132 protein-coding genes and 11 pseudogenes (2 of these 143 running past the window's edge) are annotated in these 110,514 nt (G+C 48.8%); 60 read left to right on the forward strand and 83 right to left on the reverse strand.

Features of this window, described 5'->3' with window-relative positions; genetic code table 11:
- On the forward strand, positions 1-159 hold the final stretch of the coding sequence (locus tag MKQ70_RS39870; protein ID WP_282456846.1) for a transglycosylase domain-containing protein. Its footprint begins 162 nt before the window's first position; only the last 159 of its 321 coding nucleotides appear in the window; its start codon lies beyond the left edge, outside the window; its stop codon occupies positions 157-159.
- A gap of 13 nt (positions 160-172) precedes the next feature.
- Here MKQ70_RS39870 and MKQ70_RS28505 read toward each other — a convergent pair whose 3' ends face one another.
- The 6 genes and pseudogenes from MKQ70_RS28505 to MKQ70_RS28535 all read right to left on the reverse strand — a co-directional run bounded on the left by MKQ70_RS28505 (position 173) and on the right by MKQ70_RS28535 (position 3,740).
- Positions 173-718, reverse strand: a complete 546-nt coding sequence (locus tag MKQ70_RS28505; RefSeq protein WP_248077165.1) for an AAA family ATPase — start codon at positions 716-718, stop codon at positions 173-175.
- Positions 693-1,311, reverse strand: a pseudogene (gene pnuC, locus MKQ70_RS42845) (nicotinamide riboside transporter PnuC). Before pnuC ends, MKQ70_RS28505 begins: the two are co-directional and overlap by 26 nt.
- A gap of 2 nt (positions 1,312-1,313) precedes the next feature.
- Positions 1,314-1,766, reverse strand: coding sequence for a peptide-N-glycosidase F-related protein (locus MKQ70_RS28520; RefSeq protein WP_248077172.1), 453 nt, complete (start codon positions 1,764-1,766; stop codon positions 1,314-1,316).
- Positions 1,766-2,646, reverse strand: a pseudogene (locus MKQ70_RS42850) (PNGase F N-terminal domain-containing protein). The gene MKQ70_RS28520 and the pseudogene MKQ70_RS42850 overlap by 1 nt, the downstream one beginning before the upstream one ends.
- A gap of 10 nt (positions 2,647-2,656) precedes the next feature.
- Positions 2,657-3,019, reverse strand: coding sequence for a hypothetical protein (locus tag MKQ70_RS28530; RefSeq protein ID WP_248077174.1), 363 nt, complete (start codon positions 3,017-3,019; stop codon positions 2,657-2,659).
- Positions 3,020-3,161: 142 nt separating this feature from the next.
- A complete protein-coding gene (locus MKQ70_RS28535; RefSeq protein WP_248077177.1) occupies positions 3,162-3,740 on the reverse strand; it encodes a NifU family protein in 579 nt (192 codons plus the stop codon).
- Positions 3,741-3,910: 170 nt separating this feature from the next.
- Here MKQ70_RS28535 and MKQ70_RS28540 point away from each other — a divergent pair, with 170 nt between their 5' ends.
- Positions 3,911-4,366, forward strand: coding sequence for a methylglyoxal synthase (locus tag MKQ70_RS28540; protein ID WP_248077180.1), 456 nt, complete (start codon positions 3,911-3,913; stop codon positions 4,364-4,366).
- Positions 4,367-4,694: 328 nt separating this feature from the next.
- Here the strand turns inward: MKQ70_RS28540 and recA are convergent.
- From recA to MKQ70_RS28575, 5 genes and pseudogenes are all read right to left on the reverse strand, one after another.
- A pseudogene (gene recA, locus MKQ70_RS28545) lies at positions 4,695-5,712 on the reverse strand (recombinase RecA).
- Positions 5,713-5,931: 219 nt separating this feature from the next.
- Positions 5,932-6,609 (reverse strand): hypothetical protein, encoded by a 678-nt coding sequence (locus tag MKQ70_RS28550; protein ID WP_248077183.1) that lies wholly within the window; start codon positions 6,607-6,609, stop codon positions 5,932-5,934.
- A gap of 155 nt (positions 6,610-6,764) precedes the next feature.
- A pseudogene (gene rpoN, locus MKQ70_RS42855) lies at positions 6,765-8,259 on the reverse strand (RNA polymerase factor sigma-54).
- An 81-nt stretch (positions 8,260-8,340) separates the two neighbouring features.
- Complete coding sequence (gene rnhB, locus MKQ70_RS28570) at positions 8,341-8,919, reverse strand: ribonuclease HII (protein ID WP_248081710.1); 579 nt, start codon at positions 8,917-8,919, stop codon at positions 8,341-8,343.
- An 86-nt stretch (positions 8,920-9,005) separates the two neighbouring features.
- Entirely contained in the window at positions 9,006-9,794 is a 789-nt protein-coding gene (locus MKQ70_RS28575; protein WP_248077189.1) for a hypothetical protein, read from the reverse strand.
- A gap of 82 nt (positions 9,795-9,876) precedes the next feature.
- Here MKQ70_RS28575 and MKQ70_RS28580 point away from each other — a divergent pair, with 82 nt between their 5' ends.
- The 6 genes from MKQ70_RS28580 to MKQ70_RS28605 all read left to right on the forward strand — a co-directional run bounded on the left by MKQ70_RS28580 (position 9,877) and on the right by MKQ70_RS28605 (position 13,192).
- Positions 9,877-10,911: a COX15/CtaA family protein gene (locus MKQ70_RS28580; RefSeq protein ID WP_248077192.1), complete on the forward strand. Its 1,035-nt coding sequence runs from the start codon at positions 9,877-9,879 to the stop codon at positions 10,909-10,911.
- Between the two features lie 209 nt (positions 10,912-11,120).
- Positions 11,121-11,855, forward strand: coding sequence for a hypothetical protein (locus MKQ70_RS28585; RefSeq protein WP_248077195.1), 735 nt, complete (start codon positions 11,121-11,123; stop codon positions 11,853-11,855).
- Positions 11,840-12,073: a hypothetical protein gene (locus tag MKQ70_RS28590; RefSeq protein ID WP_248077198.1), complete on the forward strand. Its 234-nt coding sequence runs from the start codon at positions 11,840-11,842 to the stop codon at positions 12,071-12,073. Before MKQ70_RS28585 ends, MKQ70_RS28590 begins: the two co-directional genes overlap by 16 nt.
- A gap of 5 nt (positions 12,074-12,078) precedes the next feature.
- Positions 12,079-12,753: a patatin-like phospholipase family protein gene (locus MKQ70_RS28595; protein WP_248077222.1), complete on the forward strand. Its 675-nt coding sequence runs from the start codon at positions 12,079-12,081 to the stop codon at positions 12,751-12,753.
- Entirely contained in the window at positions 12,726-12,998 is a 273-nt protein-coding gene (locus tag MKQ70_RS28600; protein ID WP_248077225.1) for a hypothetical protein, read from the forward strand. The genes MKQ70_RS28595 and MKQ70_RS28600 overlap by 28 nt, the downstream gene beginning before the upstream one ends.
- On the forward strand, positions 12,995-13,192 hold the full coding sequence (locus MKQ70_RS28605) for a hypothetical protein (protein ID WP_248077228.1): 198 nt from the start codon (positions 12,995-12,997) through the stop codon (positions 13,190-13,192). Before MKQ70_RS28600 ends, MKQ70_RS28605 begins: the two co-directional genes overlap by 4 nt.
- Before the next feature lie 50 nt (positions 13,193-13,242).
- Here the strand turns inward: MKQ70_RS28605 and MKQ70_RS28610 are convergent, their stop codons facing one another.
- Entirely contained in the window at positions 13,243-13,515 is a 273-nt protein-coding gene (locus MKQ70_RS28610; protein WP_248077230.1) for an alpha/beta fold hydrolase, read from the reverse strand.
- A gap of 26 nt (positions 13,516-13,541) precedes the next feature.
- A complete protein-coding gene (locus MKQ70_RS28615; protein WP_248077233.1) occupies positions 13,542-14,237 on the reverse strand; it encodes an alpha/beta fold hydrolase in 696 nt (231 codons plus the stop codon).
- 343 nt (positions 14,238-14,580) lie between these two features.
- On the opposite strand from MKQ70_RS28615, the gene MKQ70_RS43420 reads away from it, so the two are divergent.
- The 4 genes from MKQ70_RS43420 to MKQ70_RS43435 all read left to right on the forward strand — a co-directional run bounded on the left by MKQ70_RS43420 (position 14,581) and on the right by MKQ70_RS43435 (position 16,389).
- Positions 14,581-15,396 carry a GTP-binding protein gene (locus MKQ70_RS43420; RefSeq protein ID WP_248077236.1) on the forward strand — a complete coding sequence of 272 codons (816 nt, stop codon included), beginning with the start codon at positions 14,581-14,583 and terminating at the stop codon, positions 15,394-15,396.
- Between the two features lie 65 nt (positions 15,397-15,461).
- Complete coding sequence (locus MKQ70_RS43425; protein WP_248077239.1) at positions 15,462-15,674, forward strand: hypothetical protein; 213 nt, start codon at positions 15,462-15,464, stop codon at positions 15,672-15,674.
- 8 nt (positions 15,675-15,682) lie between these two features.
- On the forward strand, positions 15,683-15,907 hold the full coding sequence (locus MKQ70_RS43430; RefSeq protein ID WP_282456848.1) for a hypothetical protein: 225 nt from the start codon (positions 15,683-15,685) through the stop codon (positions 15,905-15,907).
- Positions 15,904-16,389 carry a large ribosomal subunit assembly factor BipA gene (locus tag MKQ70_RS43435; RefSeq protein WP_282456849.1) on the forward strand — a complete coding sequence of 162 codons (486 nt, stop codon included), beginning with the start codon at positions 15,904-15,906 and terminating at the stop codon, positions 16,387-16,389. The genes MKQ70_RS43430 and MKQ70_RS43435 overlap by 4 nt, the downstream gene beginning before the upstream one ends.
- Positions 16,390-16,607: 218 nt before the next feature.
- On the opposite strand, the gene MKQ70_RS28635 is transcribed toward MKQ70_RS43435, so the two are convergent.
- Positions 16,608-16,919, reverse strand: coding sequence for a YbaB/EbfC family nucleoid-associated protein (locus MKQ70_RS28635; protein WP_248077242.1), 312 nt, complete (start codon positions 16,917-16,919; stop codon positions 16,608-16,610).
- Between the two features lie 49 nt (positions 16,920-16,968).
- Here MKQ70_RS28635 and MKQ70_RS28640 point away from each other — a divergent pair, with 49 nt between their 5' ends.
- The 7 genes and pseudogenes from MKQ70_RS28640 (at position 16,969) to MKQ70_RS41590 (ending at position 23,568) form a co-directional block, all read left to right on the forward strand.
- Positions 16,969-17,709 (forward strand): NAD(P)/FAD-dependent oxidoreductase, encoded by a 741-nt coding sequence (locus tag MKQ70_RS28640; protein ID WP_248077244.1) that lies wholly within the window; start codon positions 16,969-16,971, stop codon positions 17,707-17,709.
- 65 nt (positions 17,710-17,774) lie between these two features.
- Positions 17,775-18,209 (forward strand): NAD(P)/FAD-dependent oxidoreductase, encoded by a 435-nt coding sequence (locus tag MKQ70_RS28645; protein ID WP_248077246.1) that lies wholly within the window; start codon positions 17,775-17,777, stop codon positions 18,207-18,209.
- A gap of 146 nt (positions 18,210-18,355) precedes the next feature.
- Positions 18,356-19,098, forward strand: a pseudogene (locus tag MKQ70_RS28650) (DUF2891 domain-containing protein).
- Entirely contained in the window at positions 19,076-19,300 is a 225-nt protein-coding gene (locus MKQ70_RS39885) for a DUF2891 family protein (protein ID WP_308199229.1), read from the forward strand. Before MKQ70_RS28650 ends, MKQ70_RS39885 begins: the two are co-directional and overlap by 23 nt.
- 54 nt (positions 19,301-19,354) lie before the next feature.
- The gene (locus MKQ70_RS28655) at positions 19,355-20,140 is read left to right on the forward strand and encodes a PhzF family phenazine biosynthesis protein (RefSeq protein WP_248077249.1); all 786 of its coding nucleotides are present in this window, start codon (positions 19,355-19,357) and stop codon (positions 20,138-20,140) included.
- Between the two features lie 63 nt (positions 20,141-20,203).
- Entirely contained in the window at positions 20,204-20,980 is a 777-nt protein-coding gene (locus MKQ70_RS28660; protein WP_248077251.1) for a DUF3857 domain-containing protein, read from the forward strand.
- A complete protein-coding gene (locus MKQ70_RS41590) occupies positions 20,974-23,568 on the forward strand; it encodes a DUF2569 family protein (RefSeq protein ID WP_248077254.1) in 2,595 nt (864 codons plus the stop codon). Before MKQ70_RS28660 ends, MKQ70_RS41590 begins: the two co-directional genes overlap by 7 nt.
- A 5-nt stretch (positions 23,569-23,573) precedes the next feature.
- Here the strand turns inward: MKQ70_RS41590 and MKQ70_RS28670 are convergent, their stop codons facing one another.
- From MKQ70_RS28670 to MKQ70_RS39895, 6 genes and pseudogenes are all read right to left on the reverse strand, one after another.
- The gene (locus MKQ70_RS28670; protein ID WP_248077256.1) at positions 23,574-23,888 is read right to left on the reverse strand and encodes a Dabb family protein; all 315 of its coding nucleotides are present in this window, start codon (positions 23,886-23,888) and stop codon (positions 23,574-23,576) included.
- 14 nt (positions 23,889-23,902) lie between these two features.
- Entirely contained in the window at positions 23,903-24,283 is a 381-nt protein-coding gene (locus tag MKQ70_RS43890; protein ID WP_504909794.1) for an FtsX-like permease family protein, read from the reverse strand.
- 90 nt (positions 24,284-24,373) lie between these two features.
- Positions 24,374-25,095, reverse strand: a pseudogene (locus tag MKQ70_RS43895) (transporter); the annotation flags it as partial.
- 12 nt (positions 25,096-25,107) lie between these two features.
- Positions 25,108-25,758, reverse strand: coding sequence for an ATP-binding cassette domain-containing protein (locus MKQ70_RS28685; protein ID WP_248077261.1), 651 nt, complete (start codon positions 25,756-25,758; stop codon positions 25,108-25,110).
- A gap of 122 nt (positions 25,759-25,880) precedes the next feature.
- Positions 25,881-27,182, reverse strand: coding sequence for a DUF4836 family protein (locus MKQ70_RS28690; RefSeq protein WP_282456850.1), 1,302 nt, complete (start codon positions 27,180-27,182; stop codon positions 25,881-25,883).
- Entirely contained in the window at positions 27,179-27,559 is a 381-nt protein-coding gene (locus MKQ70_RS39895; protein ID WP_282456851.1) for a DUF4836 family protein, read from the reverse strand. The genes MKQ70_RS28690 and MKQ70_RS39895 overlap by 4 nt, the downstream gene beginning before the upstream one ends.
- A 290-nt stretch (positions 27,560-27,849) precedes the next feature.
- Here MKQ70_RS39895 and MKQ70_RS28695 point away from each other — a divergent pair, with 290 nt between their 5' ends.
- Positions 27,850-28,122 (forward strand): YciI family protein, encoded by a 273-nt coding sequence (locus MKQ70_RS28695; RefSeq protein ID WP_248077264.1) that lies wholly within the window; start codon positions 27,850-27,852, stop codon positions 28,120-28,122.
- Positions 28,123-28,233: 111 nt separating this feature from the next.
- On the opposite strand, the gene MKQ70_RS28700 is transcribed toward MKQ70_RS28695, so the two are convergent.
- Both MKQ70_RS28700 and msrB read right to left on the reverse strand, forming a co-directional pair.
- Complete coding sequence (locus tag MKQ70_RS28700) at positions 28,234-29,241, reverse strand: SRPBCC family protein (protein ID WP_248077266.1); 1,008 nt, start codon at positions 29,239-29,241, stop codon at positions 28,234-28,236.
- 152 nt (positions 29,242-29,393) lie between these two features.
- Complete coding sequence (msrB, locus tag MKQ70_RS28705) at positions 29,394-29,825, reverse strand: peptide-methionine (R)-S-oxide reductase MsrB (RefSeq protein ID WP_308199230.1); 432 nt, start codon at positions 29,823-29,825, stop codon at positions 29,394-29,396.
- 360 nt (positions 29,826-30,185) lie between these two features.
- Between msrB and mutL the strand changes: the two genes are divergently transcribed.
- Positions 30,186-31,829 carry a DNA mismatch repair endonuclease MutL gene (gene mutL / locus MKQ70_RS28710; RefSeq protein ID WP_308199231.1) on the forward strand — a complete coding sequence of 548 codons (1,644 nt, stop codon included), beginning with the start codon at positions 30,186-30,188 and terminating at the stop codon, positions 31,827-31,829.
- Complete coding sequence (locus MKQ70_RS39900; protein WP_308199232.1) at positions 31,769-32,095, forward strand: hypothetical protein; 327 nt, start codon at positions 31,769-31,771, stop codon at positions 32,093-32,095. Before mutL ends, MKQ70_RS39900 begins: the two co-directional genes overlap by 61 nt.
- 306 nt (positions 32,096-32,401) lie before the next feature.
- On the opposite strand, the gene MKQ70_RS28715 is transcribed toward MKQ70_RS39900, so the two are convergent.
- The 3 genes from MKQ70_RS28715 to MKQ70_RS28725 are packed head-to-tail and all read right to left on the reverse strand — an operon-like array spanning position 32,402 to position 33,869.
- Positions 32,402-32,620, reverse strand: coding sequence for a hypothetical protein (locus MKQ70_RS28715; RefSeq protein WP_248077269.1), 219 nt, complete (start codon positions 32,618-32,620; stop codon positions 32,402-32,404).
- Positions 32,554-33,417, reverse strand: a complete 864-nt coding sequence (locus MKQ70_RS28720; protein WP_308199556.1) for an FGGY-family carbohydrate kinase — start codon at positions 33,415-33,417, stop codon at positions 32,554-32,556. Before MKQ70_RS28720 ends, MKQ70_RS28715 begins: the two co-directional genes overlap by 67 nt.
- Entirely contained in the window at positions 33,393-33,869 is a 477-nt protein-coding gene (locus MKQ70_RS28725) for an FGGY family carbohydrate kinase (protein WP_282456852.1), read from the reverse strand. The genes MKQ70_RS28720 and MKQ70_RS28725 overlap by 25 nt, the downstream gene beginning before the upstream one ends.
- A 126-nt stretch (positions 33,870-33,995) precedes the next feature.
- On the opposite strand from MKQ70_RS28725, the gene MKQ70_RS28730 reads away from it, so the two are divergent.
- The 3 genes from MKQ70_RS28730 (at position 33,996) to MKQ70_RS28740 (ending at position 36,367) form a co-directional block, all read left to right on the forward strand.
- Positions 33,996-35,564: a GMC family oxidoreductase N-terminal domain-containing protein gene (locus MKQ70_RS28730; RefSeq protein ID WP_248077284.1), complete on the forward strand. Its 1,569-nt coding sequence runs from the start codon at positions 33,996-33,998 to the stop codon at positions 35,562-35,564.
- 114 nt (positions 35,565-35,678) lie between these two features.
- The gene (locus MKQ70_RS28735) at positions 35,679-36,164 is read left to right on the forward strand and encodes a gluconate 2-dehydrogenase subunit 3 family protein (protein WP_248077297.1); all 486 of its coding nucleotides are present in this window, start codon (positions 35,679-35,681) and stop codon (positions 36,162-36,164) included.
- Positions 36,164-36,367 (forward strand): hypothetical protein, encoded by a 204-nt coding sequence (locus MKQ70_RS28740; RefSeq protein ID WP_248077311.1) that lies wholly within the window; start codon positions 36,164-36,166, stop codon positions 36,365-36,367. Before MKQ70_RS28735 ends, MKQ70_RS28740 begins: the two co-directional genes overlap by 1 nt.
- A gap of 35 nt (positions 36,368-36,402) precedes the next feature.
- On the opposite strand, the gene MKQ70_RS28745 is transcribed toward MKQ70_RS28740, so the two are convergent.
- Complete coding sequence (locus MKQ70_RS28745; protein ID WP_248077314.1) at positions 36,403-38,040, reverse strand: peptide MFS transporter; 1,638 nt, start codon at positions 38,038-38,040, stop codon at positions 36,403-36,405.
- A gap of 111 nt (positions 38,041-38,151) precedes the next feature.
- Between MKQ70_RS28745 and MKQ70_RS28750 the strand changes: the two genes are divergently transcribed.
- Positions 38,152-39,585: a Gfo/Idh/MocA family protein gene (locus MKQ70_RS28750; protein ID WP_248077316.1), complete on the forward strand. Its 1,434-nt coding sequence runs from the start codon at positions 38,152-38,154 to the stop codon at positions 39,583-39,585.
- 282 nt (positions 39,586-39,867) lie between these two features.
- Positions 39,868-40,413, forward strand: a complete 546-nt coding sequence (locus MKQ70_RS28755; protein ID WP_248077319.1) for a hypothetical protein — start codon at positions 39,868-39,870, stop codon at positions 40,411-40,413.
- Between the two features lie 138 nt (positions 40,414-40,551).
- On the opposite strand, the gene MKQ70_RS28760 is transcribed toward MKQ70_RS28755, so the two are convergent.
- A complete protein-coding gene (locus tag MKQ70_RS28760) occupies positions 40,552-40,998 on the reverse strand; it encodes a hypothetical protein (protein WP_248077330.1) in 447 nt (148 codons plus the stop codon).
- A gap of 168 nt (positions 40,999-41,166) precedes the next feature.
- On the opposite strand from MKQ70_RS28760, the gene MKQ70_RS39905 reads away from it, so the two are divergent.
- From MKQ70_RS39905 to MKQ70_RS39910, 3 genes are read left to right on the forward strand one after another with little or no spacing between them, the layout of a single operon-like run.
- A complete protein-coding gene (locus tag MKQ70_RS39905) occupies positions 41,167-41,292 on the forward strand; it encodes a hypothetical protein (protein ID WP_282456853.1) in 126 nt (41 codons plus the stop codon).
- Between the two features lie 41 nt (positions 41,293-41,333).
- Complete coding sequence (locus MKQ70_RS28765) at positions 41,334-42,638, forward strand: S46 family peptidase (protein WP_282456854.1); 1,305 nt, start codon at positions 41,334-41,336, stop codon at positions 42,636-42,638.
- Positions 42,635-43,306, forward strand: a complete 672-nt coding sequence (locus MKQ70_RS39910; RefSeq protein ID WP_282456855.1) for a S46 family peptidase — start codon at positions 42,635-42,637, stop codon at positions 43,304-43,306. Before MKQ70_RS28765 ends, MKQ70_RS39910 begins: the two co-directional genes overlap by 4 nt.
- 87 nt (positions 43,307-43,393) lie before the next feature.
- Here MKQ70_RS39910 and MKQ70_RS28770 read toward each other — a convergent pair whose 3' ends face one another.
- From MKQ70_RS28770 to MKQ70_RS28830, 15 genes are all read right to left on the reverse strand, one after another.
- On the reverse strand, positions 43,394-44,416 hold the full coding sequence (locus tag MKQ70_RS28770; RefSeq protein WP_248077333.1) for an IS110 family RNA-guided transposase: 1,023 nt from the start codon (positions 44,414-44,416) through the stop codon (positions 43,394-43,396).
- Between the two features lie 344 nt (positions 44,417-44,760).
- Positions 44,761-45,393: a DNA-3-methyladenine glycosylase family protein gene (locus MKQ70_RS28775; RefSeq protein WP_248077335.1), complete on the reverse strand. Its 633-nt coding sequence runs from the start codon at positions 45,391-45,393 to the stop codon at positions 44,761-44,763.
- Between the two features lie 28 nt (positions 45,394-45,421).
- Positions 45,422-46,180, reverse strand: coding sequence for a M28 family peptidase (locus MKQ70_RS28780; RefSeq protein ID WP_308199557.1), 759 nt, complete (start codon positions 46,178-46,180; stop codon positions 45,422-45,424).
- Positions 46,129-46,401 carry a hypothetical protein gene (locus MKQ70_RS28785; RefSeq protein ID WP_248077340.1) on the reverse strand — a complete coding sequence of 91 codons (273 nt, stop codon included), beginning with the start codon at positions 46,399-46,401 and terminating at the stop codon, positions 46,129-46,131. Before MKQ70_RS28785 ends, MKQ70_RS28780 begins: the two co-directional genes overlap by 52 nt.
- 12 nt (positions 46,402-46,413) lie before the next feature.
- Entirely contained in the window at positions 46,414-47,910 is a 1,497-nt protein-coding gene (gene cysS / locus MKQ70_RS28790) for a cysteine--tRNA ligase (protein ID WP_248077342.1), read from the reverse strand.
- Entirely contained in the window at positions 47,897-49,120 is a 1,224-nt protein-coding gene (locus MKQ70_RS28795; protein ID WP_504909365.1) for an endonuclease/exonuclease/phosphatase family protein, read from the reverse strand. Before MKQ70_RS28795 ends, cysS begins: the two co-directional genes overlap by 14 nt.
- A gap of 115 nt (positions 49,121-49,235) precedes the next feature.
- Positions 49,236-49,760, reverse strand: coding sequence for an endonuclease/exonuclease/phosphatase family protein (locus MKQ70_RS28800; protein ID WP_248077353.1), 525 nt, complete (start codon positions 49,758-49,760; stop codon positions 49,236-49,238).
- Entirely contained in the window at positions 49,715-50,116 is a 402-nt protein-coding gene (locus tag MKQ70_RS28805) for an exonuclease/endonuclease/phosphatase family protein (RefSeq protein ID WP_248077356.1), read from the reverse strand. Before MKQ70_RS28805 ends, MKQ70_RS28800 begins: the two co-directional genes overlap by 46 nt.
- A gap of 17 nt (positions 50,117-50,133) precedes the next feature.
- Positions 50,134-50,313, reverse strand: coding sequence for a hypothetical protein (locus tag MKQ70_RS43900; RefSeq protein ID WP_504909368.1), 180 nt, complete (start codon positions 50,311-50,313; stop codon positions 50,134-50,136).
- 143 nt (positions 50,314-50,456) lie between these two features.
- The gene (locus MKQ70_RS28810; RefSeq protein ID WP_248077359.1) at positions 50,457-50,648 is read right to left on the reverse strand and encodes a DUF6576 domain-containing protein; all 192 of its coding nucleotides are present in this window, start codon (positions 50,646-50,648) and stop codon (positions 50,457-50,459) included.
- 152 nt (positions 50,649-50,800) lie between these two features.
- Entirely contained in the window at positions 50,801-51,373 is a 573-nt protein-coding gene (locus tag MKQ70_RS28815; protein WP_248077362.1) for a rhomboid family intramembrane serine protease, read from the reverse strand.
- Between the two features lie 116 nt (positions 51,374-51,489).
- Positions 51,490-51,618, reverse strand: a complete 129-nt coding sequence (locus MKQ70_RS39915) for a hypothetical protein (RefSeq protein WP_282456856.1) — start codon at positions 51,616-51,618, stop codon at positions 51,490-51,492.
- A 17-nt stretch (positions 51,619-51,635) separates the two neighbouring features.
- Positions 51,636-52,313 (reverse strand): rhomboid family intramembrane serine protease, encoded by a 678-nt coding sequence (locus MKQ70_RS28820; protein WP_248077365.1) that lies wholly within the window; start codon positions 52,311-52,313, stop codon positions 51,636-51,638.
- A 14-nt stretch (positions 52,314-52,327) separates the two neighbouring features.
- Positions 52,328-52,864, reverse strand: coding sequence for a 23S rRNA (uracil(1939)-C(5))-methyltransferase RlmD (gene rlmD / locus MKQ70_RS28825; protein WP_248081714.1), 537 nt, complete (start codon positions 52,862-52,864; stop codon positions 52,328-52,330).
- A 29-nt stretch (positions 52,865-52,893) separates the two neighbouring features.
- On the reverse strand, positions 52,894-53,565 hold the full coding sequence (locus tag MKQ70_RS28830) for a class I SAM-dependent RNA methyltransferase (protein WP_248077368.1): 672 nt from the start codon (positions 53,563-53,565) through the stop codon (positions 52,894-52,896).
- Positions 53,566-53,797: 232 nt separating this feature from the next.
- Between MKQ70_RS28830 and MKQ70_RS28835 the strand changes: the two genes are divergently transcribed.
- The 5 genes from MKQ70_RS28835 to MKQ70_RS28855 all read left to right on the forward strand — a co-directional run bounded on the left by MKQ70_RS28835 (position 53,798) and on the right by MKQ70_RS28855 (position 57,734).
- Positions 53,798-54,346, forward strand: a complete 549-nt coding sequence (locus MKQ70_RS28835; protein ID WP_248077371.1) for a DUF4369 domain-containing protein — start codon at positions 53,798-53,800, stop codon at positions 54,344-54,346.
- Entirely contained in the window at positions 54,343-55,215 is an 873-nt protein-coding gene (locus MKQ70_RS28840; protein ID WP_248077383.1) for a redoxin domain-containing protein, read from the forward strand. The genes MKQ70_RS28835 and MKQ70_RS28840 overlap by 4 nt, the downstream gene beginning before the upstream one ends.
- A 128-nt stretch (positions 55,216-55,343) precedes the next feature.
- Entirely contained in the window at positions 55,344-56,045 is a 702-nt protein-coding gene (locus MKQ70_RS28845; protein ID WP_248077392.1) for a porin family protein, read from the forward strand.
- 39 nt (positions 56,046-56,084) lie between these two features.
- Positions 56,085-56,528 (forward strand): porin family protein, encoded by a 444-nt coding sequence (locus MKQ70_RS28850; RefSeq protein WP_248077394.1) that lies wholly within the window; start codon positions 56,085-56,087, stop codon positions 56,526-56,528.
- A gap of 510 nt (positions 56,529-57,038) precedes the next feature.
- A complete protein-coding gene (locus MKQ70_RS28855) occupies positions 57,039-57,734 on the forward strand; it encodes a porin family protein (protein WP_248077397.1) in 696 nt (231 codons plus the stop codon).
- A gap of 212 nt (positions 57,735-57,946) precedes the next feature.
- Here MKQ70_RS28855 and MKQ70_RS28860 read toward each other — a convergent pair whose 3' ends face one another.
- Complete coding sequence (locus tag MKQ70_RS28860; RefSeq protein WP_248077399.1) at positions 57,947-58,759, reverse strand: methylenetetrahydrofolate reductase; 813 nt, start codon at positions 58,757-58,759, stop codon at positions 57,947-57,949.
- Positions 58,760-59,009: 250 nt separating this feature from the next.
- On the opposite strand from MKQ70_RS28860, the gene lptB reads away from it, so the two are divergent.
- The 4 genes from lptB to MKQ70_RS28880 all read left to right on the forward strand — a co-directional run bounded on the left by lptB (position 59,010) and on the right by MKQ70_RS28880 (position 63,322).
- A complete protein-coding gene (lptB, locus tag MKQ70_RS28865) occupies positions 59,010-59,771 on the forward strand; it encodes an LPS export ABC transporter ATP-binding protein (protein WP_248077411.1) in 762 nt (253 codons plus the stop codon).
- A 29-nt stretch (positions 59,772-59,800) separates the two neighbouring features.
- Complete coding sequence (locus MKQ70_RS28870; RefSeq protein ID WP_248077414.1) at positions 59,801-61,357, forward strand: GH3 auxin-responsive promoter family protein; 1,557 nt, start codon at positions 59,801-59,803, stop codon at positions 61,355-61,357.
- Positions 61,358-61,371: 14 nt separating this feature from the next.
- On the forward strand, positions 61,372-62,121 hold the full coding sequence (gene fabG, locus MKQ70_RS28875) for a 3-oxoacyl-[acyl-carrier-protein] reductase (protein WP_248077427.1): 750 nt from the start codon (positions 61,372-61,374) through the stop codon (positions 62,119-62,121).
- Positions 62,122-62,269: 148 nt separating this feature from the next.
- Positions 62,270-63,322 carry a nucleoid-associated protein gene (locus tag MKQ70_RS28880; RefSeq protein ID WP_248077430.1) on the forward strand — a complete coding sequence of 351 codons (1,053 nt, stop codon included), beginning with the start codon at positions 62,270-62,272 and terminating at the stop codon, positions 63,320-63,322.
- A 117-nt stretch (positions 63,323-63,439) separates the two neighbouring features.
- Here MKQ70_RS28880 and MKQ70_RS28885 read toward each other — a convergent pair whose 3' ends face one another.
- The 19 genes and pseudogenes from MKQ70_RS28885 to MKQ70_RS28970 form a co-directional block, all read right to left on the reverse strand.
- A complete protein-coding gene (locus MKQ70_RS28885; RefSeq protein ID WP_248077433.1) occupies positions 63,440-63,838 on the reverse strand; it encodes a hypothetical protein in 399 nt (132 codons plus the stop codon).
- A 32-nt stretch (positions 63,839-63,870) separates the two neighbouring features.
- Positions 63,871-64,953 (reverse strand): rhomboid family intramembrane serine protease, encoded by a 1,083-nt coding sequence (locus MKQ70_RS28890; protein ID WP_248077436.1) that lies wholly within the window; start codon positions 64,951-64,953, stop codon positions 63,871-63,873.
- Positions 64,954-65,032: 79 nt separating this feature from the next.
- Positions 65,033-66,598, reverse strand: coding sequence for a regulatory iron-sulfur-containing complex subunit RicT (locus MKQ70_RS28895; protein WP_248077439.1), 1,566 nt, complete (start codon positions 66,596-66,598; stop codon positions 65,033-65,035).
- Positions 66,599-66,842: 244 nt separating this feature from the next.
- The gene (locus tag MKQ70_RS28900) at positions 66,843-67,343 is read right to left on the reverse strand and encodes a hypothetical protein (protein ID WP_248077442.1); all 501 of its coding nucleotides are present in this window, start codon (positions 67,341-67,343) and stop codon (positions 66,843-66,845) included.
- 20 nt (positions 67,344-67,363) lie between these two features.
- Entirely contained in the window at positions 67,364-67,510 is a 147-nt protein-coding gene (locus tag MKQ70_RS42865; protein WP_372490042.1) for a DNA polymerase III delta subunit-related protein, read from the reverse strand.
- Between the two features lie 40 nt (positions 67,511-67,550).
- Positions 67,551-67,976 (reverse strand): DNA polymerase III delta subunit-related protein, encoded by a 426-nt coding sequence (locus MKQ70_RS39920; RefSeq protein ID WP_282456858.1) that lies wholly within the window; start codon positions 67,974-67,976, stop codon positions 67,551-67,553.
- Positions 67,977-68,029: 53 nt separating this feature from the next.
- Complete coding sequence (locus tag MKQ70_RS28910; RefSeq protein WP_248077445.1) at positions 68,030-68,566, reverse strand: hypothetical protein; 537 nt, start codon at positions 68,564-68,566, stop codon at positions 68,030-68,032.
- Between the two features lie 55 nt (positions 68,567-68,621).
- Positions 68,622-68,837 (reverse strand): hypothetical protein, encoded by a 216-nt coding sequence (locus MKQ70_RS28915; protein ID WP_248077448.1) that lies wholly within the window; start codon positions 68,835-68,837, stop codon positions 68,622-68,624.
- Positions 68,838-68,840: 3 nt separating this feature from the next.
- A pseudogene (locus MKQ70_RS42870) lies at positions 68,841-69,058 on the reverse strand (glutathione peroxidase); the annotation flags it as partial.
- A gap of 453 nt (positions 69,059-69,511) precedes the next feature.
- The gene (recR, locus tag MKQ70_RS28930) at positions 69,512-70,135 is read right to left on the reverse strand and encodes a recombination mediator RecR (protein WP_248077461.1); all 624 of its coding nucleotides are present in this window, start codon (positions 70,133-70,135) and stop codon (positions 69,512-69,514) included.
- An 18-nt stretch (positions 70,136-70,153) separates the two neighbouring features.
- Positions 70,154-71,422 (reverse strand): Ig-like domain-containing domain, encoded by a 1,269-nt coding sequence (locus tag MKQ70_RS28935; protein WP_308199558.1) that lies wholly within the window; start codon positions 71,420-71,422, stop codon positions 70,154-70,156.
- Between the two features lie 248 nt (positions 71,423-71,670).
- On the reverse strand, positions 71,671-73,185 hold the full coding sequence (locus MKQ70_RS28940) for a PD-(D/E)XK nuclease family protein (RefSeq protein WP_504909376.1): 1,515 nt from the start codon (positions 73,183-73,185) through the stop codon (positions 71,671-71,673).
- Positions 73,116-73,640, reverse strand: coding sequence for a hypothetical protein (locus MKQ70_RS43905; RefSeq protein ID WP_504909377.1), 525 nt, complete (start codon positions 73,638-73,640; stop codon positions 73,116-73,118). The genes MKQ70_RS28940 and MKQ70_RS43905 overlap by 70 nt, the downstream gene beginning before the upstream one ends.
- On the reverse strand, positions 73,564-73,875 hold the full coding sequence (locus tag MKQ70_RS28950) for a hypothetical protein (RefSeq protein WP_248077465.1): 312 nt from the start codon (positions 73,873-73,875) through the stop codon (positions 73,564-73,566). The genes MKQ70_RS43905 and MKQ70_RS28950 overlap by 77 nt, the downstream gene beginning before the upstream one ends.
- 4 nt (positions 73,876-73,879) lie before the next feature.
- Positions 73,880-74,446, reverse strand: coding sequence for a UvrD-helicase domain-containing protein (locus tag MKQ70_RS28955; protein ID WP_282456859.1), 567 nt, complete (start codon positions 74,444-74,446; stop codon positions 73,880-73,882).
- A pseudogene (locus MKQ70_RS39925) lies at positions 74,431-74,834 on the reverse strand (UvrD-helicase domain-containing protein). The gene MKQ70_RS28955 and the pseudogene MKQ70_RS39925 overlap by 16 nt, the downstream one beginning before the upstream one ends.
- Before the next feature lie 122 nt (positions 74,835-74,956).
- Positions 74,957-75,511, reverse strand: a complete 555-nt coding sequence (locus tag MKQ70_RS28960; RefSeq protein WP_248077467.1) for a hypothetical protein — start codon at positions 75,509-75,511, stop codon at positions 74,957-74,959.
- 286 nt (positions 75,512-75,797) lie between these two features.
- Positions 75,798-75,944 carry a hypothetical protein gene (locus tag MKQ70_RS28965; protein WP_248077478.1) on the reverse strand — a complete coding sequence of 49 codons (147 nt, stop codon included), beginning with the start codon at positions 75,942-75,944 and terminating at the stop codon, positions 75,798-75,800.
- Positions 75,945-76,371: 427 nt separating this feature from the next.
- The gene (locus MKQ70_RS28970) at positions 76,372-76,566 is read right to left on the reverse strand and encodes a hypothetical protein (protein WP_248077480.1); all 195 of its coding nucleotides are present in this window, start codon (positions 76,564-76,566) and stop codon (positions 76,372-76,374) included.
- Between the two features lie 404 nt (positions 76,567-76,970).
- On the opposite strand from MKQ70_RS28970, the gene MKQ70_RS28975 reads away from it, so the two are divergent.
- From MKQ70_RS28975 to MKQ70_RS28995, 5 genes are all read left to right on the forward strand, one after another.
- A complete protein-coding gene (locus MKQ70_RS28975; protein WP_248077482.1) occupies positions 76,971-77,264 on the forward strand; it encodes a hypothetical protein in 294 nt (97 codons plus the stop codon).
- A 250-nt stretch (positions 77,265-77,514) separates the two neighbouring features.
- Positions 77,515-78,174 carry an exodeoxyribonuclease III gene (locus tag MKQ70_RS28980; protein ID WP_248077504.1) on the forward strand — a complete coding sequence of 220 codons (660 nt, stop codon included), beginning with the start codon at positions 77,515-77,517 and terminating at the stop codon, positions 78,172-78,174.
- A 6-nt stretch (positions 78,175-78,180) separates the two neighbouring features.
- Positions 78,181-78,483 carry a DUF4286 family protein gene (locus MKQ70_RS28985; protein WP_248077508.1) on the forward strand — a complete coding sequence of 101 codons (303 nt, stop codon included), beginning with the start codon at positions 78,181-78,183 and terminating at the stop codon, positions 78,481-78,483.
- A gap of 316 nt (positions 78,484-78,799) precedes the next feature.
- Positions 78,800-79,069, forward strand: coding sequence for an HU family DNA-binding protein (locus MKQ70_RS28990; RefSeq protein WP_248077511.1), 270 nt, complete (start codon positions 78,800-78,802; stop codon positions 79,067-79,069).
- A 125-nt stretch (positions 79,070-79,194) separates the two neighbouring features.
- A complete protein-coding gene (locus tag MKQ70_RS28995) occupies positions 79,195-79,314 on the forward strand; it encodes a 30S ribosomal protein THX (protein ID WP_248077514.1) in 120 nt (39 codons plus the stop codon).
- Between the two features lie 59 nt (positions 79,315-79,373).
- On the opposite strand, the gene pdxH is transcribed toward MKQ70_RS28995, so the two are convergent.
- On the reverse strand, positions 79,374-80,018 hold the full coding sequence (gene pdxH, locus MKQ70_RS29000; protein ID WP_248077517.1) for a pyridoxamine 5'-phosphate oxidase: 645 nt from the start codon (positions 80,016-80,018) through the stop codon (positions 79,374-79,376).
- Positions 80,019-80,132: 114 nt separating this feature from the next.
- Between pdxH and MKQ70_RS29005 the strand changes: the two genes are divergently transcribed.
- Together MKQ70_RS29005 and MKQ70_RS42875 are read left to right on the forward strand one after the other, a co-directional pair.
- Positions 80,133-81,140: a polysaccharide deacetylase family protein gene (locus tag MKQ70_RS29005; protein WP_248077520.1), complete on the forward strand. Its 1,008-nt coding sequence runs from the start codon at positions 80,133-80,135 to the stop codon at positions 81,138-81,140.
- Positions 81,095-81,250 carry an RsiV family protein gene (locus tag MKQ70_RS42875; protein ID WP_372490158.1) on the forward strand — a complete coding sequence of 52 codons (156 nt, stop codon included), beginning with the start codon at positions 81,095-81,097 and terminating at the stop codon, positions 81,248-81,250. Before MKQ70_RS29005 ends, MKQ70_RS42875 begins: the two co-directional genes overlap by 46 nt.
- A gap of 131 nt (positions 81,251-81,381) precedes the next feature.
- Here the strand turns inward: MKQ70_RS42875 and pyrH are convergent, their stop codons facing one another.
- From pyrH to MKQ70_RS29040, 7 genes and pseudogenes are all read right to left on the reverse strand, one after another.
- Positions 81,382-82,095, reverse strand: coding sequence for a UMP kinase (gene pyrH / locus MKQ70_RS29010; RefSeq protein ID WP_248077537.1), 714 nt, complete (start codon positions 82,093-82,095; stop codon positions 81,382-81,384).
- Between the two features lie 177 nt (positions 82,096-82,272).
- A complete protein-coding gene (tsf, locus tag MKQ70_RS29015; RefSeq protein ID WP_248081719.1) occupies positions 82,273-82,905 on the reverse strand; it encodes a translation elongation factor Ts in 633 nt (210 codons plus the stop codon).
- 41 nt (positions 82,906-82,946) lie between these two features.
- Positions 82,947-83,090 carry a hypothetical protein gene (locus MKQ70_RS29020; RefSeq protein ID WP_244836630.1) on the reverse strand — a complete coding sequence of 48 codons (144 nt, stop codon included), beginning with the start codon at positions 83,088-83,090 and terminating at the stop codon, positions 82,947-82,949.
- Positions 83,091-83,303: 213 nt separating this feature from the next.
- A complete protein-coding gene (gene rpsB, locus MKQ70_RS29025) occupies positions 83,304-84,284 on the reverse strand; it encodes a 30S ribosomal protein S2 (protein WP_248077539.1) in 981 nt (326 codons plus the stop codon).
- Positions 84,285-84,335: 51 nt separating this feature from the next.
- Positions 84,336-84,725 carry a 30S ribosomal protein S9 gene (gene rpsI, locus MKQ70_RS29030; protein WP_248077542.1) on the reverse strand — a complete coding sequence of 130 codons (390 nt, stop codon included), beginning with the start codon at positions 84,723-84,725 and terminating at the stop codon, positions 84,336-84,338.
- Positions 84,726-84,746: 21 nt separating this feature from the next.
- Positions 84,747-85,180, reverse strand: a pseudogene (gene rplM / locus MKQ70_RS29035) (50S ribosomal protein L13).
- Positions 85,181-85,417: 237 nt separating this feature from the next.
- Positions 85,418-86,113 (reverse strand): zinc metallopeptidase, encoded by a 696-nt coding sequence (locus MKQ70_RS29040; RefSeq protein WP_248077544.1) that lies wholly within the window; start codon positions 86,111-86,113, stop codon positions 85,418-85,420.
- A 614-nt stretch (positions 86,114-86,727) separates the two neighbouring features.
- Here MKQ70_RS29040 and radA point away from each other — a divergent pair.
- On the forward strand, positions 86,728-88,095 hold the full coding sequence (gene radA / locus MKQ70_RS29045) for a DNA repair protein RadA (RefSeq protein WP_248077547.1): 1,368 nt from the start codon (positions 86,728-86,730) through the stop codon (positions 88,093-88,095).
- Positions 88,096-88,378: 283 nt separating this feature from the next.
- Entirely contained in the window at positions 88,379-88,918 is a 540-nt protein-coding gene (locus MKQ70_RS29050) for a ComF family protein (RefSeq protein WP_248077549.1), read from the forward strand.
- Between the two features lie 95 nt (positions 88,919-89,013).
- On the opposite strand, the gene MKQ70_RS29055 is transcribed toward MKQ70_RS29050, so the two are convergent.
- The gene (locus tag MKQ70_RS29055; protein WP_248077551.1) at positions 89,014-89,208 is read right to left on the reverse strand and encodes a hypothetical protein; all 195 of its coding nucleotides are present in this window, start codon (positions 89,206-89,208) and stop codon (positions 89,014-89,016) included.
- Between the two features lie 453 nt (positions 89,209-89,661).
- Here MKQ70_RS29055 and MKQ70_RS29060 point away from each other — a divergent pair, with 453 nt between their 5' ends.
- The 4 genes and pseudogenes from MKQ70_RS29060 to MKQ70_RS29075 all read left to right on the forward strand — a co-directional run bounded on the left by MKQ70_RS29060 (position 89,662) and on the right by MKQ70_RS29075 (position 93,422).
- Positions 89,662-89,886 carry a hypothetical protein gene (locus tag MKQ70_RS29060; RefSeq protein WP_248077554.1) on the forward strand — a complete coding sequence of 75 codons (225 nt, stop codon included), beginning with the start codon at positions 89,662-89,664 and terminating at the stop codon, positions 89,884-89,886.
- Positions 89,887-89,911: 25 nt separating this feature from the next.
- A pseudogene (locus MKQ70_RS29065) lies at positions 89,912-90,674 on the forward strand (homocysteine S-methyltransferase family protein).
- Between the two features lie 70 nt (positions 90,675-90,744).
- Positions 90,745-92,580, forward strand: coding sequence for a dihydropteroate synthase (locus MKQ70_RS29070; RefSeq protein WP_248077556.1), 1,836 nt, complete (start codon positions 90,745-90,747; stop codon positions 92,578-92,580).
- A 29-nt stretch (positions 92,581-92,609) separates the two neighbouring features.
- On the forward strand, positions 92,610-93,422 hold the full coding sequence (locus MKQ70_RS29075) for a vitamin B12 dependent-methionine synthase activation domain-containing protein (protein ID WP_248081721.1): 813 nt from the start codon (positions 92,610-92,612) through the stop codon (positions 93,420-93,422).
- 357 nt (positions 93,423-93,779) lie between these two features.
- Here MKQ70_RS29075 and MKQ70_RS43910 read toward each other — a convergent pair whose 3' ends face one another.
- From MKQ70_RS43910 to MKQ70_RS29090, 3 genes are read right to left on the reverse strand one after another with little or no spacing between them, the layout of a single operon-like run.
- Complete coding sequence (locus tag MKQ70_RS43910) at positions 93,780-93,983, reverse strand: flavodoxin-dependent (E)-4-hydroxy-3-methylbut-2-enyl-diphosphate synthase (protein ID WP_248077559.1); 204 nt, start codon at positions 93,981-93,983, stop codon at positions 93,780-93,782.
- Positions 93,895-95,517 (reverse strand): flavodoxin-dependent (E)-4-hydroxy-3-methylbut-2-enyl-diphosphate synthase, encoded by a 1,623-nt coding sequence (locus MKQ70_RS29085; RefSeq protein WP_308199562.1) that lies wholly within the window; start codon positions 95,515-95,517, stop codon positions 93,895-93,897. Before MKQ70_RS29085 ends, MKQ70_RS43910 begins: the two co-directional genes overlap by 89 nt.
- A gap of 55 nt (positions 95,518-95,572) precedes the next feature.
- Positions 95,573-95,740 (reverse strand): hypothetical protein, encoded by a 168-nt coding sequence (locus tag MKQ70_RS29090; RefSeq protein ID WP_248077562.1) that lies wholly within the window; start codon positions 95,738-95,740, stop codon positions 95,573-95,575.
- Between the two features lie 124 nt (positions 95,741-95,864).
- On the opposite strand from MKQ70_RS29090, the gene MKQ70_RS29095 reads away from it, so the two are divergent.
- Positions 95,865-96,743, forward strand: a complete 879-nt coding sequence (locus MKQ70_RS29095; RefSeq protein WP_248077565.1) for a helix-turn-helix domain-containing protein — start codon at positions 95,865-95,867, stop codon at positions 96,741-96,743.
- Between the two features lie 288 nt (positions 96,744-97,031).
- On the opposite strand, the gene MKQ70_RS29100 is transcribed toward MKQ70_RS29095, so the two are convergent.
- The 6 genes from MKQ70_RS29100 to MKQ70_RS43445 form a co-directional block, all read right to left on the reverse strand.
- A complete protein-coding gene (locus MKQ70_RS29100) occupies positions 97,032-97,619 on the reverse strand; it encodes a tetratricopeptide repeat protein (RefSeq protein ID WP_282457689.1) in 588 nt (195 codons plus the stop codon).
- 14 nt (positions 97,620-97,633) lie between these two features.
- On the reverse strand, positions 97,634-97,810 hold the full coding sequence (locus tag MKQ70_RS29105) for a hypothetical protein (protein WP_248077568.1): 177 nt from the start codon (positions 97,808-97,810) through the stop codon (positions 97,634-97,636).
- 70 nt (positions 97,811-97,880) lie between these two features.
- Positions 97,881-98,774 (reverse strand): VWA domain-containing protein, encoded by an 894-nt coding sequence (locus MKQ70_RS29110; RefSeq protein ID WP_248077571.1) that lies wholly within the window; start codon positions 98,772-98,774, stop codon positions 97,881-97,883.
- A 125-nt stretch (positions 98,775-98,899) separates the two neighbouring features.
- Positions 98,900-99,649, reverse strand: coding sequence for a penicillin-binding transpeptidase domain-containing protein (locus MKQ70_RS29115; protein ID WP_248077574.1), 750 nt, complete (start codon positions 99,647-99,649; stop codon positions 98,900-98,902).
- A 337-nt stretch (positions 99,650-99,986) separates the two neighbouring features.
- Entirely contained in the window at positions 99,987-100,313 is a 327-nt protein-coding gene (locus tag MKQ70_RS43440; RefSeq protein WP_282456860.1) for an aminotransferase class I/II-fold pyridoxal phosphate-dependent enzyme, read from the reverse strand.
- Between the two features lie 5 nt (positions 100,314-100,318).
- Positions 100,319-100,978, reverse strand: coding sequence for an aminotransferase class I/II-fold pyridoxal phosphate-dependent enzyme (locus MKQ70_RS43445; RefSeq protein WP_308199237.1), 660 nt, complete (start codon positions 100,976-100,978; stop codon positions 100,319-100,321).
- 490 nt (positions 100,979-101,468) lie between these two features.
- Between MKQ70_RS43445 and MKQ70_RS29125 the strand changes: the two genes are divergently transcribed.
- The 7 genes from MKQ70_RS29125 (at position 101,469) to MKQ70_RS29155 (ending at position 108,217) form a co-directional block, all read left to right on the forward strand.
- A complete protein-coding gene (locus MKQ70_RS29125) occupies positions 101,469-101,855 on the forward strand; it encodes an RNA polymerase sigma factor (RefSeq protein WP_248077579.1) in 387 nt (128 codons plus the stop codon).
- 16 nt (positions 101,856-101,871) lie between these two features.
- Positions 101,872-102,453, forward strand: coding sequence for an anti-sigma factor (locus tag MKQ70_RS29130; RefSeq protein ID WP_248077582.1), 582 nt, complete (start codon positions 101,872-101,874; stop codon positions 102,451-102,453).
- 157 nt (positions 102,454-102,610) lie between these two features.
- Positions 102,611-102,910 carry a hypothetical protein gene (locus tag MKQ70_RS29135; protein ID WP_248077585.1) on the forward strand — a complete coding sequence of 100 codons (300 nt, stop codon included), beginning with the start codon at positions 102,611-102,613 and terminating at the stop codon, positions 102,908-102,910.
- A gap of 17 nt (positions 102,911-102,927) precedes the next feature.
- Positions 102,928-103,863 carry an outer membrane beta-barrel protein gene (locus MKQ70_RS29140; protein ID WP_248077590.1) on the forward strand — a complete coding sequence of 312 codons (936 nt, stop codon included), beginning with the start codon at positions 102,928-102,930 and terminating at the stop codon, positions 103,861-103,863.
- Positions 103,864-104,014: 151 nt separating this feature from the next.
- On the forward strand, positions 104,015-106,945 hold the full coding sequence (locus MKQ70_RS29145) for a M16 family metallopeptidase (RefSeq protein WP_248077608.1): 2,931 nt from the start codon (positions 104,015-104,017) through the stop codon (positions 106,943-106,945).
- Positions 106,946-107,062: 117 nt separating this feature from the next.
- Positions 107,063-107,611, forward strand: coding sequence for a L,D-transpeptidase family protein (locus tag MKQ70_RS29150; RefSeq protein ID WP_248077613.1), 549 nt, complete (start codon positions 107,063-107,065; stop codon positions 107,609-107,611).
- Positions 107,612-107,710: 99 nt separating this feature from the next.
- Complete coding sequence (locus tag MKQ70_RS29155) at positions 107,711-108,217, forward strand: hypothetical protein (protein WP_248077617.1); 507 nt, start codon at positions 107,711-107,713, stop codon at positions 108,215-108,217.
- 50 nt (positions 108,218-108,267) lie between these two features.
- Here MKQ70_RS29155 and MKQ70_RS39940 read toward each other — a convergent pair whose 3' ends face one another.
- From MKQ70_RS39940 to MKQ70_RS29165, 3 genes and pseudogenes are all read right to left on the reverse strand, one after another.
- Positions 108,268-109,485: an acetate--CoA ligase gene (locus MKQ70_RS39940; protein ID WP_308199238.1), complete on the reverse strand. Its 1,218-nt coding sequence runs from the start codon at positions 109,483-109,485 to the stop codon at positions 108,268-108,270.
- Positions 109,486-109,604: 119 nt separating this feature from the next.
- Positions 109,605-110,180: pseudogene (locus tag MKQ70_RS39945) on the reverse strand (AMP-binding protein); the annotation flags it as partial.
- A 79-nt stretch (positions 110,181-110,259) separates the two neighbouring features.
- A protein-coding gene (locus MKQ70_RS29165; RefSeq protein WP_248077621.1) for a tetratricopeptide repeat protein crosses the window boundary here: on the reverse strand, positions 110,260-110,514 show its 3' portion. Its footprint extends 807 nt past the window's final position; only the last 255 of its 1,062 coding nucleotides appear in the window; the start codon falls outside the window, past its right edge; it ends in the stop codon at positions 110,260-110,262.

Consider the following 110,514-nt stretch of genomic DNA (forward strand, 5'->3'; position numbering starts at 1 on the left):
CTGCCGAACCCGATTACGCATACCGTGGTTCCACCCGCGCGTATTACCGTATGGCGACAGAAGCGCATCCTGCAACAGATGCGGAACCTGGCGCCGGACCCGGATATAAAGGAAATGATCTACAATATACCCAGGAAAAAGGAAAGCCCGGAGAAGTAACTCCGGGCTTTTGCTATTTTAAGAAGATGTGTTTGTCAATTGCATGGATCGCTGTCCGGAGCCGCTCGTCGTATCCACCGCGGATGTCGGCCCAGGGAAGCCTTGATTGAATCACGATATCGCGGTAAATATTGTAAAAATACTGCCGTTCTTCCGGATCCGGATGTTCGCGTTGCGGATCATGCTCCCACTCAATATCAATATAAGTAAGAAGATAAAGGTTATAATCGCGTTCGGCGATCATTTGCAGGATGTGCGGGTCGCAATCGCCGTACTTTGCCTCACTCCATACCTTTACCACGTGCAGATCGGTATCGCAGATGAGCAGCTGGTTCGCACTTGGCTCCAGTGTATCTTCCGCGGCCAGCTGGCCTTTGGCGATTTCAGTAAGGTCAGCTTTTTCGTAGGGCGAATGTAACCGGTCGATATAACCGCGCGCAAACTCCGGCACCCATACCGTTTGGTAATGTTGGGCGAGTTGTTCGCTCAGCGTACTTTTTCCCGTTGACTCCGGACCTATGACAACTACTTTTTCAAGATGCAGTTTTTGATTGCTCACGGTAAATACGCAGCCACTGAAAATAGCCCATTACCGCGATAATGAACAGGAAAACCGTGAGCAGCGCTGTAAGCGCGAGATGTTTATAGAACAGCAAAGGTATCGCTACAAAGTTGGAGATGTTTAGGAAAATCCAATTTTCCAATTTGCGTTTGGCCAGCAGCCACATGCCTGCCCAGGCTGTGGCGGAAACAAATGCATCCAGCATAGGCGTGGTAGAATCAGTATGATGTGACAATACAAACCAGATAAGCGCCCAGCCAATACTCGAAATCGCGACCGCGGTGTACAGCTCTTTCCCATTTATCCGGCTTACGGATGTTTTCGTGCTGTTGCGCATCTTTGCGCGTCCAGATGTACCAGCCGTAAATGCTCATGATGAGATAGTAAGCATTCAGCGAAGCTTCGGCGTACAGGGCGGCCTTTACAAACAGGTAGATGTAAATAGCCGTGCTAACAATGCCTGTAGGGTACACCGCGATGTGGTTTTGTTTGGAAAACAGTACGCTCAGCACGCCGAACAGTACCGCAATTCCCTCCAGCCAGGTCATCGCCTGGAAACCTTTGATCAGTTCTATGTAAATCTGCTCCATGTTTATTTTTTATCGCCGATCAGCGTGCCGGAAACATTCCATGCGCTGAAGCTGCCACCTTCGGGTTTGCCGAGCGGGATCGCAACTTTAAATGTGTGCGTGCCCGGTTTCAGGTGGGGCAGGGGAACATCTACTGGTAAAGTTAATGTTCCGGGGCACCAGTTGGAGCGGCTAAGGTCAGAAGAGCTGAGCCCGGAACCAAAGTTGCCGGATGCAGGGTTACTCAGGCGATAAACCGCGCAGTCCGTGCGCCAGGGAATGAAATGATACACGCGCTGTCCGTCCACGAAGATCTCATTCAGCTTCGGATTAAACTCATCGCCGCCGCCCCAGCCGCCGTGCCCGGTGGTGATGTAGCGCAGTTTCAGGTTGCTCACGCCCTGTGGAATCGTCACCGTAACGGTCAGCGAATCTTTTTCGAACATAGTACCGTATTCCTGTCCGGTCATTTCCATTACGTTCGTGGTGTTAAAGATCGGGCTGATCCGGTAGTGTGTGCCGCCTCCGGACGTTCGCCATCAAACCCGGGGTAATATTTAAAGTCAAGGCTCACTTTGTGGCCGCCTTTGTCGTAGTTGCCGATGAAAACACCTACCCACACTTCGCCTTCCAGCTGGGGGATCAACTCAGTTACATCCTGTTTGTAGATTACTGAGTCTGCCCAGTTATACCCTTTGATCTGCACCTGTTGGTTAAAATGCCTTACCCCAAATGGTGTGAAGAAACGCATGATTTCAAGTAACGGCTCATATTCGCCTGTGGCCACCGTACCCTGGTATGCTTTGCCATTGCGTGCAGTAAAGGACGGAAGCGCTTTTGCGCCATCCTGCAGGCCTTTCAGAAAGGTTTCTTTTTATTAGCAGGGATGGCAAAAACAGACCCGGTGCGATCGTATGCGTCGCCATTGGAATATTGCGTCAGTTCCACGAACAGGTTCTGCCCGCGGCGGGCTTTGGGAAGATTTACCTTTTTCAGGACAATGGTGCCGCCGGAATAGTGGTACGTCTGGTTCAGTTGCTCACCTTGTGGATTCTGGATGGTGTTACCGAAACTAAGCTGTTCCTGGGTGAAGATGTTTACTGTTTTGTAACGGCTGCGGATAATATTCGCCTGGTAAGTAGGTTCGTCTACTTCCTGTGTGTTGCTGGCCGGCCAGTTCAGTTCTTTATCGGTTATCGTACGGTAGCTGATATCTTTCGCAAAAGTTTCAGCATTGCCATTGCGTACCATTTTCAACACCAGTCCCAATTGAGGCGCAATCGAGATACTTGGACTACCCTTCACTGCAAGCGCTGTGGTGTACCATACTTCGATGGCATTGGAGCGAACGGTCAATTTGGCTTTTTTACACGGCAGGCCCAGGATGGTAGCGGTGTCTGGAAGTAGCGTCGCTTCCGCGTAGCTGGAAAATGGTTTTTAAGGAGATAGTTGCCGTCTTCCAAGGAAAGCAACTGCAGGCTTGCCTGCTGGCCGTAGTCCGGTACTGTTGTTCGCGGCCACCATTACCTTGTACGAGGGTTGCTTTTCCATCTTTGATGAATAGTTTCAGGTTTGCACCCGGCATTTCTTTGCCATTGTTACGGATTCCGTAGGTGATTACGGCTTCTTTTGCATTGGCTTGTTGTTTTGTTACACTGTTTTTCTGGGCGTGCAGTGGCTGTTGCGCGAAAGTCAACAGCGCCAATGCCGCCGGCATAAATCCTTTCATAATCAGGTTTTTGGATCACAGGGGCGTAAAGCTATTAAAAGATGTGGGAAAACTGGTCGGAGCTTACATGGCTGGCGGAAAAATAAAAGCACGACCAGATGGCCGTGCTTACTTACTATCATTCACGTAACGAAAGTCTGGATTATTCTGCTTCTGCTACTACCTCTTTTACTTCGGGAATCATGCGTTTCATCATGCCTTCGATGCCTGATTTCAGCGTGATCATGGAAGAAGGGCAGCCAGAGCAGGAGCCCTGGAGCATCAGTGTTACCACGCCGTCGTGGTAGTCTTTGAACTGGATAGCGCCGCCATCCATTTCCACGGCTGGTTTTACGTAGTTTTCGAGCAATTCCTTAATGCGGGTCACGATGTCGTTTTCATCGGTGCTCAGCACAGGCTGTTCTATATCTTCCTCGTTAATAACGCCACGGTTATCTTCCAGGTATTCTTTCAGGAACGCTTTGATGGAAGGAATTACATCGGTCCAATCGGTATCCGGCGTTTTAGCTAACGTCACAAAGTTGCTGCAAATGAATACGCCACGGATAAAGGGGAATGTAAACAATTCAGCCGCAAGCGGAGAAGCCTTTGTGCTGGCCGCATCCGGGAAATCGATGGATTTGTTCGGATATAACAGCTTGTTCACCACGAATTTCATCGTTTCCGGGTTCGGCGTCATCTCCGTATAAATGCTGATGATTGGATTTCCTGTCTTAATCATTTTTATCAATTTAACTTGAGCAAAGTTAGCAACTTTCGGTCATATGGATGGCAAATAAACGCCGTAGGACCATCGAATTTTGTGATCTGGCTATAGGTTTGGCCTATTTTTGTTTTATATATTGATGTTCAGAGCGATAACAAATTAAAATCTATTTCTATTTTTGTGCTATGCAACAGACAAAGACTTTACATCCCCGTAAACGGATCGCGTTGATTGCGCACGACCATAAGAAGGCCGAAATGATCGAGTGGGCGGTGTATAACAAAACCGTACTTTCCCGTCACGAGTTGTATGCTACCGGTACCACCGGCAAGTTAATTGAGGAGGCATTAGACGTCCCGGTGCGGAAGCTCCTCAGCGGTCCACTCGGCGGCGACCAGCAAATCGGCTCTATGGTAGCCGAAGGTAAGATAGACGTTATCATTTTCTTCTGGGATCCTATGGAAGCGTTGCCCCACGACCCGGACATTAAAGCGCTCCTGCGGCTGGGTGTGGTTTGGAATATCCCGATGGCCTCTAACAGGGCCTCCGCTGATTTTCTGATGACCTCGCCACTGATGCACCAGGATTATACCGTGATATTGCCCGACTACTCAGTATACGTAGGTAGAAAGGTGAACTAAGCGGATGAGAGAATTTAAGGGCAACGTTGTGAGATCTTTGTGGTGGCAGCAACGCGCTATCTCACGGGAAGGATTTTTGCCGGAAATATGGGTCCGGAGCCGGTTCGTTTACACATTAAAGATATCCAGTCTGCCTAACGAGGATGCCTAAAAAAAAGAAAAGTCCGCTGGACAGCGGACTCTGTTACTAAACTAACCCAAACAAACGTTTAAATTAAATAGTTTAATGTCAACGTTGTAAATTCTTTATATCGTTTTGGCTAGCCAGCCGGATGCTCCGGCCTCCGCCCCACCAAATTTTTTATTTTTTTGCCTGACCGGCGCTACGTTATGCGTTTGCCGCCGCAGCCCGTTGTTCCAGCAACTTTGCCTTGATCTTATTCTCGATCTCCACAGCCAGTTCAGGGTTATCGGTCAGCAGTTGCTTCACCGCATCACGGCCCTGTCCCAATTTATTGCTGTCGTAGCTGAACCAGCTACCGCTTTTCTGTACGATGCCGAATTCTACCCCCATGTCGATAAGTTCACCCACCTTAGATACGCCCAACCCGTAGATGATATCGAACTCTGCCTGACGGAAAGGTGGAGCTACTTTGTTTTTCACCACTTTCACTTTCACGCGGTTACCTACTGCCTCGTCACCATCTTTAATCTGGCTCATACGACGGATGTCCAGGCGTACGGATGCGTAGAATTTGAGCGCATTACCACCGGTAGTCGTTTCGGGGTTACCGAACATTACGCCGATTTTTTCGCGCAGCTGGTTAATAAAGATGCAGCAGCAATTGGTTTTGGAGATAGTGGCGGTGAGCTTACGCAGTGCCTGAGACATCAAACGTGCCTGCAGGCCCATTTTGCTTTCTCCCATTTCACCCTCCAATTCGCCTTTCGGCACCAGGGCTGCAACGGAGTCAATTACCACCACGTCTACTGCACCGGAAAGAATCAGGCGGTCGGCGATTTCCAGCGCCTGCTCACCGTGGTCCGGCTGAGAGATCAGCAGCGAATCCACATCAACGCCTAAACGTTGTGCATAAGCGCTGTCGAATGCGTGCTCCGCATCGATAATAGCACAAATGCCACCTTTTTCTGTGCTTCCGCGATAGTATGAATAGCTACCGTGGTTTTACCCGAAGATTCCGGGCCATATATTTCAATGATTCTTCCTTTAGGGAACCGCCAATGCCAAGCGCAATATCCAAACCGAGCGATCCCGTAGAGATCACCTCCATTGGTTCGGTACCTTTTTCGCCCATCATCATAACGGAGCCCTTACCGAAATCTTTTTCAATTTTGTCCATTGTAAGGCGAAGCGCCTTCAATTTTTCTGCATTGGCTGTTGACATATTAGTAAGTGTTTTTACAAATTTAATGGTTATGCTAAGGTATAATCTTTATTTCGATTTATCCTAAAAAAATTAGCATTTATTATTGTTTTGCTAATTTCTATAGCATTGTTCGTTTTTATCGGGGTTAACTCGCAAGGACAATACAAAGATCGTCCGTCGCCGCGCAGAGGATATGCGCAGTAAATATTCATCAAAAGAAATGACAAAAAATCTTCGCTAGCGAATTATCCACCAGGCCACCAGCTGTGCAAGGATGCCGGTAAACAGTCCTATATACACCTCCCAGGTAGTGTGGGCGGAGAGTACCAGCCTCGATGTTGCAGCGATGCCTGTAAACACCAAAACAACGCCCAGGGGAATGGCCACATTCAGGCCCATACCCCACATCAGCACAAGGAAAAAGCCGATAACGCCTCCCCAGCCCGTCGTGTGCATACTGATCTTTATAAAGCTGTTCGCCACCAGGCAAACGCTCGCCGTAATAAAGATGCCAAGGAAAAATGCAGTGAAAAATGGAGGGGCCTTGCCCTCTCGCAAGAATGTATAGAAAGTCCAGAAGTAAAAAATGATAGTAGCCACGTATGGGATAATACGGTCCTGCTGTTTTTCCATATGGATGCTGGAAACAAACTTTAGCGCCACGGCCAGTGTAACTACCAGCATCGGAAACAGAAGGGTATTAACACCCACACGGAAGTAGAGTTTGTCGTAAGGCAGGCGGATACTGTCCATCCGGAAAGGAGTGAAATACTCGGGCAGCGCGGTAACGGCCATAAATGTCACCAGCATCGGCAGAAAAAGCGGATGCAACAGGTAAGAGAATAATTTGGCCGCGAAGGTAACGCCGTCCGGAAATTGCGGGGGCGCCGGATGGCGTGCTGTCAAGTTTTCCATTATATATTGTCTAAAAGGTCCTAACGACTTCGCGCGAAATTAGAATTCTTTCGGCATACCGTCCAGTGATATTTGAAGGATACGTAAAATCCGGCGATGGATTGAAAAGAAAGAGCCCGGCTGGAAGGCCGGGCTGCAATATCAACCTGAATAATTTATAACTCTTTGCGGAGGCGCGCTACCGGAATGTTCAGTTGTTCACGATACTTTGCCACCGTACGGCGGGCAATGTTATACCCCTTGTCCTGCAGCATTTTGGTAAGGTTTTCGTCGCTCAGCGGCTTGCGTTTGTTTTCGCCGCCTATGAGGTCCGACAGGATTTTTTCACCTCGCGGGTAGAAACTTCCTCGCCGCTATCGGTGGACAGGGATTCCGAGAAGAAAAACTTCAGTTTGAAGGTGCCGAACTCCGTTTGTACGTACTTGCTGTTGGCTACGCGGCTCACGGTCGAAATGTCCAGCTGGGTGATGTCTGCTATGTCCTTGAGGATCATAGGTTTCATGGTGGTTTCGTCGCCCGTGAGGAAAAAATCGTGCTGGTAGTTCATGATAGCCTCCATAGTAGACAGCAGCGTGTGCTGGCGTTGTTTAATGGCGTCGATGAACCACTTGGCGGCATCTATTTTTTGTTTGATAAAAAGTACGGCCTCTTTCTGGCGCTTGTCCTTTTTGTCGCCGCGGTCGTAATCGCGCAGCATATCGCGGTAGCCTTCAGAGATGCGGAGGTCGGGGGCGTTCTTGGAATTGAGCGATAATTCCAGTTTGCCATTATTATTTAAGATGAAGAAATCCGGGATCACGTAGCTTTCGGCTTTGTTGATAGTGGCATGGTTGCCGCCGGGCTTTGGATTCAGTCGAATAATCTGAGTGATGGCCTCTTTCAGGTCGTCGTCGTTCAGTCCGAGCGATTTCTGGATTTTTTCGTAGTGTTTCTTGGTAAACTCATCGAAATAATAGTCCAGGATCTGGACAGCGGTAATTACTCCCGGATCATCCTGTGGACGGCGGCGAAGCTGTAACAGCAGGCATTCTTTGAGGTCCGCGCAGCAAACGCCGGGCGGGTCAAATTCTGGATCACCTTGATGAGTTCCTTGATTTCCTCTTCATCGGTAGAAATATTCTGGGAGAAAGAAAGGTCATCGACAATCGCACTTACTTCGCGGCGCAGGTAGCCGTCGTCATCAATACTGCCGATAATTTGCTCTGCGATGGCCGATTTCCGCGGATCCAGCTCCAGCATTCCCAACTGATCGAGAAGATAGTCGTGAAAAGAGGTTTCCACCTTAATAGGAATGGTTCTGTTTTCGTCAGGATCCGGGTAATTGTCGTCGCGTAACTTATAGTCGGCAATTTCGTCGTCGCCTTCACTTACATATTCGGAAATATCAATGTTGTCGTATTCGTTTTCGCTGCCATCGGGCTCAAAATCGTCCGTTTCGCCATCACTGCTTTCGTCTGGCGTATCGTTGTTGGAAAAATCATCGGCAGGCTGTTGCTCGTCTTCGCCATACTCTAATGCGGGATTTTCTTCCAGTTCCTCTTTGATTCGTTCTTCAAGAATGGCAGTGGGAACCTGCAGCAGTTTCATTAATTGAATCTGCTGGGGAGAAAGTTTCTGCAGGAGCTTCTGCTGTTGTGTCTGCTTTAACATGACTTATCTATCGGGCTCGAGATTAAAGATATATACAGTTTTTTCATGTGATCGTCCGTTGTTGGCAGCACGTCAAGATGACTAATCCAGGTTTAATTCTAATTCCAGCTGCGATGGTAGCAAGCGGAATGTTTTTCGGTGATAGGGTGTATCGCCATGTACCCGTATAGCCTCGCGGTGTTGTCTAGTTGGATAACCTTTATTTTCGTTCCAACCGTAATTTGGAAACTGATCATGAAGCTGGTGCATGAAGTCATCCCGGTAAGTTTTGGCAAGAATGGAAGCGGCGGCTATAGAAGCATACTTCCCATCGCCCTGGATAATGCATTCATGCGGCGTTTGGCCGTATGGCGTAAAACGATTCCCATCAACAAGGATCAACCCGGGTTGCGTCAATAATTGTGCCAATGCTTTGTGCATGGCCTTGAACGAGGCTTTCAGGATGTTGATCTCGTCTATTTCCACGTTGTCGCAACTGGCCACCGCATAGGCTAAAGCCTTCTCTTCAATAATAAACCGGAGTTCATTGCGATGTGCTTCTTTCATTTGTTTTGAATCGTTGAGCAGCGGATGCCGGAATTTCGGCGGCAGAATAACGGCCGCGGCAAAAACAGGTCCTGCCAGGCAGCCCCGTCCAGCTTCATCACAGCCGGCTTCCATCAATTCTTTCTGAAAAAAGACTTTAACAAAGGGTCAGTTTTAATTGCGGTAAAATTACAAAAATGGGATTGCTAAAAAACAGAAGATTATAAACGGTACATAATGGAAGCGCCGTAGGAGAGGTTGCCCGAAATGTAGGCGGCCAGTCCCGGCTCCTTGATAAATAATATGCCGAACCGCTGCTCCACCCCGAAACTTACTTTGCCCTGCGGGAAAAAACGTACCCCAAATGGGAACATTAGCCCGGTTTCAACACTGTTTTTCATGCGGTGGTACATGGTCACCTGCTGCACCGAGGGCTCGGATCCATCTTCGTATGCTACGGAACGGGTAAGTCTTTCGCGGATTTCGCCTGAGAAACTGTACATCAGCCTTATTCCCGCGCCCCCTAATAGCTGAATCCTGCGCCGGTGCGTGCTTTTGAGCAGGAAGTCGGCGTTAATGCCGATGTACTGCCGCCTGGGCTTGTAAGCAACGCGCGTAATGCGTGTGGCGTCGTTGGTGCGGATGGCCGTATCGAGCGAGATGGTTTTGTAGTTGTGATTAACATATTCTACACCCACACGCAGTTCTTTTCGCAGGTTGTACGCGTCATGACGTTTATTGTAAAACTGCCAGGCGGTGTAGACTGCGATGTGTGCGCCACCGGTATTTATAAATTGATCTTTCTCGCGGTAAAGCGTGTCTGTATTGAAAGCGGGGAACTGATTTGTTTCTTTCACCCTGGATGGCATTTCGGAAAGTTGGCCGGGTCGGGCGCCGGAAAAATATGCGCCGGCATAGCCGTGTATGCTGCTTAACTTCAGCGCCGGTTGCTGTGCGAGGGCTAACTGGCAACAGAGCGAGGATAACAGGAGGCACAATATGGTTCGCATGCAGGGTCGAAATAATTCTATTCTAATATACAGATAAAACACGGTAGTTGTTGACGAATTCTGACGTAATTTTGCCCCGTTTATGGACACAAATATTTATCAGCGGAACCGGGCCATTGTTATCTGGCTTTTTGTAGGCGTAGGCATGATCATCGTGCAGGTATTACTGGGAGGCATAACCCGTTTAACCGGCTCGGGCCTTTCTATTACTGAGTGGAAACCCATATTGGGCGCGTTTCCGCCAATGAATGAGCAGGCCTGGCAGGTGGCTTTTGAAAAGTACCAGCAGATTGCTCAGTATAAATATGTGAACCAGCACTTTACACTGCAGGATTTCAAGCATATTTTTTTCTGGGAGTGGCTTCACCGTGACTGGGGGCGCCTGATCGGCGTTGTGTTCCTGATTCCGTTCGTCATTTTTGTGTGGAAGAGAAAAATCAGCCGGGAAATGATTGCGCCCATGGTGATCCTGTTTTTGCTCGGCGGTTTGCAGGCCGCAATTGGCTGGATCATGGTAAAAAGCGGGATCAACGATACGGATATTACGGTAAGCCACATCCGTTTAGCCATTCACTTTATTGCAGCATTGTTGCTGCTGGTATATGCGCTTTGGTTTACACTGAAACTGAGCGTGCCTGTAAAAGAAATATTGCAGCAGCCAGTGCTGCGCAACCTGAATAACTGGATTTTGGTGTTGCTTACGCTTCAGTTAGTGTATGGCGCCTTTATGGCCGGACTTGATGCTTCGCTCTCCGCTTCCACCTGGCCGGATATTAATGGGATGATGGTACCTAATATGAACAGTGGAGAAGGTTTCGTGCATAGCATTACGCATAACGTGATGGCCATTCATTTTATTCACCGCGGCTTGGCTTATTTGCTCACCATCCTGGTGGCGATCTGGTTCTGGAAAGCAACGGGCACTCCGGGCGATAGCCTGCTGCACCGCATCCGTTTCCTGCCGTTGCTGGTGGTATTGTTGCAGGTGTTCCTGGGTGTTATCACCGTGTTGAACAGCAAATCTGAAATTCCGTTCTACTTCGCACTGCTGCACCAATTTTTTGGTATGTTATTCCTGATGGTAATGGTGTGGACGCGTTTTCTCGTGAGGAAATAATAGACGGGAAGGAAGCCGCTTGGGAATTTTTCCGTAAGTTTATCGAAACGACCGGTCACAAGTGAAATATTTTGTGTTCAAATTTTACTATTCCTTCCCTATTCAGTTGTTGCTGTTGCACTTTCGCAAGTACCGGTATTGTTAATCTTCTGGGCTATCCTCTTTAGTACCATTTTTGGCGGCTTTGCCAAGGTTTTGGAGGAGATGCGTTGTTCCTCGCGCCGGAATACCTGGGAGAAGTCAGCTTTTACAGCACCACCATGCTGGGTATGGCCAGTGCCGCTTTCACGATGAGCTGGCACATCACTACATTTATATTACATACAGGGCGATTTAAGTTTCTGGCCACAACTTCACAACCGTTTTTTAAATATTGCCTGAATAATTCCGTCATTCCATTCGCATTTGTGTTCTGTTTGTTGTTGCGGCTGGCGCAATACCGGGCATTCCAGGAATTGAATTCCGCGCCAGGAGTGTTGTTACTGATGGAAGGCTTTATAAGTGGATATCTGATCATCATCTTTTTCTTCTTCTTTTATTTTTTTAATGCTGATAAGAATATTGGCCGCCGGTTGGAGAAGAAGTTCGGTAATCCCCGGAATTTTTTGCGGTTGGTATTGAAGCCCAGCCAGGAGCCGGATGAAAACGCGTTACCCGTCCATAATTATTTCTCTTCTCCCTGGCGCATACGCCGTGCGCGTAACGTAAATCACTACAACAAGCATTATCTTGATAATATTTTTAAACAACATCACTTCGCAGCCATGATTACGGTGGGCTGCGCATTGGTTTTGCTGGTTATTCTTTCCTATTTGATGGATTATTCCATTTTCAGGTTGCCTGCTGGCGCCAGTGTGATGATTTTTTCGCATTCCTTATTGGCGTCGCGGGCGCTTACGCCTACTTGCTACAAAGCTGGGCTATTCCGGTGGCACTGCTGTTGATAGGTGCGCTCAACTGGATGGTGAAACACGATTGGGTAGACAGTCGCAACAAGGCGTATGGCATGAATTACCGCAACAAAAACGCCCGTCCGGAATACAGCGTGCCCCATCTGCAACGTTTTTTCACGGCAGAGCGGGCTGCGGCCGACAAGGCAGCTACTTTGCAGATATTAAACACTGGCGCGCGAAATTTCCCGCCGACAAAAAACCGAAGCTGATCGTAGTGAACACGAGCGGTGGCGGTTCACGCTCCGCGTTATGGACGCTTTGCGTAATGCAGCGGCTCGACAGCCTGCTGAATTTCGGCTTCAGTGACCGCACAACGATTATCACTGGCGCTTCCGGTGGAATGATGGGCGCCACGTATTACCGAGAGTTGTACCTGCAACGTATGATGGGAGAGCGCGTCAATCCGTGCGACACGATCTGGAAAGACAAAATATCCGGCGATCTGCTGAACGCGGTGTTTGGCTCGCTGGCGGTGAATGACTTTATCACACCGTACCGCACCTTCCGCATCGGTGATAATAAATACGGCCGCGACCGCGGATACGCTTTTGAAACGCAGCTGAATATCAATACCGGCGATGCGCTCGCCAAAAGTATCGGTGATTACCGCGAAGCGGAGCAAAAATCGCTGATCCCGATGCTGATCTGGAATTCGACGATCAACGCCGATGGCCGCAGGTTGCTGATATCGCCGCAACGCGTGAGTTATCTTTGTGCAGCGGACTATCTTTACCCCAACCGAAATGTCCGCGATATCGACGGGGTGGACTTTTCACAATTTTTGCTGCGCAGAATCCCGACCAATTGCGTGTTTCGAGCGCCATTCGCATGTGTGCCACCTTCCCTTATGTGCTGCCGAACGTGTTTTTACCCAGCAAGCCGATTGTAGACGTAATGGATGCCGGTATCCGCGACAACTTTGGCCAGGAAACAACGCTGCGCTACATCTATACCTTCCGGGACTGGATAAACGAAAATACCAGCGGGGTCATTTTTGTTCAGATCCGCGACACACGTAAGAACGACGTGCATCCCGTCAAGGATCACAAAGACCTTAGCGACCTGCTGTTCGAGCCACTGTTTTCCATGCAAACGCACTGGAGCGCGATGCAGGATTTTCACCAGACCACATGATCAATTATGTGGAGGGGTATTTCCCGAAAGATAAATTTCAGCGGATCATTTTCCAGTATGTGCCGCAGCGGGAGGATAAGGCGGCCGCACTTAGTCTGCATCTTACTTCGCGCGAGAAACTGGACATCGGGCGGGCGTTGGATAATCCGGCGAATCAGAGTGCGCTTCAGTTATTATTACAAACGATGCAGTAGTGTCTTAAACGATATAAAGCAAAGGGGATGCGATCTGCATCCCCTTTGCTTTATTTTTCCAGGAAACTGATTAAAGGTTGAATGAATTTTCCGAATGATTCGATGTGCGGAAGGTGGCCTACGCCTTCGATCGGTACCAGTTGTGCGTTCGGAATCCGTTTTGCGGCCAGTTTACCAAGTTCCGGGTAGTTTCCCATCGTTTTCTTCACTTCTTCAGGAACGTTGGCCTTGCCGAGGGCGGTGCGGTCGCGCTGGCCGATAATTAAAAGGGTGGGCACTTTGATGTTCGGAAATTCGTATACCACCGGCTGGGTAAAGATCATATCGTAAGTGAGCGCGGCATTCCAGGCTACACGGGGATAATCTGCATGTTCGGTCCAGGAGGCGAGGAGGGCAGCCCATTTTTCAAAGGCGGGCGACCACTGTCCGGCGTAATAATTGTCGAGTTGGTATTTTTAATTTTTTCATAGTTCTGAGATAGTTCTCCTTTATACCATTGATTTACGTTCTGATAGGGAACTTTCAGTTTCCAATCCTCCAGCCCGATCGGGTTTTCGAGGATCAGCTTTTCTGTTGTTCCGGGATACATGAGCGCAAAACGGGTGGCGAGCATGCCGCCCATAGAATGTCCGAGTACGGCGGTCTTTTTGATACCGAGCGAATCGAGTAGCCCCTTGGTGTTTTGGGCCAGTTGCTGAAAGGTGTATTGTAAGTGTGCTGGTTTGGAAGATTTGCCAAACCCGACCTGGTCGGGCATAATGACGCGGAAGCCCTTGTTGCCAAGCGCCGCGGCGGTACTATCCCAATACGCGGCGGCGAAGTTTTTCCCGTGTAGCAGCAGTACTGTTTTGCCATTGGGCATTTTAGGCTGCAAATCCATGAAAGCCATGCGCAATGTTTGTCCCCGGATGTGCAGGGTATAATAACTTACCGGATACGGATACTGGTAGGTGCTGAGTTCGGCATCCTGCGGGGCGGGCCTTTGGGCGTGCAGCAGGGTGGCAAATAACAGGGCAACGACGGATAGCAGTGGTTTCCGGTACATATTGCTGGCTTTACTGGATTAAAGAGCGAATACATGCAAATAATGCACCGGTTTTCGCCGGGTAGTATCTACAAAGTTGAAGTGTGCAACGCAACGGCGGCACAGGAACGGACTAAAAGCTGACTCCATATTATATATATCAGTCCGGTCCATTTTTAATACAACATACTGACAACCAATGCGAAGAGAGATATGGCACTTTGATTACATTAATTTAAACCGTCTCAGTCCGTGAATCTGAAGGTTTTTCGTACCTTTGCGCCTCCTTTTGGAATCGCTGTCTGTTTTTGGTCTGAAAAGTTGAAATGAACCAGGGTTACGGATAGCTAATAAGTTGAAAATTATGCAAATAAGAAACATCGCTATCATCGCGCACGTAGACCATGGCAAGACTACCCTGGTGGATAAAATCCTTCATCAGACCAACGTATTCCGTGCAAACCAGGAGACTGGTGACCTGATCATGGATAACAACGACCTGGAAAGAGAGCGCGGTATTACCATCCTGGCCAAAAACGTTTCTGTGATGTACAAGGGCGTGAAAATCAACGTTATCGATACTCCAGGCCACGCCGACTTCGGTGGTGAGGTAGAGCGCGTATTGAAAATGGCTGATGGCGTTATCCTGCTCGTGGATGCCTTCGAAGGCCCCATGCCGCAGACCCGCTTCGTACTTCAGAAAGCACTGCAGCTGAACCTGAAGCCGATGGTAGTAATCAACAAGGTAGATAAACCGAACTGCCGTCCCGACGAAGTACACGATGCTGTTTTCGACCTGTTCTTCAGCCTCGACGCAACCGAAGAGCAGCTGGACTTCCCGACCTTCTACGGTTCCGGTAAAAACGGCTGGTTCAACGACAGCAACGTACAATGTGAAGATATCACCCCGCTGATGGATGGTATCCTGAAATATGTTCCCGAGCCAAAGAAACCGGAAGGTAACCTGCAGATGCAGATTACTTCCCTGGATTACTCTACCTTCCTCGGCCGTATTGCCGTAGGTAAAGTAACCCGTGGTATGGTGAAAGAAAACCAGCCGATCTCCCTGATGCAGGTAGACGGTACTGTAAAAAAGCAAGGGTTAAAGAACTTTACATCTTCGAAAGCCTCGGTAAAAAACGTGTTACCGAAGTATTCGCAGGCGATATTTGTGCAGTAGTTGGCCTGGAAGATTTCAACATCGGTGATACCATCGCTGATGCAGAAAATCCGGAAGCACTGCCGGTGATCAGCGTAGACGAACCTACGATGAACATGACCTTCTCCATCAACAACTCACCGTTCTTTGGTAAAGATGGTAAGTTTGTAACGAGCCGCCACCTGCGCGACCGTTTAAATAAGGAGCTGGAAAAGAACCTGGCGCTCCGCGTGCAGGACAGCGAAAACGCCGATAGCTTTGTAGTATATGGCCGCGGTATTCTTCACTGGGCGTACTGATCGAAACGATGCGTCGTGAAGGGTATGAACTGACCGTTGGTCAACCCCAGGTTATCGTGAAAATGATCGATGGCAAACGCAGCGAGCCGTATGAGAACCTGGTTGTAGACGTGCCGCAGGAATTTGCTTCTAAAGTAATTGACCTGGTTACCCGTCGTAAAGGTGAAATGCACATTATGGAAACCAAAGGTGACATGCAACACCGGAGTTCGAAATTCCTTCCCGTGGTTTGATCGGTCTGCGTACACAAATGCTGACGGCTACTGCTGGCGAGGCTGTAATGGCTCACCGTTTTAACGAATATAAACCCTGGAAAGGCCCGATCCCCGGCCGTAACAACGGTGTACTGATCGCTAAAGAAGCAGGTACCACTACCGGTTACTCCCTGGATAAACTGCAGGACCGTGGTTTCTTCTTCGTAGACCCGGGAGAAGAAGTATACAAAGGCATGATCATCGGTGAAAACAGCAAACCCGGTGACCTGGTTGTAAACGCGAATGAAGGTAAGAAACTGACCAACATGCGTGCTTCCGGTTCCGATGCTGCAACCAACATTGCGCCTAAAACGCTGATGACGCTTGAAGAATGTATGGAGTACATCCAGCATGACGAGTGCATCGAGGTTACGCCTAACTTCATCCGTATGCGTAAAGTATACCTGGACGAAGAAGATCGTAAGAAATTCTCTAAAATGATGAAAATTGAAGAGGCATAATTGTCGCTTCCATGATATAGAAAAGGCGTTCCGTGAGGAGCGCCTTTTTTCTTTTCCGGCAGATCCTATATGGATCCTATATGCATCCTATATGCTATTCCGCTGAAACCCTTGCTGGTGCTGATGGGGCATAAAGGATGCATATAGGATCCATATACATCCTGCAACCAACAAAAAAGGCATCCCCGAAGGAATGCCTTTTTTCTTTTATGTTGATATCAGAGTAATCCGCCCAAAGGTCCCAGCATGCCGCCGGCAACGTCTTTCATTTCGGCTTCCCACGCACTTTCGGCGTTTTTCAACGCGCGGTTAAGCGCCGTGAGCAGCAGGTCTTCAAGTTCTTCTTTTCTTTCCGGAACACAAAGAGCATCTTCAATGACGATGCTTTTTACCTCGCGGTTGCCTGTAACGGTCACCTTCACCGCACCTTCTCCCGCTTCGCCGTCCATCGTTACGCCAGCCAGGCGGTCTTTACTTTCTTTCATTTTCTGCTGCGCTTCCTGCAGCTTTCCAAAAATATTACCGAACATGTTTAGTCTTTTGCCGCAAAGATAACAAATGCTTATCTTACCGCCTGTTATGATAGAAACAGAGGTTTGTATTATAGGCGCCGGCCCCGGCGGCGCCACTGCGGCACTGCAGCTCAATAAGCTCGGCATCCCCTGCGTGGTGGTGGATAAAGCTGTATTTCCCCGCGATAAGGTTTGCGGCGACGGGCTGAGTGGCAAGGTGATCATGCACCTGCAACGCATCGACCCGGAAATGGCGCAACGTTTCCGCGATACCGTGGAAAAGGAAGACAGCTGGGGCGTGCGTTTTGTGTCGCCCGGCAGGCTGCACATCGATGTGCCCTATAAACCCAATTACAGTAAGGAGTCCGATAAGCCCGCAGGCTTCGTTTGCAAGCGCATCGTTTTCGATAATTTCCTGGTGCAGGAACTGAAGCGTGCCGACAACAATGTGCGTTTATTCGAAGGCGTTAGCATTGATAAATACGAGCTCACCGATGAAGGCTACATTGTAAGCGATAGTAAAGGCGACTTTAAAGTGAAGTCGAAATTGTTGCTCGTGGCCAATGGCGCTCATTCCTCCTTTACCAAAGAGGTGGCGGGCATCAGGATGGAGCCTAAATACTACGCCGCTGGCATCCGCGCTTATTACAAGGGTGTTACCGGCACGCAGCAGGACAGCTTCATTGAACTGCACTTCCTGAAATCGTTGCTGCCCGGTTACCTGTGGATTTTCCCGCTGCCTAACGGTGAAGCCAATGTGGGCATGGATATGCTGTCAGACGACGTGCGCACGAAAAAATCAACCTAAAAAAGTTACTTACAGATACGATTGCCAACGATCCCATTTTCCGCGAACGCTTTAAGAACGCAGAGATGATTACGCCACTCGAGGGTTACGGCCTGCCGCTGGGCAGCAAAAAGCGTCCTATTTCGGGTGAACGTTTTATGTTACTGGGCGATGCTGCGTACCTCATCGATCCGTTTACGGGCGAGGGTATTGGCAATGCTATTTATTGTGGTGTATATGCGGCAGATCAGGCAGCGGCCGCACTGCAGTCCGCCGATTTTTCTGCGGCTAACCTCGCTGCATACGACGAGCGTGTGTACCGCGCGCTGTGGCCGGAGTTGCAGCTTAGTCACCGTTTGCAGAAGCTCGTGAAATATCCGCGCCTCTTTAATATGCTGATGAAGGCGGCTACGCGCAACAAGCAATTGCAGGAGCTAGTGTCCTGCATGTTCTACGAAATGGACATCCGTAAAAAACTCGCCCAACCGTCGTTTTATTTTAAACTATTACTGAACCGATGAAGATATTTTCGCTATCCCTTGCCGCCATATGCCTCGGCGCCTCGCTGCAATTGAAAGCGCAATCCGCGCTGTACACGGAAAAAGCCGGTGTGTTATCGCTCACCGAACAGGGCGCGTCGCATTTTGCAAAGTTGCCGCTGAAGTGTATGCAACAACCGTTTCCTTACAAAACAGGTATCGTGTTTAGCGACAGTTCGCTCATTACGGCGCCGAAGGATTATCATCCCGCGTTTTACGGGTGTTTCGACTGGCATAGCAGCGTACACGGACACTGGATGCTGGTGCGCTTGTTAAAAATGTTCCCGAACATGCCGGAAGCCGCTACCATACGGGAAAAGCTGGCGCAAAATCTTTCTGCCGATAACATTAATACGGAACTGAAATTGTTCCGCAACCGCGATAATAAAGGTTTTGAGCGCATCTACGGCTGGAGCTGGCTGCTGCAACTGCAACGCGAACTGATGACTGGAACGATCCGCTGGGACGGGAGTTATCTAAAAACGTGGCGCCGCTAGCACAGTTTTTTGCCAAGTCTTATGTTGAATTTTTAATAAAACTGGCTTACCCGATCCGTGTGGGCGAACATACCAACCTGGCTTTCGGTTTGACAATGGCCTGGGATTATGCGGAAACTACGAAGCATACTACGCTGCAGTCGGCGATCCGCCAGGCTGCCAACCGATTTTATGTGAACGATAAAGCGTGTCCTGTGGCTTACGAGCCTGGAGGATACGATTTTCTTTCGCCCTGCCTGGAAGAGGCTGACCTAATGTGGCGCGTATTGCCGGAAGCCGAATACCAGAAATGGCTGAGAGCATTTCTACCGCCGATTTACGCCGGGCAAAACTTTCCTGTCGATCGGGCAGGTGAAAGACCGCACCGATGGTAAGTTGGTGCATCTCGATGGCCTGAATCTCAGCAGGGCCTGGTGCTTATACAATATTGCCCGCCACGCCGGTTCTAATGAAGCGGCGATCCGCGGATTGGCTAAACGTCACCTTGAAGCGTCGCTGCCGAATGTGGCCAGCGGTGATTATGCCGGGGAACACTGGCTCGCTTCGTTTGCGGTGTACGCATTAACAGCCGAATAAACTAACTAAGGAGGACACCAGTCCTCCTTTATTTTTGGTGCAAGTTTTAGTAATATGAAATTGAAAATTTACCAGGTAGATGCTTTTGCAGATGCGGTTTTTAAAGGTAATCCGGCAGCCATTTGTCCGCTGGAAACGTGGCTGGATGATCGTACGCTGCAGCAGATCGCGATGGAAAACAATCTTCCTGAAACTGCTTTCTACCTGAAAAAGGGAGATGGATATGAGATCCGTTGGTTTACGCCCACCGTGGAAGTGGATCTTTGCGGTCACGCAACGTTGGCGAGTGCTTACATCTTGTTTAATAAGGGTGGACACGCTGGCGCGCAGATTGATTTTCATTCGCCGCGCAGTGGTTTGTTATCGGTAACACGGCAGGATGACCTTATCACCCTTAATTTTCCTGCGGATGATTTACGTCCGGTGGAGCTGACCGAAGCAATGTGTGCGCCGTTCGAAGTGCGGCCTTTGGAGGCGTATCGTGGTAAAACGGATATTATGCTGGTATTTGATTCCGAAGATGCAATCCGCGACATGCAGCCCCGCCTGAATGATATCGCCGAATTGGCTGCCCGCGGCCTTATTGCAACGGCGAAAGGGGAGAAGGTAGATTTTGTATCCCGGTTTTTCGCACCACAATCGGGCATCCCGGAAGATCCGGTAACAGGTTCGGCTCATACTACCCTCATACCTTATTGGGCCGGCAAACTGGGTAAGGCGGAGCTGACTGCTGTGCAATTATCTGCCCGCACAGGTTTCCTGCAATGCCGCCATCTTGGCGCCCGCGTGGAAATTGGCGGTTACGCGAAACTTTATCTCGAAGGAGAAATTTTCCTGTAGCAACGCCCTTTGTTTTGTATTTTTGAATGAACTGTCCCTTTAATACCGGATAATCTTCAGCTCATGAGCCGCGTAGCCCGTATATTATTGCTTTGGACTGGCAGCTTGTTACTACTGTTGCCGGTAATGCTGCGCGGGCAAAACATGAGCGTATCTGTTACTCCCGAGCCGGGCTGGCTCGCACCTTATCATCCCGATCTTACCAGGCAGCCGAATGCGCGAGATGTGTACAACGGTTACTATGAGTTGTTGTTCGAGGAACAGCATCACGTAGAAAACAAAGCGGTGTACCGTCACGTAATTCGCCGCATCGTTTCCGAAGCGGGGGTGCAGAACGGGGCAGAGATATCGGTGGAGTTCAGGCCGGCATATGAGAAATTATACTTTCACAAAGTGCAGCTCCGTCGTAACGGGCAGGTCATCAACATATTAACCCCATCCAAGTTCAAGTTCCTGCAACAGGAAAAGGACCTGGCTCAATTCATTTACCGCGGTACCGGCACCGCGTTGCTGTTTCCTGAAGATGTGCGCAAGGGCGACGAGCTCGAATATGCTTACTCGATCGTGGGCCGCAATCCCATCTTTGAGGATAAGTACTTCAATTCTTTTACTTTTTCTGCGGAAGACCCGGTCCTTAACTTTTATCGCGCGCTGATCTGTTCACCCTCGCGGCAGTTAGACCTCCGGGCATTTAATGACGCGCCGGAGCCGGTACAAAAAGCCATAAAAGGAAACTGGCTGTACGAATGGAATTTGAAGGATGGGCTGAAGGCCACGTCTGCTGATACCGACGAGCCTTATGTGCAGGTAACCGAGTACAAGACCGGGCACAGGTGGTGAACTGGGCGATGAAAATTAACCGGACCAGCGGAGCGGGTATACATCTCGCAGAAAAAATTGCGGAACTGAAACGGGGTGCGGGTAATGACACGATGCGCTACATCCTCGATGCTATTCGTTTTGTGCAGGACGATATCCGTTACCCGGGCATTGAGATGGGAGAGAACTCTCATCGGCCGAATGAACCGGACCGTGTACTGGCCCAACGCTTCGGCGATTGTAAAGATAAGTCGCTGTTGCTGATCACCTTGCTGAAAGCCCGTGGCGTTAGCGCTTCCATGGCGTACGTCAATACCGTAATGGAAGGCGATATCATCGAATTAAAACCTTCACCGTATGCGTTTGACCATGCGATCGTAGCGATCGATTATCATGAAAAAACATATTGGATAGATCCTACGATTGCGTATCAGCGTGGACCACTTGCGAGCCGTGGTAGCCTGCCTTATGGCCGGGCACTGCTCATCCGCGATGGCAGCCTGGGGCTGGCGCCGGTGAAAGGTGGTGAAACAGGCAAAATTAAAGTTTGGGAAAAGTTCCGGCTTTCTACCGAAAATGATGGCTCTACTACGCTGGACGTGCGCACGGAATATACCGGTTCATTTGCGGACGATGTGCGGTCGGAGTTTGCGTTGTATAGCATGGCATCGCGCGAAGAGAGTTTCAGAAGTTATTATGACGACACTTATCTCGGCGTGATGGTCACCGACTCGCTGACGACGAAAGATCGGGAGGACAATAATATTTACGAGGTTTTAGAGCATTACAAGATCATCCAGGCCTGGATGTACGATACTTTGATGAGAAACGGCAGCCTGATGTTCACCTCCAATGTGAAGATGCTGGCCGATCAGATTCCGGGAATAACGACAGAACTGAATGGCAGCACTGCTTCGCTGAAGTATCCATACAACATGGAATACGAAGTGGAGCTGCATATGCCCGTGAGCTGGGGGAATGCGCCTGCACCGGTGCATTTGCGCACGCAATACTATCGTTTCGATTTCGAACCGAGTGTGGAAGGCAAAGTCGTGCGGCTGCGTTATCGTTACGAAACTTACAGTTCGCAGGTACCGTCGGACGCTATGGCGGATTATCGCGCTGATGTGCGGCAGATGGCATCGACCGTAAGTTTACTATTTACGTTTAATCCGCATGGCGCTGTGTACGATGGTCGTAGCTATGGCGGCGGCTGGAACTGGCTGATGGTAGCGTTGGGCGGACTGTTTACGTTGGGTTTTACGGCGCTGGCCGTGTTGTATTCCCGCCGCAGCGTTTGGCCGCTGAAGCCGCGTGTGCAGGTGTGGCAGATTAACGGATGGCTGATTGTACTCGGTATCGGCCTGGTATTCCGCCCGTTTTATTTGTTGCTGGCATTGATGAACATGGACGCGTTTTTCTACGGCGCGTGGGAGCAGACCATGCTCCTCTCGCCGGGAAATGGCAGTACGCGCTGGCAACTGGGCCTCGTGGCATTATTGTTATCCCAGGTAATGCTGACCGTGTATGCGATACTGTTATGCGTGTTGTTTTTCCGCCGTCGCGATATATTTCCGCGCAGCCTTATTACTTTTTATCTTTTGGAGATAGCTGTGCTGGCGGTTATACATATGTTGCCGGAGGAATTGCGGCAGCATCAGACGCTGGCAATTAACTATGTTACGGAAGCGATAGTAGTCATATCGGCGGCTATTTGGATCCCTTATATGGTGTTTTCGGAGAGGGCGCGCAATACGTTTGTATTGCCCCATTCGTCACTGGTTTCCTACGAACCGCCGGAGGTGCCTGCTGCGCCTTCTTATTCGCCGCTTACAGAAGGAGTGGTACCGGCAAAGCCTTATTTTGAAGGAAGAGTGCGGGAAACCGGGAGAATTTGGGCAGATGGTTTGCCAGAGATGAACGAAGAATCACATCAGCCTGAAGAAGGAACTGTAACAGCAGCAGAAGCGGGCAGGGAAGCGATTCCAGATCAAGCGGCCGCCGATGAGCTGGTGGAAACGGAGCAGCCAGCCACAGCACCTGCAGTGAAGGAATATAGCGCAGCCGATGAGCTGACGGAAACGGAGCAGCCAGCGTCAGTTCCTGCGATGAATGCAGCGGATGATTTGCTGGAAACGATAGCGGCAAGCGGGCAATCGAACGGGTCAATTCCTGCTATAACCGAATACCGCGCAGCGGATGACCTGCTCGAAACGATAAGGGCGGGCAGACAATCGAACGGGTCAGTTCCTGAGATAACCAAATACCGCGCAGCGAACGACTTGATGGACACAATAAAGACAAATGAAAGCGCTGTTGACGATAGCGAAACGGACCAATCCCATCAACCCGAAGAAAAAACTGCCGCCGATAACATCCTCGAAACGCTTCGTGCGATGAAATTCGACGCCATGTATACTTCAACTGAACCTGAGCCGGAAGAAAAGACGGCGGAGCCGGATGATGCCCCGGATTCCGCCGCAGACAATATCCTGGCTACGATCCGCTTCCTGCATTCTATGAAAAATCAGGATGGAAATCCGCTGCATGGACAAAACATTCTCCTGCTCAATGAAAAAGAAAAGCCCGGCGAATCCACCGGGCAGTAACAAGGTTAGATCGATTCCGCGTCGAAGATCACGACCTTCTCCCAAAACTGGTTGCAGGTTTCCACGAAATTCAGGTGCACGGGGTGTACCTGGTAAATATCATGATCCGCCTGGCTGTCGAATACCGTGAGCAGCTGATAGCTATAACTCCGGTCAATTACCGGACGATCGGTAGATGCCGGTTTGCCCAGGCTGAAAACGCGGATTACCTCCACTTTGCTCAGCGCCGTAACGCCCTGTTCGAATGCTTTTACGGCTTCGGGCGTCAGGTCGGGTTTCAGGTAAAAGTTCACCGTATGTACAAATTTTTTGTCGCTCATATAGCGCTTTCGGTTTAATGTTGATGAATGTATTTGCGAACGTTCCAGGCGTTTACGATGTACACCAGCAGCAGGATAATCAACGTACTGGCAACAGTCATGAGACCCGGGTAAGGGGAAATATACATCATTTTGCTCTTCAGCACCGAGGCTGCCCACCACTGCAAAACTGACACAAAAATGAAGGAGCATACGCCGGTCACCAGGTACAGTGGCATGAACTGTTTCATTAAATATTGACGCAGTTGTTTCGGCGAGGCGCCCAACGTAATCAGCAGGCGGATTTCGTACTTGCAGGATGCTACAACGAGTTGAATGAACATACTGAAAACCAGCAGTGCAAACAGCAGTAACACCAGTCCAAAGAAACCAACGGCGGAGGTGATGATATTCACGATGCCGCGGTATTTCGAGAATCGCTGTTTTTCTTTATCGGTGCTATAACCATGGTCGTCCAGGTATTTGACGAACGCCGGGTTCGATGGGTCTTTTGTTTTTACGATGATGCGCGAAGGGGCTTTGTCTTTCTCCGTGCCGTATTTCGCGTTGGCCCAGCGCATAAAGCTGTCTGGTACCAGGATGGTGGTGATGCGGTCGGAGAAGCCGGCCACTCTGCCGGTAAAGATGTCGCCCTCCACGCCATTGTAAATATTGATGCGGATGCTGGCGATATTCTTTACAGTTTCCTCCGAAATCTGCGGGGAACCTTGTCCCAGCGCAAATCCGAAGTTATACAGGTCCAGAAAGTTAGTGGGCAGGATGATGGGCACATCACGCTGGCCTTCCTGCCATTTCCAGTCATCCACCTTTACATCGATGAACTCGTCCGGCATCGATTCAAAAATAACATGGAAGACACGCCCAGCGCAGGCATATCGGCCATCACCTTATATTGGTTGGCAGTAATGGGCGCAAAGGTTTGTACGAAAGATTGTTTTTTGATATCGGCCAGTTCTTCCGGCGCGAACGAATTGGCTTTTTCGTTGCCGGCAGTGGCATTGGTAATTTTTTTATTGATTACCAGGAAGTCCATGCTTTCGTTGGCGTTGCGGGTGCCATATAGCAGCTCGTTAAAATCGGTGTGCACCTGTGCGGCGATAAGCAGCAGCAACATGGCTACTCCCAGTCCAATGCCTGCCATCAGGAAGCGTACCCGGCCAACGCCGGTGCGGATGATCTTTTTCAATAAATCAAAAAGTGGGCGCATGTGGCAATTGCATTAAAGGTGGAAATGGTCGTCGTAATCAAATCGCTGGTCATCGTCCAGGTCGGTGAGGATGAAGCCGGCATTGCGGGCTTTGCATTCTGCGGCGATCAGCGCGGCGGCCCGACTGGCGTTGGCATCGTCGAGGTGGCTGAAAGGCTCGTCCATCATTAACCATGCAAAGGGCTGCATGAGCGCGCGGATAATGGCGATACGCTGGCGCTCACCGTACGACAGGGTTTTGGCACTTTGCTTTAGTACGTGGGTCACCCGCAACTGTTCGGCCATTTCCTGGATTTTTTCCCGGGAATGATAGGGTTGTGGCATCATCACTCTTTTCAGTTCGATGTTTTCCCAGGCCGTAAGCTGATCGAACAGCCGCAGGTCCCGGAACACTACGCTCACCTGTTGCTGGCGGATGCCGGATAATTCTTCGGCGTTGTAGTCCGACCAGTTTTTACCGTTAAACGACACGGAGCCCGTGTAGTCGTAACGGATGTGATACAGGTAATGTATCAGGGTGGTTTTGCCTGTGCCGGAGGGCGCTTTTATTTTGATAAAGCGGCCCTGCTGAAATGTGATGTTGCTGTTCCAGACATCGGATGACTGCTGGAGTATTTTTTCCCGGAGGGGAATGGGTACCAGCTGTTGAAGTGCGATTTCCATGGTGTTGACCGGCCCTTTTGCCGGCCAATAAAACTAACACAATTCCCTGGCCTTGCCAAGCGTGGGAACAAAAAAGCTGCCCAAACGGGCAGCTTTTTTATCACTTTAAAGAAAGTATAACATTAGAAAGCAGGAGCGGCAACGGTATCAACCATTATCGCTTCGGTAGCTGAATCTTCAGCTGCCCATTTCTTACGCTGCTCTTCCTGTTTAGCTTCGATCGCTTTCTGCGCTTTCAGACCAAAATTGATCAGCTGCGCCAGGGCGTTCTGCTCTTTGTTTTTGAAGTTTACCACTACAGAACCGGTAGACACATTGCCGCTCGGTTTGCCGGTTACGCCTTTGATATCTTTGAAAAGGCTTTTCAGGTCTGTTTCAACGTCTGCATTGCCGATACCGTCCAGTGGTGCGCTGCCCAGGATTTTTTCCAGGTCAACATAGAATACGCCGGTTTTGCCTTTTGCATCAGCGGTAGCTTCAGCAGGCAGGGTAGCTTTACCTTTACCGGCGATGTATTCAGCCTGCAGGGCAGCGTCAGATGCTACAACGATTGCTTTTGCATCGATGTGAACAGAGAATTTGCCCATAGCAGCCATTTCGTCTTTCAGTACGTAAGTGTCGCCCTGTTTAACGAAGGCTTCCTGACCTACCTGGGAGCTCATTACTTTATCAAAAGCGGCTTTATCACCCACTTTCAGCGATACCAGCCATTTAACCTGGGGTTCGTCATAAGTATAAGTAGAATCCCACTCAGAAGTTTTCTTTACAGTAGCGAAGTCAGAAGCAACAGCAACGATTTCGCCTTTGAAAGCTTTCAGGATATCGTCCAGTGTGAGGCCGCTCTGAGACAGACCCATGTTAACCAGGCCGTCCATGCCAGCTTCTTTCAGGATATCTCCGATCATACGCAGATCGAAGTTTGCCAGTGCAAAACCATCGATGTTGGCAGAAGGATATTTTTCCAGCATAGCGAGGTCAACGCCATCCCAGCTGTATTTGTTGATGATTTTAGTGAGCGCTTCGCTGGAGTAGCTTTTCATCTCGCCGGTAATTTTACCGTTTTCGAAATTAGCAGTAGCAGTGTAATAAGCGCCGTCATACAGTTTTTTCAGGCCGGCGAGCATCATTGCTTCTGCGCCACCACCTTGCTGCATGTTATAGATAGAACTCATGTTCATGTAGAATGACATGTCGGCTTTCTCTTTCATTACCTTTTTGAAACCATCAATGCTGTTGGCAGATTCAGCTTCTTTCAGCTTGAAGAGACGGGTCAGTTCGGTTTTGGCAGCAGTTTCGCTGGTTTCGCCGTAGCTACCCTGGATAGCTACACCGATTACCACTTCTTTGTTCCAGCCTACTACCGCTTCGCCGAGCTGGGCGTATTTGTAGTCCGAGCCTTCAGATTTGATTTCTACTGTAGTCATGTGTTTTTCAACATCGCTTCCAGTTTGGCTGCGTCGTCCAGTTTAGCTACCAGGTTAAAGGTAATGCCACGGGTTGCATTAGGTGTACCGGCAATCAGAATCTGGCTTTTGAGGTCGAGGCCGGAATTTTCAATGTCTTTCATGGCTTTGCCAGCTTCGCTGGACGTATCGCCTTTCTGAACGGCTTCAAACAATTTGTCCATAGTGATTCCGCTGGAAACGAGCTTGTCGTGCAACTGTTTGCCATCAATGCTCAGCACAAACGCCGCTTCTTTGGGAATGTGCTTGCTCTGGGTCGGAACTTTCGAGCACGACGACATCAGCACTACAAAGGCAGCACTCATCGCCAACAAAACTTTGGAAAGGTTCTTTTTCATAAAAACTTTAAAGATGATTTTGAGAATTAGGAGCGAAAATACAATACTTTTTGCTAATGCGTTAGGGATTCTTTACACGAGAATTTTGTGTCGTAAGGTGATCTTGTACAATAAAAACGATGATAATCAGTTTATTAACAAAACCATAGCGATGAAAAAACCTCTACTGCGGGTCATTTTCCAGCATAAAACACTGTTTATTATAAAAAATAAATATCTGATAGATTTATATACCTTTGTATTAATCAGTGATTCATAACCGTTTATTTGAAAAGCCGATGTATTTAATCATGTTACAGTACATCCGACCCCTGGCCGCTATCGACCACTATTTGGATGCACACCAGAAATTTCTGGAGAAGTACTATCAAAGCGGACACTTTTTTCTGTCGGGTCGCCGCAAGCCGCGCACAGGTGCGGTAATTTTATGTAATGCATCTTCCCGCAAAGAAGTAGAAGCTATTTTGGCGGAAGATCCGCTGGATAAATTCCAGTTAGCTTTATACGAGATTATAGAAATTGAGCCAACGACGATACCCGAGGAATTAAAACATCCGCTTTAAGTCGCGGAACTTTACAACATCTAAGTCCGTTCGTTCTTCAAATGTTTCCTGCTTTTCTGCACGCTGTTTTGCGGGAGGCGCCTTGTTAAAGGCGCAGGCTTTGTATGCTTCTTACTCACTCAGATAAATCACCTTCGTTAACCATTTGGTAGTGTCCGGCTCCGATGCGGGGTCGGTAATGTATTGCTCCAGTACCGGCCATTTTTGTTTGCGGTTGGCCGTTTTCAAAAATGTGTCGATCGCTGCGTGGGCTTCGTACGTTTTTTCGTAAGGACCGTAAAAATCCACATACACACCCTTGGACGTAGGCAACGTATACAACTGGTAGCCAGCGCCGGGTTTACTGTCGGCCGGTACGGGAATGGCGGCGGCCATATCAGTTTTACCCGTGTTTTCATCCCAGCTGAAAATTAAACCTGTTGGCGTACCCGGCGCGAGATTGGCGGCCATTACGGCTTCGTATACGGCGGGTAAATTAGCAGTGATAAATTTATCGATGTCTTTTATGCGTACTTCCTTCCGTAACATGGCGAAGGTGGTGGCTGGAAAATCGGTTTCTTTCACTGCCCATTTGCTGTTGACTGTGACAGGCTGCTGTTTTTCCACAGCATTCTTCATATTATCCAGTCCCTGCTGGAAATCTTTTTCCAGTGCGCCTTTCATGAACATACCCAGTATGTTTTGCGGCCGTTCGTATTCCCCGTCAAATCCCCAGGTTACTTTCGTTTTGCCGTCGGTATCGTCAAGTTCAAAGAACACATCGGCTTCCATGTGTACGGGGGTATAGAAGTATATTTTTTGTTTGATGGTTTTGTATGGTAAGAGTGAGATATGTTCCAGTTTGCCCTTCCCGATCTTTTTTCCGTCCCAGGAAGTCGCGGCGCCTTCAGTGCCATCGACGCCGGAAATCGTGTATACGGCAGCAGTATCTGCCTGTCGCCAGGTGCTCCATTTATTGAAGTTCTCAAATTTTACGAGATGCTCCCATACAACATTGATCGGGGCATTGACCTGTACGGAGCGTTCTACGTGCAGATGTGACGGGGCGGCAAAAAGCAGGATGAGAAACAGCGCGGCCAGTACGCCTATAATCCAGGCGAGAACTTTTAGTGCTTTCATAAAAGGGTAAGTTTAGGCCTACTAAATATAACGCTTTTTGGACTTTGGCCGGGGTAGGGGATAAAAAAATCCGTACCCATGCAGCTGTTTCGTATAGCCATATCGGGTACGGAAAAAAAAGTTTCTTTTTGTTAGACGGTCGGCTGAGTGGGTCAATGTTGCTTGTCGGTTCCCTTTTCTTTGTCGGTATATTTTTTCTCGGCATCCTGCGCTTTATCAAAATCCAGTATCACGGAGTTGATACAGTAACGCAGGCCGGTAGGCGGAGGTCCATCGTCGAATACGTGTCCCAGGTGTGCTTTGCAGCGGCCGCACATTACTTCGGTGCGTTGCATGCCATGCGCATTGTCGGGTGCGTAGATAACGCTGGTTTTTGAAATGGGCTGGTAAAAACTCGGCCAGCCACAGCCGCTCTCGAACTTAGTGTCAGAAACAAACAGCGGGTTGCCACATGCAGCACAATAGTACGTGCCCTTCTCGGTGGTATTCCAGTACTTGCCGGTAAAAGCCCATTCTGTGCCTTTTTCCCTGGCGATTTCATAAACTTTCGACGGTAGAACTTTCTTCCATTCGTCTTCCGTCATGCTTACTTTGCTGGTATCCGTGCGCGAGTAGACGGGATTTTTTTATCCTCCATATGATTGGCATTTTTCCCTTGTTGCTGGGAGTATGAACATTGACTAAATAAAACGGATATCAACAAAAATACCAGATTCTTCAAATTCATATTACTCTTGATTACCTGTTAACTACATTTTAACACCAATATTCATACCATTGGTGTATTACCATATTAAAGTTACGAAGAAGCATTGGTATTGGATTGTGGCGATAATTCCGCAACCTCACTTTAACGTTTTGTTATTGACTTGTGAATATCTATTGCCGCGCATCATCGGTTACAAGGCGCAGGAATTTGCTACATTTGCGCAAAAGCGCAGAAAGTGGCTGACATCATCAATTTATTACCCGATAACATCGCTAACCAGATTGCCGCCGGTGAAGTAATTCAGCGTCCGGCTTCAGCTGTAAAAGAGCTGCTGGAAAACGCGGTGGATGCCGGCGCAACAGAAATTCAACTCATTCTGAGAGATGCCGGTAAAGAACTGGTACAGGTGATCGACAACGGCAGCGGCATGACAGAAACGGATGCGCGCATGTGTTTCGAACGCCACGCCACTTCAAAAATCAATACGATCGACGATCTTTTCGCCATCCGCACCATGGGGTTCCGCGGCGAAGCGCTGGCGTCCATAGCAGCGGTGTCGCAGGTAGAGCTAAAAACCCGCCGGGCCGATTCCGAAGTTGGTACTTTTATCGAAATAGATAACAGCGTGGTGAAAAAGCAGGAGCCCTGCCAGGCGCAGGTTGGTACCAGCATCGCCATGAAAAATCTGTTTTTCAACGTTCCTGCACGCCGTAATTTCTTAAAAAGTAACGCGGCGGAAATGCGGCATATAGTGGATGAGTTCATCCGGGTGGCCATGTCGTTCCCGGAGCTGCAATTCTCCCTCAATAATAATGGGCAGGAGCTATTCCACCTCGAAAAAGGATCGCTTAAACAACGCATCGTCGCTATACTCGGACAGCATTACAACGCCAAACTGGTGTCTGTAAAGGAAACTACCGATTACATGAACCTGAATGGCTTCGTCGGCAAACCGGAAACGGCTAAGAAAACGCGCGGCGACCAGTTCTTTTTCGTGAACAACCGGTTTATTAAAAGTCCCTACCTCCACCATGCCGTGATGAATGCTTTTGCAGAGATGATACCGTCTGACAGTTACCCGCTGTACGTACTGTTCATCGAAGTGGACCCGGCGCATGTGGATATCAACGTGCATCCTACCAAACAGGAGATTAAGTTTGATGACGAAAAGGTGATGTACGCCTTTGTGCAGTCGGCTATCCGCCACGCACTGGCACAATTTAGTGTAATGCCGGCCCCGGACTTTGACCTGGACCCGGGTATTCAGCAACTGGATGCCATTCAGCAGCCGTTTACGCCCGAAGATCAGGCGTTGTCTGTAGGCTCATCTATCTATAAAAGTTTTACGCAGGCTAACCAGGCCCATGTGATCGATAAGGGAAGCAACAGCAATTTGAAAAACTGGAAAGACCTGTACGAAGGTCCGCGCCCGTCATCGGGCTCGTCGTCTCAACACAGCTTTCCATCCATGCCCGCATCCGAGCCACGTCACATGCCTTCGGCCACTGCTTCGGTGATCGATGAGCGCTGGCAGGAGGTAGGAACGGCGCAAAGGGTGCCAATGCAGGTGCATCAGCAGTATATTTTATCACACATCAAATCTGGTTTTATTTTGATTGACCAGCAGGCAGCGCACGAACGCATTTTGTACGAGCGCTACAACCGTGCGTTGTCGGAGGCCCCGATGGCCACGCAACAAAGCCTGTTTCCGCAAACGCTGCACCTGCTGCCTGCCGACGCGGTGCTCATCTCCGAAATGCTGGCAGACCTGCACGCGCTTGGTTATGACCGGAGCCTTTCGGCAATAATACCTTCATCGTGCGGGGCACCCCGGCCGATATTCAAACCGGGAACGAACAGGCAAGCATCGAAGGGTTGATGGAGCAATTCAAAAACTTCAGCCACGAACTGAAGCACAACCGCCGCGAACAACTGGTGCGCTCGATGGCCCGCAACAGCGCCATCCCTCGGGGAAAGCCGCTGACGCCGCGTGAAATGCAGAACGTAATTGATGAATTATTCGCCTGTAGCATGCCGAGTGTTTCGCCGGGAGGGCGATTCACTTATATATCCTTCAAGCTGCAGGATTTAGAGAAAATGTTCGAAAGGGGGCTTAAAAGCCTCCTTTTCTTTTTCGCGGGGTGATGAAAGATGATTTAAAATGATGCCCGCCACCAGAAAATGTGATCTGGTTACTGTTTCAGATGATCTTGATGCTATTTGAAATGATCTCAAGGTCACATTTTACGATCATGGGATCACTTTAAGTGATCTTGATGCCATAAATTTTGATGGTCAGCATCGGAGTTTGTAATCTTATACCAGAAAAAACATCCATGCAGATCATAAAAAGTGGCATCGTGAACACTTTTATGGCATCGAGATCAGCTGAAATGGGAATTAGATCACAAAAAATGATGCCGGCATCGCTGGGGGAAGAGCGGTTGGCAATTACCCCTCCAATATCGCGCTCACCGCCTTCATCTGCCCATACAACATCCCAAACGCCTTATAATTCCGCATATACACGGCACGATGCGCCGCATCCGGCGAAAACACCTTCGTCCCAGCCGGCGGTGTATAACTCCACATATCCAGTTCCTTCAGCGCATGCCACCCCAGTAACGCGGCGCCCAGCGCCGAAGCATCATTTTCTTTTTCCAGCAGCATCGGTAATCCAAAAATGTCCGCCAGCAACTGTATCCGGGCTCCGAGGCGGTAAATCCACCACTCACCGAAATTTGCTTAATAGGGCCAAGTGCCTCTAAAATGCTATATAAACTGAAAGAAATTCCTTCGATTAGCGCACGCCGGAAATGCGCCGGTGTATGATGCTGCCGCACATTCGCAAACGCGCCGCTGGCTTTGCTGTCCCACACCGGTGCGCGCTCGCCCTGGAAATACGGAAGGCAAAGCAACCCATCGCTACCCGGTGCCACAGTAAACGCGTCCGCGGTAAAGGCGGCTGCATCAAATGCGCCCGGTGAAAGCACCTTGCCGAGCCACTGCACCGCCACGCCGCCATTGTTAATGGCCCCACCGGCCACGTACCGGTCTTCGAGTACATAGGTGAACAGGCGGCCGGTTTCATCTGGTCTGGGGTCGGCGGTTACCGTGCGTATGGCTCCGCTGGTACCAATCGTGATCGCCGCTTCTCCGGGATTGATTGCGCCACTGCCCAATTGTGCCAGGCAACCATCACTGGCGCCGGCCACAAACACGGTGTAGGGCGAAAGTCCGAGGTCGGACAGCACTTCTTTTCTGAGCGGCGGTAAGATATACGATGATGGTACCGCCTTCGGTAATCGGTCTGCCGAAATGCCCGCCAGCTTTAATGCCGCATCGCTCCAGGTTTTCTGGCGAATGTCGAATAGTCCCGTGGCGGATGCAATCGCGTAATCCGTGAGGTACTCGCCGCACAGGCGGTGTAAAATGAATTCTTTTATGCCGATGAAAAAGTCGCCGATTCAAAAACTGTTGTTGCATGTTCCCGCATCCACATCAACTTACACAATGGCGACATCGGGTGAATCGGCGTGCCCGTTTGCCGGAATATCGCCTTGCCCTCCGGCGTGTCGCGCAACGAAATAGCAGCGGCTTCGGCGCGGTTGTCCGACCAGATGATGAGCGGCGTAAGTGGTCTGCCATCCGCATCCACTGCCATAAAACTGTGCATCGCCGAGCTGAAACTCACTGCAGTTGGGGCATATCCCATTTGTTGCACCGCGTCGCGGATCGTTTGCAACACCGCTTCACAAAGCTGTATGGCATCCTGCTCACTTTGTCCCGGCTGCGGATTGTGCGTGGGGTACGACTGCCGGCTTTCGGTTACTACTTTGCCATTACGCAATACCGCGATGGTTTTGGTGCTACTGGTGCCGATATCGACGCCTAATATGTAGGAGGCCTGATCACTCATATAGGAAAGTTAAAAAACAGCTTCCATTTACCGGCTTTAATTTTTAGATTTAGAAACGTTAAGGTTCAATTTGAAAATCCACGATTATGTCATTTGAGATAAGGAAAAAGGTCCTGTGTACGACGTGTGCATTATTGGTTCCGGGGCGGGGGCGGCATGGCGGCCAAAGTAATGGCGGAAGCCGGCCTCAAAGTGGCCCTGCTGGAAGCGGGCCCCAAGTACGACCCTAAAGATCCCGAACAATCTACCCAACTAAAATGGGCCTACGATTCTCCCCGCCGCGGCGCAAATACCACCCGCCCTTTCGGTGATATGGATGCTGCCTACGGCGGCTGGGAGATTAACGGCGAGCCTTACACGCAAAAAAGCGGTACGCAGTTCGACTGGTTCCGTTCCCGCATGGTAGGCGGCCGTACCAATCACTGGGGCCGTATCTCGTTGAGGTTTGGGCCCCGCGATTTTAAGCATAAGAGTGTAGATGGCTTAGGCGACGACTGGCCAATCGGCTATGAAGACGTGAAGCCCTTTTACGATCGGGTCGATAAAATGATCGGTGTATTCGGCACCAAAGAAAATCTGCCCAACGAGCCGGACGGCTTCTTCCTTCCCCCACCGAAACCCCGTCTGCATGAACTATTACTCCGCGATGCCGGCCGCAAAATAGGCTTGCCGGTAATCACCTCCCGCATGTCTATGCTCACCCGTCCTGTTAACAAAGAGAGGGGCGCCTGCTTCTTCTGCGGACAGTGTAACCGCGGCTGCTCGGTGTATGGCGATTTTTCATCTTCTTCGGTATTGGTGAATCCGGCCTTAAAAACCGGTAACGTGGATTTATACGTAAACGCCATGGCCCGCGAAGTGATCACGGACAAAAGCGGTAAGGCCACAGCAGTTTCCTATGTTGATAAAACCGATTTGCAGGAATACCAGGTAAACGCCAAAGTGTTCGTTCTGGCCGCCAGCGCCTGCGAATCGGCCAGGTTGCTGCTAAATTCCAAAGGTTCCGGCCACGACAATGGTTTGGCGAATAACAGCGGAATGGTCGGTAAATACCTGCACGACTCTACGGGGGCCTCCCGCCGCGCCTTTGTACCGCACCTCATGGACCGCAAGCGTTACAACGAAGACGGCGTAGGCGGCATGCACATGTACGTGCCCTGGTGGCTCGATAATAAAAAGCTCGATTTCGCACGCGGCTACCATATTGAGTTTGGCGGCGGTATGGGGATGCCCATGTACGGCTTCGGCTTCGGTATAGAGGATTTGCAACCGCATGTTGCCGGCATGACCGCAGGTGGTTATGGCGCTTCGCTGAAAAACGATTACCGCCGCATGTATGGCGCCACTATCGGCATGGCCGGCAGGGGAGAAGCGATTGCACGGGAGGATAACTACTGCGAAATTGATCCGAACGTAGTGGACAAATACGGTATCCCGGTGTTACGCTTTAATTATTCCTGGAGCGAGCATGAGATCAGGCAGGCGAAACATATGCACGACACGTTCGAGCAGCTGATTCACGAACTGGGAGGTATTCCGCTGGGTAATAAACCTGGTGCGGAAAAGAACTACGGGCTCGAAAATCCAGGCCGCATCATTCACGAAGTAGGCACCACCCGCATGGGCGATGATCCCAAACGCTCGGTGGTAAACCGTTATAACCAGGCACACGATGTGAAAATCTCTTTGTGGTAGATGGTGGGCCATTTGTATCGCAGGCAGATAAAAATCCTACCTGGACGATCCTCGCCCTATCGCTCCGCGCATCAGAATACATTGTTAGTGAACTGAAAAAACAAAACATTTAACATGGACAGAAGAGAATCGCTGAAGGCGCTGGTAATAGGCTCCCTTTCCGCCGGGGCCATGGTAACGGCCTGCAACAATGACGAGGCTTCCCAAAAAGAAACATCTGCCACTACGGCTAATAGCTACGGTCGCACGCCGGATGAAGTACTGCGCGACGAAAAGCTGCATGCAGATAAATTTTTCACCGCGGCCGAAATGGCCACCATTGGTATATTGGCGGATATCATCATTCCAAAAGATGAACACTCCGGCAGCGCCACGGATGCAGGTGTTCCTGACTTTATAGAGTTTATGGCGAAAGATGTGCCGTCATACCAAATACCTATCCGCGGCGGATTACGCTGGCTGGACGTGTTCAGCTTCAAATCCCATGGCAAGATATTTTCCGAAAGCACGCCGGAGCAACGATTGGCCGTTGTAGACCAGATCGCATATCCAGCTAAAGCCAAACCGGAGCTGAGCCAGGGCGTTGCCTTTTTACATTGATGCGGAACCTGACGGCGACTGGCTTCTTTACCAGCAAAGCAGGTATTGCAGATATGGGCTACCAGGGTAATAAAGCCAATGTATGGGACGGGGTGCCGGACGATGTACTTAAAAAGTACAACGTAGCGTACGAGGAGCGGTTGTTGCCATTATATCTTAAGCCCGAAGACCGGGGTACGATTATGACCTGGGACGAAGCATAATAAAAAAGGCCGGCGTTGATTGCCGGCCTTGTCGTTTATTTCACACTCTCTTTAAAAATATTATTCAGCCACTTTAGCATCATGAAGATGATCGCCGCCGCAATTCCCAATAAGATGAAATTCACCAGGAAATAGTTAGCCTTGTTATCATACTTATCCCATAACGTAGCCAGTACGCCGGAGAGTTTATTACCGATAGAGGTCGCCAGGAACCAGCCGCCCATCATCAGCGATGTGAGTCGTGCCGGGCTCAGTTTAGATACCAGCGAAAGTCCCATCGGGCTCAGGAATAATTCGCCGATGGTAATTACTCCGTAAGAGCCAACCAGCCACCAGGGCGATGCTTTGATCGCACCGTTGCTGCAAACATACACCGCGGCCACCATCATAAAGGTAGAAAGGGCGGAGATCAGCAGGCCCCATGCAATTTTTTTCGGCGTGGAAGGCTCTTTCCCGCGTTTGCGCAATGCCGTAAAGAACAGGATCACCACCGGCGTTAACAGGATTACAAATCCCGGGTTAATGGACTGGAACAGCTCTGTGTTGATCAATTTCACCGTCGCACCTTCGGCCGGGAGCTTCTCGGGCGCCACGTTCTTGAAGTAGGGATCGGTGCCCCATTCTTTTACCGGTTTGCCGGCTTCGTCACGCACGAGGCGGAATTCTTTATCGTATGCGACTACAGAATCCTGTTTATAAATGATATCCTGCACTAGCGATAGACCTTGCGCCGGTTTTTCAAGAGCAGCGGGAATTTCCCTGTCCGTATAATACTGCGCCCAGGTGGTGAGTGCAGTACCATTCTGCTTAAATACCGCCCAGAACATGATAGACACTGCAAAAACAGCCAGCAGCGCCGCCACCGGACGTTTATCCTCCTGTGAAGCCTTGCGCAGCAGGGAGGCAAAGAAGTAAATAATGGGCAGGCAGGCAAAGATGAACGCATCCGTGCTATCAGACCCAAATATATTACCGGGGATGAACCATGCGCCAATACCTACCACCAGCGCGGGTACAAACACCTGCATCATAATGGCCGTCATGGGCATGTCTTCCGGCTTGGCGGGCTTCAGCACATCCGCATGTTTGTAATGTTTACCGCCAATAATAAATACGATCACACCAATGAACATGCCTACACCCGCTGCAATGAACGCCGCACCCCACCCGATGTTGTTGCGCAGCGCCGCTGCAAAAAAGTTACAGATGAAGGCGCCGATGTTGATGCCCATGTAAAAGATATTGTACCCAAGATCCTTGTTGGCTTTATAGGCATCGTCGTTATACACATTGCCCAGCAGCGTGCTGATATTTGGTTTGAAGAAACCGTTACCGATACAGATGAGCCCCAATGACACATAGAATACCGTCAGGTTATGTACGGCAAGGCCGATGTAGCCAAGTCCCATGAGGATGCCGCCGATGATGATCGACTTGCGGTAGCCCATGATCCTGTCGGCCAGCAGGCCGCCGATAAAGGGTGTAAGGTATACGAAGGCAATGTAGGTACCGAAAATATCCGCGGCCACGCTGTTATCCATGCCCCAGCCATTAACCGGGTCTTTCAGGTACAGGGTAAAAATGCCAAGGATGAGATAAAAACCGAATCGTTCCCACATCTCCGCCAGGAATAGAAATGGCAGAGCTGCAGGGTGCTTTTTAGTAGCAGGCATGCGCAATCTGTTGTTTTGTTGTAGGTTTCAAAAATACCCTCTTTTCCATTTATACCGGAAATTATTATTTCATTCCATTTTCTTTTATATTGAATCAAAATTTACCCACTCATGCTTCAGGAGAAAACAACTAAGGAAAACCACGTTTCCCGCAGATCATTCCTCCGCAACGGCGCTGCCGCTGCTGCTGGCTTTATGATCGTTCCACGTCACGTACTGGGAGGAAAAGGATATACGGCACCCAGTGACAGACTGCGTGTAGCAGGTATTGGTGTAGGCGGTAAAGGCCAGAGCGACCTTGCCGAAATTGCGAAAGGCCCGGCTGATGTCGTTTATTTATGTGATGTAGATGACCGCCGTGCGGCCGCTTCTGTCAAAGCCTTCCCGAAAGCGAAGTACTATAAGGACTTCCGCGAAATGCTGGACAAAGAACATAAGAACATCGACGCGGTAACAGTATCTACCCCGGACCATAACCACGCCATCCAGGCGCTGGCGGCGATGCAGCTGGGCAAACACGTATATGTGCAAAAACCGCTGACGCACGACATTTACGAAGCGCGCGTGCTTACAGAAGCCGCTAAAAAATATAAAGTTGTTACACAGATGGGCAACCAGGGCGCTTCCGGCGATGGTGTGCGCCAGCTGATGGAATGGTACAATGCCGGCCTTATCGGTGAGGTAACAGAAGTAAACTGCTGGACCAACCGTCCGGTATGGCCGCAGGGTATTCCATGGTCTGCCAATAAAGGACTGATCCCGAAGGAACTGGACTGGGACCTGTGGCTGGGTACTGCGCCTTACAAAGAATATGTTGATAAACTGGTTCCGTTTAACTGGCGCGGCTGGTGGGATTACGGTACCGGCGCACTCGGCGACATGGGCTGTCATATTATTGAACCGCCGTTCCGCATCCTCGACCTGGGTTATCCTACCGAGGTGGAGTGCAGCGTGGGCAGTGTGTATGTAGACGAATTCAAACGCGGTTACTTCCCGGAAAGCTGTCCCCCTTCCAGCGTAAGGCTGAAGTTCAACGGTAAAAATGGCAAACCCATCTTCATGAACTGGATCGATGGCGGCCTGAAACCCGCGCGTCCGGAAGAACTGGGTCCGAACGAACCAATGGGCGACAAAGACGGTACCAGCGGTGTAATTTTCGTGGGTACTAAAGGTAAAATGATGTGCGGTACTTACGGTATGTACCCAACATTGCTGCCTACTTCCCGTACAAAAGAAGTAAATGTGCCGCAAACTATCGCACGCGTACCGGAAGGTCACTATGTACAGTGGGTAAACGCCTGTATCGCAGGTTATGGTAAAAAACAACTGAGCTCTCCGTTCGAGATTGCCGGTCCGCTTACCGAAACTGTGCTGATGGGTAACCTGGCCATCCGCAGCTTTGATTATAAAGATGCTGACGGCAAATTCCCTGGGCGCGGTATTAAATTGCTGTGGGATGGTCCAAATATGAAGATCACCAACTTTGAGCCGGCCAACCAGTTCGTGAAACGCGAATATCGCAGCGGCTGGAAACTCGGTAAATAAGCTATATTTGCATTAACGATAGATTAACGGGTAAAGGACATCAATTGATAGCCTTTACCCGTTATGTTTATTGAGGTATAATAATTGCTTTAGCCAATAAGTAGCCATTGGATGGCATGCAGCAAACCGTCCGAAAATGAGATTAATATTGATGTTAGCGTGTGTGGCGATGGCCAAACCGACCATGGGCCAGCACCTGTTTTTAGAAGAAAATACCGGATACACGATTACGAAAACCGAATTGACAGATAGCCTGACTGGAAAAAATGCTCGTCCTACAGCGTGCTCACCAAACGGAAAGTGCGCGATGCAATGACCGCACCCGCATATTTTGTGCATGTAATGTTTTTTCCCGGCAACAGCGCTCCCGTTAACGGTAACGTACCTTCCGGCATATCTAAAGTGCAGCAGGTAATTGATTCAATACCTGCTTTAGAGAAACTGATGACCGTGGGCATCACCGACTACAGCGTGCCTTATCGTAAAAATTATAGGCTGGATTCCGTGTTGTATGTGCGCGAAGGCGCGCAGGTAAAGGAGTATAAAGGCATTGTAGTAATATACGCTTACATCATAAAGCCCTATGTGCAGGCGGTTAACCTCGCCACCAATAATTATTTCATCAATACCCGCGCAAAGAAAACCAAGATTTCTTACGAAAACGGCGTGCCTTATATCGTCGAAAAGTTCATGGACGGCGATTATCAGAATAAATTATTCCTGGTTGACGAAACCAAAGACGGGCACTATCACTTTTACGCACCGGCCGCTTTTGCCGCGATTGCATATATACAGAAAAAGAAATGGAGTTTGTTTTCGATATCGTAAATGGCATTACCCGGGTAAAAACCTTTGTGCCGGAGCTGAATGGCGGTGTGTTTAAGAGCGGTCTGGCATATTATAACTTTAAATAAAAAGCCTGCCGTTGCACACACGACAGGCCCTCACAATGAACAGCGGTTACGTTTACCGCCACAACTCTTTAAAGTCGCGCTTAAATTCCTCCCACTCGCGGCCCGAACGCTGGAAGAAGGTATCTACGCCCTTCCGGGTTTTATCCCAGGTTTCCACGGTAGCATTTTTCACATCGTCCAGCCTTGCGTTGAGCTTTTCGCGGCTGTTCCGGAGGCGTTCGCGCGCTTTGTCGGCCCGCTTCGAGTTATCAGCTTTTAATTCGTCTATTTTTTTGTCGATAGAATCGCGCTGGCGTTCCAGGGCGGCCTGTGTTTCGTCGCGCTGCCGTTTAAACCAGGCGCCGGTCGTATCGGCCTTTTCCTGTAATCCCTCGCGGATCTCGGCTGCGCCCGCGCTGATCTTTTCGTTGGAGCTGTCGGCGCTGGTTGTATTAGTCGTTTTATTTTCCTGGCACGACATCATGGCCGTAGCCGCCAGAATCAATAAATAGTTTTGCATAGCCAAATGGGTGTTTAGGTCATCCGTAATGCAAAAGATATTCCACTTCTGCCGGTTGTCCGCGGTTTGAGCCAAAAAACCATGTTATACCCTATTATATGGCCCATTTATCGAAAAATTACCTAGGTTTGGCTCCTTTTTACGACAAAATCAATAACGAACCTCTTTATGAAAAAAACGGTATTCATCGCTATGCTGCTCTTCGCGGCAAACCTGGCGAAGGCCGATGAAGGCATGTGGCTTCCATACCTCTTGGGGCAGCAAACGTATAACGACATGGTCAAAAAGGCCTGAAGCTCACGAAAGAGCAGTTGTACAGTATTAACAAATCTTCCTTGAAAGATGCGATCATCATCTTCGGCGGTGGCTGCACCGGCGAGATCGTGAGTAACGAAGGACTCATCTTCACCAACCACCACTGTGGCTACGATGCGATTGCCAGCGCCAGCACGGTGGAGCATAACTACCTGAAAAACGGCTTCTATGCGCTGAACAAGCAACAGGAAATCCCGGCGAAAGGTTTATCTGTACAGTTTCTGCTGCGTGTAGAAGATGTTACTTCCCAGGTAGAAACCGCTGCAAAAGGCCTCTCCGGGGCCGAACGCGCTGCTGCAATCCAGAAGATCACTGCAGAAATTTCTAAAAACGCGGTTAGCATGCCTTCACAGGAAGCCCGTATCAGTCCTTTATATAAAGGCAACCAGTTCCTGATGTACGTGTACGAGCGTTACACCGACATCCGCCTGGTAGGTACACCGCCCGAGAGCATCGGTAAATACGGCGGCGATACCGATAACTGGGAATGGCCCCGCCATACCGGCGACTTCTCCGTTTTCCGCGTGTATGCCTCTAAAGATGGTAAGCCTGCTGAGTATGCGGTAGACAACGTTCCGTTAAAACCTAAGCACTTCCTGCCCGTTTCAGTAAAAGGCGTAAAAGAAAATGATTATGCCATGATCTTCGGTTACCCCGGCGGTACCAACCGTTACGAAACCTCCTACGGCGTGAAGCTAAAAACCGACATAGAAAATCCTTTCACGGTAAACCTCCGCGACGTTCGCCTGAAATATATGTTTGAAGAAATGAAGAAAGACCCGGCCGTGAAACTGCAACTGGCCTCCAGCTATGCAGGCATCGCCAATTACTGGAAATTCTTCGATGGCGAAAGCAAACAACTGCTGAAGTACGACGTATATGGCCAGAAACAGAAGAACGAAGCGGATTTCATCAACTGGGCAAAAAACAAACCGGAATACGCGAACATATTTGCTCAATATGAAAAGCTGTATAAAGACTGGACACCTTACGCTAAATTGCGTGTTTACCTGAACGAAGGCATCTACGGTTCACCGCTGGCTGCCTTTGCGGGCTCGCTGGCACAGGTAGAAAACGCGCTGGCTAAAAAGACCGGTGTCAAAGAAGCACTTGCCGCTGCTGATAAAGCGCGCACCAACTTCCTCGCAAAAGAAAATAAACCGAGCGATTTAAAGATCATGGCCGCCACTGCCATGATGTATTACAACGACATCCCGAAAGACCAGCACCCGATCGGCTTCTTCGAGTCTGTTCGCAAATTTGGCGAACTGAATGACGAAAAACCTTCCGCACCTGGGCTGCCTACGTGTTCGCGAACACCATGATCTTTAACGATACGAAGTGGAAAGCGTTCATGGGCAACCCCGACAACGCGCAGCTGCAGGACGATCCCGCGTATGGTTATGCATCTGCCTTCACTAAAAATTATGTGAGCAAATACGCCCCGATGTACAACATCTTTACTGCCGGTAACGCCGAATTGGGCCGCCTGTACCTGAAAGGCGTGATCGAACGCGAGCCGAATAAAAGCCGCTATCCGGACGCAACTTTCACCATGCGCCTCAGCTACGGCACCGTTAAACCTTACAAACCGCGCGATGCCGTGTCGTACGATTATGTAACTACCCTCACCGGTGTAATGGAAAAATACCAGCCAGGCGACTATGAGTTCGACCTGCCGGAAAAACTGATCGAACTTTATAAGAAGAAGGATTTCGGCCAGTATAAAGACGCTAAGAAAAATGATCTCGTGGTAGGTTTCATCACCACCAACGATATCACTGGCGGCAACTCCGGTTCACCGGTAATCAACGGCAATGGCGAACTGATCGGCCTGGCTTTCGATGGCAACTACGAAGCTCTTAGCCACAAAATCCAGTTCGACGCAGTACAAAACCGCACCATCTGTGTGGACGTGCGTTATGTGCTCTGGTGCATCGACAAGCTGGGCGGTGCTTCCAACATTATCAATGAATTGAAAATCGCTAAGTAGCCATAAAAAAGGAGAAGGTGATCAGCCTTCTCCTTTTTTTTTTTATGTAACCAGCTGCATATCGCTTGGCAGCCGCCGTTGTGTTTTCTATGGTTTTTGCAAATTTTGGTAGATATAATTTTTATCGAACCTCGTCTGTTTTTGTACAACGGCTGTTATAGTTAGGACGATTTTGTTTCTTAAAGCGTTTATAACAAGCATCTTGTGTTTTCCTTCGGCTATTTTTCTCCGAAAATAATCCCCAAAGCTGTTTTTCATTTTGGTGGCTGTCAGGGCACACATGTGCAGGAGGCTTTTAAGCACTCTATTAGCTAAATGACTGACCCTGGCAGGCTTTCGCACGCTGCTGCCGCTTCGTCGTTCAAATGGAACAACGCCACAATAACTACCTAGCTGTTTGCCCGATTTCACTTGCTTAAATCCATCGGTGTAGCAGATGAGGTGATAAGCGGTGATAGGCCCTACAGAAGGAACGCTGGTGATCAAGCTGACCTGACGGCGCATTTGGGCGTCCTCCTTAACCAGTTGGGCGATGTCCTCATTGATTCGTTTAAGATCGAGTTCAAGGCCCTGTATGCCCGCTGTGTATGCTGTGGTTTTAGGAACGCCACTCCAGTCATAGAAGGCTTTCTCTTCCAATGGCTGTTTGAGGGCCTTTAATACACTCAGTAATCTCCGACGCTGTGCCAGTAGTTGCTTAAGTGTGGTGATTACTGATATGGGTTTTTTCCATAGCTGCAACTCATCACTATGATGCTTAGCATAACGAGCGATGTCTAATGCATCTTTGGGATCGCTTTTCTTACGGATATCGCGGATGCTCCTTTTGATATTAGCGGCATTTTCCAGACTCACGGCTATTTGCTGGCTGTCCAGGTAATGAACAACGGCCTCATTATAATGCCCTGTATTCTCAATACAGATCAATAACTTTTTGATAGCGTTGCCCATCAGACTGCGAAGCCACTTTTTCATGTCAGCAAATCCTTTATTGCTTTGTTCAAAGCAGTTGCTGTAGGGGTACTTTACATCACCTGACAGCAGCACACAGATATCTATTTTGCTCTTGGATACATCTATTCCGGCAAAATGAACGAATTTTACACTCATTGGTTTTGTTTCTTTTGGGGACCCGCGAAGATCCATGAATAAAGCCAGTGAGATCAACCAGTTTGAACTTTCCCTAGACCTTTAATAAGCTCTACGTTTATTTTCTATTTGGGTTTTGTTCAAACCAGGCTACGGCAGGATTAAAACACAACCTGGGTTTTACCCTTGTCACTCTAAAAGTGCCTGCCGTAGTCCGGTTGACCTTACAGTTATCCACAATCTGCGTGTTAATTCACAAAAAGAAAAAAGAACCAAAAAAGAAAAAGTTATAGTAGTAATAGTAATAATATCTTCTCTTTTGTTTCTTTTCACAAACCTAAAGGTCACACCCTTCAACCACGGGATCACTTACCATCTTTCCATCCCCATAAATACCGCGCGGCATGCGTTCTGTAAGGCGCCCATTTAGCGGAAATGGCCAGCATCTTCACTTTCTGTGCCTTCTTATCTAACTTTTCCAGCTTGTATAATTTAATCATGCATTGCTGCAGGTTCAGGTCATCGACTGCAAACACATCTTCTCTGCCTAAATAAAACATCAGCAGCATTTCTACGGTCCATCTCCCTACGCCTTTAATCTGGGTGAGGTAGGCAATCACCGCATCGTTGTCAAGTGCGTGCAGCTTTTTATCGGTTAATTTTTCGTCTACCACAAAACGTGCAACGTTCTGTACGTATGCCACTTTCGCATTAGACAACCCTATTGCCCGCAGTGTTTCGGGCGGCGTCGCTACTATTTGTTCCGCAGTAGGTTCTTTGCCATCGTACAGCGCCAGGAAGCGATTGTAAATCACCGTAGCCACCTTGGTGCTCAGTTGCTGCGACATAATAGAAGCAATGAGCCGCAGGGCAATATTGCGTTTTACAGGCAATACGGCCAGCGGCTCATTAATTATTGTTGTCAGGCGCTTATCTTTCTTTAAATGCTCCAAGTAAGCCAGTTCAACCGGCGCCGGTATGTTTGTTTTTTTCGCCATGGCGGATGAATTGTCCGCGGGCCGTATCCTAGTACGCCATTGGATTAACGTACAACACCTGCATCAACGTCTGGCCCACAGCTTTGAGGGTATTTTTATCGATGATCTGCATGTTATCGTTCGCGGTATGCCAGTGCGGTACAAAGCTGCCATTCGGCTGCAGGGCAATAATATCGAACGTTGGGATGCCGGTCAGCGTGTTCACATAATAGTGATCGTCTGTAATGGCGGCGTCCTGCGGATTTTCATAACGGAACTGCGAGTAGCCGAGTTGGTTGGCCACGTCCCAGAACATTTTCATGGGCTGGTACGCATCACGTTTGGAAAATCCTTCCATGAAAAACTGCGAGCCGCGGCCGCCGACCATGTCCAGCAGGATGCCGTAATTCGCTTTATAGCCTTTTACATGCGGGTTTTTAGCCCAGTATTGGGTGCCGAGGCAATAGCTGTCTTCCACTTCAGAAACGCCGTAGTCTTCTACGTCATTAAACAACAGGTCTACGCCCACAGCCGGATGTTTCAGCTTAAACTGGCGGGCCAGTTCAATCATCACCCCTATGCCGCTGCCGCCATCATCGGCGCCATCGATCAGCGTTTTCTTGTTAAACGCGTCCTGGTCGCCCCAGGGACGGGTGTCCCAGTGTGCCAGTACCAGCACACGCTCTTTGGCGGCGGGGTTAAAGCTGGCAATAAGGTTGATACAGGGCAGTTTTTGCTTTTGCGGGCCTGTTACTGTTACGCGTTGTACATACAGGGTATCTGCAAGCGGACGTAAAGTTTGTTCCAGCCAGTCGGCACAAACTTTTGCGCCGGTGTACCCGGTATGCGGGGACCAAAGCTCACTTGTTTGGCCACGTATGCGTAAGCCGAATCGGCCGAAAATACAGGCACGCCGGCAGTATTAGGCGTATTGGTTGTAGCGGTTTCGCTGCTTTCCGCCGGTTTGGGCTGGTTTTGGCAGGCGGCCAGCAGTATGGCCATTCCCGTTATCCACATTAATTTTTGCATTGCCTCTGTTGTTTATTCTACAGTAAAACTTACGGTGCCGTCTTTCTCATCTTTCAGTTGGATGCCCAGGTCCAGCAGCTGGTTGCGGATTTTGTCGGAAGTAGCGTAGTCCTTGCGGGCTTTTGCTTCCTTGCGGATATCGATCAGCAGTTGCAATACTTCGCCCAGTTTGTTGCTGTCGCCTGCTTTCACGGGAATTAATCCCAACAGATCGATCAGGAAAACATCCCAGGTTTTTTTCAGCAGGTTGAACGTGGTTTCGCTGATCTCGCTCATTTTAATCTGACCGTGGCGCAGCGAATTGATCACCGGGGCCAGCTCAAAGAGATTGGCCATTACTTTCGCGGTGTTCATGTCGTCGTTCATATGTTCTGTACATTCCTCGCAAAGGCGTTGTACTTCTTTTTCCAGCTCTTCGTTCAGATCCGTTCCGTTGGAGGCGTAGCTCAATTTCTGCAAGGTTTCATATGCATCCCAGAGGCGCTGTAATCCGCGCTCAGCAGCCTGCAGGGCTTCGTTGGAGAAGTCGAGCGTGCTGCGGTAGTGCGTTTGCAGTACATAAAAACGGATGGTCATAGGGGCATATGGCTTCTCCAGCAACGGATGTGTGCCGGCAAACATCTCCGTGAGTTTAATCACGTTGTTATAGCTCTTACCCATTTTACGACCGTTGATCGTAATCATATTATTGTGCATCCAGTAACGCGCCATCAGCTCACCATGCGCCACTTCGCTCTGCGCGATCTCGCACTCGTGGTGCGGGAACTGCAGATCCATACCGCCACCGTGTATGTCGAACTGGCTGCCCAGGTATTTTCCGCTCATGGCCGAACATTCAATATGCCATCCCGGAAAACCGTATCCCCAGGGACTTGGCCAGCGCATCAGGTGCTCGGTCGGTGCATTTTTCCAGAGGGCGAAGTCTACGTTATTACGTTTCTCGCCCTGGTTTTCCAGTTCGCGGTTGCTGCTTTCCAGCATGTCTTCCAGCACGCGGCCGCTCAGGATGCCGTACTTGAAATTCTCTGCATATTTCTTTACATCGAAATAAACCGAACCGTTTACTTCGTACGCGTAACCCTGCTCAATGATCTTCTGGATCATTTCTATCTGCTCGGTAATGTGGCCGGTAGCCGTAGGTTCAATGCTGGGTTCTTTACAGTTGAACTGCAACATGGCCCAATGATAAAGGTTGGTGTATTTCTGCACCAGCTCCATGGGCTCCAGTTTTTCCAGCAATGCGCCTTTGGCGATTTTATCTTCCGCGGCACGACCTTCTTCCTCGAAGTGGCCGGCATCGGTAATGTTACGCACGTAGCGTACTTTATAGCCGAGGTGCTGCAGGTAGCGGAACAATACATCAAAGGTGATATATGGGCGCGCGTGGCCCAGGTGCGACTCACCGGATACGGTGGGGCCGCAGACGTACATGCCAACGTGACCCGGATACAAGGGTGTAAATGTTTCCTTCTGTCGCGAAAGCGAGTTGTGTATCTTAAAATCTGACATATTCAATTATCGTGGACCGAATTTCTGGATTTTCGGGCGGATTGCAAATATAATGAATGTTCTGTGCAGGGCGGCGGCGGTTAATTATCCGCGTCGTCCCGGACGGAAAGGCTCGTAATAACCGGGTAGTGGTCGGACAGGCCGCTTTGTTCCACTTTTTTAAAGCTGTGGATCTGGAATACCGGGTCCACAAATATATAATCGATGCGCAGGGTGGGCGCCAGGCTGGCGAACGTGCGGCCAATGCCGTTGCCCTTGGCCAGGAACACGTCCTGCAGCTTGCCTTTACGGTAAAATAAGTGTAAGAGGCCGGCGTATCGTTAAAGTCGCCGCAAACAATCACCGGGTGCGGACTTTCCTTAATGAATCCCGATACCAGGTCCGCCTGTTTGGAGCGCCGTACGTAGGCTTCCCGCATTTTTTGCATGATGCCCTTGGCCGCCACCAGTCCTGTATCTTCCTGCTTTTTAATTTTTTCGATGGATTTGTAGTCCTCGCGGTTAAACCGGTACGACTCCAGGTGCATATTTACAATACGGATGGTGTCGCCTTCGCGCAGGATATCCGCATAAATCAAACTTTCACCCATCGGCCCCAGGTCGAGCTTTACCTTATCGGACTTTAAAATCGGGTATTTAGAAAAGATGATTGATCCCCAGTGTTGCGAACCATTCCTGTTAAAATCGCTCGAAAAGAAACGGAACGGCAGGTGCATGGTGCGCGAGATATCTTCCCGGTTGTTGAAATCGCCTTTCTTTTCGGAGGTATAAAAATCCTGCATGCACAAAATATCAGCGTCCTGCGCTTTGATCATTTCGAACATGGCCTTTCGGGTGGGTGCACTGTTTTTGTCGCGGTACAGGCCAAACTGGGCTACGTTGTAACTCATCACCGTAAAAGTTTTCGTTGTACTATCCGCCGATTGCGCTTGTCCGGGCCAGTTAAACGCTACAAAAGAGGAAATAGACTTCCAGCCGATGAGCATGGCTATAATTGGAATAAGCGTGTATTTCCGGTGGAAAATGAGCCAGAACAGGGCGAACAGCAACATCAGCAGAAACAAATACGGGAACGCCAGCGAAAAGAAGCCGATCGGCCAGAAGCGTGCCGGCGAGATAAAGGGGGCCAGGCATGCCAGCAAAAAGCAAATAACGACTGCAATATTTACAGTCAGAAAGAACCCTCTTGTGAATAATCGTAAGAATCTCAACGCTTCGTGTTTGGTGATAGCCGGGTATAAATTTAATGGAAAAAAGGAAAAAGGCCGGCGCAGATGGGATGGGGCAGGGGGTAAGAAGATACGAAAAGTGTTGCTGCGGGCTTATTTACCCGCAGCAACAAATATTTTTAGTGCTTAATGTTAAGCGTTGTGATAATAGGAAAGTGTTCGAAACGGAAGCGGCGGTAAATGTGGAAGTCCAGTACCGGAAACGCTCGTCCGGCAAAATATAGTCGATACGCAGGGTAGGGGCCAGGCTGGAGAACGTACGGCCAAATCCAAACCCGGTTTTCAGGAACGCGTCCTGCAGGTTGCCGCGAACGGTTTGGTAAGTATGGGAAACCGGGATGGCGTTAAGGTCGCCCGCTACGATTACCGGATAAGGACTGCCCGAGATTTCGGCCGATACAATGTCTGCCTGCATAGCGCGGATGTGGAAGGTCGATTTCATCTTTCCGGCAACGCCGCGGCTTTGCGCCAGGCCACTGTTAATACTGGCGTAATCGCCCTCGTTAAACTGGTACGACTTCAGGTGTATACTCAGTACACGTACGGTATCGCCACCAATCACCACATCGGCGCGGATCATGTTTTCCGTTTCCGGTCCGCCCAGCATGTCAATGGTTTGCACATTGGCAATAGGGAAACGGGAGAAAATGGCCGTGCCGAAATGCCAGTGTCCCAGCGGGTGAAGTCTTTCGAAAAATAATGATACGGATAACCGCCCCGGACGATCACGGAATCCACGTTGTGCAGGCGGTCCGGATGCTCGTTACTGTAAAACTCCTGCAGGCAAAGGATGTCTGGCTTCGCTTCTACCAGCAGGTCGTACATTTTAAGCCGGAGTTCGGGGTTGTCTTTGTACTCGCGCATACCGAACATAGAGCAGTTAAAGCTCATAACAGTAAAGTCGGACGCGCTGCTTTCCGGCGCCTTGTGAAAAGGATGGAACGCCCAGCTTTGCAAAATGGCCTTAGAACTCAGCAAAATTGCCACAGCGGAGATCAGGAAGTAATAGCGCTTTTTTCTTTGTAAAACAGCCAGATAACCAGCAAAACCGCGCAAATCGCCAACAGGAATGGGAAACCGAAACCGGCGAAACCTGCCGGCCAGAACTTATCGGGGCGTACATACTGCGCGTAAGCGGAAAAATAAGACCGGCGGCAAGGGCTACGTTTCCCCATAGCAACAAACGCCGGATGATGGTTTTAACTAAATTCACGTTAAAAGAGGTTAGGGAGCACTAAAATAGCACTCTGCCACTAATTTGTACGTGAATTTTGTGTGTACGGTAAAAATCAGGCGCCTTCCTCTTCGCGGCTCGCTCTTAGGAGCAATTCTTTTCTTCGGGCGAAAGGGACTCGATACCGGCCTGGTTGATTTTGTCCAGGATTTCGTCGAGACGGTGCTCCGGTACTGCGCCTACTTTGCGGAAAGGCGTTTCTTTTTGATTTTGAGGGAAGATGGACCCCGGAATTTGTTCCGGGTTATATATTTTCTGGTCAGCCGGGTGAAACATGTGGCTGATGCCGTGTACTGCTTTATTGAAGCCTTCGCCGATGTCCTTGCCTTTTTTAAGCCGGGCTGCATAAATCCAGCCGAACAGTGCGCCGCCTAGGAGGAAGGGGTAGTGCGTCAGTTCTGCGCGATCGGCAGTGTGTGTGCCGATGCTCAGGGCGAAGTAAACGAATGCGATGATCCAGAAGGGAATGCCCCCATAAGAGCAGGCAACACGCGGTATTTCGGTGCAATGACTACCGCAGCTACCGCCAGGGCCATTACACTGGCTTGTGCACCAGCCATGAAGGCGCCGGAACGGATGGCCATAAACGGCGGAACGAGGTTCATGGCAGCCAGGTAAAATACGAAACCGGTGAGCGCGCCAAACAGGTATACGGGTAATATCCTGCGGTGACCGGCTTGTTGCTGCAAGAAGGTGCCGAAGCCCCACAGCCATATCATGTTACTGACAATATCGATTACGCGGGTGTGAACGAACATGGCTGATACCAGTGTCCAGGGGTGCGTGATAAATTCGGAGAAATGCGCCGGCACGCGGATGTTTTCCAGCACGCTGCGTTCGAACGACAGGGCGGGCATATTTTCCATTTTGTAAATGATGTCCGTAAACTGTACCAGGATAAACACGGACAGGTTAACAACCAACAAGTGGGTGACCATATTCCGTTCTTCGCCCAGGGAAAGGCGTGGCGTCCGTTCTTTTTCTACAGCGTGCATGGCCATAATGCTTTGTTTACAAATTTAAAGAATCCATCCTTTCAAAAGTTCAAAATCCGTGCCCTGCTTTTAAGATGGAACGATGAAAAAAAAGCAGTTATGTTTAAAGTTTTGTAATACTGCTAATGCCGCCTTCGCTGCCAGCCTCGCAGGATCAGGTAGGCAAACAGCGCGCCGCCGAGGTGGGCAAAGTGAGCCACATCGTCGTTCGGGTTGTTCTGCACAATGCGCACCACTTCGAGTATAATCATGACACCTGCGAAATATTTTATCTTAATAGGAAAAAGGAAGTACAGGTACAATAACTCGTTCGGAAACATCCGGCTGCGCCAAAGAGGATGCCGAAGATAGCGCCGGAAGCGCCCACCAGCGCGGTATTTTGGTAATAGGTCGCCGTTTGGGAAACCAATACTTTAAGGGCTGCTACCATGCCCGGGTCGTTAGGAGTTGCGCCAAACTGTTCGATGATGCCCTGGTAACGCCAGTTCCTGTCAATATGAAAACGGCGTTGCAGATCCAGTAATGTTTCGTAGCTGGGTTGATCCCGGAATTGCTTTACAAGGCTGTTAAGCTGGTGGAATTCCCAAGCCTGTACGCTCATGTAAAACAAAGCGGCACCAACGCCGCACGCCATGTAAAAAGTAAGAAAGCGTTTTGCCCCCATCGAATTTTCGAGCATGCTGCCAAAAATCCAGAGGGTGAACATGTTACCAAACAGGTGTCCGAAACTACCATGCATAAACAGGTGCGTAACCAGCTGGTGCGGCATAAAGTATTCTGAACCAATATAATGCAAAGCAAAATGGTTGGATATCCAATCAGCGGCATCCCTGGAAACAGACGACTCTACAGTCACCATTCCAAAAAAGACCAGTGCATTGATGATCATCAGGTTTTTGATAACCACCGGGATGGAAAATAAGCCGCCGGGCCTTAAATAGCTCATGATTCGCGCTTGCTTTAAAAATTATCTTTTTTCAATAAAACCACGTTCTCGATATGGTGCGTGTGCGGAAACATATCCACAGGCTGCACTTTTTCCACGCTATACATCGCGTCCAGCAGGGCCAGGTCACGGGCTTGTGTGGCGGGGTTACAGCTTACATACACTATTTTCGGTGCGCCTACTTCCAGCAATTTCTCCACCAGTTTTTCGTGCATGCCCGCCCGCGGAGGGTCGGTAATGATCACGTCCGGCGCGCCATGTTTGGCAAAGAACGCATCGTCCACTATATCTATCACATCACCGGCGTAAAAAGTAGCGTTCGTTACGTTATTTTGTTCAGCGTTGATGATCGCATCATCAATAGCCTCCTTTATCAACTCAATACCGATTACTTTTTTAGCCTGGCGGGATACAAATATCCCGATGCTGCCTGTACCGCAATACAGATCGTACACCACCTCGCTGCCCGTTAGTCCCGCGAACTCACGCGTTACTTTGTACAGCGCCTCGCCCTGGTAAGTATTGGTCTGGAAAAAGGATTTGGGGCCGATCTTGAAGACAAAATCTTCGAGCCGCTCTTCTACATAACCTTTGCCGTAGTATACCTTCGGCTCCGGTCAAAGATACTATCATTCTTTTTCGGGTTGATGGTATACAATAACGAAGTAATGCCGGGAACGGTTTTTAAAATATGATCGAGCAGTGCCTCCCGCGCTTCTTTATCTTCATGATGAATAACAAGGTTGGCCATTACCTCTCCTGTGGTACAAATACGTAACACCAGGTTGCGCAGCCAGCCCGTTTGCTGCCGGATGTCGAAAAATTCCAGGTTATTCGCCTCCGCATAATCGCGGATCGTGTTCTTGATAAGATTGGTAGGCTCCGCCATTAGATGGCACTCCTGTATGTCCAGTACTTTATCGAACAGTTTGGGGATGTGGAAACCAACCGCGTTGCGGCGGGGAATTTCGCCATCGCCGGCTGCATCCATTTCTTTTTGGGTGAGATAAGCCTTGTTGGAAAATGTAAACTCCAGCTTGTTGCGGTAGTACCTGGTTTCCTGGCCGCCCAGGATAGGCATAATGTCCGGCAGGGCTATCTTGCCAATCCGGGTAAGGTGGTCCACTACCTGCTGGTGTTTATAATCCAGCTGCATAGAATACGGCAGCATCTGCCATTTGCATCCACCGCATTCGCCAAAATGCTGGCAGAACGGGTCGGTACGGTCGGGCGAAAGGGTATGGAAATGCACGGCTTTGCCTTCGGCCCAGTCTTTTTATTCTTGCCAAGCCTTACATCCACGACATCGCCGGGTACCACGCCACCTTCAATGAAAATTACTTTACCGTCTTTCCGGGCCAGGGCTTTGCCTTCGGCGGCATAACCACTTACCGGGACGTTTTCCAGAACTACTTGCTTTTTTCTCACGGGTGCAAAGGTAACAAGAAAACAAGTTCTCCTTTTTCCCTATTTTTATGATCCCTATGCAAAAACTATTCATTACCGCCATCGGCATTTTCTGGGCTACGATCCTGCACGCGCAGGGTTACGATATTTCCGTTAAAGTAAAGGATTACAAGCAGGGAACGGTGTACCTCGGTCACTATATGGGCAGAAGCACCTACCTGATGGACTCTGCCCAGATCGGTCCCAACGGCGTGGCGCAGCTGAAAGGCAAGGAAAAGGCGCTCGGCGGCATTTACCTGGTGGTATTGCCGGGGCGACAGCGGTATACCGAAGTGCTGCTGGACAAGCAACAAACTTTTTCCATGACCGTGGACACGGCCGACCTGGTAAAAGGTACGGTGTATACCGGCTCTCCCGATAATGAATTGTTCGTTTCCTACAACCAGTACCTTAGCAACCTGGAGGCGGATAATCGCGAAATGCAACGGCTGTTGGCCCTTCGCACAAAGGAAGACACGACAAAAGCGGCCGCAGTGCAAGCCGAGTTATTTAAAAAAATCAACATAAAAGAGAAGAAATCATCACTAAAAACCCGAAAGCCCTGCTTTCGGCTATTTTTAAGATGATGAAAGAACCGGAAGTGCCGCAAACGCTGCCTAAGAAAGCAGACGGTTCACCGGATTCCACTTTCCCGTATCGTTATTATAAAGCGCATTACTGGGATAATACAGATCTTACCGACGGCCGCCTGGTGCGCACACCCGTGTACGAAGGCAAACTACAGAAGTATTTTTCACAGATGGTTGTGCCCGAGGCAGATTCCATTACCGCCGAGGCAGACAAAATTCTCACCAAAACCCGCGCGGATAAAGAAATGTTCAAATTCACGCTGTGGTGGCTGACCAATACCTACGAAACCTCGCCCTACATGGGCATGGACGCAGTGTTCGTTCACCTGGTGGAAAAATATTATGTGGCCGGCGATGCCACCTGGCTTACCGAAGACCAGAAGAACAAGATTATTTCACGCGCTTATACTATTGCCCCGAACCTGATCGGGCAACCCGCGCCGCCGCTGGTGCTGGAAGATACCACCGGCAAGCCTGTTTCGTTGTATAATGTGAAAGGCAAATATACCGTCCTGGTTTTCTGGGATCCCACCTGCAGCCACTGCAAAACAGAAGTGCCCCGCATCGATTCGGCGTTCAACGCCATCTGGCGCAATAAGGGCATAGCAGTAATGGGGGTTAAAACAGAAGGCTCCAAAGAGGATTGGCAGGCTTTCATCAAAAAGAACAAGCTCTCCGGATGGGTGCACGCTTGGGACCCGCAACAAAAGAGCAATTACCGCCGCCTCTACGATGTATACAGCACACCTGTAATTTACCTGCTTGATGAGAAGAAAAAGATCGTTGCGAAACGTTTAGGCGTGGAACAATTGATCGGATTTCTACAACATCTGGACAAACAAACACCAACAACAGCGATTAAATAAGACCTGCTTAAACCCTTTGCAATAACCTGTATGTCAATTGATTGCCAAATGACGACAGCCTTTTGGCACGTTCTTTGGCTTCTGCTTCTCGCAAGCAAACCAAAACAATCAATTAAACTTCTAAGGTTATGACAAAGAAAATTTTATGTTCCATTGCAGCAGTAGCTTTTGCAGCAAGCGTTAGTGCACAGGCAAGGGTGGGTATCAAAGGTGGTTTCAACCTCTCTAACATTTCCAACGCGAATGATGGCACCTCCGACAACGCCAACATGCTTCCTTCCTGGAATGCGGGCGTAATCGCCGACTTCCCATTATCGCCAATCTTATCGCTGCAACCAGGTGTTTTTTACAGCACTAAGGGTTCTAAAATCGAAAGAGGTAACTCCAGCGATGTAGATTATTTAAAAACCACGACCAATCCATCTTATATCGAGATCCCGGTAAACTTCGTAGGTAAGATTCCGTTAGGCGCCGACGGCAGCAATAAGTTTTTTGCAGGTGTAGGACCGTATGCAGCTTTTGGCGTGGCAGGTAAAAACAAATATACTTTTAGCTCCGGCGCTACTAAAGTAACCGGCGAAAGCAATATTAAATGGGATGACGATACCCCGTTCAACACTGGCGATCCTAATCAGGGTTATGACAAATACAAACGTTTTGACTGGGGTGGTAACCTGATGGCAGGCTTTGAATTTGGCAACGTGCAGGTAGCTGCGCAGTATGGCCTGGGTTTTGCTAAGATCGTGTCTGGCGAAGATGATGGCCGTAACGACAAGAGCAAAAACCGTGTACTGAGCTTCTCGGTGGCGTATTTGTTCGGCGGTAAATAATCAAGCCCGATTAAAAACCAATTATAAACAACTTCGAACATGAAAAAAGTTCTGTTATCAGCCTTTGCGCTGTGTATTGCAGGCCTCTCCTTTGGGCAGACAAAATTCGGTGTGGTCGCCGGTCCCAGCTTCTCTAGTGTAACCACAAAAGTAGGTGGTAATAAAGAAACCAGCGATCTGAAAGTAGGGTTCCGTGGCGGTTTTACAGCCGACATTCCCCTGGCGGACGAGTTTTACATCCAACCGAGCCTGCTTTATGTTGGCAAAGGCAGCAAGGATTCCCGCGATTTCATCGGCGGTACCGATATCAGCTACGAAAGAACACTTCATTACATTAACGTGCCGGTAAACTTCCTGTTTAAGCCGGAAGTAGGTAACGGTAACATGTTACTGGGCATCGGACCCTACTTCGCTTATGCAGTAGGCGGTAAATTCGGCAGCAATTCAGAAGATATCTTTGATGATAACTACCGGATGGTGTAAAAAGATTCGATTCGGGCGGTAACCTGCAGATTGGTTATGAAATGAAAAGTGGCCTTAATTTCTCTCTGAATGCAGAGATGGGTTTTGTAAATCTTCGCCATGATGGAGATAGCGACAATGCATTCCGCAACAACTCCTTCGGTGTTTCCGTAGGCTATAAGTTCGGTCGCTAACCAATTGATATATAACGGCAACGGACAAATATCCAGCCGCAGCAAAGCATTATGAAAATAAATATTAGTGCTACAGCTGCCGGCTGGATATTTTTTGAAAAAAAATCACCAACCTTTATGTGACAAATTTGTTTCGCTATCCTATAACCCCCAAGAGAGAACTATTTACTGAAGGAAAGTAAGCTCAAATTAATACCGGACACCTAACTGAATACAGAGAAACTGATCCCTTGCTTGCGTGCGTAAACAGCCGTAGGCCGGTATTTACAGCGTATTACCCCACAGGCGAAGAATTTTTTCCCGGAGCACTTAATAGAGAAAAGCAAAAAGCGCAAATATGAAACAGTTCTACGGCATTTCCCTTGCCTTCACGTTTCTTTCAGCCACGTTTGTAACCAATGTATCAAAAGCCCAGGTGAGCTTGGGTGTGCAGGCAGGTTACACATCTGCCGATTTTTCCTTTAATGGCCAAAACCGAAGTGACTATAGTAATGTTGCTTCCTATACCAAGCCGGTAAAAGGCATTCATGTAGACCTGCTATTCAATTTTCCGCTGCCGCCGGATAATTTGTACATCCAGTCCAGCCTGCGGTTTGTAACCAAGGGCACAACTTTTACGCCGGTTAAATACGAGCAGCCCGACCTTACTGATACATATGTTACGTCCGGGACAAGCATGCGTTTAAATTATCTTGAAGTACCGGTAAACCTTGTGTACAAACAACCTGTCGGTATAGGCCGTGTTATGGTTGGCGCAGGTATTTACGGCGCGTACGGCCTTAAAGGCAGGTATGATTATAAGGTAAGCCGCAACGGAGCCACTGTCACCAAAGACAGCCGCGATATCCAGTTCTCCCGTTCGTCTAATACCAACCCTTCCGTGATGCGGATTTTTCCCTGGGACATGGGCATCAACGGACTGGCGGGGTTCGAATTCAATAACCACGTATCGCTGAGCGCCAATTTTGCCAGGGGGTTATTGATGTGGACCGCAACAATGGCACTTCCACCAAAAACTACTGCCTCGGCTTAACGCTTGGTTACCTGTTTAACCGCGAAGATTACTAGGCTTGATCTTTCCTGAAAAAAATTTCCCGGTGCATAGGGGTATGCGCCGGGATGCGCGTCTTTTAATGAATCATCACAATAAGTTTCACTATTAAAGGTGTGACAGTTATAGGGAAAAATTAAGCCATCTCGTATCTACGGATGGCTCTTTTCTTTTTATAGTGATGTGGTGGCTGTTTATACAATCGCCTCCACTACTTTCCGGATTACTTTGGGTTTGCCCAGTGTATAGTAGTGCAGCACGGGTATGCCAGCCGCCTTCAGTTCGCAGGACTGCTGAATCAGCCATTCGGTCCCCAGCTCCTCCACTTCCTTGTCCGTTTTACATTTCAGGATTTCGTTAGAGAAGTCGGTCGGGATATCCACATGAAAAATACGCGGGAGCACCGACAATTGCTTTTTGGAAGTGAGCGGCTTTAGGCCCGGGATAATGGGCACTTTTATACCAGCGTCGCGGCACTTTTGCACGAAATCGAAAAACTTCTTGTTGTCAAAAAACATTTGTGTAACGATGTAATCGGCACCGGCCTCCACTTTGCGGATGAGGTGCTCGATATCGTTTTGCATATTGGGCGCTTCGAAGTGCTTTTCCGGGTAACCGGCCACACCGATGCAGAATTTCGTTTTTACCCCTTCTACCAGGTCTTCTTCCAGGTAGATGCCATTGTTCATCTGCGCCACCTGGTGCAGCAGGTCAATGGCGTAGCGGTGGCCATTGGGATGCGGTTCAAAAAAGGTTTCGTTTTTGGGAGCGTCGCCGCGGAGCACCAGCACATTGTCGATACCCAGGAAAGCCAGGTCGATAAGCGCGTTTTCAGTTTCCTCTTTGCTGAACCCACCACAAATAAGGTGCGGCACTGCATCTACATTATAATGGTTCATGATAGCGGCACAAATGCCAACCGTACCCGGGCGCTTACGGATTTCCACCTTGTCGAAGGAGCCGTCTGCCCGCTTTTTGAACATATGTTCGCTGCGGTGATAGGTCACATTAATGAAAGCCGGATTAAAAGCCATCAACGGATCCGGTGGTCATAAATAGATTCGATGCTTTTTCCTTTCAGGGGGGCAGTATTTCGAAGGAGATGAGCGTATCCTTTGCCTGCGCTATATGTTCGGTTACTTTCATATGTTCAGTGGCGGCTTGTTAAAACTATCCAAAAATAATATATCGGTACATAATTAGCTAATAAAGGCTTTGCGAGTACTATTTTCTTATTTTTGCGAAGTTTGATCATTTATGTCACTTAGAATACATACCCAACAACTGGTAAAACGCTACGGGGCCCGCACGGTGGTAAACCATGTGTCTGTAGAAGTAAGTCAGGGCGAAATTGTAGGTTTACTTGGGCCGAACGGCGCTGGTAAAACCACATCATTTTATATGGTAGTGGGCCTCATCAAGCCGGATGAGGGGGAAGTATTCCTCGAAGACGTGAATATTACCAAACTTCCGATGTTCAAACGCGCCCAAATGGGTATCGGTTACCTGCCGCAGGAGGCGTCAATTTTCCGGAAACTGAGCGTGGAAGATAATATCTCCGCCGTTCTCGAAATGACAAATCTCACCCGGGCACAGCAAAAAGCCAAACTGGAAGAACTGCTCAACGAGTTTCGTCTCACGCACGTAAGGAAAAGCCCCGGCGACGTACTTTCCGGTGGTGAGCGACGCCGTACCGAAATAGCCCGCGCCACGGCGGTAGATCCCAAGTTCATTCTGCTGGATGAGCCGTTTGCGGGCATCGACCCCATTGCCGTGGAAGATATTCAGTCAATTGTAGCAAAGCTTAAGTATAAAAACATCGGTATTCTCATTACCGATCACAACGTACAAGAAACCCTCTCCATCACCGACAGGGCCTACTTGCTGTTCGAAGGCAAAATTCTGAAAGCCGGTTCGGCCGAAGAACTTGCAGAAGACGAACAGGTAAGAAAAGTGTATCTTGGCCAGAATTTCGTGCTGAGGAGAAAAAATTACCTGGAAGAGGCAGCTAAACAGTAATCAACGATTTCACCCTAGGATAAACCTTTATGAAGATTTTAAGTCCCGCAATATCACAGTTGGCAAGGTTGCGCATGGGGCGTATCGAGTATTTTATGCAATACCCGCTGCAGGTACAGCAGCAGGTGTTTCAAAACTTGCTCAGCGCCGCGCAATACACCGAGTTTGGTAAACAATACGGGTTCTCCAATATTTTTAAGATAGAAGAATATAAGTCCCGGGTACCGGTACAAAACTACGACTCCATTAAATCCTATATCCAAAGGATGATGGAAGGAGAGCAAAACATACTCTGGAACACGCCTATCAAGTGGTTCGCCAAATCGAGCGGCACCACGTCCGACAAAAGTAAATTCATTCCTATTTCTGTGGAAAGCCTGGACGAGTGCCATTACCGCGCCGGCCGGGATATGTTTTCGCTGTTCTATAACAACTTTCCCGATTCGGAGTTGCTTACCGGTAAGTCGCTCGCCATCGGCGGCAGCCATCAGGTAAACAATTTGTCGCCGGATGGCGACAGCTATTATGGCGACCTGAGCGCCGTAATGCTGCAGAACATGCCGTTTTACGGTAACCTGGTACGTACGCCAGATCTTTCCATCGCCCTTATGGACGAGTGGGAAGAGAAGATCGAGCGCATGGCGCAGCAGGTGATACACGAAAATGTAACGTCTATTGTTGGGGTGCCTACCTGGACCATCGTTCTGATCAAACGCATATTTGAACTTACCGGAACCGACAACCTGGCCGACGTATGGCCTAACCTGGAATTGTACGGCCATGGCGGTGTGAGCTTCACGCCGTACCGCGAACAGTTTAAAAAACTGATCCGCAAGCCTAACATGCATTACCAGGAGTCGTATAACGCATCCGAGGGCTTCTTTGCGTCGCAGGACGTTATGGGTGAAGAAGGCATGCTGTTGTTCCTGAACCATGGTATCTTCTACGAGTTTATGCCCATGGAGGAATACGGAAAAGAATTCCCGCGTACCTTACAGCTAAATGAAGTGGAGCTGGGTAAAAACTATGCCCTCATCATCAGCACCAACGGTGGCTTATGGCGTTACCTGGTGGGCGATACCATCCAGTTCGTCAGCCTGGCGCCGTACCGCATCCGTGTGAGCGGCCGCACCAAATCGTTCATCAATGCATTTGGCGAAGAGTTGATCGTAGATAACTCCGATAAAGCGATTGCTGCGGCCTGCGAAGCTACCGGCGCGCTGGTGGCCGATTATACCGCAGCCCCGATTTACTTCTCCGATGCAGGCAATGGGGGCCACGAATGGCTGATCGAGTTTGAAACAGCACCGGATAACTTCGATAAATTTGTGACCGTGCTGGACGATACGCTCAAAAAAATCAACTCCGATTACGAGGCAAAACGTCATAAAGATATCGCACTGCGCATGCCGCTGGTACACAGCGTGCCGCCCAACACCTTCTGCGAATGGCTGAAGAGCAAGGGCAAACTCGGCGGCCAGCATAAAGTACCACGCCTTCATAATGAACGCCACCACCGGAGGAAATCCCGGCCTTCATCAAAAAATAACCAATCTTCTTTTTCCTATTTTTTTACCAATTGTTAAACTGACAACAAACAATGAAATTACTTGAAAACAAAGTGGCAATAGTAACCGGTGCGAGCAGGGGAATTGGTGAAGCTATTGCACTGCTGTTCGCGGAACATGGCGCAAACGTAGCTTTCACTTATGTTAGCAGCGACGAAAAAGCGAAAGCGCTCGAAGCAAAACTGACCGAAAAGGGTGTAAAAGCCAAAGCATACAAAGCCAACGCCGGTGTATTCGCCGAATGTGAAGCTATGGTAAACGATGTGGTAAAAGAATTTGGTACAGTAGATATTTGCGTAAATAACGCTGGCATTTCCAAAGACAATCTCCTGCTGCGCCTTAGCGAAGATCAGTGGGATGAAGTGATGGACATCAACCTGAAGAGCGTATATAACATGACCAAACTGGTGATTCGTCCGATGATGAAAGCGCGCAGCGGCTCCATCATTAACATGAGCTCCATTATTGGCGTAAAAGGCAATGCGGGACAGAGCAGTTATGCGGCTTCCAAAGCAGGCATCATCGGCTTTTCGAAATCCATTGCCGCCGAAGTGGGCAGCCGTAACATTCGCGTGAACAGCGTAGCACCGGGTTTTGTGGAAACCGATATGACCAATTACCTGAAAGACGGTGAAGCGGCGCAGGGCTATATCAATAAGATTCCTTTGGCGCGTTTCGGTAAGACCGAAGACATTGCCAACGCCTGCCTGTTCCCGGCTTCCGATATGGGTAACTACATCACCGGCCAGACACTGAGCGTGTGCGGCGGTTTAAATATGTAATATTTTATATTGATAAACGTAAAGGGCGGTTTTGTGTTAACAAGGCTGCCCTTTGCATTGTGCAATAGGGGAGAACAAGTTGAAGCGTGCGACGCAACGGCGGCTGAAGAAGGATTTGACGCCGGTGGCACAAAAAATTGATGGTAATATGATTAACGTACAGCAGATACAAGACCTGGAAAGGTTTATTATACATAAAGTAGGCAACTCCTCGCAAGACGAGCCGCTGCTGCTTTCGCAACAGCCTTTTGAACTGACGGACGAAACGGTGGCCAACCTGCTGCTGACCTATTTTATACAGCCCTTCACCAACAACGGCGAGTATTTCCGGTTTACGCACGAGGCGGACCTGGAGCTGAACGAGATCTTTAAGTATTGCAGCAATATTTTCGACGATAAGGACAGCTTTCTGGACCAAAGTGTGCACATTGCTAAACATTTATATAAACACAGTACCCATCCTAAGATCAAGGGCGGTGAATTGTACATCGTGTATTTTTCCCGCTGTCTCGTTGATGGCGAAGAGGTAGAAGCAGTGGGGATTTTTAAGTCGGAGAACAAGGATACGTACCTGAAAGTGTTCCTGAACAGTGATAATTACGAGGTGAATCATGATGAGGGCATCAACATCAGCAAGCTGGATAAGGGCTGCCTGATCTTCAATATGGAGAGGGGCGAGGGCTACAAAGTGAGCGTGATTGATACCCGCAACAAAGAAAATGAAGCGGTGTACTGGAAAGATGCGTTTTTACAGGTGGTACGACGCGAGGATAATTACCACCAGACCGAAACTATGGTGAACCTTTGCAAACAGTTCGTCGAGCAGCGTTTGCCGGAGGAGTATGATATGAACCGCGCCGACCAGATTGACCTCCTGAACCGTACGGCCACTTATTTTAAAGAGAAAGAACAGTTTCAGCTGGAAGAATTTGCCACCGAAGTACTTGGCAACCAGGACGCGATCGAATCATTCCGCGAATACCGCGATCATTATCAAAAGGAAAACCGCCTCGATGTGCCCGATGAATTCGATATTTCTGGTCCCGCGATGAAGAAATCCGGCCGCGTATTTAAAAGCATCCTCAAGCTGGACCGCAACTTTCACGTATACATACATGGCGACCGTGAAATGATTGAGCGTGGTTTCGACGAGCAAAACAACATGCAGTTTTATAAATTATTTTTCGAGGAGGAGCATTAGGGTGTAACCGGCCGCAGTGCGCTGGCCCATTAGCCGTCGCACACTTTAACTTTTTCCTATAAAATAAAACACCCGCGTACAACCTGTAAGCGGGTGTTTTACTATATGAACATGGCACTAATGTACGCCCCAGCCCATCTTTGCCAGTTTCTTCTTTTCCACTTCCAGCTCGTCCCACAGCTGATCGATGCGCGCGTTATAGTAGTAGCTGCCTTCGGAGGCACGCAGGTATTGGACCTCATAGTATTGTTTGTATAAGCCATAATACTCCTGCAAAGCACTATTGAGCCGCAGTGCGCCCGGGGAAAAGGTGCTTTCGCGCATTTCGGCCAGCATGCCCAGGTTTTCGTCGAAGTAGTAAATGCCAAAGTTTTTGATTTTGTTGGCCGTTGTGCGGTCGCTCATGATAGTGCGGCCGTTGGAGTAGAGCGTGTAGTCGGAGGCGGTGGCAGCCATGGCTTCATTACGTTCCAATCGCTGCACTTTGTCGCGGTAGTCTTCGGCGCCCCACTTCATGCAAAAGAAAAATATCAGTGCCAGTACGGTAATTAAACCGGCCGCGCTTGGGAACGCCCACTTTTTGAGCCAGGCTTTTTATCCTGAAACACCCCGAAGTAATAGGCATGTGTCAATATAAAGCCGAATACCAGCCCGCCGTAATGCGCGCCATGGTCCGTGTTGCTTTTGGTTACAAATGACAGGACGTTTGTTACGACAATAGTGATTAGTATGCTGCTCAGCAATGCTTTACGTTCCCTGGGTTCGATGAGGTTTTTGATGCTGAACATGGCGAACAACACGCCGATCAGTCCATAAATGGCGCCGGATGCGCCCACGGAAGGCAACAGGTCGTTCCACCAGATGCTGATCGTGGACGAAGCGAAGCCGCAGATAAGGTAGGCTGCCAGAAAGCGCCGGTACCCGAGGATGTGTTCGAGGTAAATGCCTAATACCATTAAAAAGTACATGTTAAAGAAGATATGCAACACGGAAGCGTGCATGAACACCGCCGAAAACACACGCCACGGCTGATCAATGAGCGTAAACAGCTTGAAGTCCGCCCCGAATTGCACGAGGATTTGCGGATGTACCCATAAAAACGAGTTTCCGGTGAACATCATCGTAAGGCCCAGCATCACGTAGATTAGTACGTTGATCGTAATGATGATGGGCGTTATGGTATAACCGGGTACCGGTTTAAATACTGCGAAAAAGCCTTCCACGATGCGCTCGCGATTAGCCGTGATATGGTAATGTGCCGGTTTGTCCATCGATTTCAACCGGCGTGTTGCTACTTCCTGCTCCAGTTCTTCTGCCGAAAGCCTTTCAGCCAGGTGGCTGATGGTCGCTGTAAGCAGTTGCAGGTCTTTCCGGTTTTTAAAGAAGTCGATAATCTGCATGCCCATACTGGTACTGGAAAATTCGGCCTCGTAGGAGGAAATGTTCACCACTACGCGGTCGTAAAAGGAGCGCAATGAAAAAGGTGTGATGGCCGTAATGCTGTTTTCCTCGACGTTGCTGATGTCCCAGCCGAGTTGTTCCATGGCCTTCCAGGTGAGGGCAAGGTATTGGGCAGGGGTGAGCTGATCCAGGTAAACGCTCATTTGCGCCCTGGGAGGGAAACCGATCATAGGAATAGGTTTAAGCGGTTTTTGAAGAAAGGTTAAAAAAGCAGCGTAGTCTGTTGACTACGCTGCTGTAAATATATTACTAATTATCGTTCTGCGAAGAATTCGGTGGTCGCTGACCCTGGGGGCGATTGTCCGGCCGGGGCTTCTGCGGTCCATCGGGCCTTGGTGGCCTGCTTTCCTGCTTTTGCCCATCATTTCGGGGCTGGCCTCCCGGTTTGGGACCTTGCTGACCTTCGGGACGGGGCTTTTGTGGTTGCCCTTCGTTCCTCGGTTTTTGTTGCTGGCCTTCAGGGCGAGGCGGCCTGTTCTCCTGTTTCGGCTTCTGCTGACCTTCGGGCCTTGGCTTCTGTCCCTGCTGCTGACCTTCAGGTCTTGGCGGGCGGTCCTGCTTCGGCTTTTGCCCTTCGGGACGCTGACGCTGTCCCTGCTGGCCTTCGGGCCTTGGCGGACGGTTTTCCTGCCTTGGCTTTTGCTGGCCTTCCGGTTTAGATTGCTGCTCGGGTCTGTTGGGACGATTCTCCTGTTTTTGTTTGGGAGCATTGTCGCCTTTGGCTTTTTGCTGGGGCTGCTGTGGGCCTCTGCCGCCTTTATTATCTTTCCCTTGCTGTTGCTTTTCTTTACCCTTCTGTTTCCGTTTCTGGGAAGCTTTTTCCAGGGAGCGGAGACTGATTTGTCCTACCACATCCACAAAACCGAGGTCGGCTTCTTTAGCCGGCTTGCTGCTAACCACTTCCACTGCTTTCAGTTCTTCCGGTTTCACCCCTTGTTTGTTGAGGTGGCGGATTTCCTTTACGCGGGTAATGGTAAGCGGGTATTGTTTATTGCTGTTGTCGTAGGAGTACCACATCAGGTTTTTGAAGATATCGCGTTTCTGCAGGGAGGCGGTGCCACCTGCGGTTTCGATGGTATCGGCATCTTCAGGGAACTCTTTGAGTGCGTCCAGGTACGTATCCAGTTCGTAGTTCAGGCAGCATTTGAGGCGACCGCACTGGCCACTAAGTTTTGCCTGGTTAATAGAGAGGTTTTGGTAACGGGCAGCGGTGGTGTTCACCGATTTGAAGTCAGAGAGCCAGGTGGAGCAGCAGAGTTCACGGCCGCAACTGCCGATACCGCCAACCTTACCGGCTTCCTGGCGGGCGCCGATCTGGCGCATTTCCACTTTTACGCGGAATTCAGCAGCAAATATTTTGATCAACTCGCGGAAATCCACGCGATCATCGGCGGTATAGAAGAAGGTTGCCTTTCTTCCATCTGCCTGCATTTCCACTTCTGTCAGTTTCATTTCCAGTCCAAGGTTACGGGCCAGCGCGCGTGATTTGATCAGCGCTTCCTTTTCGCGGGCTTTATTATCCCTCATCCTGTTCAGGTCGTCGTTCGTAGCGCGGCGAAGCAGTTTTTTTACTTCGGGTGTATCTTCCACGCGGCGTTTTTTCATCTGGAGCTTTACCAATTCACCGGTAACGCTTACCATGCCAACGTCGAAGCCGCTTACGCCTTCCACTGCCACCATGTCTCCCTTATCAAAGAGCTGTTTGGTCACATTGCGGAAAAAATCTTTACGACTACCGTTATTGAAACTTACTTCTATAATGTCAAATGGTGCTAAACTATCACCCAGGGGTATATTCGCCAGCCAGTCAAACACATTGAGGCGGTTACATCCGCCCGTATCGCATCCTCCGTTACTTTTACACCCTGACGGCTTCCCTTCCGCACCTGTACCACATCCGGCACAAGCCATATTATATCAATTTAAAATTTACAAATAAAACAAATCCAGTCTGAAGCTCAACGCTTTTAAAAATACTGATTTAGTTTCAGTAAACAAAAAGCGAGCGCGTTAACGACAAAGGTAAGTGTTATGGCTTATATAACAACCGACCGGACGATTATACCGGCATAGGCCGGTTGCGGAAGATATACTGCAGTTTTATGGAGAGTGCGTGAAAGAGCATTTTGCCATTCGCATTACGCTCAATGTGGTAGCAGGCATTGTCCAGCTCTTCTACAATCAGCTGCATCTGTTCGAGGTTGGCCAGTTTCTGCAACTTGCCGGCGAAATCGATCTCTTCGTCCGAAAAAGCCACCTGGCTCCGGTCCATGAACTGCAGGCGAACGGTATGTTCCAGCAGGTTGATGAAGTAACGGAGAAACTGCTTTTGGTTTTCGCGGCCCATTTTGGCATTAGAAACATGTTCTATCCATTCCTGCAACGCCACGCGGTTTTGCGTAAATATGTAGTTGAGCCAGTTGCGGAGCAACTCATAATAGTCATTTTCGGCATGCTGCAACAGGTGTACAGCCTCCCGATAATTACCGGAAGAGATGGTGGCTATTTGCCGCGCCCCGGGTTCAGGGGTAAAGTTGCGCGCCATTAAAGCTTTTACCACTGCTTCGCGGGGCAGGGGATTTATTTTGATGAGTTGGGTGCGGGAGAGGATGGTCGCCAGGATCTGTTCTGGTTTTCCGCCACCAGCACAAAAATCGTTTTTGGTGGCGGCTCCTCAATCAATTTAAGAAGACGGTTTCCCTCGTTGCCCGGTATTCGGGCATCCACATCAATAATATCTTATACTCGCTCTCGAAGCTCTTCAGGCTCAGTTTTCGGATGATGTCCGGCATTCGTGCGTGGTAATATTGCCCTGTTTGTTTTCGGCGCCGATGAACTGCAGCCAGTCGTACGCGTTTCCGTATGGTTGTTGCGATACGAACTCTCGCCATTCGGCGATATAATCGGTGCTGATCGGTTTATCGCCCGATTTGCGGGGAATTACCGGGTAAGAATAGTGGATGTCCGGGTGAATGAACTGTGCCGCTTTAACACATGCAGCGCAACGGCCACAGGGTTCATTATCCTGCCGGTCTTCACACACCAGGAATTGTGTAAAAGCAAAAGCCATCGGCAGGCCGCCGGCGCCTTCCGGGGCCAGGAATATCATGGCGTGGCTAAGCCGATTGTTTTGAACGGCATGCACCAACTGTTCGTGTACCTCCTCCTGTGCTATGATATCTGAAAAAAACATGATCGAATGATTCGGCCGTGAAAATAGCACATATTATTTAATAGCCTTCGCGCTTACTTGAGCGACTGGAAACAGAGCTTTCTAAAAAAGCCGCTGGCGGTCATTTTGGGGGATGCAATGGAAACGTAGTAGCTGCCGGTGATGGTACGCTTAACCGGGTCTACGGATGTTATGTTGATCATCGCAGAGTCGGTTACGGCAAAATGATAAGCGTCGCCGCTGCCCATACCTATGAGAATGCGGCCGCTGGTGTCTTTTGTGCGGGAAGAATAAGTATAAATGCCTATCGGTATGCTATCGTTCTGTAAGTCGGTATAGTTGAGATACCGCCCGGTAGTAATGTTGGCAATTACTTTAAATGAATCCGTGCGCGCTTCGAGGCTGAGCAGCTTGTAGCTGCCCTCTGCCTTGGTAATGCGGATCATGGTTGAACTGATGAGCGATAATTGCTGAGAACGATTGCCAATAGTTGCGCTCCATTGCGACTCGGCACAGTTTTCGGCCATGCTGTCGTCGGATGCGCAGGAAGTAAAATAAAAAAGGAAAATGCCTGCGATTAACGCAGGTAAGGGACGTAAAAGTGTATTCATCGGCGATACGGATTTTCGGATAAGAAGGCTGCCGGAACTACCGGCAGCCTTCTTATTAGTATTTCTTTTCGATTGCGGCGGTTACTTCCGGCGCCAGCGGTAATGTTTTTGGAGGAAATACGGCTACCAGGTTGCCTTTTTCGTCGAGCAGGTATTTCTGGAAATTCCAGGTCACCTGGTCGGGCGTCAAGTTTTTCGCCTTGCTTTCTGCAAGCAGCCATTTGTACAGCGGGTGGATGTCGTCGCCTTTTACAGAAATTTTGGAAGACATCGGGAAGGTAACGCTGTAGTTGCTGGTGCAGAACTGCTGGATTTCCTCATTCGTACCAGGTTCCGGCCATTGAAATTGTTGGCGGGGAACCCCACAATAACAAGTTGACCTTTATATTTCTGGTACAACGCCTCCAGGCCTTCATACTGCGGAGTGAGGCCGCATTTGGAAGCTGTGTTGACGATGAGAATCTTTTTGCCCTTATAATCAGCGAAGTTGATTTTTTCTTGCCGTCGAGCGCTTCTACTTTAAAATCGTAGATGCCTTTTGGAGCGACGAAGAGTAGTGCGGACAATAACATTAACTTAAACATATCTGCGGCTTTTAATTGATTCCTATAAAGTTAGGCATACTCTGCCCATATGGAGTGATAATTATTTGTTAATAGGCAGAAGAAGTAAGCGCTTCATTATGAAGAGGATAGGTTTTTTTGCAAAAATAGTATCGTTCGGGGCGCATGTGTGTTCACCGGAATTCCGCTATTCATCGGTCATCCTTCGACAATCCTTCGGTGATCCTTCGGTTAAAGTTGGTTAAAGTCGCGCTGCCACTGAGCGGCATCGCGCGATGATCGAACGATCACCGAAGGATTGACGATAGATTGGCCATAAGCAAGGATTTACAACGGGCTCAACGATTGATTCTATCGCGACGGCTAATAGTATTTTAACGTATTATTTGTTCTGAAGATAATTTTCCAGCGGCAACCGATTGGTCAGGGAGCGGGCAAGTGTCATTTCATCTGCGTACTCCAGTTCGCCGCCAAATGCGATGCCCCTGGCGATAGTGGTAACTTTTACAGGTAGATCTTTAAGTTTTTTAGAAAGATAGTAGATGGTTGTATCACCTTCGATGGTGGGGCTTAAGGCCATGATTACTTCTTCGACGCCTGACTGCCGCACCCGTTCAACAAGCGTGTGTATGTTCAGTTGATCTGGCCCGATACCGTCTATGGGAGAGATGATGCCGCCAAGCACGTGGTAGGCGCCATTAAATTGTTGTGTGTTTTCGATGGCAATTACGTCGCGGATGCTTTCTACTACACAAACCAGTTTCTGGTTGCGCGTGTGGCTCGCGCAGATGTTGTTGCAGACGTCGTCGTCGGACACATTGTGGCATTGTTTGCAAAACTTGATCTGGCGACGCATACGGGTGATGACTTCGCCAAATTGTTCTACTTGCGGCGTTTCCTGCTTCAGCAGATGCAAAACCAGTCTCAGCGCGGTTTTTTTACCGATGCCGGGAAGTTTAGCAAATTCATTCACCGCATTTTCTATCAGAGCTGAAGAAACAATCATACTGCAAAGGTAAAAATTCTAAAGGGTAAGCCCGTCGTTTATGCTCCAGTTGGGCTTGATGTTCACCTGTTTCGGGAATGGAAATACTTTCTCCGGCTGCTTTTTGGGCTTGCCATAGTAAATACCGGTATCCCAGATGCCATTTTTATTTTCATCCACCAGAATGCGGATGTCGTACTGGCCGGGCTTAATGAGATCGCGTTTCCGGGAACCGCTGTTGATATTGCCGGTGTATTTAACCTCTTTACCCGACACCAGCTGCACTACAAAATCTATCGTATCCTTCATTTTGAGGTAGGTAGTGTCTGTAATTTTAAAAGAAAGAGTAACTGTTCCGTAGTCAGATCTTTCTTTCGAGTTGAATTTGATGGTATCCGCTTTCGCGAAGGTCTGATTGAGGGTATCGGTAGCGAAATCTTTCGGCAGGATCAGCTGGTACGGTTTGCCCTCTTTCCAGTTGTAGTTTACAACGAGCGTCTGGCGGGTTGTGTCATCCATCTTAGCCATTATAGGCACACGAATAAGCGATGTGTCTTCGAGCAACAAGATTTTTGTCGAATCCAGCATACGGACCGGGATCGTGAAACCCACTAGCATCGGTTCGCCCAGGTCCTGCTGGCCGCCTTCCAGTTTGGCGGAGGCCAGGAATTTAGGCAGTTTCTTTTTTCGCCTTCTTTGGGCTCTTCCGGCTCCGGTTGATCTTCGGGTACTGGAATGGCCACGGTATCTTTCTCCGGAACAACGCCAGGTTGATCCCTGAAATATTGGCTCCCAGCACGATGGCACTATCCACAAACGCAATCGACTCCGAGTGCTGTGTGTACTGCAGGTCACGATCTTCTTCCTTAAGTGCAAATATCTTATAACGGCCAGGCGCCAGGTTTTGAACCGGAAAGACCCATCGCCCTTACTGCGGGCATAGTAAAGGGGTTTCTCCTTCGATACAATCGAATCCTCCATGCTGGCGTACAAAAACACGCCGATGGTACTGTCAATCTGACCGGTTTCCGCCTGGTACGTGGTACCGGTGATCTGCAGAGAATCGAGGTAGTCGCCTGTTGATACTACATACTGAAAGTCCTCGATCGGGTTTCTTTCGTTCAGATCTCGGATGGCATCGTTGAAGTTGAACGTATAAGTGGTGTTGGGCTTAAGGGTGTCCTTTATGGCGATCGTCACCGTACGTAATTTGGCGGTGATAGTCGGTGTGCGTTTGAGAGTGGGAGACACGATCAGCTTTTCGATCACATTGTCGAGTTCGATGAATTCGTCGAATGTAAAAGAAATCTTTTGCTGGAAAAGTGCAGCGAAGAATCAGGCGGATTTACTCCCAGCAATCTTGGAGGCAATGTATCCTTAGGTCCGCCGCCGGGGGGACAATATTGGCACATTGCGTTAAATAGCAGGAAAAACCACCAACAACAGCAGCGCCCCTAACCTGATAGTCTGATTCATATAACCTGGTCGGATGTATTTAAGTATTTGCAAACTTAGTGTCTTTCGGGGAGAATTAGCCCCGGGAAATTCCCCGGCGTTTATACCTCTTCCTCCTCTTCGCCTACGAGTTGGTGCAGGGCGACCTGCAGTTTATTGTCTTTTACAAAATTACACCAGCGACAATCCTCTTTGCCGCAGCCGGTGTAAAATTCCTTGTTCTGAATTTTGGCCCACACGCTGGTGATTTGTTGGGTCACTGTCGTGATATCCTCTGGTGTAATAAAGACTTTCTCTTTGTGGTACTCTTTCTGTTTGTTGGGCTCCACGAAGTCGAATTCTGTACTTACCACCTGCCAGTTCTTTACTTTATAGTTGTCCAGCAGGATTTTATAGAACACTGCTTGCCGCCAATAATCGCCGCCATTCGGGTCGCGATCGTTCGGCCGTTCGAACTTGCGGTAGTCTTTGATCGCTTTCTGATAGTCGCCGGTTTTGTAATCGACCACGTTCACCTCACTGCCGTCGAACTCCAGTTTATCGATTTTACCTTTGATGGGTACTCCGTTCACGGTAATGTTACGCAGGTTACGTTCCACGCTTACGATGGTGTTCCAGCTAGGGAGGTATTTATCGTAGTAGTCGCCGAGAATATCGATGCCATACTCCATGCGCCGGTCGAATGATTCACGGGTGAAGCACTCGCGGTTGCGCATCATGCTGCTTTTGAAATCACGTAGAAATTCATCTTTCGACGGGAAAACATTGTGATTCGTCTGCATCTTCTGGAACAGCTTTTCCAGCGCAAAGTGCACCGCGGAGCCGAATTCGGTGTTCTCTGAGCGACCGGAGGGCACACGTACCAGGTTTTGATAGAAGAACGACAATGGACAGTTCAGGTAATTATTGAGGGCGGTTACGTTCATCGCAAAATTCCCTAACAGTGCGTCGATGAACAACTGGTCCACTTTCTGTATTTCCGGCGCAGACTCTTTGCCGTATTGTAAAGCTTCAAAGTCAAACAGGATTTCCTCTTTCAGTTCAATTTTATGGTTAGGCAGTATGTGCTGCTCAAGGATTTCGGAGATAAACATGCTCGGCTCCAGTGGTTTTCCATCCTGACGGAATTCCGGGTACGAGATGTACAAGTACTTTTCCGCGCGGGTAATGGCCACGTAGAAGAGGCGACGCAGCTCCTGTTCGTCGGTAGACGTAGCCTGTGTGGTAAATACCGTGTCAGGGAACGTGAACCCGGTACTGCTTTTACGCTTCTTTTCCCAAAGGTGGGAGTTGGCGCCGGCGATAAACACATATTCGAATTCCAGGCCCTTAGAGCCGTGGGCTGTGATAAGATTTACACCTTTTTCATTACCTGATACCTGCACCAGCGAAATTGGAATCTGGTTCGCCTCCATCAGGTCAATAGTCTCCATCAACGTGCCGATTTTCATATTCGGGTCACGGTGGGTTTCGTCTTTGATGAAGTCGAATACTGCCTGTAGTACCTTCATCAGCCAGATTTTTTCCGGTGAATCCATGACGTGCCTTAGGATGCCGCCTTCGGCGATGATATTGCTGAACAGCTGTTGCAGCGTAAGGTTCTGCGAATCGGCCATCCACTTTTCGAGCAGTGCGCCCAGTGCAAGGATTTCATCCGGCGGGGCGGTAGAGAACAGGGTTGGGTTCTGGGCCTTGTTCCATTCCTGCAGGTATTGCCGGATGGACGTTTTGCCGTCGGTGTAACTTTTTCGTTGGTACGTATGCTGACGAGGGCTGCTTCGATCGGTGCGATTTTGTAAAAATCGTAGTGCATGATCTCAAACAGGATGTCATCCCCGCTGTTGGGCGTTTCCAATTCGGCCGCCAGGTAGCGCAGGATTTGCAGGATCTTACGTGCAAACGGTATGTCGAACAGGTTGGTATTGCGTTTAGAGTAGAAAGGAATTCCTTTTAGGCGGAAGTACTGTGTGAGCTCTTCGCCATACCTGTTTTCTTTATAAATGATGGCAATTTTGCCGGGCATTACGCCCTGGTTTACCAGCTTTTCTACTTCGAGTGTAATACCGGCCATTTCGTCGCGACTGGTGTTGTAGCGATGTATTTCCGGGGGATGTCGAGTGCCGCGAGTTTATCATTGCTGGCAGCCGGTGTTTGCTGAGACCGGGCAGCTGATTTACGAGGCGTGAGTTTCCATTGTTTTCGATCAGCGTCATGGAAGCATCGAGCACGTTCTGAACAGAGCGGTAGTTCTGTGTAAGCACCACCGTGTGCAGGTCTTCCGCGAAGCTGCTCGCGAAAAGCTCCATGTTTTCAATGTTCGCTCCCCTGGAAGCGGTATATTGATTGGTCATCGTCCCCCACTACGAACACATTTGGCTTCTCCTCGTCTTTTATCAGCAGCTGTATAAGTCGGTTCTGTGTACCGCTGGTATCCTGGTATTCATCTACCAGCAGGTATTGGAATCGTTCTTTATAGTCGGCCAATAGTGCGTCATTTTGCTCAAACACGCGGATCACCCAATTGATCATGTCATCGAAGTCATAACGATTGGCCTTCAGCATCATTTCCTGGAAGATGTCGAATTGCTCGACAGCCGCTTCCAGGCGAAGCATTTTTTCCTTTTCTGTTTCGATTTTATCCGTTCTTACTTCGCCTTTCTTAAAGAATTTCGTTGCGCGTTTGCAGATGTATTCATCGCGGAGGGGAAGGTCGTCTATGTAGGCTTTGATGCGTTCTTTGATGAAGGAAGAGGTCCAGCCCTCACGCTTCATTGTGGAGAATAGCCAGGCCAGGTTGCGCATATCGAAATACACGTCTCCCCGGTAACGTTTGAGAGGATTGTCTTTAGAGAACCCGTCGATCAGCTTTTTGAGCATCTGGATTTTTTCCAGGTCGGAGATCGGGTCGAGTGTATTTTTTCGAAGAGCGACAGGTTGTCCTGTATCACTTCGTTACAAAATGAGTGGAACGTGTGAATGTTTACACGGTACGCATCTGGTCCGATAAAGTCGGTCAGGCGTTTGCGCATGGCAACGGTGCCGGCGTCTGTATAAGTAAGGCACAGTATGTTTTGTGGCAGGAAGTCGGTATCCTGAAGGATTTTTCCAATCCTGGAAGCCAGGATCTGGGTTTTCCTGTGCCCGGCCCGGCGATTACCATTACCGGACCTTCGGTGTGGTCTACGGCGTCGCGCTGCCTTTCATTGAGGCGGGTATAAACTTCCGTAAACTTTTGTATGTATTGTTGATTGTCGCGTGCTGTCATTCCTTATGTTGGTACTTAAAGTTAAGGCTATTGCCCCAGCCAGGAAAATGTGTTTCCCGTGTCATCTGCAAAAATAAGGGATGAGCGGGAGTATTCATGTTTTTGGCCTTTTGTATTTGAAGTTACCTGCCCCGTGTACGCGATCTGCTGACCGGTAAAGAAGATGGTGCGTGGTCGCTCAGCCGGACGAGCATCTTCCATTTGTCTTCGCCGGTTGTATAAAACCTTGCAGATGAGTAAGGGTAGTTTTGTGGTGAGGGATATTTTAGCACATCGCACGGCGCGATATGTATAAGGGCGAGTTCTGCGCAGGCGTCTGCATAAAGTTGAATTTGTTTTTTCGCGTTTTTACGTTCCCAGAACTGGTAGAGCCGGTCCGTGCGGTTGCTCCTGTATAGCTCCAGTTCATCGCGGTGGTTCGTTTTGAGGAAGTGCTTCATCCTTTGCGCGGTGAATTTCAGGAAAATCTGTTGCACGTTTTTTTCGTTCCATTCGTCCTGCCGGCTCCAGAGAATTTTGATGTAGTTGGGCATGATTACGAAGCCGTACAGCAAGATCCGTTCGGAGGTTACAAGGAATTTGAGGCTGTCGAGAATGATTTTTTTATGTTCTGACCTGGACAAAATGGGAAGCCGCTGGTAACAAAAGGCGGTGAATGATTCCAATGTGCGTTCCATGTGTTGTTTTTAAGTGGGTGGTTCGTTGTGGTGGATACTTACCTGCCAGGCGACGTTCCATTCATAGCCGCGCTGGCAGGCTCAGGCAACATATCGCGATGAACTAGCCCTTTCATCGGTCATGGTGCTGCCTGTGTATCCTGTTTATTACTCTTTTGCTTGAATCAGGGTCTTTTTCCGTGGTGGTGGCTACCGGACTGCGCTGCTTATCTCACTGCCTTTAGGCAATACCTTCGCCGGTCGGAAGCAATGAAGTCTCCGATAACGCCCTCTGGCGATATTGGTGTCAGACCCGCGCCATACGTGATTTCGGCTTAATGGGAGCAGGATCGCTGGCGGTGATGGGCGCGGCGTCGTCCATCTGGTCCCTTGGTTTAGATTTCCAGGTTTCTTTGAATTGAGTATTCATGATGTGCTTCAGGAGTGATCGCATGGTCACTTTCCGATTCGAGGGGCATCGTGGGATTCGCTTCTTTGGGTAACGAAACATCTTTTTAGGGCCACCCCGGCATTGTCATAGTTAAGCATACTTCAAATTAAGATGATGACACTCTTTTTTTGAGGACAGCGCCTCCCGGCGTTACAGTGCAATACTCCGGCTGGTTGGTACAGCCTTAGTACTGGCGATACGGCTGGCTGATAGTCAAATTATCAAACTAAGGGTGGCAGTATTAATTTGATGGTGGAAAATTACGTAGAATGTTATAAAAATGCGCTGTTCATATCTGTTCATTTTTAGTGGCGGTGTTAACACCGCCATTTTCGTATGACCATGCTACAGATAAAGGTTGTAGGAATGAACAAGACTGGGCAAACATTGCTCAAATAGTCGCCGATACCCGCCAATAAAGGAATACGGATTATTTATCCTCTTTATTTTCTTTCTTCTTCTCTTCTAATAAGTGGAATAACTTCTCGTTGATTTTATCCAGGTAGAATATCATATCATTAACCCGCATGGCCCAGCGTAACAATAAAAGTTGCAGAATGATGGAAATTACTACCAGCAGCAGAATCCATATCAGGGAGCCTGATTCATATATGAAGGCGTGCATAACAAAGGGGTTTACAATGTTAAAGTACGAAAAATGCCAGTTTAAATACACAGGAAACGACACATTGTTTAGGGAGAATTCAGAATAAAAAATGTTAATCAATTACTAATAACAGTGCCATTCCTAAAATGAACAGGCGGCAAAACCGGCACCCGAAATGAACAGCAATGAACAGTCAATTAATGGCGATGCGTCGTAAGTTTACAACCGCTATAGAGCAATAGCCAACCTTTTCTTATTGAAGAAGCCCTGAGGTAGGCCGGTAGTTCCGGCAAGCACCCAAATACTTTCCCGGATCATTTGAGCTGGTGTTTGTAGATATCGCCTGAAGTTGTTACGGATGGCGACGGAGAAGGTAGAGCTATTTATAACCAACGCTTTTTTAACCAAAAATCCTATATACAATGGAAAACTTGCAAGTTCAAAACTATGGTTGCCAGGAGCTGGAAGCAACTACTGCACAGGAAACAAACGGTGGTTTCTTAAGCATTGGCCTGTTTAACAACAATGGCGTATTGTCTGCGGGCCTTAGCCTTGACACGACTTCGCTGGTTAATGGCCTGGGTAACATTGGTGGCGGCATGGGCGGTATCGGCGGCGGTACCGGTGGCACCAATAACCTGCTTGGTAGCGTTTCCAACCTGCTGAACAGCCTGTTGGGCGGCATTAACCTGGGCGGCGGTGGCCTCCTGCGTTAATTAGTTGTAACCTCGCAACGAGATGACTAAGGCACTCCGCAAGGGGTGCCTTCCTTTACCGACAGCCCCAATCCCATCTCAGCTTTGAATATCCCACGCGTCCAATATCCCCAGCTTCTATTATTTTTGCCTCAAACTTATATCATGAGAATCGCCACATATAATGTTAACGGCCTCCGGTCCGCTATGACAAAAGGTTTTGTAGAATGGCTAAGTACCGCCGAGCTGGACGTCATTTGCCTCCGAGGAGGTGAAAGCACACCGCGAAAATGTTGATTTCGCGCAGTTCGAAGCGCTTGGCTTCCATGATTACTGGTTTCCGGCACAAAAAAAAGGCTATAGTGGTGTGGCTGTATTCACCCGTATCAAGCCGGATAATGTTCAATATGGAAATGGGTTTACGCAAAGTGACGCTGAAGGCCGCGTAATCCACCTCGATTTTGGCGATATAACGCTCATTAACGCGTACTTCCCGTCTGGAACCACCGGCGATGAACGACAAACCTATAAATATCAATGGCTCGATGAATTTTATAACTACCTCAACGAGCTTCGTAGGACCCGCCCTAATCTGGTGATTTGCGGGGACTATAATATCGCGCACAAGGCGATAGATATTCACAACCCGGTAAGCAACAAAGACTCCTCGGGCTTTTTGCCGGAGGAGCGTGCCTGGATGGATAAGTTGCTGGCCAACGGCTTCGTGGATACTTACCGGCAGGTTCACCCCGAGCCACATCAGTACAGCTGGTGGAGCTTCCGCGCAAACGCCAGGGCCAATAATAAGGGCTGGCGTATTGATTATATTACTGTCACCGATACCCTGCAGCCCCGCATCGCCGACGCTCAAATATGGCAGGATGTGAAGCACTCTGACCACTGCCCGGTTTATTTACAGCTTAAAGACTAATCACCCATGGTTATTCATAATGTAACTTATAAGATATCCAACGCCATCAAGGACCGGTGGCTGGACTGGATGAAAGCCGATCATATTCCTGAAACGATGGACACCGGCCTTTTTCACGATTACCGTATCTGTCGTTTGTTAGAGCAGGATGATTCAGATGGACCTACGTTTACTGTTCAATATTATACGGATACGCTCGAGAACTATGAAACGTATATCCAGGAGCACGCATCCCGCCTCCGGCAACGGTCTTACGCCATGTTCGGAGACCAGTTTGTCGCCTTCAGAACCGTGATGCAGGTGGTTTAAGGGTTACAGTAATGTTAAACTTATCCACAGGAAATTCACTATTTTCAAGGGCTTTCGGGTTTGGTACAATAGTTGGGAAGTTGCGGCGTTGCTGCATGATGAGCCTTCAAACCCTTTGTGGTACAGTGTTTTGAGCAAAATATGTGGTGCAACGGGTACATCTTGAACATGCACCGATCAGCTGGAACCGTTACCAGTAGGGTTTTTCAGCCGAAAAAATTCAGTTCAGAAATTTTTGAAAAATTTGGTAATCTGATAAAACGCGCTATATTTGCTCACATCAAACATTTTCTCACTAGTTAAATCTTAACTAACTATGAACAAAGCCGAATTAGTAGACAAACTTGCCAAAGATGCTGGCATCACCAAAACCCAAGCTAACGAAGCGCTGGATTCTTTCACTAAAGCTGTTGCTGATACCCTGAAAAAAGGTGGCAAAGTAACTTTAGTAGGCTTCGGTACTTTCTCCGTATCTAAACGTGCTGCACGTAACGGTAGAAACCCGCAGACTGGCCAGATCATCAAGATCAAAGCTAAAAAAGTGGCTAAATTCAAAGCTGGTAAAGCGCTGTCTGACAAACTTTAGTAGTTGGCAACCCAACTTATTCGGGCAAGGAACATTTTTGTTTCTTGCTTTTTTATTTTTGCAACGTAAACCGGCGTATGTTCGTCGTATAAATAAATTAACAAACACAATTTAAAAATTCAGTCATGGGTAGAGGTGATATCAAAACCAAGAAAGGTAAGATCTCTAATGGTTCTTTCGGCAAAGCAAGACCTGCAAAGCCAAAGAAAGCCGCAGCTACTAAAGCCGCAGCTAAAAAGGCCTAAGAAAGTATTAGTATGGCGGAAGCTGGATTACCACTTCCGCCGTATACTTTTAAAAGGTATTAAGGCGCCAGCCGCTCAATCTTCCAGGCATCGGCCAACCAGCTATACTGCACCCTGTCGTGCAAACGACTGCTGCGTCCCTGCCAAAACTCCACCAGTGACGGTTTTACAATATACCCACCCCAATGCGACGGGCGTGCAGGAACTTCTTTCCCGAATTTCTCTTCCAGTTGTTTTACTTTGTTTTCCAGATAATGCCGGTCCGGGATCACCTGGCTTTGCGGCGATGCAATGGCGCCAATACGACTACCAGCAGGGCGTGAGCGGAAGTATTCATCACTTACAGGCTCCGGCGCTTTACTAACGGTTCCCTCTATACGAACCTGGCGTTCCAGTTCTTTCCAGAAGAAAAGTAACGATACATTCGGATTTGCGGCAAGCTCCAACCCTTTGCGGCTTTGATAGTTCGTAAAAAAAAGGAATCCTTCCGCGTCAAAGCTTTTTAACAGCACGATGCGTGCCGATGGCCGCCCGTCCGGCGTACTCGTCGCCAGTGTCATTGCATTGGGCTCATCAATTTGACCCGAGACTGCATCCTGCCACCATTTGTCAAACTGCAGAAGGGGAGTAGGGGCCACATCGCTTTCATTCAACGATGCTTTGCGGTAATCCTGCCGGAGATCGGCCACTTTTTGGTTTAACATTTTACTGGTCTTTTGCTGCTTCAAAGGTAGGATTTGTACCCGCGCAACAAATATGATTTTTAGCAGTTTGCGTGTAAGGAGTTATATTTGTAGTGACCAATATTAGTACCATCCATGCGAAAACTCCTGCCCATATTGGCGTTGCTCGGCATCGCCGCCTGTCAGCCCAAAGCATCCAACAACCACAACGACAGCACTTCTGTAACAGAAACTCCCGCGGGAGTTCTCGGGGTAAAAAACGCGCCGAACCGCTTCTATAAACAGTTTAAAGGTACTGTTGCAGGCAAGCCGGCTACATTGCAACTCATCCGCTCCGCCGAAAATAATTTTTCCGGCTACTATGTATACGATAGCATTGGGGAGCCGATCCGCCTTTTCAGCCGCCAGGACACTACCGGTTTCCTTATCCTGCTGGAAGAGGACCCTATGGGTGACGCGGAAAAAATGTTGAAAGGAAAACTCGTGGGCGATACATATGCCGGCGAATGGACAGGCAACGGTAAATCGTATCCATTCTCTTTAAAAGAAGATAATAGTGGCATTATAGAAATGCAGCTGATCACTGCCGGTGATACCGTTCGTGTTCGCAACGATGACCCCGAATCCGCGTCCGCTACGTCAACGGTAGAAATCCTTTGGCCTGTCGGTGGTGCACCCGAGCAAACCCTTCAAATGATCCGGGATAGCCTCACGCAGCCCAGCAAGCAACGTTTTACGAAGGGGGAAGAATATGCCAGGTCAGTAGCCAGCGAGTTTACTGCTTCCTCCATTGGAGATTTAAAGGATGTAGATACGACTTACGCCCGCGCAGCTACGAATCATTGGGATGCGCATGTGTCCGATGTAGTGGTGTGGAACAAATATCCGCTGCTCGCGGTGGAGCAGTCGTATTATGAATATACAGGCGGGGCGCATGGCAACGGCGGTTCGCGTTATACTGTGTTCGATCTGTCAAAAAATAAAGCCCTTACACTGGGCGATGTTTTTAAGCCGGGTTATGAAGCCGTGGTAAGTAAAGCACTCGAAAATCGGTTCGCAAAAAGTATAATATCAAACCGGAAGAAGGGTTGGATGCTGTGCTGTTCGATAAGACAATTAAGCCCAATGATAATTTTTATCTGACAGATAAATACATCACGTTTAGCTATACGCCCTATGAAATTGCGGCGTATGCGGCCGGACAGATATCGCTTGCCATCCCATTGTCAGAACTGACGGCAGTGCTGAAATAGCCTATACCGTATTTTGGAATCCATTTAAGGACGAGACGCACGTCCCTTTAAAATCCATACAACGCTGGTTAAAGTCATAAAAAAGGGAGATACGGCTTCGCATCTCCCTTTTGTCTATCTGAAAAAGTTTATTATCCTTTAACCAGTGTCCCTACATTTCTACCCATAATCACGTTCAGGAGGTTGCCTGTCTTGTTCATGTCGAACACGATGATTGGCAATTTATTCTCCTGGCACAGCGTAAAGGCAGTCATATCCATTACATTGAGTGATTTCTGATACACTTCGGAGAACGTGATGGTTTCGTATTTGGTAGCAGTCTTGTCCTTTTCAGGGTCGGCGGTGTATATACCGTCTACCCTCGTACCTTTCAGGATTACATCAGCCTGAATTTCAATAGCGCGCAGCGAGGCGGCGGTATCTGTGGTAAAGTAGGGGTTACCCGTGCCGGCGCCAAAAATCACCACACGACCTTTCTCGAGGTGACGGATAGCCCTGCGCCGGATGTAAGGCTCAGCGATCTGTTCCATTTTAATAGCGGATTGCAGGCGCGTATACAGCCCCATTTTCTCCAGGCCGCTCTGCATTGCCATGCCGTTGATCACGGTCGCCAGCATGCCCATATAGTCGCCTTGCGCTCTTTCAATGCCCGTTTCCGCTTCGTTCATGCCGCGGTAAATATTGCCTCCGCCGATCACGATGGCCACCTGCACTCCAAGGTCCGTAACCGTCTTTATATCCAGCGCATACTGAGTAATCACCTTCGGATCAATTCCATAATTTCCCTCGCCCATCAGGGATTCGCCGCTCAGTTTGAGCAGAATACGTTTGTACTTTGGCAGCATGATACTTTATGATTAGTTATTGAATTCCTCTTTTGATCCCGACCATTCGCGGTGCAATTTACAAATACAGGGGCAATTTTCACTGTTTCCATGACAGGTGGTATCCTGTTGGTTACGAGTATACACAAAAAAAAGGAGAGAATTTAACATTCTCTCCTTTTTTATCTTTAAAGGGAATTAGCCCAGGGCTACCCTTGTGAAACCTGTTACGGTGAGGTCTGCGTTAATAGACTTCAGGTATTGTGCAACGGATTGGTCGCCGTTTTTCACGAAAGCCTGCTGCAGCAGGGTGTTTTCTTTGAAGAACTTAGCCAGTTTACCGGTAGCGATTTTCTCAGCCATTTCAGCCGGTTTGCCTTCAGCTTTGATCTGTTCGATAGCGATTTCTTTCTCACGAGCGATCGTTTCTTCAGAAACACCTTTCTCGTCGATAGCGATCGGGTTCATGGCAGCGATCTGCATAGCCACGTCTTTACCCGTTTCTTCGGTAGTTTCTTTGTTGAAACCAACGAGTACGCCCATGCGGTAGTTACCGTGGATGTAAGCAGCTACAGACTCAGCATCAACTCTCTCGAAGCGGGCCAGGGTGATTTTTTCACCGATTTTAGCCACCTGGTCGTTTACTTTATCAGTAACGGAAGCGCCGTCCAGTTGAGCAGCACCCAGTTCTTCTACAGTTTTGATGTTGTTAGCCAGAGCCAGGTCAGCTACAGACTGAGCAAATTTTACGAAGTCTTCGTTTTTCGCAACGAAGTCAGTTTCGCAGCCTAACAGTACAACAACACCTGTTTTACCGTTAGATTTTGCGATTACTACACCTTCTTTAGTTTCGCGGTCGGAGCGGAGAGCAGCTACTTTCTGGCCTTTTTGCGCAGGTAGTCAACCGCTTTTTCAAAGTCACCGTCGCTTTCTACGAGTGCTTTTCTGCAATCCATCATACCAGCTCCTGTTTGCTGACGCAGTTTGTTTACATCAGCTGCTGTAATTGTTGCCATGGTATATAAAGAGTTTTAATTGTTACGTGTCAAATTACAAAATCGGAAAAGGGCTCAGTGAGCGTTGTCAATTATCAAATGGTTAAACCTGCGTGCGCAGCCCTTTCCAAACCACTTAATACTGAATTGTTGAATTGCTTAACCTTAGTATTTCATAAGTTCAGGCAATTCAACAATTACAGTTATTGATACCCTAGCGGGTTATTGACTTAATTAACGGGGACCAGCAGGCCTTCTTGCGCCGCCGCCTTGTCCACCAGGACGGTTGCCACCGCCACCAGGACGATTACCGCCAGGACGGTTGCCACCGCCACCAGGACGGTTGCCGCCTTGACCACCGCCACGGTTGTTACCGCCACGGCCGCCACCAGGACCACCAGCTCCGGGACCGCCGGGACGACGACCTCTTTCACCGCGCTCGCCTTCGCCGCCTTCCAGCTCGAATTTGCGTGCTTTGTTGTCTGCTTCTTCTTCTTCAGCTACGTCGTCAGTTTTGTCGGTAGCCCTTTCAGACAGGCCTTCTGCGATTGCAGCAGCGATGTAGTTAACGATGATCGCGATAGATTTAGTCGCGTCGTCGTTCGCAGGAATAGCGAAATCAACTTTAGTAGGATCGGAGTTAGTATCCACCATACCGAAAGTAGCGATGCCCAGACGTTTAGCTTCTGCCAGTGCGATGTGCTCGTGGCTGATATCTACCAGGAACAGGGCAGATGGAACACGTGCCAGTTGAGCGATACCGCCCAGCACTTTCTCCATTTTCTCCTTGTCACGGGTCAGGGTCAGTTTTTCTTTCTTGGTGATGTTATCGAAAGTACCGTCAGTCAGCATTTTTTCGATGCTCTGCATCTTCTTAACACTCTTACGGATAGTTGCGAAGTTGGTCAGCATACCACCTAACCACCTTTCGGTAACGTAAGGCATGTTAACGCGTTTTGCCGCCTCGGCCACGATTTCTTTCGCTTGCTTTTTGGTAGCAACGAACATGATTTTCTTACCGCTTTTTGCGATAGATTTCAATGCTGCAGCTGCGTCCTGCAGACCTTCAACAGTTTTGTTCAGGTCGATGATGTGAATACCTTTCTTCTCAGCGAAGATATAAGGCAACATTTTCGGATTCCATTTCTTCTTCAGGTGACCGAAGTGCACACCGGCTTCCAGTAACTGCTGCTGTAATGAAGTATTATTTTCCATGTTATTTTAATCAGATTGATAGTCAAAAAATAAATTCGACGATTCCAGCCATTAGCGTTTAGAGAACTGGAAGCTCCTTCTTGCTTTACGTTTACCTGGTTTCTTACGTTCAACCGCTCTTGGATCACGTTTCAGCAGACCAGCTGCTTTCAGTGCAGGACGGAACTCGGGGTTTACTTCGCAGAGACCGCGAGCGATACCCAGTTTAATAGCTTCAGCCTGGCCTTTAATACCACCACCTGCAGCGTTCACTTTCACATCGAATTTATCTACGGCATCAATAGTTTTCATCGGCAGTTCTACCTGGTTTTGCAGATAGATCAGAGAAAAATATGTTTTATAGTCTTTGTCGTTAACGGTGATAGCGCCGGTACCTTTGCTGATGTAAACGCGGGCTACGGCTTCCTTACGACGACCAATAGTGTTTTTTTGCTTTTCCATGTATCAAGAAAAATTAAAAAGTTAAAGACTGAGGTTTCTGAGCAGCATGAGGATGCTCGGCGCCAGCGTATACAAACAGTTTTTGTACATTTTGCGACCCAGGCGATTTTTAGGGAGCATGCCTTTAACGGCTTTCTCGATCATAACCTCAGGACGGCGGCGGATCAGGTCTTTAGCCACCTCTTTTTCTGACCACCAGGGTAGCCGGAGAAAGTGATGTATTCTTTCTCTTCCATTTTGTTACCTGTGAAAACGATCTTCTCAGCGTTGATAACGATCACGTAATCGCCACAATCCGCGTGAGGAGTGTAATAAGGCTTGGTTTTACCTCTCAGAACAGAAGCAATTTTAGCCGCCATACGACCCATCGTCAGGTTGGTAGCATCTACAATGTGCCAGTCGCGCTTGATAGTCGCTTCATTGGCATGTTTTGTTTTGAAGCTTAAAGTATTCATTGTTTAAAATAAATTTAACGTCGTCTATTTCGGGAGGGCAAAGTTAACCGGTTATTGTATAATAAACATCAACTTTGACCACTTTTTTCAAGGTGCCTTTGTAACGAATTGATTTACAATAAAAAATTTGTATTGTAGTTTTAATGGTCCTCAAATACTGCTAATTATCAATGACTTATGAAAACGAAAAAGCCCCGTGTTTTAAACGGGGCTGGTTAAATTGAGTTGCTCGGATCGTTAGTTCCTGCGGGAGCCGGCAAATATCATTACATATTGTATGAGGATTACCAGGGAAGATAGAGCGGCCACCACATAGGTCATTGCAGCCCATTTAAGGGCGTCTTTCGCCTGTTCGTGCTCCTGCGGGCGAGTAATCTGGGCGTTATTCAGCCAGGCCAGGCCCCTGCGCGATGCGTCAAACTCCACCGGGAGGGTTACGATCGAAAAAAGCGTGGTGATGCCAAACAAGATAATGCCACCCAGCAACAATGCAGGGAACGCATTAACTACCAATACGCCAATCATCAGTACAAAAGGAACAATGCTGGAACTAAACTGTACCGCGGGCACCAGCTTGGAACGGAGGCCGATCCAGGGGTAGGCGGTATGATATTGCACAGCATGGCCACATTCGTGTGCGGCGACGGCAGCGGCTGCTACGCTTCGACCATCATATACATCAGGGCTCAGGGCCACGGTTTTGGTAGCCGGATTAAAGTGGTCGCTGAGAAAACCTTCGCTCGGCACCACTTTTACATCGGTAATACCGTTATCCCGCAGCATTTTCTCAGCCACCTCGCGGCCAGACAGGCCGGATGAGGTAGGGGCCGTGGCATATTCCTTAAATTTGCTTTTCAGTCGCCAACTCACCAGCATGCCTATTAAAAGGAAGGCGAGTGAGGTGAGCATGATCATAGGGTGCATTCCGTACATATTCAAATAATTTTATATTACGCGTTATTTTTTATGATATTTAACAAGTTGCAAAACGCCTACCAATTGGTTTCATTTAATAAAGGTTTAACAGTTTGGCAGGTTCTGTTTGTGGATATACGATGATTTGTCAGCCATCAAAATTAACACTGTCAATCTGGCTGAAAATAGCCAAGATGAAATAACTTTTCACGCTGATTGTTGCGTTAGTGTATTTTGTAATATGATTTAAATTTCATATATCAAACCAGTCTTTACTACCTCTATTTATCAATATATTATGAGTGTGCAATAAAACTTCTTGTCAATTGAAAGAGGCTACAATCGGGGCTTTCCGGGGTTCTGACAATGAAGCAATTAACACTTTAAAAGTTATTAACATCCATTAAATAAACTTTTTTATTCTCAGGTCATTTAGTAATTTAGACCTGAATTTAATGGGTTAGTAAGTAGAAAGAGTCAGCGGAATCTTCCGTTGGCTCTTTTCTCTTTTACACGTTTTTTATCTTCCTTTTAAGGTGATTTTTTTCTTTTCTGGTTAACATCCTCACATCGATTTCTTTCCATTGCTTCCATCTTCTCTTCAAAAAATTTCTTTCCATTACCTTTAATGCATGAGTAAAATTAAAACGGCATTTTTTTGTCAGAACTGTGGATATGAAACTGCGAAATGGACGGGTAAATGTCCTTCGTGTAATCAATGGAACACATTTGTAGAAGAAAAGGTTCAGAAAGATGTGCCGTTGCGTCAGCAAGAGTGGAAAGAAGATCAGAAGCGTATTAATAAAATAGTGAGCCTGGATGAAGTGGATGCAATTGAAGAGAAACGATTTCTTACACCGGATGGAGAGCTCAATCGTGTGCTGGGAGGCGGGATAGTGGCGGGTTCGCTGGTACTGGTAGGTGGCGAGCCGGGCATCGGGAAGTCGACATTATTTCTGCAAAATGCCTTGTTATTAAAGCACCTCAAAATATTGTACGTAAGTGGGGAGGAAAGCGAGCAACAGATTAAAATGCGCGCTAACCGGCTGAAGATCACCAACGATCAGTTTTACTTGCTCACGGAAACATCTACCCAAACAATTTTTGCGGAAATCCGCAAATTGAAACCAGACCTGGTGATTATTGATTCGATACAAACATTGCAAACACCATTGATCGAATCGGCTCCGGGAAGTGTGTCGCAGATTCGCGAAACTGCGGCGGAAATGCAACGATTTGCAAAAGAAACGAACACGCCTGTTTTTCTTATCGGTCACATTACAAAAGATGGCTCGATAGCTGGTCCCAAAGTGCTGGAACATATGGTGGATACGGTGTTGCAATTCGAGGGTGACCAGCATTATGCCTACCGGATCCTGCGGACGATCAAGAACCGCTTTGGCTCTACGGCCGAACTGGGTATTTATGAAATGACTGGTGACGGGCTGCGCCAGGTGACAAATCCTTCAGAAATCCTTATTTCCCAACGGGAAGATATGTTAAGCGGTGTAACAATCGCTGCTACAATAGAAGGTCTGCGGCCCATGCTGGTAGAGGTGCAGGCGCTGGTAACGCAATCTGTATACGGAACGCCGCAACGGACCGTTACCGGTTTTGATTTGCGTCGCCTTCAGCTGCTGCTGGCCGTACTAGAAAAGCGCGGAGGGTTTCACTTCGGTGTTAAAGATGTGTTTCTCAATATAGCGGGAGGCCTGCGGGTAGAGGATCCTTCCATTGATCTGGCCGTATTGTGCGCATTGTTATCCTCTTATGAAGACCTGGCGATCCCCAACAAGGTGTGTTTCGCGGGAGAGGTGGGCCTCAGCGGCGAAATTCGTGCAGTGAACAGGATTGAACAACGTATAGCAGAAGCGGAGAAGTTAGGTTTTGAAAAGATCTTTATCTCCAAGTATAATAAAAAAGGCCTCGACTTCAGTAAGCTCAAAATAGAAGTGGTGCCGCTGGGAAGAGTCGAAGAGGTATACCAACGACTGTTCTAAAAAAATCTGCTCCTAATCTGAGGCGTTAATAAGGCTGCTGCTTGGTTTGCGGATGGCCATGTATATACCTCCTGAAATCTTTACTGGTAAAGCGTTTTGCATGATTTTATTGCTTAGATTAGAAGTATAAACTTGTGCAATGTTATCTGCCTTGATCCATTTGTTTTACCCACATTGCTGCGAAAGTTGCGGACGGGATTTAGCCCCGAGCGAAGAAGTGTTGTGCCTTCGCTGTCACCTTCGCCTTCCGGCCACGCGGTTTCACCTGTTGCCTGAGAATCCGGTGGAAAAGCTGTTCTGGGGCCGTATGCCGGTAGAGCATGCTGCTGCGGCGTATTTCTTTGGTAAACATTCCCGTCTTCAACATCTGATTCACGCTTTTAAATACCAGGAGCGTAGGGATATCGCGCTTTTTCTGGGCCGTCAAATGGGGCTGATGCTAAAGGAAAGCAAATGGTTAAATGATATCCATATAGTAATACCGGTACCGTTATTTAAAACGCGGGAGCGTAAGCGCGGCTACAACCAGGCGGGGCTTTTGGGAGAAGGGATTTGTGGAGTTACGGGGTTTCCCCTGGTGAAGGATGCGTTGGTCAGAAGTACGTTCACGGAAACGCAGACGCATAAGGGACGTGGTGATCGTTGGGAAAATGTAGGAAAAGTGTTTAGTGCGCATGCGTTGGAACGATTGCATGGACGACATATATTGCTCGTAGATGACGTATTAACTACTGGAGCGACGATGGAGGCCTGCGCGCGGCGGTTGTTGGAAGGCGAGGGGGTAAAGGTGAGTGTGTTTTGCCTGGCTTATACAAATTTATAATGGGAGTAAAAAAATACAGGCGCTTGAGAGCGCCTGTCTACGGTAACTATTCCACGTTATGAATACGCAATTGTTGCATTTATCTTGAAGGAAACCTATCTGCCAGGTTTCTCTTTTTTCTTGTTGCTTTTCGAAGTACCCAGCAATTCTTTATTCCGGTTTAGTTCGTATTTGTTAATAAAACACACTTTAAATGTGTTGCTTGTCAGCGAATCTTCCTGGTCCACTTTTGTAAGGCCCAGTTTCTTGAAGTTTGTTGTAAGCTGATTGATGTATTGTTGTATGGTCATCTTGGTCAGTTTTTTGAAAAGTGAATGGAATGCCGTCACCCGCCGCCAGGTGAACATTAAGGTTCGTCATAAATGGCGTTGATTACATTCGCATTCGCATACAACTACGTCCGCCGGTAGGAAGAGGCCGGTGTTTTGCGGGCTCCGTCTTTCTCGTGTTCAGCTTTTGTTGTTGTTCCGGGATAAGCATAATAATGGTGGTTTGGTGTCGCGGATCAGGATGCGCTATACATTTTTAACCTCCTGACTTGCTATTACTCTACAAATTTAGTAGGGTTTGTAGAGTAATCCAAATATTTTTTTAAGTTTTTGCGAAAAATTGTCGAAGACCCTTTGTGGGCGAGCATTTAGATTCTTTAGTAATAGTTTTATTATCTTTGTTTCCCCTTTGGTGGATTTGTTTATTGTTCGACCAGCGGGTATTTCTTAACTGAAACTAATAAACACTGCACAATGAAAACACTCCAACAGTGCGCCGCCGAGCGCATTCTCATAATTGATGGGGCTATGGGCACCATGATCCAGCGCTATAAACTGGAAGAAGCCGACTACCGCGGCGAGAGATTCAAAGATTATCATACCGACGTAAAGGAAACAATGACCTGCTCTGCATCACGCAGCCGCAAATCATTGAAGCTATTCACCGCGAATACCGGAAGCCGGTGCAGATATCATTGAAACCAACACCTTCAGCAGCACCACTATCGCGCAAGCCGACTACGATATGCAGTCGATCGCCCGCGAGTTGAACGTGGAAGCCGCCAGGGTCGCCCGCCGCGCTGCAGATTACTACACCGCGCAGAACCCGGAAAAGCCGCGCTTCGTGGCCGGGGCTATTGGTCCCATGAACAAGCCGTTGTCACTGTCGCCGGATGTAAACAATCCAGGCTACCGCTCGGTAACGTTCGATGAAGTGGCAGATGCCTATTACGAACAGATATCTGGTCTGGTAGAAGGAGGCGCCCAGATCCTGCTGATCGAAACCATTTTCGACACGCTGAACTCGAAAGCAGCGATTTACGCCGCTAAAAAGTACTTCCGCGAAAATAATATGGAGTTGCCCATCATGATCTCCGGTACCATTACCGACGCTTCGGGCCGTACGCTTAGCGGGCAAACCCTCGAAGCATTCTATATTTCCGTGATGCACGCACACCCCTTCTCCATCGGCCTTAATTGCGCCCTGGGTGGTGAACAGATGCGCCCGCATATTGCGGAACTGGCACACATCGCGAGCTGCTACACCAGCTGTTATCCGAACGCCGGTTTACCGAATGCCTTCGGCGAATACGACGAGGAGCCGGAAGACACCGCCTGCATCATCGAAGACTTCGCAAAGAAGGTTATGTAAACATTGTGGGGGGTGCTGTGGTACCACGCCGGATCACATCCGCCACATTGCACAACATGTTAAAAAAATTACTCCAAGGCCCTTACCGGTAGTAGAAAAGGCGTTGGCCGAATAAATAAAAAAGGCCCCGCCTGATATAGCACAAGCATAAAATGGATACTAACACACTTACAATTAAACCATACTTGCGCCTCAGCGGCCTGGAGCCACTGGTCGTAAGACCCGAAACCAACTTTATTAACGTCGGCGAACGAACCAACGTAACCGGTTCCAAAAAGTTTGCAAGGCTTATCCGGGAAGGACTTTATGAAGAAGCGCTCTCCGTTGCTCGCCAGCAGGTGGAAAGTGGTGCGCAGATCCTCGACGTAAACATGGACGATGCGCTGCTCGATGGCGAAAAGGCCATGACCACCTTCCTCAACCTGCTCGCTGCTGAACCGGATATTTCCAAGATTCCGATCATGATCGACTCCAGTAAATTCTCGATCATCGAAGCGGGGTTGAAGTGCGTGCAGGGTAAGTGTGTGGTAAACTCCATCAGTTTAAAAGAAGGTGAAGCTAAATTCATTGAGCAAGCCCGTATCTGCCAGAGTTTCGGCGCCGCCGTTGTCGTAATGGCGTTCGACGAACACGGTCAGGCAGACAACTATCAGAAGCGTGTAGACTTCAGCTACCGCGCTTACAAAATCCTCACCGAACAGGTAGGATACGATCCGCAGGATATCATTTTCGACCCGAACATCTTTGCGGTGGCCACGGGTATAGAGGAACATAATAACTACGCGATCGATTTTATCGAGGCAACGCGTAAGATTAAAGAACTGATGCCGCTGACTAAAGTTAGCGGTGGTGTGAGTAACATCTCCTTTTCTTTCCGCGGTAACGATGTCGTGCGTGAAGCCATGCACTCCGTATTTCTTTTTTATGCCATTCAGGCGGGTATGGACATGGGCATCGTAAACGCAGGTATGATTCAGATTTATGACGAAATTGATCCGACCCTGCGCCAGTTGTGCGAAGACGTGATTTTAAATCGCCATGAAGACGCGACGGAAAAGCTGATCGCTTTTGCGGAAACGGTAAAAGCGAAAGGTAAAGTCATAGAAAAGGATGAAAAATGGCGCAATGGCACCGTGGAAGAACGTTTGGGTCATGCCCTCGTTAATGGTATTACTGATTATATAGAAGAGGATACTGAAGAAGCCCGTCAAAAGTATCCACGCCCGCTAGATGTGATTGAAGGTCCGCTGATGGACGGCATGAACATCGTTGGTGATCTTTTTGGCAGTGGTAAAATGTTTCTTCCACAGGTGGTAAAAAGCGCCCGTGTGATGAAGAAATCTGTAGCCGTGTTAACACCTTTCATTGAAGAAGAAAAAGCCAGGATGGTAGCCGAAAATGGCGGTGTGATCAAATCTGCCGGTAAAATTTTGCTCGCTACTGTAAAAGGTGACGTGCATGATATCGGTAAAAACATTGTAGGCGTGGTACTGGCCTGTAACGGCTACGACATCATCGACCTAGGTGTGATGGTGCCTGCAGAAAAAATTCTCACGACCGCCCGCGAACAGGAAGTAGATATTATTGGGCTGAGTGGCCTTATTACGCCGAGTCTCGATGAGATGGTGCACGTTGCCCGGGAGCTGAAACGCCAGAATTTTGATATTCCGCTGCTCATCGGCGGAGCTACTACATCCCGTACGCACACAGCCGTGAAAATTGCGCCGGAGTACGCCAATGGGGTAGTGCACGTGCTGGATGCTTCCAGGAGTGTAACGGTGACAGGCAGCTTGCTGAACAAAGCACTCAAGAAGAACTTCGTTGACGAAGTACACAAGGAGTACGAGAAATTGAATGAAACGTTCCGGAATAAAAAGCCGGTAAAACAATACCTCAAGTTCCCAGATGCCCAAAAGAATAAAACCGCGATTGACTGGGCGAAATTTGAACCGGTGAAGCCTAAAAAACTGGGCATCCGGTATTTGAAAATTACGACCTGGCCGAAATCGCAAATTATATAGACTGGCAGCCATTCTTCATTGCTTGGGAGCTGCACGGTAAATTCCCGCAGATCCTTACGGATGAAGTGGTGGGTAAAGAAGCCTCCAAACTGTACGAAGATGCGAAAGCGCTGCTCGACACCGTGGTAAAAGAAAAATGGCTGGAGTGTAAGGCTGTAATTGGCCTGTTCCCCGCCAATGCTACGGCAGACGATACCGTAACGGTAGATATGCCCGATGGCAGCAAAGTCGATCTTGAATTCCTGCGCCAGCAGATTAAAAAGGCGCCCGGTCAGCCCAACCTTTCACTGGCTGACAATATCGCACCTGCTTCTACCGGCAAGAAGGATTACATCGGGGCATTCGCTGTAACGGCGGGCATAGGCATAGAAAAATGGTTGGAGAAGTTTGAAAAAGAACATGATGACTATAGCAGCATCATGCTCAAGGCGCTGGCCGACCGCCTGGCAGAGGCTTTCACGGAACTGATGCACGAACGTGTGCGTAAGGAGTTCTGGGGCTATGCGAGCGAAGAGCACCTAACCAACGAAGATCTTATCAAAGAGGAATACGCTGGTATCCGCCCGGCGCCCGGGTACCCGGCTTGTCCCGATCATACCGAGAAATGGAAAATGTTCGACATGCTGGACGCCACTAAAAATACCGGCATCATTCTCACAGAATCGTTGGCAATGTATCCGGCATCGAGCGTAAGCGGCTGGTACATGGCGAACCCGGAAGCAAAATACTTCGGTTTGGGCAAGATAGAAAGGGACCAGGTGGAAGACTATGCTGCCCGCAAAGGCTGGAGTATGGAGGAAACCGAAAAATGGTTAAGGCCGAATCTCGAATACGATATCTAAAAAAGATAAATAAATGGACCCGCTGTAGCACGCTGCAGCGGGTTTTTTCATGCCGGTATGAACGCACAAACCCGCGAAAAAATGCGTAGAACTACGCTTGTATCACCCCTGTTACACTTATTACCTTTGTATTATGCAAAAGGCATTTGACCCCAAATCCTTCACGGGAACAAATCAGTGATTAACACCTGCCTTCATCCAGGCAGGTGTTCTTTTAAATCGTCATCTTACTGACCCCATTTTATAAGTAACACCTGGCGTTTTTGCGCACAGGTGTTTTTTTCGGGTATTATATCAACATAAAAACACCTGCACAGCATATGTACAGGTGTTTTTTATGTTGATGGGAAAATCCGCCTATCGGGCGTCTACCCACATATCGCTTTCTTTAATCAGGTTGATGAGTTCTGCCACGGCGACATCGCTGTTAAGGCCGCGTTTCATAACGTCTTTGCCTTTATACAATGTGATTTTACCTACACCGCTTCCTACATAACCGAAATCTGCATCCGCCATTTCGCCGGGACCATTTACGATACAGCCCATGATGGCGATTTTCACGCCTTTCAGGTGGTTGGTGACTGCGCGGATGCGGGCGGTTGTTTCGGAGGTCGAACAATGTACGACCGCAGGACGGACAGGAAATGTATTCTGTTTTGGAAATGCGCGTGCGCGTTGCCTGCAAAATGCCAAAAGCAACATTGTTCACGATAGCTGGCTGATGTTCCGCGTTCGCGGCCTGTTTTAGCCAAAGGCCATCGCCGAATCCGTCCAGCAGCAGGGCGCCGCATTCCGTAGCGTAGTGGATCAGGTCGTCATTTGCGTTATTCCATTTGCTGAGGGTGTGGAGTAATACAGGATTGCCGATGTGTTTGTCCTGCAGCTCCACGAGTAACCTGCGTACCGCGGCCATGGCATGCACCGAGCTCGCGTATACTACCGGCACCACGCTGTTCGCCAGCACGGGATTGCTTAGTTGTGCGATCAACTCTTTCACCGGACCGTTAGTCAGTTCGTCCGCATTCATTTCCACAAAATTCAACGTGGCGGCGTGGTTGTACTGACTGGCCTCCGGGAAGCCTTTCGTGGTATAAAAAGGGAAGTATTTCTCTTTGTCTGCCGCCCTTTCCCAGGCAGCCGGATAGGTAATCACCTTCAATGTGCCTGGCAGAGCAAAGTCGAGCACTTTGTCGCCGGTAAACACATAATCCGCTGCGGCGTCGCTGATGTTCCATTTGTCAGTAGGCTCGTCGTAAGTATAGCCGATCGGCTGCAAATCTGTTGGCTGTATCTGCTGCAAATGGCTCAGGTCTGCTACTACGACTGGCACCTGTTTACCACCGATGTTGCCGATGTTAATGGTGTCGCGGCGTTTGTAAGCATAGGGCGAATACGGCAAATTAGCCGGCATGGGCGCAATGGGCGCGTGATTGTCGCGCTGGGAGTAACGTTTTACAAGGTCTCGGCATACAGGCAACTCAAATTCAGGATCTTCGGTCAGGGACACACGGATCGTATCGCCCACACCGTCTTCCAGTAAAGTGCCGATACCCACGGCCGATTTAATACGACCGTCTTCTCCATCGCCAGCCTCGGTTACACCGAGGTGCAGCGGGTAGGCGTGCCCCAGCTCCTGTTGCATGGTTTGCACCAGCAGGCGGTAAGCCTGTACCATCACCTGCGGATTGCTTGCCTTCATGCTTAGCACGATGTTACGGTAATTCAGGTCTTCGGCAATGCGAAGAAACTCCATGGCGCTTTCTACCATGCCCGTGGGCGTGTCGCCGTAGCGGCTCATGATGCGGTCGCTGAGTGAACCGTGGTTTGTGCCGATACGCATAGCGGTGCCATACTCTTTACAGATGCTCACCAGTGGCGTAAACCTTTCGCGGATGCGGTCTATTTCCTCCTGGTACTCCGAATCGGTGTATTCCAGCAGCTCAAATTTCTTTTTGTCGATGTAATTACCGGGGTTAATACGCACTTTTTCCACGATGCGGGCTGCTATTTCAGCCGCGTTAGGAGTAAAATGAATATCGGCTACCAGCGGGGTTTTGTACCCCTGGGCACGTAACCCGTCACGGATGGCCTGCAGGTTTTCCGCTTCCTTTTACTGGGAGCGGTGATGCGTACCAGTTCGGCGCCCGCCTCTATGCAGCGGATGGCCTGGGCGATGGTACCTGGGTGTCCATCGTGTCCGTAGTGGTCATCGTCTGGATGCGGATGGGATTAAAATTCCCTATCAACAGGTCGCCAACACGCGCTTCCAGCGTAGCCAGCCTTTTATACTGTGTTAATGAATTGCAATATAATTGCATACTGTTCCTCCTTTACGAGGTTCAAAATTAGACAAAAGGAGGGAAGGTATGAAGCATTAAAAAAGGATAATCCCGTTCCTCCCAAACCTGCGGGTCGTTTCCCGATTTTTACGTCCTTTATACCATGCCGAACCCTAAAACCATATCTGAAATCCCGTACCAGCAGCTTCCCCTCAAGGGACAATTCTCTGTGTTTGACCTGGGCGGCTTTAAAAATGAACTCACCAGCCTGCCTCATACGCATGATTTATTTGAAATTATCTGGTTCACAAAGGCAAAAGGTACCCATGTAGTCGATTTTGTGAATTATGAATTGAAAGATGATCTGCTGTTCTTTTTACGCCCCGGACAAGTGCACCAGGTATTAGACAGCAAGCGAGAAGGTCATGTCATCGTGTTCACCGAAAAATTTTATTTCTCCAATAAACACGACCGCGCATCTCAATTCGATCTTACATCTTTATTTGATTATTCGCAGGAATACGCCCCTGTACATATACGCGACGAGGCTGCGAATGCGCTCCAGGGCTTGTTGGAACTGATGTATGCCGAGACAGCCGGGGTAGACGCAAAATACAGCCGCAGCATCCTGAAAAATTACTTAAATGCATTTTTGCTCACAGTGGAGCGGGAAAAACAAGGTAACGCCGCCAACACACTGCCCCGTGTAAAAACACAGTTCGATAATCGGGTGGTGCAATTGCGGCACATCCCGGAGCAACATTTTAGACAGGAACACCAGGCGGGTTTTTACGCGGAAGCGGTATCCCTCACTCCCAAACGATTGAGTGAAATTACCAAGGAAGCTGTTGGCAAGACCGTGACCGAAATGCTGCATGACCGGCTGGTGCTGGAAGCCAAGCGACAGCTAGCTTACAGTCAGCGTTCGGTTAAAGAAATCTGTTATGAGCTTGGATTTGAGGATCCTGCGTACTTCAGCCGTTTCTTCCGCAACCATACCGGTTATGCGCCCCACGACTTCCGGGATGCCATGTTCAAATAGTACCAGTTAATAGCTGTTTTGTCCAATATTTGTGGTCGCTCGGGGCCTAACTTTGCATGCGATCCACAAACGGGAACCATGTTTTGAACTTCACTCACATTGGTATGGAGTGGTGGAGAATGAATGAAGCCGACTTATAAAGTTGTCAAATAAAGGTAACCAATAGAATCAACAGATAGGTTTTTATTATCAAGCTAAATCCGGTACCCGCTACCGGATTTTTGTTTATGAGAGAAATGAAAAATCCCCGCTGTTTTCAGCGGGGATTCGTTTTATAAGGTGGTTGGCTTACCAGTCTTGCACGTTTACCGGCCGGCCTTTAATTTTCTTCGCTTTGTCTTGTAATTTCTTTTCTTCCTGCGCCGGGGCTTTTAACAGGTTTTCTGCTTCCTGCTGGCTCAGTTTGCTGGGCATTGGTTCCGGTTTTTTATCCTGTTCGTCTTTGTCGCCGTCTTTTTTATCCTGGTCCTTTTTGTCTTTTTCGTCTTTTTTATCTTTATCCTGATCCTTTTTGTCTTTATCGTCCTTTTTGTCCTTGTTATCCTTTTCGTCTTTCTTGTCTTTATTATCCTTTTTGTCTTTGTTATCCTTGTTATCCTTGTTGTCTTTGTTCTGCTGTTGCTGCTCCTGCTGCTTTTTCAGCATCTGCTGTGCATAGGCGAGGTTGTAACGGGCTTCTTCGTCGCGGGGATTGGCTTTCAGCGCAGCTTTGTACGACTGGATGCTTTCTTCCCACTTCTTTTCTTCCATGAGGGTGTTGCCGGAATTATAATTCGCATCGGCTTTGACTTCCTTATTGGTAGCCATTTTGGCGCTGCTGGCGTATTGCTTGCGGGCATCGTCGAAACGTTTTTGTTCGTACAGCGAGTTCCCCAGGTTGTAATTACCTTCTACAGAAGTTTGATTTTTTCAATCGCTTTTTTATAGGATGCTTCCGCATCGGTGTACTGTTTCTTTTTATACTGCTCGTTGCCCTGTCGAATCAGTTTGTTACTGCTTTGCGCGAATGCGCCTGCTGCAGAAAGCAGCAGTATAGCGAGTGTATATACCGGAGTCAGTTTCATCATCAATATAAAAATTAAGCGGCCTGTTTACGCGGACGCACTTCAGGAACAAACAGCTCCAACACCAACAGTATCAGGCAAATGCCGAGGAAATACTGGAAGTAACTGTTGTAGTCCGTAAATATATTTTCACCAAAAGCTTTTTGCTCCATGCCGTCGATTTTTGCGGCCAGTGTGCTAACCACATCTTCTGCATCGTCCGGTGCTGGTACATGCCGCGTCCGGCAGCAGCCAGGGAGCGAAGTTCTTCTTCATTCAATTTAGAAATCACCGTATTACCTTCCCGGTCTTTTTTGAAAGACCCGGTTTCCGGATCGGGCAGGGGCGAACCATTGGTAGAGCCGACGCCTATCGTGTTGATGACCACCCCATCTTCAAACGCTTTCTTAGCTGCATTGATGGCGCCTTCGTCATGGTCTTCACCATCCGAAATAATGATCAGTGTTTTATGTTTACGTTCTTTTTTGTTAAACGCATCGTTACTTATTTTGATTGCTTCCGCAATTTCCGTTCCCTGTGTAGGAATCATGTCGGGTGTAACGGTGGAGAGGAACATGCGGGCGGCGGAATAATCTACCGTAAGCGGCATCTGCAGGTACGCGTTGCCGGCGAACACGACCAGGCCAATACGATCATTGTCCAGTTTCTCCATCAACCGGTTGATCATTTGTTTGGCGCGGGTCAGGCGATCAGGCTTCACATCGGTGGCCAGCATACTTTTACTTACGTCCAGCGCAACGATCACATCCACACCTTTACGCGTAATTTTTTCCATGCGACTTCCTTTTTGCAGGTTCGCGAGGCCCACGGCGCCGAAAAAGAAGGCGATAAATACGAGTATAAACTTGAGGGTGAAGAGTTTACGCGAGTAGCCCGTGAACAGCTTTTCCACAAGTGCCGGGTCGCCGATGCGCCGGATGGAGCGGCGTTTCCACCAGCTGACAAAGAGGAAAGCGCCCAGGAGCACTAATAATAGTGCCGGGGCCCAAAGATATTCTGTATGTTGAAAACGTAGCATGAGTATATGGTGCCTTCAAAAATAATTTTTTTATACTTGTTTGCAAGAGTGGCCGGCAGTTATTTATGAGTTTTTTAACGAATACTTCGTTGTGCGGCACAAAAAAGCCCGGGATTTTTCCCGGGCTTCCTGCCAATATGATGTTTAAAGAAATTCTTCCTGCTTGAGATTTTTTTAAGGATGTCCATGCGCACGGCCGGAATATCCATTTTATCGTCTTCTGTTTCGAAGTTGAGGCAGAAGAAGGAGGGCAGTCCCTCTTTTTCGATCCAACCTACGATCCAGGCTATTTGTTTGGCGCCATCCAGGCCCCAGCCGGTTTTGTAGGCAAGCTTATATTTTGGCGTATTTTCCATGAGCATCATGCTACGCACGAGCTCCTGCGTTCTTTTGTTAAACGGCAACTGGTCGAAATACAGCTTTTTCACGAAGCCAAGTTCTTCGTCCGGCGTGATTTTCAGAGAGTTATCCAACCAGAAGGTGTCGATTTTGCTGATTTTCATATTACCGTATTTCAGGGTATCCAGCCAGTGCTGCATGGTATCCCGACCAATGCGGCGGGCCACCTCCCGGAAATAAGGTACAGAAGAGGCGCGGAAAGCCTGTTGCATGTTTAGGTCGTGGTTCCAGGCTGCTATCGGGCGCACAATGCTGTCCCACTTAATAACAACATTGGTATCGGCGATAACGCCGGTTTGCAAGGCCACGAGGGAATTGCAGATTTTGAAAGTGCTGGCGGGCAGGTAAGCCTGGCGGGCGCGTTTGATGTTATACACCTTAAAGTTGCCCCTGCCGTTATCGAACAGCATAAAGGTGCCTTCCACTTTGTGTTCCCAAAATACTTTTCCCAGCTGTCTTCGTTATGTACGTTGTTGGGAGCGCAGGCATTCATCATCAATCCAGCCGCTAGTAGTATCCAGCCAAAAAATTTCATCAGCATATAATTTAACGCTGCAAAAGTAAGGTGCAAAGGGGAGGATGGGTCAAAAAAATGGAAGATTCTTCGAAAAAAGAAAGGGTCGTCCTATACAGGACAACCCCTTACTCCATTTATCAATTTAAAATCAAACAGCTGATTTCTCTTTAATTACGCCCAGTTCCAGGCCCACTTTGGTAAATGCGGCAATCGCTTTATCCGGTGTTCCTGTTCATGCCCTGCGCTCAATTGCACGCGGATGCGCGCCTGGCCTTTTGGCACCACGGGGTAAAAAAGCCGATTACATAAATGCCTTCCTGCAGCAACTTGTCTGCAAACTGCTGACTCAACACTGCGTCGTACAGCATTACAGGTACAATCGGGTGGTCGCCGGGTTTTATGTCGAAGCCGGCTTCTGTCATTTTGCTACGGAAATATTTAGTGTTGTTTTCCAGTTTGTCGCGCAGTTCAGTAGTTTCGCTCAGCATGTCCAGTACAGCAATAGAAGCACCTACGATGCTGGGAGCCAGTGAGTTAGAGAATAAATACGGACGGCTGCGCTGGCGCAACATGTCGATTACTTCTTTTTACCGCTGGTAAAACCGCCGGAAGCGCCGCCGAGGGCTTTGCCGAGGGTACCGGTAATGATATCGATACGGCCCATTACGCCGCAGTACTCGTGGGTACCACGGCCTGTTTTGCCCATAAAACCGGAACAGTGGCTCTCATCGATCATCACGATCGCATCATATTTATCGGCCAGGTCGCAGATTTTGTCCAGCTGCGCCACGGTGCCGTCCATGCTGAAAGCGCCATCCGTTACGATAATACAGCTGCGCAGGTGTGCGGATTCACGGAGTTTGGCTTCCAGGTCGGCCATGTTATTATGTTCGTAGCGGTAGCGCTGTGCTTTACAAAGGCGAACTCCGTCGATGATAGACGCGTGGTTGAGGGCATCGGAGATGATGGCGTCCTGCTCGCCGAACAGGGGCTCGAATACACCGCCGTTAGCGTCAAAGGCTGCCGCGTAAAGGATAGTGTCTTCTGTACCGAGGAATTTGGCAATTTTCAGTTCCAGTTCGCGGTGAATATCCTGGGTGCCACAGATAAAGCGCACGCTGCTCATGCCGTAACCACGGCTGTCGAGGGCCTTATGGGCGGCTTCCAGCACTTTAGGGTGGCTCGAAAGGCCCGGGTAGTTGTTGGCGCAAAAGTTAATTACCGTTTTGCCATTCACCTCGATTTCGGCGCCCTGGTCGGAATTAATGATGCGTTCCCTCTTAAATAAGCCAGCGGATTCAATCTCGTTCAGCTCTGGATAATTCTTTTGGAAAAATTCTGGTTCATGTTAGCTTGCTTTATGACCTTGTACAAAGTTAGAGGATAAATGTATCATCATATTCCCGGGGCCGGTCTCCCTTTCTCACAATTGTAAAAAGTTTGACCTGTATGTAACATTTAGTTGCCGCTCTGCGTCATATAATTATCATTACTGCTGCTAATCGCCTGTCGAACACGCCTGATTTTGTATCTAAAGCGTTGATTACCGGTAGTTTACTGTTTGGTATAAGCAGATTGCAGGATGAATAATGTATTTGTCTGACCTTTGCAACATAGTCAATAACCGGAATGACGGAAAAGGAGTACAACAAATGCGTTGATCTGTATGCCGATAACCTGTTTCGCTTCATCGTGAAGAACCGGAACATGCGGAAGATGCAAGGGATGTGGTACAGAACGCGTTTGAAATTTTATGGAAGCATTGTAGTGATGTGCCTTTGGAAAAGGCCAAGAGCTATTTGTTTACCGTAGCGTACCATAATATGATCGATCACGTCCGGAAAGTGAAAAGGATTACCCTGGTGGATCAGTTTAAGGAGGAAGACCGGGTTTCGGAGCAAAAGGTACACAATGCGCGGAATGTACTGGAAGGTGCCCTCAAAAGACTCAGTGAAGTTCAGCGGGCCCTGATCATGTTAAAAGATTATGAAGGGTACAGTTACGAGGAAATCGGGGAAATCATGAATCTGAACCCTTCGCAGGTTAAAGTATATTTGCACCGGGCCCGAACGCATTTGAAAGAGTACCTGGTGCGTATGGATAATGTGATATAAATTTGTTATTTAAAGAATGTCAACAGACATCAACATATCGAACTACGAGGAATACCTGCTGAGCTACATAGATGGTGAGCTGGCGGGCGACGCAAGAGCTGCACTGGAGCAGTTCCTGGAGCGCCATCCTGCGATAAAACAGGAGCTGGCCCTGCTGGAAAGCACCAAATTACGGCCGGAGGAAGACGGTTTGCGTTTCGGCAACAAGTCACTTCTTTACCGCGGCGGCCCCATTCACCAGGGCAATTACGAAACTTATTTGCTAAGTTATATTGATAATGAATTGTCGGCCGACGACAAAACATTGTTCGAGCAATACCTCCGCCAGCACCCGCAGGTGAAGCAGGAAATGTTGCTCTGGCACGCGACACGTCAGTACCCCGATACGGCTGTAGTATTTGAAAACAAGGCGTCCCTGTACCGTACGGCCGAAGCAAAAACACGCAGGTTGCGCCCGGTATACTGGTGGTCTGCTGCTGCCGCTGTAGTAGCCGGGTTACTCATCTGGCAACTTCCGCGTGAAGTTGCAGCGCCTGCGCCGGAGCAGATGGTGGTGAAGGCTGCACAACCCGTGCAAAAACGGATGAACACGTTATAACTACGCCATCGGCTCAGCTTCCGGATGTAAATAAAGTGCCGGAAAAGGATAGCCGCCTGGTCGCTGCCAAAGATGTTCGCCCGGCGGGCAACCGCATCGCCCCAAAACAGCCTGTTGTTAAAAAGAAGTAGCTGGAGATAGCGAACCGACTATAGCTGTGACTACGCCGATAGCCAGTGTAGCTGTCCCCGATCAAAAGTTGGCAACGGAAATTGTGACCGCAAGACCATCTGAGGTCGGTAATAACATGTCGGCGCAGATAAATGGCGCTACAAATTTGAAAGAACCGAACATCGTTGTCCCGCCTCCCGCGGAAAAAACGCAGGAAACAGCGCTGGCCGCCGCTCCGGCACCTATTCAGGGTGAGTTGTTCATGTCTGTAAGCAGTAGTGGCGAATCAAAAATTATGAACGGCGTTACCAATGTTGCGCGCTTCCTGTCAAAGAAGAAAAAATGATGATCTCAATTTAAGATATGAAGTATAAAATTTTACTTGTACTGGCCATTTTGTGTACGGCTTTGGAGGGCATGGGACAAGTGCAGACCGCAGACACCGTGCAGATAAAAGGGCTCATTATTGTTAAAACCAAAGACGTTAAAGGCCGCAGTAATTACAAGCTTTACCAGGATACCGTGTATCAGCGCAATAAGCTGAAAAAGAATATTCATACCAAATGGCTGGTGTTTGACCTCGGTTTCAATAACTACCGGGACAAAAGTAAGTACTACGAAGCCCAGGCGCTGAACTACTACGCACCCATCACCAACAGCAATATCGGTCTGAATGACGGTTATTACAATGGCTCCAGCAACAAACAGTTCGATTATTCTCCTTCGGGGTTACAGACGTTTGCACCGCGGGCGGCCAGTTCTCCGTTAACGCCATCAGAGTTTAAGTTGCTCACGGGCAAGTCTATTAACTTTAACGTGTGGCTGTTCCAGCAACGCCTTAACATTTACAAACATAAATTCAACCTGCAGTACGCACTCGGCCTGGAAATGAATAATTATCATTTTGCTCGCAACATCACGTATCAGCCAGGTTATCCGACCACGATTATGCGTGATACGGTGGAGTTCAGCAAGAATAAATTGTTTGCACAATATCTCACCGTGCCGTTGATGCTCAACTATACATCCAATCCGCTCCGACCAAATCGTGCGTTCAAAGCGAGTTTCGGCCTGTCTGGCGGTTATTTGTTAAAGGCGCGAACGAAGCAAATCAGCGACGAGCGCGGCAAAATCAAGCGCACCGACGATTTTAACCTGAATAAATGGCGCGCAGGGTTTACGGGCGAACTGGGTTATGGTCCCGTGAAACTGTACGGAAACTTCGCTTTCACCCCGCTGCATGACTACGGACTGGAGCAATTCCCCTTCGCGATAGGGCTGCGGTTGAACGGATTCTAAGATTCGCTATCTATATAGAAGAAAGGCTCGCCATTGGCGGGCCTTTTTATTGCACTCATCCGTCACCAGGCCGGATTTTCCTGGTTTTCATGGTTAATTTGGCCGGTTGCCCATATATTTGAACATATAATTCAAAAACAACCAACTTTTTATGAAAACATTTAAGCTACTCTTTGTGCTGCTTTGCGCCAGTACGGTTTCTGCCGTGGCGCAACCTGCATGGAAAGAGGCCTCCTCGGGCGGTTATACCTACAAGTATATCGCATCCGACCCCATGAAGGCGCGGTTTTACACGCTCAAAAACGGCCTTACCGTAATCCTGAGCGTAAACAACAAAGAACCCCGCATTCAAACGCTGATCGGCACCCGCGCCGGCAGTAACAGCGACCCGGCCGACCATACTGGTCTGGCGCACTACCTGGAACACCTGCTGTTCAAAGGCACCGACAAATACGGCAGCCTTAACTGGGCAAAAGAAAAGCCACTCCTCGACAAAATTGAGGCACTGTACGACACTTACAACCGTACTACCGACAATGCCAAACGCGCGGTGATCTATCACCAGATCGACAGCGTATCCGGCCTTGCCGCAAAATTTGCGATTGCCAACGAATACGATAAGATGATGACCGCCATGGGCGCGCAAGGCACCAATGCGCACACCTGGGTGGAGGAAACAGTGTACGAAGAAGATATTCCGTCGAACGCGGTTGATAAATTCCTCGCCGTACAGGCAGAGCGTTTCCGCAACCCGATCTTCCGCATTTTCCATACAGAACTGGAAGCAGTATACGAAGAAAAGAACCGTGGCACGGACAACGATGGCCGCAAAATGTACGAGCTGATGCTGGAGACCGTGTTCCCTACGCATAACTACGGTCAGCAGAGCACCATCGGTACAGTGGAGCACCTGAAAAATCCATCTTTGAAAGCCATCCGGGAGTTTTATAATAAATGGTATGTGCCAAATAACATGGCCATTGTGATGGCAGGCGATTTTAATCCGGATTATGTGATTAAGCAGATTGATCAGAAGTTTGGTTATATGAAAGCCAAGCCGGTGACTGAATACAAAGCCGCTCCGGAAAAACCGATAACAGCGCCTATTGTAAAAGAAGTACTGGGACCTGATGCGGAAAATGTGAACATTGCTTACAGGCTGCCTGGCGCACTTGATACCAAGTCGGCCATCATTGCCACGGTAATTTCGCAGGTATTGTCTAACGGCAAAGCCGGTCTTTTCGACCTGAACCTGAACAAGCAACAAAAACTCCTTGGCGCCGGCGTTAATCAGCTTAACTGGAAAGACTATTCAGTGTTTGCTGTCAGCGGTCGTGCCAAGCAGGGCCAAACTCTCGAGGAAGTACGTGACCTGTTGCTCGGGCAGATCGACATTCTGCGCAAAGGCGACTTTGACGAATCGCTGATCAAGGCGATCGTAAATAACTTTAAGCTGTTCGAAATCGAAGGCCTTGAAAACAATAATAACCGCGCCACCACACTGATGGACGCTTATATCAAACACAAAGGAAACAATTGGGGGTACGATGTGGCGTTTGTGGATGATATGGGCAAAGTCACCAAAAAAGATATCATGGATTTTGCCAACAAATACCTCGGCAATAACTATGTGATTCTTTACAAACGTAAGGGCGAAGACAAAAACATTGTGAAGGTAGACAAGCCGCCGATCACACCGGTAGAAGTAAACCGCGATGCGCAATCGCCCTTCCTGTTATCTGTTGCCGGCATTCCTGCAACGCCTGTGAAGCCGCAGTGGCTCGACTTCGACAAAGATATACAGAAAGATAAAATTGGTGCGGCGGATTTCCTGTCCGTACAAAACAACGATAATGGATTGTTCCGCCTTTACTATCGTTTTGAAGTTGGTAACTGGAACAATAAGAAACTCTCACTGGCAGCAAACTACCTGAGCTTTTTGTCTACCGACAAATATACCGCGCAGGAAATCAGCCGTCAGTTCTACAACATTGCCTGTTCCTTTAACGTAGCAGCCGGTACCGAATACACGACGGTAACCATCTCCGGTCTGAACGAAAACTTTGACCAGGCTGTAAGCCTGTTCGAGCATGTAATCACTAATTGCAAGCCCGATGAAATTGCACTGGCCGCTATGAAGAACCGTTTAAAGAAAACACGTTCCGATGCCAAGCTAAGCAAAAGTTCCATCATGCAGGGGCTCGTAAGTTATGCTATGTACGGCGCTAAAAATCCGTTCAACAACGCGTTGTCTGACGCAGAGCTGGACGCGCTTACCGCCGACGAACTGGTAGGGCTGTTACACGATTTGCCGAACTATAAACAAACGGTAATTTACTACGGACCTAAAACAAAAACAGCTGCTATCGCAGACCTGACAAAGTTGCACAATATTCCGGCTACGTTTAAAGCAGCGCCGGCCAGTGTTAAATTCGAAAAGACCAGCCAGTCAGCCAACCAGGTATTGTTCACCGACTATGATATGGTGCAGTCCGAAGTAAACTGGATTCGCAATGCACAGCTGTACAATCCGTCGGAAACACCGGTGGTAGAGCTTTTTAACGCATACTTCGGTGGCGGGATGGGCTCTATCGTATTCCAGACCATCCGCGAATCTAAAGCACTGGCCTATTCTACGTACGCCGTTTATTCATCTCCCAATAAAAAAGAAGATAAATACGCAGTAGTAGCTTATGTGGGCAGCCAGGCCGACAAAATGAAGGATGCGATTGGCGGTATGAATGAACTGCTGAACGTATTGCCAGAATCTGAAAAGGCGCTGGAAACCGCCCGGGAGAGCATTAAGCAGGGCATTGAAACTGAGCGCATCACGCAGGATCAGATTATTTTTAATTACCTGTCCGCCAAACGCCTCGGCCTCGACCACGACCAGCGTAAAGAAACTTATGCAGCGATCAACAAGCTGGGTTTCAAAGAAGTAAAACAGTTCCACGACGCTAACCTGGCCAACAAACCTTACACTTATTGCATTGTGGCTTCCGATAAAAAGGTAAGTACCGATGAACTGAAAAAAATAGGTGAGGTGAAGAAATTGAGCCTGGAAGAGCTGTTCGGGTACTAATTGATTGTACATCAGCCTGAATAAATAGAAAGGGAGAAGGGGACGACCCTTTTCCCTTTTTTTTTGTGCCTGCATATATTTTTTTGCCCTTGCGTTATTGTTTTGATTTTGACTCCTATGAAGAAAATGATATGGTACTGCCTGTTGGTGTTAATTCTTCCACTGTGCAGTTTCAATAACGAAAGTGACTTGTATAGCGTCCGGCTTAATCCAACACTGATCGATGCCAGCAAAGTGTTTCTGTTGGTAGACAAGAGCGAGTATCGTATGTACTTGTACGAAGATGTTACGTTACTCAAAATCTATAAGGTAGTGTTTGGTAATAAAGACCAGTCCGACAAGCAGGTGCAGGGCGACCGCCGCACCCCGGAAGGAACATTCCGCATCCTTACCAAACGCATGGATAATCGCTGGAATCGCTTTATGCTGCTCGATTATCCAAATGCCGAATCCTACCAGAAATCTCGTACGCGCGGCATCAGCGCAAATGTAGATCTCGGCGGTGGTATTGGTATTCATGGTGTTGAGTCCGGCTCCGGTATCGGCGATACTTATGTGGACCAGCGTATCAATTGGACACTCGGCTGTGTAAGCATGAAAGACCGTGATGTGGCTGAGCTGTATAACATTGTGAAAGTGGGTACGCCGGTGGTAATCAGGAAGTAGTTTAGTTTTTATATTGTATAAGAGATGTGCGGTTGGGCGAGGTCCGGCCGCATTTTTTGTTTTGATAGCAGGAAAACTATTGTCCACAGCCCGTCGTAAATGAAGAAGATAATCTGCGAAAATCACGGATATGAAATGGTTGTTACCCTTATTTGCACTTACTCTTTTTCGGCCTGCAAGCGCGATGATGGTGCCGGACTGGCGGTTAAAACTTACGAATATATGATCAATCTCGGACGGTATGGCGCGGCTTACGCGGGGTCGCACCCAATGACAATCGCCGCCCAGGTGCGGGTTGCCGAACAGGACGGCGGTACGGCAAAAATCCAGGTGCTGCTTACGAATACAACTAATGCCGCGAGTTACGTCGTGGGATTTTATACCGCCAATAGCAGTGGTAGTGTTTTGTTTGATACGCCGCCTAAATACCAGCTACAGGTAATCGGTAACGGTTCCACCGCCACTGGCGTGATTATAGTGGATGATCAATTCGCCGATATCATGAGCTGGCAGGGCTACCTGGTGGTGCATGATCCAGGTCAGCCTCTCAGTTTCACCAATTTTGCTACGTTCTTAATTATCGGAAAAGTAAATATCCCGGAATAAAGAAAGGCTGGTTCACCCGAACCAGCCTTTCTTTATCTATATTGATGTGTTTACAATTTACCGTGTTTGATTTCGTCCACCACATTAGGATCCAGCAGGGTAGAGGTGTCGCCGAGATTTTCAGCTTCGCCTTCTGCAATCTTACGGAGGATGCGGCGCATGATTTTACCCGAGCGGGTTTTCGGCAAGCCGCTCACAAACTGGATTTTATCCGGCTTTGCGATAGGGCCGATAATGCGGGAAACAGTCTGTAAAATATCCTTGCGCGTCAGTTCCGGATCATGTACCTGCTTTTCCGCAATCACAAATGCATATATCCCCTGGCCTTTAATATCGTGCGGATAACCTACTACCGCGCTTTCAACCACGCCATGGTGCATATTGATGGCATTTTCCACTTCGGCAGTCCCGATACGGTGGCCGCTTACGTTCAGTACATCATCCACGCGGCCTGTAATTCGGTAATAGCCGTCTTCATCGCGGGTACAGCCGTCGCCGGTGAAATACAGGTTTTCGTAAGTGGAGAAGTAGGTTTTACGGCAGCGCTCATGATCGCCATAAGTCGTGCGCAGCATGCCCGGCCATGGGAACTTGATGCACAGGTTGCCGTTTACGCCGTTGCCTTCTACCTCCTTACCGTTTTCGTCTACCAGTATGGGTTGGATGCCCGGTAACGGAAGTGTCGCAAAGCCGGGTTTTTCTGGTGTTACGCCGGCGATCGGGGTTATCATGATGCCGCCTGTTTCTGTTTGCCACCAGGTATCCACAATGGGCGCTTTGCCCTTTCCAATATGATCTTTAAACCAATGCCACGCTTCTTCGTTAATGGGTTCGCCTACGGAGCCCAGTTTGGTGATAGAGCTGAGGTCTTTATGGTTCACCGGACCAAGGCCAAAGCCCATGAGGCTGCGGATAGCGGTGGGCGCCGTGTAAAGGATGTTCACGCGGTACTTGTCCACGATATCCCAGAAGCGGCCCGCATCGGGATAGGTAGGCACGCCTTCAAACATCAGCGTGGTTGCGCCGGCGCTCAATGGACCGTACACGATATAACTATGACCGGTAATCCAGCCGATGTCCGCGGTACAGAAGTACACTTCGCGGGGCTGGTACTGGAAGGTGTTGACGAATGTATAATTGGCATATACCATATAGCCGCCGCAGGTGTGTACCACGCCTTTGGGTTTGCCGGTAGAGCCAGAAGTGTAGAGGATAAAGAGCATGTCTTCGGCGTCCATTTCTTCGGCCGGACAGGCGGGATTGCCCATTGTTTCAACTTTTTGATTTCATCTTCCCACCAAACGTCGCGGCCTTTGAGCATGCTCACAGGCGTGCGGGTTCGGGTACAAACGATTACGCGTTTAACGGACGGGCAAACCATGAGGGCGTCGTCGATTACGGACTTCAGCGGAATGTCTTTTGCACCGCGGAATGCGCCGTCACAGGTAATCACCACGTTTGCCTGTGCATCCCGGATGCGGTCCGCGATGGATTGTGCGCTGAAACCGCCAAATACCACGGAGTGGATGGCGCCAATACGGGCGCAGGCCAGCACGGCGATAGCGAGTTCGGGGATCATGCCCATGTAAATACATACACGGTCACCTTTTTTGACGCCGTTGTTTTTCAACACGTTGGCGAACTGGCACACTTTATTGTAAAGGTCGCGGTAGGTAATGACGCGGTGGTGTTCTTCCGGATCATTAGGCTCCCAGATGATCGCGGGTTGGTTGCCCAACGTGCCGAGGTGGCGGTCCAGGCAGTTTTCTGTAATGTTTAACTTCGCGCCCTGGAACCATTTCACTTCCGGATCGCGGAAGTTCCACTCCAGGACCTTATCCCACTTCTTTCTCCAATAAAAATGATCTGCGATGTTGGCCCAAAATCCCTCCGGGTCGGTGACGCTGTCGCGCCAGGCCTGCTGATATTCTTCTATCGATCTTATTTGATACGGATATGACATAGATGCTTCCCTTTGTAAGTTTTTATAACGAGACGCTAAATTTAGGAAACATCTACGAGTAATTCTAGTACTCCTGTAGCTAATTGGCGAGTTGTTTTATGCGGTCGCGCACAAAGCGATGAATCGCGGAATCCTGCGCGCCTTCAGGTTTGGCGCGGACGAAATACTGCTGGTAATATTTACGTGCGGCAGTCGTGTTATTCAAATATGTATCATAAATGCGGCCGATCGCGTATTGCCGTTGCGGATTTTTGAATAAGTAGAATGCGGTATCCTGGTGCGCAATTGCAGTCCTGTATTGCTTTTGCTGCTCGTAATTGTCGGCCAGTGATCC

The organism is Chitinophaga sedimenti (genome assembly GCF_023156195.1).
GTDB classification, from domain to species: Bacteria; Bacteroidota; Bacteroidia; order Chitinophagales; family Chitinophagaceae; genus Chitinophaga; species Chitinophaga sedimenti.

Excerpts from the sequence above, each read along its gene's own strand:
- MKQ70_RS39910 (WP_282456855.1), top strand. The coding sequence starts at position 42,635 with ATGATCTTTAACGATACGAAGTGGAAAGCGTTCATGGGCAACCCCGAC.
- MKQ70_RS28610 (WP_248077230.1), bottom strand. The coding sequence starts at position 13,515 with ATGATCTTTACCCAGCCGGTGGTATACGAATTTCCGAACATCAAAGTG.
- MKQ70_RS28670 (WP_248077256.1), bottom strand. The coding sequence starts at position 23,888 with ATGAGCGACAAAAAATTTGTACATACGGTGAACTTTTACCTGAAACCC.
- rpsB (WP_248077539.1), bottom strand. The coding sequence starts at position 84,284 with ATGGAAAATAATACTTCATTACAGCAGCAGTTACTGGAAGCCGGTGTG.
- MKQ70_RS28810 (WP_248077359.1), bottom strand. The coding sequence starts at position 50,648 with ATGTTTCACCCGGCTGACCAGAAAATATATAACCCGGAACAAATTCCG.
- MKQ70_RS28910 (WP_248077445.1), bottom strand. The coding sequence starts at position 68,566 with ATGAATACACTTTTACGTCCCTTACCTGCGTTAATCGCAGGCATTTTC.
- MKQ70_RS28815 (WP_248077362.1), bottom strand. The coding sequence starts at position 51,373 with ATGGCCATGCACGCTGTAGAAAAAGAACGGACGCCACGCCTTTCCCTG.
- MKQ70_RS28700 (WP_248077266.1), bottom strand. The coding sequence starts at position 29,241 with ATGAAAGCACTAAAAGTTCTCGCCTGGATTATAGGCGTACTGGCCGCG.
- MKQ70_RS28855 (WP_248077397.1), top strand. The coding sequence starts at position 57,039 with ATGAAACAGTTCTACGGCATTTCCCTTGCCTTCACGTTTCTTTCAGCC.
- MKQ70_RS43905 (WP_504909377.1), bottom strand. The coding sequence starts at position 73,640 with ATGGCCGGTATTACACTCGAAGTAGAAAAGCTGGTAAACCAGGGCGTA.
- MKQ70_RS28550 (WP_248077183.1), bottom strand. The coding sequence starts at position 6,609 with ATGGAAAACTTGACAGCACGCCATCCGGCGCCCCCGCAATTTCCGGAC.
- MKQ70_RS28735 (WP_248077297.1), top strand. The coding sequence starts at position 35,679 with ATGGACAGAAGAGAATCGCTGAAGGCGCTGGTAATAGGCTCCCTTTCC.
- lptB (WP_248077411.1), top strand. The coding sequence starts at position 59,010 with ATGTCACTTAGAATACATACCCAACAACTGGTAAAACGCTACGGGGCC.
- recR (WP_248077461.1), bottom strand. The coding sequence starts at position 70,135 with ATGATTGTTTCTTCAGCTCTGATAGAAAATGCGGTGAATGAATTTGCT.
- MKQ70_RS28970 (WP_248077480.1), bottom strand. The coding sequence starts at position 76,566 with ATGCACGCCTTCATATATGAATCAGGCTCCCTGATATGGATTCTGCTG.
- MKQ70_RS29105 (WP_248077568.1), bottom strand. The coding sequence starts at position 97,810 with ATGATGAAACTGACTCCGGTATATACACTCGCTATACTGCTGCTTTCT.
- MKQ70_RS28880 (WP_248077430.1), top strand. The coding sequence starts at position 62,270 with ATGATTAACGTACAGCAGATACAAGACCTGGAAAGGTTTATTATACAT.
- MKQ70_RS39915 (WP_282456856.1), bottom strand. The coding sequence starts at position 51,618 with ATGATTATACTCGAAGTGGTGCGCATTGTGCAGAACAACCCGAACGAC.
- MKQ70_RS39940 (WP_308199238.1), bottom strand. The coding sequence starts at position 109,485 with ATGGGCAATCCCGCCTGTCCGGCCGAAGAAATGGACGCCGAAGACATG.
- fabG (WP_248077427.1), top strand. The coding sequence starts at position 61,372 with ATGAAATTACTTGAAAACAAAGTGGCAATAGTAACCGGTGCGAGCAGG.
- msrB (WP_308199230.1), bottom strand. The coding sequence starts at position 29,825 with ATGACGGAAGACGAATGGAAGAAAGTTCTACCGTCGAAAGTTTATGAA.
- MKQ70_RS28990 (WP_248077511.1), top strand. The coding sequence starts at position 78,800 with ATGAACAAAGCCGAATTAGTAGACAAACTTGCCAAAGATGCTGGCATC.
- MKQ70_RS28640 (WP_248077244.1), top strand. The coding sequence starts at position 16,969 with ATGATAGAAACAGAGGTTTGTATTATAGGCGCCGGCCCCGGCGGCGCC.
- MKQ70_RS28685 (WP_248077261.1), bottom strand. The coding sequence starts at position 25,758 with ATGGAAATCGCACTTCAACAGCTGGTACCCATTCCCCTCCGGGAAAAA.
- cysS (WP_248077342.1), bottom strand. The coding sequence starts at position 47,910 with ATGTCAGATTTTAAGATACACAACTCGCTTTCGCGACAGAAGGAAACA.
- MKQ70_RS29090 (WP_248077562.1), bottom strand. The coding sequence starts at position 95,740 with ATGCAATTATATTGCAATTCATTAACACAGTATAAAAGGCTGGCTACG.
- MKQ70_RS28950 (WP_248077465.1), bottom strand. The coding sequence starts at position 73,875 with ATGGAGCTTTTCGCGAGCAGCTTCGCGGAAGACCTGCACACGGTGGTG.
- MKQ70_RS28520 (WP_248077172.1), bottom strand. The coding sequence starts at position 1,766 with ATGGAAATGACCGGACAGGAATACGGTACTATGTTCGAAAAAGATTCG.
- MKQ70_RS29130 (WP_248077582.1), top strand. The coding sequence starts at position 101,872 with ATGTCAACAGACATCAACATATCGAACTACGAGGAATACCTGCTGAGC.
- MKQ70_RS28695 (WP_248077264.1), top strand. The coding sequence starts at position 27,850 with ATGTTACAGTACATCCGACCCCTGGCCGCTATCGACCACTATTTGGAT.
- MKQ70_RS29055 (WP_248077551.1), bottom strand. The coding sequence starts at position 89,208 with ATGACCATACAACAATACATCAATCAGCTTACAACAAACTTCAAGAAA.
- MKQ70_RS28820 (WP_248077365.1), bottom strand. The coding sequence starts at position 52,313 with ATGAGCTATTTAAGGCCCGGCGGCTTATTTTCCATCCCGGTGGTTATC.
- MKQ70_RS39895 (WP_282456851.1), bottom strand. The coding sequence starts at position 27,559 with ATGAAAAAGAACCTTTCCAAAGTTTTGTTGGCGATGAGTGCTGCCTTT.
- radA (WP_248077547.1), top strand. The coding sequence starts at position 86,728 with ATGAGTAAAATTAAAACGGCATTTTTTTGTCAGAACTGTGGATATGAA.
- MKQ70_RS28770 (WP_248077333.1), bottom strand. The coding sequence starts at position 44,416 with ATGAGTGTAAAATTCGTTCATTTTGCCGGAATAGATGTATCCAAGAGC.
- rnhB (WP_248081710.1), bottom strand. The coding sequence starts at position 8,919 with ATGGAAGCCGGCTGTGATGAAGCTGGACGGGGCTGCCTGGCAGGACCT.
- MKQ70_RS28745 (WP_248077314.1), bottom strand. The coding sequence starts at position 38,040 with ATGCCTGCTACTAAAAAGCACCCTGCAGCTCTGCCATTTCTATTCCTG.
- MKQ70_RS28645 (WP_248077246.1), top strand. The coding sequence starts at position 17,775 with ATGATTACGCCACTCGAGGGTTACGGCCTGCCGCTGGGCAGCAAAAAG.
- MKQ70_RS39920 (WP_282456858.1), bottom strand. The coding sequence starts at position 67,976 with ATGTTTTTTTCAGATATCATAGCACAGGAGGAGGTACACGAACAGTTG.
- MKQ70_RS28870 (WP_248077414.1), top strand. The coding sequence starts at position 59,801 with ATGAAGATTTTAAGTCCCGCAATATCACAGTTGGCAAGGTTGCGCATG.
- MKQ70_RS28760 (WP_248077330.1), bottom strand. The coding sequence starts at position 40,998 with ATGCAAAACTATTTATTGATTCTGGCGGCTACGGCCATGATGTCGTGC.
- MKQ70_RS43900 (WP_504909368.1), bottom strand. The coding sequence starts at position 50,313 with ATGGGGAAACGTAGCCCTTGCCGCCGGTCTTATTTTTCCGCTTACGCG.
- MKQ70_RS28725 (WP_282456852.1), bottom strand. The coding sequence starts at position 33,869 with ATGAGTGATCAGGCCTCCTACATATTAGGCGTCGATATCGGCACCAGT.
- MKQ70_RS28915 (WP_248077448.1), bottom strand. The coding sequence starts at position 68,837 with ATGTCTTCCAAAATTTCTGTAAAAGGCGACGACATCCACCCGCTGTAC.
- MKQ70_RS28965 (WP_248077478.1), bottom strand. The coding sequence starts at position 75,944 with ATGCGATCACTCCTGAAGCACATCATGAATACTCAATTCAAAGAAACC.
- MKQ70_RS28775 (WP_248077335.1), bottom strand. The coding sequence starts at position 45,393 with ATGGCGAAAAAAACAAACATACCGGCGCCGGTTGAACTGGCTTACTTG.
- MKQ70_RS29040 (WP_248077544.1), bottom strand. The coding sequence starts at position 86,113 with ATGTACGGAATGCACCCTATGATCATGCTCACCTCACTCGCCTTCCTT.
- MKQ70_RS28985 (WP_248077508.1), top strand. The coding sequence starts at position 78,181 with ATGGTTATTCATAATGTAACTTATAAGATATCCAACGCCATCAAGGAC.
- rpsI (WP_248077542.1), bottom strand. The coding sequence starts at position 84,725 with ATGGAAAAGCAAAAAAACACTATTGGTCGTCGTAAGGAAGCCGTAGCC.
- MKQ70_RS28635 (WP_248077242.1), bottom strand. The coding sequence starts at position 16,919 with ATGTTCGGTAATATTTTTGGAAAGCTGCAGGAAGCGCAGCAGAAAATG.
- MKQ70_RS28995 (WP_248077514.1), top strand. The coding sequence starts at position 79,195 with ATGGGTAGAGGTGATATCAAAACCAAGAAAGGTAAGATCTCTAATGGT.
- MKQ70_RS29145 (WP_248077608.1), top strand. The coding sequence starts at position 104,015 with ATGAAAACATTTAAGCTACTCTTTGTGCTGCTTTGCGCCAGTACGGTT.
- MKQ70_RS29140 (WP_248077590.1), top strand. The coding sequence starts at position 102,928 with ATGAAGTATAAAATTTTACTTGTACTGGCCATTTTGTGTACGGCTTTG.
- MKQ70_RS28575 (WP_248077189.1), bottom strand. The coding sequence starts at position 9,794 with ATGCGAACCATATTGTGCCTCCTGTTATCCTCGCTCTGTTGCCAGTTA.
- MKQ70_RS28690 (WP_282456850.1), bottom strand. The coding sequence starts at position 27,182 with ATGACTACAGTAGAAATCAAATCTGAAGGCTCGGACTACAAATACGCC.
- MKQ70_RS29020 (WP_244836630.1), bottom strand. The coding sequence starts at position 83,090 with ATGGCAACAATTACAGCAGCTGATGTAAACAAACTGCGTCAGCAAACA.
- MKQ70_RS28835 (WP_248077371.1), top strand. The coding sequence starts at position 53,798 with ATGCAAAAACTATTCATTACCGCCATCGGCATTTTCTGGGCTACGATC.
- MKQ70_RS28955 (WP_282456859.1), bottom strand. The coding sequence starts at position 74,446 with ATGCTCAAAAAGCTGATCGACGGGTTCTCTAAAGACAATCCTCTCAAA.
- MKQ70_RS28660 (WP_248077251.1), top strand. The coding sequence starts at position 20,204 with ATGAGCCGCGTAGCCCGTATATTATTGCTTTGGACTGGCAGCTTGTTA.
- MKQ70_RS28940 (WP_504909376.1), bottom strand. The coding sequence starts at position 73,185 with ATGGCCGATTCGCAGAACCTTACGCTGCAACAGCTGTTCAGCAATATC.
- MKQ70_RS39905 (WP_282456853.1), top strand. The coding sequence starts at position 41,167 with ATGAAAAAAACGGTATTCATCGCTATGCTGCTCTTCGCGGCAAACCTG.
- MKQ70_RS28615 (WP_248077233.1), bottom strand. The coding sequence starts at position 14,237 with ATGTACCGGAAACCACTGCTATCCGTCGTTGCCCTGTTATTTGCCACC.
- MKQ70_RS28715 (WP_248077269.1), bottom strand. The coding sequence starts at position 32,620 with ATGCTGCTGGAAAAAGAAAATGATGCTTCGGCGCTGGGCGCCGCGTTA.
- MKQ70_RS28960 (WP_248077467.1), bottom strand. The coding sequence starts at position 75,511 with ATGGAACGCACATTGGAATCATTCACCGCCTTTTGTTACCAGCGGCTT.
- MKQ70_RS28840 (WP_248077383.1), top strand. The coding sequence starts at position 54,343 with ATGATGAAAGAACCGGAAGTGCCGCAAACGCTGCCTAAGAAAGCAGAC.
- pdxH (WP_248077517.1), bottom strand. The coding sequence starts at position 80,018 with ATGTTAAACCAAAAAGTGGCCGATCTCCGGCAGGATTACCGCAAAGCA.
- MKQ70_RS28975 (WP_248077482.1), top strand. The coding sequence starts at position 76,971 with ATGGAAAACTTGCAAGTTCAAAACTATGGTTGCCAGGAGCTGGAAGCA.
- MKQ70_RS28530 (WP_248077174.1), bottom strand. The coding sequence starts at position 3,019 with ATGAAAGGATTTATGCCGGCGGCATTGGCGCTGTTGACTTTCGCGCAA.
- MKQ70_RS29060 (WP_248077554.1), top strand. The coding sequence starts at position 89,662 with ATGAAAACACTCCAACAGTGCGCCGCCGAGCGCATTCTCATAATTGAT.
- MKQ70_RS43420 (WP_248077236.1), top strand. The coding sequence starts at position 14,581 with ATGCAAATAAGAAACATCGCTATCATCGCGCACGTAGACCATGGCAAG.
- MKQ70_RS29150 (WP_248077613.1), top strand. The coding sequence starts at position 107,063 with ATGAAGAAAATGATATGGTACTGCCTGTTGGTGTTAATTCTTCCACTG.
- MKQ70_RS29155 (WP_248077617.1), top strand. The coding sequence starts at position 107,711 with ATGAAGAAGATAATCTGCGAAAATCACGGATATGAAATGGTTGTTACC.
- MKQ70_RS28885 (WP_248077433.1), bottom strand. The coding sequence starts at position 63,838 with ATGAAGTGGGGCGCCGAAGACTACCGCGACAAAGTGCAGCGATTGGAA.
- pyrH (WP_248077537.1), bottom strand. The coding sequence starts at position 82,095 with ATGCTGCCAAAGTACAAACGTATTCTGCTCAAACTGAGCGGCGAATCC.
- MKQ70_RS28580 (WP_248077192.1), top strand. The coding sequence starts at position 9,877 with ATGGACACAAATATTTATCAGCGGAACCGGGCCATTGTTATCTGGCTT.
- MKQ70_RS28535 (WP_248077177.1), bottom strand. The coding sequence starts at position 3,740 with ATGATTAAGACAGGAAATCCAATCATCAGCATTTATACGGAGATGACG.
- MKQ70_RS28540 (WP_248077180.1), top strand. The coding sequence starts at position 3,911 with ATGCAACAGACAAAGACTTTACATCCCCGTAAACGGATCGCGTTGATT.
- MKQ70_RS28845 (WP_248077392.1), top strand. The coding sequence starts at position 55,344 with ATGACAAAGAAAATTTTATGTTCCATTGCAGCAGTAGCTTTTGCAGCA.
- MKQ70_RS28785 (WP_248077340.1), bottom strand. The coding sequence starts at position 46,401 with ATGCAAAAATTAATGTGGATAACGGGAATGGCCATACTGCTGGCCGCC.
- MKQ70_RS28890 (WP_248077436.1), bottom strand. The coding sequence starts at position 64,953 with ATGATCGGTTTCCCTCCCAGGGCGCAAATGAGCGTTTACCTGGATCAG.
- MKQ70_RS29005 (WP_248077520.1), top strand. The coding sequence starts at position 80,133 with ATGCGAAAACTCCTGCCCATATTGGCGTTGCTCGGCATCGCCGCCTGT.
- MKQ70_RS28740 (WP_248077311.1), top strand. The coding sequence starts at position 36,164 with ATGCGGAACCTGACGGCGACTGGCTTCTTTACCAGCAAAGCAGGTATT.
- MKQ70_RS28655 (WP_248077249.1), top strand. The coding sequence starts at position 19,355 with ATGAAATTGAAAATTTACCAGGTAGATGCTTTTGCAGATGCGGTTTTT.
- MKQ70_RS29095 (WP_248077565.1), top strand. The coding sequence starts at position 95,865 with ATGCCGAACCCTAAAACCATATCTGAAATCCCGTACCAGCAGCTTCCC.
- MKQ70_RS28750 (WP_248077316.1), top strand. The coding sequence starts at position 38,152 with ATGCTTCAGGAGAAAACAACTAAGGAAAACCACGTTTCCCGCAGATCA.
- MKQ70_RS28605 (WP_248077228.1), top strand. The coding sequence starts at position 12,995 with ATGATCAATTATGTGGAGGGGTATTTCCCGAAAGATAAATTTCAGCGG.
- MKQ70_RS43430 (WP_282456848.1), top strand. The coding sequence starts at position 15,683 with ATGCGTCGTGAAGGGTATGAACTGACCGTTGGTCAACCCCAGGTTATC.
- MKQ70_RS28850 (WP_248077394.1), top strand. The coding sequence starts at position 56,085 with ATGAAAAAAGTTCTGTTATCAGCCTTTGCGCTGTGTATTGCAGGCCTC.
- MKQ70_RS43440 (WP_282456860.1), bottom strand. The coding sequence starts at position 100,313 with ATGTTGCGCCAGCGCAGCCGTCCGTATTTATTCTCTAACTCACTGGCT.